The organism is Streptomyces sp. NPDC047880 (assembly GCF_040706515.1).
Classification (GTDB): domain Bacteria; phylum Actinomycetota; class Actinomycetes; order Streptomycetales; family Streptomycetaceae; genus Streptomyces.
In genome coordinates this window covers 57,220-169,472 of sequence record NZ_JBEZOK010000003.1, presented here as the reverse complement: position 1 = coordinate 169,472, position 112,253 = coordinate 57,220, and the positions used below count along the sequence as shown (strand labels likewise).

105 protein-coding genes and 6 pseudogenes (2 of these 111 only partly in view) are annotated in these 112,253 nt (G+C 72.5%); 50 read left to right on the top strand and 61 right to left on the bottom strand.

Annotated features, from left to right (window positions below):
• The 3 genes from AB0937_RS06700 to AB0937_RS06690 all read right to left on the bottom strand — a co-directional run.
• Positions 1-37 carry the 5' portion of a fumarylacetoacetate hydrolase family protein gene (locus AB0937_RS06700; RefSeq protein ID WP_366709946.1) on the bottom strand. Its footprint begins 368 nt before the window's first position, so only the first 37 of its 405 coding nucleotides appear in the window; its start codon is at positions 35-37; its stop codon lies beyond the left edge, outside the window.
• 149 nt (positions 38-186) lie between these two features.
• Entirely contained in the window at positions 187-1,365 is a 1,179-nt protein-coding gene (locus tag AB0937_RS06695; protein WP_366709944.1) for an acyl-CoA dehydrogenase family protein, read from the bottom strand.
• A gap of 77 nt (positions 1,366-1,442) precedes the next feature.
• Positions 1,443-1,817: a ferredoxin gene (locus tag AB0937_RS06690; RefSeq protein ID WP_366709943.1), complete on the bottom strand. Its 375-nt coding sequence runs from the start codon at positions 1,815-1,817 to the stop codon at positions 1,443-1,445.
• Positions 1,818-1,936: 119 nt separating this feature from the next.
• Between AB0937_RS06690 and AB0937_RS06685 the strand changes: the two genes are divergently transcribed.
• The 7 genes from AB0937_RS06685 to AB0937_RS06655 all read left to right on the top strand — a co-directional run bounded on the left by AB0937_RS06685 (position 1,937) and on the right by AB0937_RS06655 (position 8,632).
• Positions 1,937-2,302 carry a DUF6479 family protein gene (locus tag AB0937_RS06685; protein WP_366709942.1) on the top strand — a complete coding sequence of 122 codons (366 nt, stop codon included), beginning with the start codon at positions 1,937-1,939 and terminating at the stop codon, positions 2,300-2,302.
• 180 nt (positions 2,303-2,482) lie between these two features.
• A complete protein-coding gene (locus tag AB0937_RS06680) occupies positions 2,483-2,989 on the top strand; it encodes a SigE family RNA polymerase sigma factor (protein ID WP_366709940.1) in 507 nt (168 codons plus the stop codon).
• A gap of 11 nt (positions 2,990-3,000) precedes the next feature.
• The gene (locus AB0937_RS06675) at positions 3,001-3,522 is read left to right on the top strand and encodes a cellulase (RefSeq protein ID WP_366709939.1); all 522 of its coding nucleotides are present in this window, start codon (positions 3,001-3,003) and stop codon (positions 3,520-3,522) included.
• Positions 3,523-3,658: 136 nt separating this feature from the next.
• The gene (locus tag AB0937_RS06670) at positions 3,659-4,933 is read left to right on the top strand and encodes a bifunctional glycosyltransferase family 2/GtrA family protein (protein WP_366709937.1); all 1,275 of its coding nucleotides are present in this window, start codon (positions 3,659-3,661) and stop codon (positions 4,931-4,933) included.
• Positions 4,930-6,192 (top strand): hypothetical protein, encoded by a 1,263-nt coding sequence (locus tag AB0937_RS06665; RefSeq protein ID WP_366709935.1) that lies wholly within the window; start codon positions 4,930-4,932, stop codon positions 6,190-6,192. Before AB0937_RS06670 ends, AB0937_RS06665 begins: the two co-directional genes overlap by 4 nt.
• A gap of 153 nt (positions 6,193-6,345) precedes the next feature.
• Complete coding sequence (locus tag AB0937_RS06660; RefSeq protein ID WP_366709933.1) at positions 6,346-8,010, top strand: allantoin permease; 1,665 nt, start codon at positions 6,346-6,348, stop codon at positions 8,008-8,010.
• Positions 8,011-8,176: 166 nt separating this feature from the next.
• Positions 8,177-8,632: a hypothetical protein gene (locus AB0937_RS06655; protein ID WP_366709932.1), complete on the top strand. Its 456-nt coding sequence runs from the start codon at positions 8,177-8,179 to the stop codon at positions 8,630-8,632.
• A gap of 191 nt (positions 8,633-8,823) precedes the next feature.
• On the opposite strand, the gene AB0937_RS06650 is transcribed toward AB0937_RS06655, so the two are convergent.
• Both AB0937_RS06650 and AB0937_RS06645 read right to left on the bottom strand, forming a co-directional pair.
• Positions 8,824-9,354, bottom strand: coding sequence for a hypothetical protein (locus AB0937_RS06650; protein WP_366709931.1), 531 nt, complete (start codon positions 9,352-9,354; stop codon positions 8,824-8,826).
• A gap of 163 nt (positions 9,355-9,517) precedes the next feature.
• The gene (locus AB0937_RS06645) at positions 9,518-10,618 is read right to left on the bottom strand and encodes a winged helix DNA-binding domain-containing protein (RefSeq protein ID WP_366709930.1); all 1,101 of its coding nucleotides are present in this window, start codon (positions 10,616-10,618) and stop codon (positions 9,518-9,520) included.
• A gap of 355 nt (positions 10,619-10,973) precedes the next feature.
• Here AB0937_RS06645 and AB0937_RS06640 point away from each other — a divergent pair, with 355 nt between their 5' ends.
• Positions 10,974-12,203: an acyl-CoA dehydrogenase family protein gene (locus tag AB0937_RS06640; RefSeq protein ID WP_366709928.1), complete on the top strand. Its 1,230-nt coding sequence runs from the start codon at positions 10,974-10,976 to the stop codon at positions 12,201-12,203.
• Between the two features lie 178 nt (positions 12,204-12,381).
• Positions 12,382-12,900 (top strand): DUF6174 domain-containing protein, encoded by a 519-nt coding sequence (locus tag AB0937_RS06635; RefSeq protein WP_366709926.1) that lies wholly within the window; start codon positions 12,382-12,384, stop codon positions 12,898-12,900.
• Between the two features lie 112 nt (positions 12,901-13,012).
• Here the strand turns inward: AB0937_RS06635 and AB0937_RS06630 are convergent, their stop codons facing one another.
• The 3 genes and pseudogenes from AB0937_RS06630 to AB0937_RS06620 form a co-directional block, all read right to left on the bottom strand.
• On the bottom strand, positions 13,013-14,107 hold the full coding sequence (locus AB0937_RS06630; RefSeq protein WP_366709925.1) for a glutamate--cysteine ligase: 1,095 nt from the start codon (positions 14,105-14,107) through the stop codon (positions 13,013-13,015).
• Between the two features lie 353 nt (positions 14,108-14,460).
• Positions 14,461-15,096, bottom strand: a complete 636-nt coding sequence (locus AB0937_RS06625) for a hypothetical protein (protein ID WP_366709924.1) — start codon at positions 15,094-15,096, stop codon at positions 14,461-14,463.
• 58 nt (positions 15,097-15,154) lie between these two features.
• A pseudogene (locus tag AB0937_RS06620) lies at positions 15,155-15,490 on the bottom strand (LysR family transcriptional regulator); the annotation flags it as partial.
• A 2-nt stretch (positions 15,491-15,492) separates the two neighbouring features.
• On the opposite strand from AB0937_RS06620, the pseudogene AB0937_RS06615 reads away from it, so the two are divergent.
• Positions 15,493-16,086, top strand: a pseudogene (locus AB0937_RS06615) (EamA family transporter); the annotation flags it as partial.
• A gap of 148 nt (positions 16,087-16,234) precedes the next feature.
• On the opposite strand, the gene AB0937_RS06610 reads toward AB0937_RS06615, so the two are convergent.
• Positions 16,235-17,512: a cellulose binding domain-containing protein gene (locus tag AB0937_RS06610; RefSeq protein ID WP_366709922.1), complete on the bottom strand. Its 1,278-nt coding sequence runs from the start codon at positions 17,510-17,512 to the stop codon at positions 16,235-16,237.
• A 28-nt stretch (positions 17,513-17,540) separates the two neighbouring features.
• Positions 17,541-19,187 carry a ricin-type beta-trefoil lectin domain protein gene (locus AB0937_RS06605; protein ID WP_366709921.1) on the bottom strand — a complete coding sequence of 549 codons (1,647 nt, stop codon included), beginning with the start codon at positions 19,185-19,187 and terminating at the stop codon, positions 17,541-17,543.
• 496 nt (positions 19,188-19,683) lie between these two features.
• Between AB0937_RS06605 and AB0937_RS06600 the strand changes: the two genes are divergently transcribed.
• The 5 genes from AB0937_RS06600 to AB0937_RS06580 all read left to right on the top strand — a co-directional run bounded on the left by AB0937_RS06600 (position 19,684) and on the right by AB0937_RS06580 (position 25,122).
• The gene (locus AB0937_RS06600) at positions 19,684-21,732 is read left to right on the top strand and encodes a non-reducing end alpha-L-arabinofuranosidase family hydrolase (protein WP_366709920.1); all 2,049 of its coding nucleotides are present in this window, start codon (positions 19,684-19,686) and stop codon (positions 21,730-21,732) included.
• Between the two features lie 100 nt (positions 21,733-21,832).
• Complete coding sequence (locus AB0937_RS06595) at positions 21,833-22,798, top strand: glycoside hydrolase family 6 protein (protein WP_366709918.1); 966 nt, start codon at positions 21,833-21,835, stop codon at positions 22,796-22,798.
• Positions 22,799-23,078: 280 nt separating this feature from the next.
• Positions 23,079-24,071 carry a dihydroxyacetone kinase subunit DhaK gene (dhaK, locus tag AB0937_RS06590; protein WP_366709916.1) on the top strand — a complete coding sequence of 331 codons (993 nt, stop codon included), beginning with the start codon at positions 23,079-23,081 and terminating at the stop codon, positions 24,069-24,071.
• Between the two features lie 48 nt (positions 24,072-24,119).
• A complete protein-coding gene (gene dhaL, locus AB0937_RS06585) occupies positions 24,120-24,719 on the top strand; it encodes a dihydroxyacetone kinase subunit DhaL (RefSeq protein ID WP_366709915.1) in 600 nt (199 codons plus the stop codon).
• Complete coding sequence (locus AB0937_RS06580; RefSeq protein WP_366709913.1) at positions 24,712-25,122, top strand: PTS fructose transporter subunit IIA; 411 nt, start codon at positions 24,712-24,714, stop codon at positions 25,120-25,122. The genes dhaL and AB0937_RS06580 overlap by 8 nt, the downstream gene beginning before the upstream one ends.
• Positions 25,123-25,426: 304 nt before the next feature.
• On the opposite strand, the gene AB0937_RS06575 is transcribed toward AB0937_RS06580, so the two are convergent.
• Positions 25,427-26,125 (bottom strand): glycoside hydrolase family 75 protein, encoded by a 699-nt coding sequence (locus AB0937_RS06575; RefSeq protein WP_366709912.1) that lies wholly within the window; start codon positions 26,123-26,125, stop codon positions 25,427-25,429.
• A gap of 341 nt (positions 26,126-26,466) precedes the next feature.
• Here AB0937_RS06575 and AB0937_RS06570 point away from each other — a divergent pair, with 341 nt between their 5' ends.
• Both AB0937_RS06570 and AB0937_RS06565 read left to right on the top strand, forming a co-directional pair.
• Complete coding sequence (locus AB0937_RS06570) at positions 26,467-27,528, top strand: fibronectin type III domain-containing protein (protein WP_366709911.1); 1,062 nt, start codon at positions 26,467-26,469, stop codon at positions 27,526-27,528.
• A 177-nt stretch (positions 27,529-27,705) separates the two neighbouring features.
• Positions 27,706-28,245: a hypothetical protein gene (locus tag AB0937_RS06565; protein ID WP_366709910.1), complete on the top strand. Its 540-nt coding sequence runs from the start codon at positions 27,706-27,708 to the stop codon at positions 28,243-28,245.
• 96 nt (positions 28,246-28,341) lie between these two features.
• Here AB0937_RS06565 and AB0937_RS06560 read toward each other — a convergent pair whose 3' ends face one another.
• The gene (locus AB0937_RS06560; protein WP_366709909.1) at positions 28,342-28,890 is read right to left on the bottom strand and encodes a PadR family transcriptional regulator; all 549 of its coding nucleotides are present in this window, start codon (positions 28,888-28,890) and stop codon (positions 28,342-28,344) included.
• 28 nt (positions 28,891-28,918) lie between these two features.
• Positions 28,919-30,934 (bottom strand): NADPH-dependent 2,4-dienoyl-CoA reductase, encoded by a 2,016-nt coding sequence (locus tag AB0937_RS06555; RefSeq protein ID WP_366709907.1) that lies wholly within the window; start codon positions 30,932-30,934, stop codon positions 28,919-28,921.
• Positions 30,935-31,031: 97 nt separating this feature from the next.
• Between AB0937_RS06555 and AB0937_RS06550 the strand changes: the two genes are divergently transcribed.
• Entirely contained in the window at positions 31,032-31,541 is a 510-nt protein-coding gene (locus AB0937_RS06550) for a M20/M25/M40 family metallo-hydrolase (protein ID WP_366709906.1), read from the top strand.
• Complete coding sequence (locus tag AB0937_RS06545) at positions 31,538-32,200, top strand: peptidase dimerization domain-containing protein (protein ID WP_366709904.1); 663 nt, start codon at positions 31,538-31,540, stop codon at positions 32,198-32,200. The genes AB0937_RS06550 and AB0937_RS06545 overlap by 4 nt, the downstream gene beginning before the upstream one ends.
• 15 nt (positions 32,201-32,215) lie before the next feature.
• On the opposite strand, the gene AB0937_RS06540 is transcribed toward AB0937_RS06545, so the two are convergent.
• Positions 32,216-32,584 (bottom strand): hypothetical protein, encoded by a 369-nt coding sequence (locus tag AB0937_RS06540; protein ID WP_366709903.1) that lies wholly within the window; start codon positions 32,582-32,584, stop codon positions 32,216-32,218.
• Positions 32,585-32,835: 251 nt separating this feature from the next.
• Here AB0937_RS06540 and AB0937_RS06535 point away from each other — a divergent pair, with 251 nt between their 5' ends.
• Positions 32,836-34,914 (top strand): SpoIIE family protein phosphatase, encoded by a 2,079-nt coding sequence (locus AB0937_RS06535; RefSeq protein WP_366709902.1) that lies wholly within the window; start codon positions 32,836-32,838, stop codon positions 34,912-34,914.
• Positions 34,915-34,920: 6 nt separating this feature from the next.
• Here AB0937_RS06535 and AB0937_RS06530 read toward each other — a convergent pair whose 3' ends face one another.
• Positions 34,921-35,724 (bottom strand): putative protein N(5)-glutamine methyltransferase, encoded by an 804-nt coding sequence (locus tag AB0937_RS06530; RefSeq protein ID WP_366709900.1) that lies wholly within the window; start codon positions 35,722-35,724, stop codon positions 34,921-34,923.
• 270 nt (positions 35,725-35,994) lie between these two features.
• On the opposite strand from AB0937_RS06530, the gene AB0937_RS06525 reads away from it, so the two are divergent.
• The 7 genes from AB0937_RS06525 to AB0937_RS06495 all read left to right on the top strand — a co-directional run bounded on the left by AB0937_RS06525 (position 35,995) and on the right by AB0937_RS06495 (position 42,026).
• Complete coding sequence (locus AB0937_RS06525) at positions 35,995-36,432, top strand: MarR family winged helix-turn-helix transcriptional regulator (protein WP_366709899.1); 438 nt, start codon at positions 35,995-35,997, stop codon at positions 36,430-36,432.
• Between the two features lie 86 nt (positions 36,433-36,518).
• Positions 36,519-37,124 (top strand): sulfite oxidase-like oxidoreductase, encoded by a 606-nt coding sequence (locus AB0937_RS06520; protein ID WP_366709898.1) that lies wholly within the window; start codon positions 36,519-36,521, stop codon positions 37,122-37,124.
• A gap of 7 nt (positions 37,125-37,131) precedes the next feature.
• Positions 37,132-37,887, top strand: a complete 756-nt coding sequence (locus AB0937_RS06515; protein WP_366710227.1) for a ferredoxin reductase — start codon at positions 37,132-37,134, stop codon at positions 37,885-37,887.
• A 215-nt stretch (positions 37,888-38,102) separates the two neighbouring features.
• Positions 38,103-38,684, top strand: coding sequence for a hypothetical protein (locus tag AB0937_RS06510; RefSeq protein WP_366709897.1), 582 nt, complete (start codon positions 38,103-38,105; stop codon positions 38,682-38,684).
• Positions 38,685-38,794: 110 nt separating this feature from the next.
• Positions 38,795-39,763 carry an acetylxylan esterase gene (locus AB0937_RS06505; protein ID WP_366709896.1) on the top strand — a complete coding sequence of 323 codons (969 nt, stop codon included), beginning with the start codon at positions 38,795-38,797 and terminating at the stop codon, positions 39,761-39,763.
• Positions 39,764-39,875: 112 nt separating this feature from the next.
• On the top strand, positions 39,876-41,042 hold the full coding sequence (locus tag AB0937_RS06500) for a serine hydrolase domain-containing protein (protein WP_366709894.1): 1,167 nt from the start codon (positions 39,876-39,878) through the stop codon (positions 41,040-41,042).
• Between the two features lie 162 nt (positions 41,043-41,204).
• Complete coding sequence (locus AB0937_RS06495; RefSeq protein WP_366709892.1) at positions 41,205-42,026, top strand: alpha/beta hydrolase; 822 nt, start codon at positions 41,205-41,207, stop codon at positions 42,024-42,026.
• Between the two features lie 3 nt (positions 42,027-42,029).
• On the opposite strand, the gene AB0937_RS06490 is transcribed toward AB0937_RS06495, so the two are convergent.
• Both AB0937_RS06490 and AB0937_RS06485 read right to left on the bottom strand, forming a co-directional pair.
• The gene (locus AB0937_RS06490) at positions 42,030-42,773 is read right to left on the bottom strand and encodes a class I SAM-dependent methyltransferase (protein WP_366709891.1); all 744 of its coding nucleotides are present in this window, start codon (positions 42,771-42,773) and stop codon (positions 42,030-42,032) included.
• A 4-nt stretch (positions 42,774-42,777) separates the two neighbouring features.
• A complete protein-coding gene (locus AB0937_RS06485) occupies positions 42,778-43,341 on the bottom strand; it encodes a PadR family transcriptional regulator (RefSeq protein WP_366709890.1) in 564 nt (187 codons plus the stop codon).
• Between the two features lie 68 nt (positions 43,342-43,409).
• On the opposite strand from AB0937_RS06485, the gene AB0937_RS06480 reads away from it, so the two are divergent.
• The 3 genes from AB0937_RS06480 (at position 43,410) to rho (ending at position 46,090) form a co-directional block, all read left to right on the top strand.
• Complete coding sequence (locus AB0937_RS06480; RefSeq protein WP_366709888.1) at positions 43,410-43,808, top strand: nuclear transport factor 2 family protein; 399 nt, start codon at positions 43,410-43,412, stop codon at positions 43,806-43,808.
• A gap of 68 nt (positions 43,809-43,876) precedes the next feature.
• Complete coding sequence (locus AB0937_RS06475) at positions 43,877-44,704, top strand: class I SAM-dependent methyltransferase (protein WP_366709887.1); 828 nt, start codon at positions 43,877-43,879, stop codon at positions 44,702-44,704.
• 243 nt (positions 44,705-44,947) lie between these two features.
• Positions 44,948-46,090, top strand: coding sequence for a transcription termination factor Rho (rho, locus tag AB0937_RS06470; protein ID WP_366709885.1), 1,143 nt, complete (start codon positions 44,948-44,950; stop codon positions 46,088-46,090).
• Between the two features lie 134 nt (positions 46,091-46,224).
• Here the strand turns inward: rho and AB0937_RS06465 are convergent, their stop codons facing one another.
• Positions 46,225-46,353, bottom strand: a complete 129-nt coding sequence (locus AB0937_RS06465) for a hypothetical protein (protein ID WP_366709883.1) — start codon at positions 46,351-46,353, stop codon at positions 46,225-46,227.
• A gap of 74 nt (positions 46,354-46,427) precedes the next feature.
• On the opposite strand from AB0937_RS06465, the pseudogene AB0937_RS06460 reads away from it, so the two are divergent.
• Positions 46,428-47,312 (top strand): annotated as a pseudogene (locus AB0937_RS06460) (serine hydrolase); the annotation flags it as partial.
• An 11-nt stretch (positions 47,313-47,323) separates the two neighbouring features.
• On the opposite strand, the gene AB0937_RS06455 reads toward AB0937_RS06460, so the two are convergent.
• Positions 47,324-48,709, bottom strand: a complete 1,386-nt coding sequence (locus AB0937_RS06455) for a glycosyltransferase 87 family protein (protein ID WP_366709881.1) — start codon at positions 48,707-48,709, stop codon at positions 47,324-47,326.
• Positions 48,706-50,097, bottom strand: a complete 1,392-nt coding sequence (gene mptB, locus AB0937_RS06450) for a polyprenol phosphomannose-dependent alpha 1,6 mannosyltransferase MptB (RefSeq protein ID WP_366709879.1) — start codon at positions 50,095-50,097, stop codon at positions 48,706-48,708. Before mptB ends, AB0937_RS06455 begins: the two co-directional genes overlap by 4 nt.
• Positions 50,098-50,260: 163 nt before the next feature.
• On the opposite strand from mptB, the gene AB0937_RS06445 reads away from it, so the two are divergent.
• Entirely contained in the window at positions 50,261-51,022 is a 762-nt protein-coding gene (locus tag AB0937_RS06445) for an alpha/beta hydrolase (RefSeq protein ID WP_366709877.1), read from the top strand.
• Positions 51,023-51,056: 34 nt separating this feature from the next.
• On the opposite strand, the gene AB0937_RS06440 is transcribed toward AB0937_RS06445, so the two are convergent.
• The 11 genes from AB0937_RS06440 to AB0937_RS06390 form a co-directional block, all read right to left on the bottom strand.
• Positions 51,057-51,989, bottom strand: a complete 933-nt coding sequence (locus tag AB0937_RS06440) for a glutaminase (protein WP_366709876.1) — start codon at positions 51,987-51,989, stop codon at positions 51,057-51,059.
• 34 nt (positions 51,990-52,023) lie between these two features.
• The gene (gene aspA / locus AB0937_RS06435; protein ID WP_366709875.1) at positions 52,024-53,433 is read right to left on the bottom strand and encodes an aspartate ammonia-lyase; all 1,410 of its coding nucleotides are present in this window, start codon (positions 53,431-53,433) and stop codon (positions 52,024-52,026) included.
• Positions 53,434-53,555: 122 nt separating this feature from the next.
• Positions 53,556-54,572, bottom strand: a complete 1,017-nt coding sequence (locus AB0937_RS06430; RefSeq protein ID WP_366710225.1) for an asparaginase — start codon at positions 54,570-54,572, stop codon at positions 53,556-53,558.
• Positions 54,573-54,604: 32 nt separating this feature from the next.
• Positions 54,605-56,047, bottom strand: a complete 1,443-nt coding sequence (locus AB0937_RS06425; RefSeq protein ID WP_366709873.1) for an amino acid permease — start codon at positions 56,045-56,047, stop codon at positions 54,605-54,607.
• A complete protein-coding gene (locus AB0937_RS06420) occupies positions 56,044-56,721 on the bottom strand; it encodes a FadR/GntR family transcriptional regulator (protein WP_366709871.1) in 678 nt (225 codons plus the stop codon). The genes AB0937_RS06425 and AB0937_RS06420 overlap by 4 nt, the downstream gene beginning before the upstream one ends.
• 175 nt (positions 56,722-56,896) lie before the next feature.
• Complete coding sequence (locus tag AB0937_RS06415; protein ID WP_366709869.1) at positions 56,897-57,733, bottom strand: undecaprenyl-diphosphate phosphatase; 837 nt, start codon at positions 57,731-57,733, stop codon at positions 56,897-56,899.
• A gap of 81 nt (positions 57,734-57,814) precedes the next feature.
• A complete protein-coding gene (gene crcB / locus AB0937_RS06410; RefSeq protein ID WP_366709868.1) occupies positions 57,815-58,162 on the bottom strand; it encodes a fluoride efflux transporter CrcB in 348 nt (115 codons plus the stop codon).
• Positions 58,159-58,539 carry a DUF190 domain-containing protein gene (locus AB0937_RS06405; protein ID WP_366709866.1) on the bottom strand — a complete coding sequence of 127 codons (381 nt, stop codon included), beginning with the start codon at positions 58,537-58,539 and terminating at the stop codon, positions 58,159-58,161. The genes crcB (AB0937_RS06410) and AB0937_RS06405 overlap by 4 nt, the downstream gene beginning before the upstream one ends.
• Complete coding sequence (gene crcB, locus AB0937_RS06400; RefSeq protein ID WP_366709864.1) at positions 58,536-58,991, bottom strand: fluoride efflux transporter CrcB; 456 nt, start codon at positions 58,989-58,991, stop codon at positions 58,536-58,538. Before crcB (AB0937_RS06400) ends, AB0937_RS06405 begins: the two co-directional genes overlap by 4 nt.
• A 263-nt stretch (positions 58,992-59,254) precedes the next feature.
• Complete coding sequence (locus AB0937_RS06395) at positions 59,255-60,214, bottom strand: SMP-30/gluconolactonase/LRE family protein (RefSeq protein WP_366709863.1); 960 nt, start codon at positions 60,212-60,214, stop codon at positions 59,255-59,257.
• A gap of 48 nt (positions 60,215-60,262) precedes the next feature.
• On the bottom strand, positions 60,263-60,520 hold the full coding sequence (locus AB0937_RS06390) for a winged helix-turn-helix domain-containing protein (protein WP_366709861.1): 258 nt from the start codon (positions 60,518-60,520) through the stop codon (positions 60,263-60,265).
• A 453-nt stretch (positions 60,521-60,973) separates the two neighbouring features.
• On the opposite strand from AB0937_RS06390, the gene AB0937_RS06385 reads away from it, so the two are divergent.
• Positions 60,974-61,399 (top strand): MarR family transcriptional regulator, encoded by a 426-nt coding sequence (locus tag AB0937_RS06385; protein WP_366709860.1) that lies wholly within the window; start codon positions 60,974-60,976, stop codon positions 61,397-61,399.
• 171 nt (positions 61,400-61,570) lie between these two features.
• On the opposite strand, the gene AB0937_RS06380 is transcribed toward AB0937_RS06385, so the two are convergent.
• Complete coding sequence (locus AB0937_RS06380; protein ID WP_366709859.1) at positions 61,571-61,969, bottom strand: SseB family protein; 399 nt, start codon at positions 61,967-61,969, stop codon at positions 61,571-61,573.
• A gap of 153 nt (positions 61,970-62,122) precedes the next feature.
• Between AB0937_RS06380 and AB0937_RS06375 the strand changes: the two are divergent.
• A pseudogene (locus AB0937_RS06375) lies at positions 62,123-62,769 on the top strand (substrate-binding domain-containing protein); the annotation flags it as partial.
• A gap of 57 nt (positions 62,770-62,826) precedes the next feature.
• Here AB0937_RS06375 and AB0937_RS06370 read toward each other — a convergent pair.
• From AB0937_RS06370 to AB0937_RS06355, 4 genes are all read right to left on the bottom strand, one after another.
• Positions 62,827-64,794: a heavy metal translocating P-type ATPase gene (locus tag AB0937_RS06370; protein ID WP_366709857.1), complete on the bottom strand. Its 1,968-nt coding sequence runs from the start codon at positions 64,792-64,794 to the stop codon at positions 62,827-62,829.
• 117 nt (positions 64,795-64,911) lie between these two features.
• Positions 64,912-66,351 (bottom strand): NAD-dependent succinate-semialdehyde dehydrogenase, encoded by a 1,440-nt coding sequence (locus AB0937_RS06365; RefSeq protein WP_366709856.1) that lies wholly within the window; start codon positions 66,349-66,351, stop codon positions 64,912-64,914.
• On the bottom strand, positions 66,348-67,244 hold the full coding sequence (locus tag AB0937_RS06360; RefSeq protein WP_366709854.1) for an FAD-binding protein: 897 nt from the start codon (positions 67,242-67,244) through the stop codon (positions 66,348-66,350). Before AB0937_RS06360 ends, AB0937_RS06365 begins: the two co-directional genes overlap by 4 nt.
• Positions 67,241-68,509 (bottom strand): aminotransferase class III-fold pyridoxal phosphate-dependent enzyme, encoded by a 1,269-nt coding sequence (locus tag AB0937_RS06355; RefSeq protein WP_366709853.1) that lies wholly within the window; start codon positions 68,507-68,509, stop codon positions 67,241-67,243. The genes AB0937_RS06360 and AB0937_RS06355 overlap by 4 nt, the downstream gene beginning before the upstream one ends.
• Positions 68,510-68,736: 227 nt before the next feature.
• Between AB0937_RS06355 and AB0937_RS06350 the strand changes: the two genes are divergently transcribed.
• Complete coding sequence (locus AB0937_RS06350; RefSeq protein WP_366709851.1) at positions 68,737-70,386, top strand: PucR family transcriptional regulator ligand-binding domain-containing protein; 1,650 nt, start codon at positions 68,737-68,739, stop codon at positions 70,384-70,386.
• Between the two features lie 28 nt (positions 70,387-70,414).
• Here the strand turns inward: AB0937_RS06350 and paaE are convergent, their stop codons facing one another.
• From paaE to paaA, 5 genes are read right to left on the bottom strand one after another with little or no spacing between them, the layout of a single operon-like run.
• Positions 70,415-71,530, bottom strand: a complete 1,116-nt coding sequence (paaE, locus tag AB0937_RS06345) for a 1,2-phenylacetyl-CoA epoxidase subunit PaaE (protein ID WP_366709849.1) — start codon at positions 71,528-71,530, stop codon at positions 70,415-70,417.
• Positions 71,530-72,045: a 1,2-phenylacetyl-CoA epoxidase subunit PaaD gene (gene paaD / locus AB0937_RS06340; protein ID WP_366709848.1), complete on the bottom strand. Its 516-nt coding sequence runs from the start codon at positions 72,043-72,045 to the stop codon at positions 71,530-71,532. Before paaD ends, paaE begins: the two co-directional genes overlap by 1 nt.
• Entirely contained in the window at positions 72,039-72,866 is an 828-nt protein-coding gene (gene paaC, locus AB0937_RS06335) for a 1,2-phenylacetyl-CoA epoxidase subunit PaaC (RefSeq protein ID WP_366709846.1), read from the bottom strand. The genes paaD and paaC overlap by 7 nt, the downstream gene beginning before the upstream one ends.
• Positions 72,867-72,876: 10 nt before the next feature.
• Positions 72,877-73,170, bottom strand: a complete 294-nt coding sequence (paaB, locus tag AB0937_RS06330) for a 1,2-phenylacetyl-CoA epoxidase subunit PaaB (protein ID WP_031142175.1) — start codon at positions 73,168-73,170, stop codon at positions 72,877-72,879.
• Positions 73,167-74,153 carry a 1,2-phenylacetyl-CoA epoxidase subunit PaaA gene (paaA, locus tag AB0937_RS06325; RefSeq protein WP_366709845.1) on the bottom strand — a complete coding sequence of 329 codons (987 nt, stop codon included), beginning with the start codon at positions 74,151-74,153 and terminating at the stop codon, positions 73,167-73,169. Before paaA ends, paaB begins: the two co-directional genes overlap by 4 nt.
• Positions 74,154-74,351: 198 nt before the next feature.
• Here paaA and paaI point away from each other — a divergent pair.
• Both paaI and paaK read left to right on the top strand, forming a co-directional pair.
• Positions 74,352-74,737, top strand: a pseudogene (gene paaI / locus AB0937_RS06320) (hydroxyphenylacetyl-CoA thioesterase PaaI).
• Entirely contained in the window at positions 74,738-76,093 is a 1,356-nt protein-coding gene (gene paaK / locus AB0937_RS06315; protein WP_366709844.1) for a phenylacetate--CoA ligase PaaK, read from the top strand.
• 21 nt (positions 76,094-76,114) lie between these two features.
• Here the strand turns inward: paaK and AB0937_RS06310 are convergent, their stop codons facing one another.
• The 3 genes and pseudogenes from AB0937_RS06310 to AB0937_RS06300 all read right to left on the bottom strand — a co-directional run.
• Positions 76,115-77,323 carry a PP2C family protein-serine/threonine phosphatase gene (locus AB0937_RS06310; protein WP_366709842.1) on the bottom strand — a complete coding sequence of 403 codons (1,209 nt, stop codon included), beginning with the start codon at positions 77,321-77,323 and terminating at the stop codon, positions 76,115-76,117.
• Between the two features lie 128 nt (positions 77,324-77,451).
• Positions 77,452-78,210: an IclR family transcriptional regulator gene (locus AB0937_RS06305; RefSeq protein WP_366709840.1), complete on the bottom strand. Its 759-nt coding sequence runs from the start codon at positions 78,208-78,210 to the stop codon at positions 77,452-77,454.
• A 121-nt stretch (positions 78,211-78,331) separates the two neighbouring features.
• A pseudogene (locus AB0937_RS06300) lies at positions 78,332-78,810 on the bottom strand (substrate-binding domain-containing protein); the annotation flags it as partial.
• A 271-nt stretch (positions 78,811-79,081) separates the two neighbouring features.
• Between AB0937_RS06300 and AB0937_RS06295 the strand changes: the two are divergent.
• Genes AB0937_RS06295 through hypE form a run of 7 tightly spaced genes read left to right on the top strand, consistent with a single transcriptional unit; the run spans position 79,082 to position 87,023 of the window.
• Positions 79,082-80,827 carry an enoyl-CoA hydratase-related protein gene (locus AB0937_RS06295; protein ID WP_366709838.1) on the top strand — a complete coding sequence of 582 codons (1,746 nt, stop codon included), beginning with the start codon at positions 79,082-79,084 and terminating at the stop codon, positions 80,825-80,827.
• Entirely contained in the window at positions 80,824-81,411 is a 588-nt protein-coding gene (locus AB0937_RS06290) for a hydrogenase maturation protease (protein WP_366709836.1), read from the top strand. Before AB0937_RS06295 ends, AB0937_RS06290 begins: the two co-directional genes overlap by 4 nt.
• A gap of 39 nt (positions 81,412-81,450) precedes the next feature.
• Positions 81,451-82,188, top strand: coding sequence for a hydrogenase nickel incorporation protein HypB (gene hypB / locus AB0937_RS06285; RefSeq protein ID WP_366709835.1), 738 nt, complete (start codon positions 81,451-81,453; stop codon positions 82,186-82,188).
• A complete protein-coding gene (gene hypF / locus AB0937_RS06280) occupies positions 82,185-84,497 on the top strand; it encodes a carbamoyltransferase HypF (RefSeq protein WP_366709834.1) in 2,313 nt (770 codons plus the stop codon). Before hypB ends, hypF begins: the two co-directional genes overlap by 4 nt.
• Before the next feature lie 3 nt (positions 84,498-84,500).
• Positions 84,501-84,821, top strand: a complete 321-nt coding sequence (locus AB0937_RS06275) for a HypC/HybG/HupF family hydrogenase formation chaperone (protein ID WP_366709832.1) — start codon at positions 84,501-84,503, stop codon at positions 84,819-84,821.
• A complete protein-coding gene (gene hypD, locus AB0937_RS06270; RefSeq protein ID WP_366709830.1) occupies positions 84,818-85,960 on the top strand; it encodes a hydrogenase formation protein HypD in 1,143 nt (380 codons plus the stop codon). Before AB0937_RS06275 ends, hypD begins: the two co-directional genes overlap by 4 nt.
• Positions 85,953-87,023 carry a hydrogenase expression/formation protein HypE gene (hypE, locus tag AB0937_RS06265; protein ID WP_366709828.1) on the top strand — a complete coding sequence of 357 codons (1,071 nt, stop codon included), beginning with the start codon at positions 85,953-85,955 and terminating at the stop codon, positions 87,021-87,023. Before hypD ends, hypE begins: the two co-directional genes overlap by 8 nt.
• Positions 87,024-87,076: 53 nt before the next feature.
• On the opposite strand, the gene hypA is transcribed toward hypE, so the two are convergent.
• The 8 genes from hypA to AB0937_RS06225 form a co-directional block, all read right to left on the bottom strand.
• Positions 87,077-87,427, bottom strand: a complete 351-nt coding sequence (hypA, locus tag AB0937_RS06260; protein WP_366709827.1) for a hydrogenase maturation nickel metallochaperone HypA — start codon at positions 87,425-87,427, stop codon at positions 87,077-87,079.
• A 7-nt stretch (positions 87,428-87,434) separates the two neighbouring features.
• Positions 87,435-87,626 carry a hypothetical protein gene (locus AB0937_RS06255; protein WP_366709825.1) on the bottom strand — a complete coding sequence of 64 codons (192 nt, stop codon included), beginning with the start codon at positions 87,624-87,626 and terminating at the stop codon, positions 87,435-87,437.
• 34 nt (positions 87,627-87,660) lie between these two features.
• The gene (locus AB0937_RS06250) at positions 87,661-87,867 is read right to left on the bottom strand and encodes a hypothetical protein (RefSeq protein WP_366709824.1); all 207 of its coding nucleotides are present in this window, start codon (positions 87,865-87,867) and stop codon (positions 87,661-87,663) included.
• A gap of 42 nt (positions 87,868-87,909) precedes the next feature.
• Complete coding sequence (locus AB0937_RS06245; RefSeq protein ID WP_366709822.1) at positions 87,910-88,506, bottom strand: DUF5947 family protein; 597 nt, start codon at positions 88,504-88,506, stop codon at positions 87,910-87,912.
• Positions 88,503-89,054: a NifU family protein gene (locus tag AB0937_RS06240; protein WP_366709820.1), complete on the bottom strand. Its 552-nt coding sequence runs from the start codon at positions 89,052-89,054 to the stop codon at positions 88,503-88,505. Before AB0937_RS06240 ends, AB0937_RS06245 begins: the two co-directional genes overlap by 4 nt.
• Entirely contained in the window at positions 89,047-90,840 is a 1,794-nt protein-coding gene (locus AB0937_RS06235) for a nickel-dependent hydrogenase large subunit (protein WP_366709819.1), read from the bottom strand. The genes AB0937_RS06240 and AB0937_RS06235 overlap by 8 nt, the downstream gene beginning before the upstream one ends.
• A gap of 64 nt (positions 90,841-90,904) precedes the next feature.
• The gene (locus AB0937_RS06230; protein ID WP_366709818.1) at positions 90,905-91,993 is read right to left on the bottom strand and encodes a hydrogenase expression protein HypE; all 1,089 of its coding nucleotides are present in this window, start codon (positions 91,991-91,993) and stop codon (positions 90,905-90,907) included.
• A gap of 1 nt (position 91,994) precedes the next feature.
• Positions 91,995-93,584 carry a hypothetical protein gene (locus tag AB0937_RS06225; protein ID WP_366709816.1) on the bottom strand — a complete coding sequence of 530 codons (1,590 nt, stop codon included), beginning with the start codon at positions 93,582-93,584 and terminating at the stop codon, positions 91,995-91,997.
• Positions 93,585-93,705: 121 nt separating this feature from the next.
• Here AB0937_RS06225 and AB0937_RS06220 point away from each other — a divergent pair, with 121 nt between their 5' ends.
• Positions 93,706-93,870, top strand: coding sequence for a hypothetical protein (locus tag AB0937_RS06220; protein ID WP_366710249.1), 165 nt, complete (start codon positions 93,706-93,708; stop codon positions 93,868-93,870).
• Here AB0937_RS06220 and AB0937_RS06215 read toward each other — a convergent pair.
• Both AB0937_RS06215 and AB0937_RS06210 read right to left on the bottom strand, forming a co-directional pair.
• Positions 93,845-93,946, bottom strand: coding sequence for a hypothetical protein (locus AB0937_RS06215; RefSeq protein WP_366709815.1), 102 nt, complete (start codon positions 93,944-93,946; stop codon positions 93,845-93,847). The genes AB0937_RS06220 and AB0937_RS06215 overlap by 26 nt on opposite strands.
• A gap of 57 nt (positions 93,947-94,003) precedes the next feature.
• A complete protein-coding gene (locus AB0937_RS06210) occupies positions 94,004-94,234 on the bottom strand; it encodes a DUF6069 family protein (protein ID WP_366709813.1) in 231 nt (76 codons plus the stop codon).
• 171 nt (positions 94,235-94,405) lie between these two features.
• Between AB0937_RS06210 and AB0937_RS06205 the strand changes: the two genes are divergently transcribed.
• Positions 94,406-96,082 (top strand): NAD-dependent malic enzyme, encoded by a 1,677-nt coding sequence (locus AB0937_RS06205; RefSeq protein WP_366709811.1) that lies wholly within the window; start codon positions 94,406-94,408, stop codon positions 96,080-96,082.
• Between the two features lie 57 nt (positions 96,083-96,139).
• Here the strand turns inward: AB0937_RS06205 and AB0937_RS06200 are convergent, their stop codons facing one another.
• The 3 genes from AB0937_RS06200 to AB0937_RS06190 all read right to left on the bottom strand — a co-directional run bounded on the left by AB0937_RS06200 (position 96,140) and on the right by AB0937_RS06190 (position 103,739).
• Positions 96,140-98,695: a SpoIIE family protein phosphatase gene (locus AB0937_RS06200; RefSeq protein ID WP_366710223.1), complete on the bottom strand. Its 2,556-nt coding sequence runs from the start codon at positions 98,693-98,695 to the stop codon at positions 96,140-96,142.
• A 103-nt stretch (positions 98,696-98,798) separates the two neighbouring features.
• The gene (locus tag AB0937_RS06195) at positions 98,799-103,070 is read right to left on the bottom strand and encodes a HAMP domain-containing protein (protein WP_366709810.1); all 4,272 of its coding nucleotides are present in this window, start codon (positions 103,068-103,070) and stop codon (positions 98,799-98,801) included.
• A 270-nt stretch (positions 103,071-103,340) separates the two neighbouring features.
• Positions 103,341-103,739 carry an STAS domain-containing protein gene (locus tag AB0937_RS06190; protein ID WP_366709809.1) on the bottom strand — a complete coding sequence of 133 codons (399 nt, stop codon included), beginning with the start codon at positions 103,737-103,739 and terminating at the stop codon, positions 103,341-103,343.
• A 107-nt stretch (positions 103,740-103,846) separates the two neighbouring features.
• On the opposite strand from AB0937_RS06190, the gene AB0937_RS06185 reads away from it, so the two are divergent.
• A complete protein-coding gene (locus AB0937_RS06185; RefSeq protein ID WP_366709808.1) occupies positions 103,847-104,176 on the top strand; it encodes a helix-turn-helix domain-containing protein in 330 nt (109 codons plus the stop codon).
• 118 nt (positions 104,177-104,294) lie between these two features.
• Here AB0937_RS06185 and AB0937_RS06180 read toward each other — a convergent pair whose 3' ends face one another.
• Complete coding sequence (locus AB0937_RS06180) at positions 104,295-104,672, bottom strand: peptidase inhibitor family I36 protein (RefSeq protein WP_366709807.1); 378 nt, start codon at positions 104,670-104,672, stop codon at positions 104,295-104,297.
• A complete protein-coding gene (locus AB0937_RS06175; RefSeq protein WP_366709806.1) occupies positions 104,669-105,277 on the bottom strand; it encodes a hypothetical protein in 609 nt (202 codons plus the stop codon). Before AB0937_RS06175 ends, AB0937_RS06180 begins: the two co-directional genes overlap by 4 nt.
• 347 nt (positions 105,278-105,624) lie before the next feature.
• Between AB0937_RS06175 and AB0937_RS06170 the strand changes: the two genes are divergently transcribed.
• Positions 105,625-106,464: a tat (twin-arginine translocation) pathway signal sequence gene (locus AB0937_RS06170; RefSeq protein ID WP_366709804.1), complete on the top strand. Its 840-nt coding sequence runs from the start codon at positions 105,625-105,627 to the stop codon at positions 106,462-106,464.
• A gap of 391 nt (positions 106,465-106,855) precedes the next feature.
• Here the strand turns inward: AB0937_RS06170 and AB0937_RS06165 are convergent, their stop codons facing one another.
• Complete coding sequence (locus tag AB0937_RS06165; protein ID WP_366709803.1) at positions 106,856-107,809, bottom strand: LysR family transcriptional regulator; 954 nt, start codon at positions 107,807-107,809, stop codon at positions 106,856-106,858.
• A 170-nt stretch (positions 107,810-107,979) separates the two neighbouring features.
• On the opposite strand from AB0937_RS06165, the gene AB0937_RS06160 reads away from it, so the two are divergent.
• Positions 107,980-109,125, top strand: coding sequence for a PrpF domain-containing protein (locus tag AB0937_RS06160; protein WP_366709802.1), 1,146 nt, complete (start codon positions 107,980-107,982; stop codon positions 109,123-109,125).
• A gap of 98 nt (positions 109,126-109,223) precedes the next feature.
• Positions 109,224-110,477: an SLC13 family permease gene (locus AB0937_RS06155; RefSeq protein WP_366709800.1), complete on the top strand. Its 1,254-nt coding sequence runs from the start codon at positions 109,224-109,226 to the stop codon at positions 110,475-110,477.
• A 271-nt stretch (positions 110,478-110,748) separates the two neighbouring features.
• Here AB0937_RS06155 and AB0937_RS06150 read toward each other — a convergent pair whose 3' ends face one another.
• Positions 110,749-112,253 carry the 3' portion of a lysyl oxidase family protein gene (locus AB0937_RS06150; protein ID WP_366709799.1) on the bottom strand. 262 nt of this gene lie beyond the right edge of the window, so only the last 1,505 of its 1,767 coding nucleotides appear in the window; the start codon falls outside the window, past its right edge; it ends in the stop codon at positions 110,749-110,751.

The following is a 112,253-nucleotide window of genomic DNA, read 5'->3' as shown; positions in this document are numbered from 1 at the left end:
CCCGGCAGCAAACACCGATCACCACCTGCAGCGGCATGAACCCCGGGACCCCGTACCGCCGGGACCGATCGAACGAGGCCCGGTCACATGCATCGAGGTGCTGCGCCGGCACCTCGGAAAACACCCGTGCTCCAGGTGCCGGCCATCGCTCCTCTGTGCCGACCAGAAGTCCTCGTCACAGGAGGTTCAGCGCCGCACCCTCGGCATCCCCAGCCCGATCCACGAGATGATCTCGCGCTGGATCTCGTTGTTGCCACCGCCGAAGGTGAAGATGACGGCCGAGCGGTAGCCGCGTTCGAGTTCGCCGTGCAGGACCGCACCGGCCGAGCCCTCCTTCAGGGCCCCCGGGGCCGCGACGATCTCCATGAGCCAGGCGTAGGCCTCGCGCCGGGCCTCCGAGCCGTAGACCTTCACCGCCGAGGCGTCCTGGGGGGTGAGGGTGCCGTCCTGGACCGCGCCGACCATTTGCCAGTTGAGCAGTTTCAGCGCGTCCAGCCGGGCGTGGGTGCGGGCCAGCAGGCGGCGCACCCAGGGCAGGTCGGCGACGCGGCGGCCGTCGACGAGCTTGGTCTCCTGCGCCCAGCGCCGCACGTCGTGCAGGGCGCGGATCGCCATGGTGCCGTGGGCGGCCAGGGTCACGCGCTCGTGGTTGAGCTGGTTGGTGATCAGCCGCCAGCCCTGGTTCTCGGCGCCGACCCGGTGCGAGACGGGGACGCGTACGTTCTCGTAGTAGCTGGCGGTGGTGTCGTGCGAGGCCAGGGTGTTGATCAGGGTGCAGGAGTAGCCCGGGTCGGTGGTCGGTACCAGAAGCATGGTGATGCCCTTGTGCGGCGGCGCGTCCGGGTCGGTGCGCACGGCCAGCCACACCCAGTCGGCCGTGTCGCCGTTGGTCGTCCAGATCTTCTGGCCGTCGACGACGTAGTGGTCGCCCTCCCGTACGGCCCGCGTGCGCAGGGACGCGAGGTCGGTGCCGGCGCCGGGCTCGCTGTAGCCGATGGCGAAGTCGATCTCGCCCGCGAGGATCCTCGGCAGGAAGTACGCCTTCTGCTCCTCGGTGCCGTACTGCATGATCGTCGGCCCGACGGTGTTCAGCGCCATGAGCGGCAGCGGGACACCGGCCTGGGCGGCCTCGTCGAAGAAGATGAACTGTTCCATGGCCGTCAGGCCGCGCCCGCCGTACTCCTTCGGCCAGCCCACACCCAGCCAGCCGTCCGCACCGAGCCGCCGGATGGTCTCGCGGTAGAACCGCTTCTGGGCCACCGGGTCGCCGTGCCGGGCGTACGCGTGGTCCGGGACCAGTTCGGCGAAGTAGGAACGCAGTTCGGTGCGCAGCCGCTGCTGCTCGGGCGTGTATTCGAGGTGCACGGCGCCTCCAGGCTCCCCAGACCGGTCCTGTCGGCGCACACCGTAGAACGTGTTTCAGAAATTGGGAATGGTGTCGGTCATTCGAGCGTGGCGAGGAAATCCGTGCACGCCCGCGCGCAGGCCCGGCACGCCGCCGCCGAGTCCTCGGCTCCCGGCTGCCCGTCGAAGACGTGGGCGGCCTCCAGGCACACGGTCCTGCACCACTCCACCTGGACGCGGATGGTGCTCTCGTCCACCTGGTTCTGCTCGGACAGCACGCGGCAGGTCGCGTCGCAGACCTCCGCGCACATGATGCCCTTGCGTCGTACGAGTTCCTGGTTCTCGGTGCCGTCGGGATCCACGAGGCTGGCGCGCAGCGCGCACGCCCGCGCGCACTCCGTGCACGCCTGCGCACAGGCGAAACGGTCCTCCAGGAACCGGAACAGCTCCTCCTGGGATGTCGTCGAAGTCACACCGCGCGGGTAGCCCCGGTCGGCGCCTGCCAAACCCGGTGTTCTCCGGAGTTCCGCCCGGTGCGGCGGTCACCCGTGTCCAGCAGGTTCACGGAGGGGTCCAGGGGTACCCGCGTGCCATGAATAGCGCATGGATGGAGATGGCCGCGGGTCGTGGCGCCGTCGGCATCGGGCTGATCGTGGCGGGCGTGGTGGTCGTGGCCCTGCTGCTGGGGGCCTTCGCCCTCGGCGTGCGCGTCAAGCGCAAGGAACCTCCCACACCACGCCCGGACGAGCAGCCGCGGCTGCCCGCCGGTGGCCCGGTCCGTGAGACCAGTGAGCGCCGTGAGCCCGAGGAGGTCCCGAGAAGCGAGGAGCGTCTGACCCCGCACCAGCTGAAGGGACACGGCAACATGAGCGACCGGACGAGCGCGTCGCAGGAGCGTCCGCGGTGGAACGAGGGCGGCAGCGGAGGCTTCGGCAGCGGCGGCCCCGGAGCCCGCTGAACACGGGAGGACCGCGGACCCGCAAAGGGGCCTGTGCCGGTGCACAGGCCCCTTTCCCATGCCCTGACCCGCCCCGCCCCGCCCGAGGTGAGGTGGATCACAGGTTTCGAGTGCATCGTGGGGTGGGGGCCAGCGTCTTTTGAGAGGTGTAGGGGGCCACTGAGACGCAGGACGGTGAGGATGGAGCAGTTTCGGGCGGACGGCTTCGACGATTTCGCGGCCGCCCGTTGGTCGGCGCTGCTCCATGTCGGGCGTCTGCTCACGGGGGGCGATCGGCAGCGGGCCGAGGATCTGGTGCAGGAGGCCTTGGTCAAGTTGTGGTTCGCGTGGCCGAAGGTCGCCGAGCAGGCTCCGGAGGCATACGCCCGGACGGTGCTGGTGCGGCTGGCGGCCCGCTCGGCGCGGCGGCGCTGGTGGGGCGAGCGCCCCGTGGACCAGCTGCCCGACCGGGCCGACCCGGGCGACGTGTCGTCCGCCGTCGCCGAGCGTTCGCGGCTGGAGGCGGCACTGGCCCAGCTGCCGCCGAAGCAGCGCGCCGCGGTGGTGCTGCGCTATTGCGAGGACCTGCCCGAGGCCCAGGTCGCCCAGGCCCTGGGCTGCCCGGTGGGCACCGCCCGGTCCCATGCGTCACGCGGAGTCGCCCGGCTCCGCCAGATCCTGTCCGACACCGTCAGGCCCGTGGGGTGAAAGGAGAACCGATGGACGACTTCGAGCGGGACCTGTCTCGGCTCATGCACGACACCCGGGAGCACACCCCCTACGAGCCCGCGCACCGGCAGCGGCTGCACGCGGGCATCCGGGCCCGCCGCCGGTCGCAGATGCTGTGGAAGGCGGGCGGTTCGGCGGTGGCGGTGGCCGGGCTCAGCGTCGGACTGGCCTTTCTGCCCGGCATGCTCACCCGCGCGCAGCCCGCCGATCCCCGGCCGCAGCCGGCGACGAGCCCGACGACCTCACCGGACGGCACGCCGACGACCGAGCCGTCGGCGACCAGCCCGACCCCGACCCTGCAGCCCGAGACGTCCCTGCCCGCGACCACCACCGGCGGCATCACACCGTCCGGGACGACGACCCCGCCGCCCGACCCCACACCGACGGCCACGGCCTCCGAGAGCCGGACCGGCACGACGCCCCCCGCGCCACCGCCCTCCCCGACACCGACGACCGTCCCTCCGTCGGCGCTGGAGTCCGAGGAACCCTCCGCATCGGCCTCCACCGAGTAGCCGCCTGAGCGGCCCTCCACGTCGGGGGGCTTCTCGCTCCGCATCCTTCACCGCACCACCCGCCACGGGCGCCTTCGGCATGCCCGGAACCGGTGCACCGGCATGCCCGCGCACCAGAAAGAGACCGTGAGACGCCATGCGAACCGCACGGCGGCCGGCCCTGATCGACCGCCCCGTACCCGAACCGTCCGCGCTGCCTCGCCGGGCGCCGCTGCCCGCGCACCATCCGGACCCCGTCCTGGACGTGGTCGTTCCCGTGTACAACGAGGAGAACGACCTGGAACCCTGCGTCCGGCGCCTGCACGCGCACCTCGGCGAGACCTTCCCCTACGCCTTCCGCATCACCATCGCCGACAACGCCAGCACCGACCGGACCCCGCAGATCGCCGCGCGGCTGGCCGCGGAACTGCCCGGCACCCACTGGATCCGGCTGGCGGAGAAGGGGCGGGGCCGTGCGCTGCACACCGCGTGGTCCCGCTCCCCCGCCCCGGTGCTCGCGTATCTGGACGCCGACCTGTCGACCGACCTCGCCGCGCTGCTGCCGCTGGTCGCGCCGCTGATCTCGGGCCACTCGGACATCGCCATCGGCACCCGGCTGGCCCGGGGCTCCCGGGTGGTGCGCGGCCCGAAGCGGGAGATCATCTCCCGCTGCTACAACGGGCTGCTGCGCGGCACGCTCGCCGTGGGCTTCTCCGACGCGCAGTGCGGATTCAAGGCGGTACGACGGGACGTCGCCGAGCGGCTGCTGCCGCTGGTGGAGGACCGCGAGTGGTTCTTCGACACCGAGTTGCTGGTCATCGCGGAGCGCGCGGGCCTGCGCATCCACGAGGTGCCGGTGGACTGGGTGGACGACCCCGACAGCCGGGTCCACATCCTCTCCACGGCGCTGGCGGATCTGCGCGGCATGGCCAGGCTGGGCGGGGCCCTGGCCCGCGGCAGGCTGCCGCTGTCCGCACTGCGCCGCAGCGGCGGCGACCTCGCCGGGGACCTGCCCACGGGGCTGGCACGGCAGGTGGTGCGTTTCGCCGCCGTCGGTGCCGCCAGCACCTTGTGCTACGTGCTGCTGTACAGCGTGCTCAGACCGGCGGCGGGGGCGCAGGCCGCCAACGCGCTCGCCCTGCTCGCCAGCGCGATCGCCAACACGGCGGCCAACCGCCGGCTCACCTTCGGTGTGCAGGGCCGTGGCGGCGCACTGCGCCACCACCTCAAGGGCCTCGCCACGTTCCTGGTCGGGCTGGCCCTGACGAGCGGTTCGCTGGCCGTCCTCCACCACAGCGCGCCGGACACCGGCCACCGGGTCGAGCTCGTGACCCTGATCGTCGCCAACCTGGCCGCGACGCTGCTGCGTTTCCTCCTCTTCCGGGCCTGGGTCTTCCCGGCCCGCCGCACGACAGGACCCTCCGCCCCATGAGCACCGTCCAGCTGCGCCGCCCGCCCTCACTCGCCGAAGAGCACCGGGTTCCCCGCGGCTCGCGGGAGTTCCGGCCGCGGCTGCGCGCCGCCGCCAGGCGCTACGGGCCCGTGCTGCTGACGTACGGCGTGCTGAAGCTGGCCGGCTTCGCCGTCTTCATGTATCTGCTGGACGCGGCGGGCGACTTCCGGAGGAAGAACCCGCGCTTCGGCGGCGGCGAGCACCCCTGGGACGTCCTGGCCAGCTGGGACGGCTGGTGGTACCAGCAGATCGCCGCGCACGGGTACGACCCGGCCCTGAAGCCGGTCCCGGGCGCGACGGGCATGATCACGCTGGAGGGCAACTCGGCGGCGTTCTTCCCGCTGTACCCGGCCCTGATGCGGCTGGTCTCGGAATGCACCGGACTCGGCCTGTACGGCGCCGGCCTGACGGTGTCCGTCATCGCCTCGTTCGCCGCCGCGCTCGGCGTCCACGCCGTCACCGCGCGCCTCGGCGGCCACCGGGCAGGGCTGGTCGCGGCCGGGCTGTGGGCGGTCTGGCCCGGCTCGGGCACGGAGTGGTCGGGCTACTCGGAGTCCCTGTACACGGCTCTCGCCGCGTGGGCCTGCCACGCCGTCATGACCCGCCGCTGGCTCACGGCCGGCCTGCTGACCTGCGCGGCCGGGCTCTGCCGGCCCACGGCGGTGGCGCTGGTCGCCGCCCTGGCCGTCGCGGCGGTGCTGTCCCTGCGCCGGCGTGCGGACGGGGTCCGCCGTCCCCTGGCCGCCGTGGCGATCGCGCCCCTGGGTCTGTTCGGCTACCTCGCCTGGGTCAACTACCGCATGGGCGACATCAACGGATACTCCAAACTCCAGGACGGCGCCTGGGGGCACAAGTTCGACTGGGGAGTCCACTCGTTCAACGTGCTGACGTCCATCCCCGTCGGCCACTTCGACTACCTCTTCGCGATGCCCTTCGAGGACGTGATCGGCCTCTGCGTGGTGCTGGTGGTACCGGTGCTGACCGTGCTGCTGGCGCGTCTGCGACCGCCCGCCGTGCTCGTGGTGTACACGGTGCTCTCCTACCTCATGGTGATGACCACCCAGCAGTACTTCGGCAACGTCTCGCGCTATCTGCTGCCGCTCTTCCCGCTGTTCGTCCCCCTGGCTCTCGCGATGCGCCGGCTCCAGTGGCCGTCCCTGGCCGCTGTGCTCGGCACGGCCGCGCTGACCTCCGGGTCGTACGCGGGGTACGTGCTGTTCGTGCTGGGCGTGCCGTAGAAGCCGGCGGTGCCGGGTGAGAAGGCTCGGAAACACTCCCTTTACGCGGGAAGTTCGGAAACACTCCCTTCACGCGGGAAGTATTGAGGGGTAATGACCGCTGCCTACCGTGCCTGCCTTGTCAGTACCCGACCCGCAGCAAGGAGGCGTGGCATGAGCGCCGAGCCGCGACTGGCCGCAGTGGCCGAGCCGGAACCCGCACCCCAGGCAGTACCGGGCACGGACCAGGCCGTCAAGGAGACCCTCGAGGACTACACGCTCCGCTTCGCGCCGCGCAGTTACCGGTGCTGGACCCCGATGGTCGTGGCGACGACCGCGCTCGGCGGCATCGCCTACATGGCCGACTTCTCCATCGGGGCCGGCATCGGCCTGGCCCACGGCACCGGCAACGCGCTCCTCGCGATCGCCGTCGCCGCGGTCGTCATCTTCGTGACCGGCTTCCCGCTGGCCTACTACGGGGCCCGCTACAACATCGACCTGGACCTGATCACCCGCGGCTCCGGCTTCGGTTACTTCGGCTCGGTCCTCACCAGCGTCATCTTCGCCAGCTTCACCTTCATCTTCTTCGCGCTGGAAGGCTCGATCATGGCGCAGGGCCTGAAGCTGGGCCTCCAACTGCCGCTCTGGCTGGGCTACTTGGTCTCCACGCTGATGGTGATCCCCCTGGTGATCTACGGCATGACGGCACTGAGCAAGCTCCAGGTGTGGACGACACCGATCTGGCTGCTGCTGATGGTCGGCCCGCTGGTCTACCTGGTCGCCACCGACCCGGGTACCGTCGACCGCTTCCTCGCCTACGCGGGCACCGACGGGGACGGCGGCATCGACACCGCCTCCGTGCTGCTCGGCGCGGGCGTGTGCCTGTCGCTGATCGCGCAGATCGGCGAGCAGATCGACTACCTGCGCTTCATGCCGCCCAAGACCGAGGCGAACAAGCGCAGTTGGTGGGCGGCCGTGGTGATGGCGGGCCCGGGATGGGTCGTGCTGGGGGCACTGAAGCAGGCCATCGGTGTGTTCCTCGCGGTGTACGTGATCGCCGAGGTCGGCGGCTCCGCAGCGCCTGAGCCGATCCAGCAGTTCAAGGGCGCCTTCGACGCGATGATGCCGTCCTGGCTCGTCGTGCCGCTGGCTGTGGTGCTGGTCGTCATCAGCCAGATCAAGATCAACGTGACGAACGCGTACTCCGGTTCCCTCGCCTGGACCAACTCCTTCACCCGGGTCACCCGGCGCTACCCGGGCCGGATGGTCTTCGTCCTGGTCAACCTGGGCTTCGCGCTCGCCCTGATGGAGGCCGACATGTTCAGCTTCCTCAACAGCATCCTGGGCTTCTACTCGAACTGCGCGATCGCCTGGGTGGTCACCGTGGCCACCGACATCGGCATCAACAAGTACGTGCTGAAGCTGTCCCCGCACGCCCCCGAGTTCCGCCGCGGCATGCTCTACGCCGTCAACCCCGTCGGGGTCGTGGCCTTCGCCGCCGCCTCGGGGCTGTCCATCGCGATGTACTTCCACGTCCTCGGCGACACGCTCCAGCCCTACTCCCCCGTCGCCGCGGCCGTCATCGCCTTCGTCCTCACGCCGCTGATGGCCGTGGTCACCAAGGGCCGCTACTATCTGCGCCGCACCGACGACGGCATCGCCGAGCCCCTGCTGGACGAGGACGGCAACCCCAGCGCCGTCGCCTACGAGTGCCATGTGTGCCGGCAGCAGTTCGAGCGGCCCGATGTGGCCGCCTGCCCGACCCACGACGCGGTCGTCTGTTCGCTGTGCCTGAGCACCGACAAGGTCGGCGACCACGTCCTGCCCGCCACGGTCTGACCCGCGTGGCGGGAGGGCCGCCGGCCACTCCCACCACAGCAGGTACCAAGTCGGTCTCGGAGGCGCGGCCCCGGACCCGACGGGGCGCGGCTCCGGGGCCCGGGCGGCATACTGATCTTGCAGGAGGCGCTGATCGGGCCGACGTTCGGAAAGGGGATGACGGGACGTGACCACCGAAGAGCCGGACGGGTGGAGAACTCCCCATGAGCCGCCCGGCGTTCCCCCGGTCCCCGACGACGTGTGGCTGAGGTTCCTCACGGACAGCGAGTCCGCCATACGTGTCACAGCTCCCCGGGAGCCCTCCGCCACGGAGCGGGCGGCGGGACGACAACTCCAGCCCCCGCACACCGTCGGCGACCTGTGGCAGCCGGACGACCTGTGGGTCCGCGTGGCGTGGCGGGACCTGGACCGCCGCGCCAAGGCCCGGCGCGCTGGGCGGGTGGCCGCCACCGCGGCCGCCGTCGCGCTCGCCCTGGGCGCCTGGTCCCAGTTGTCCACCGGCGCGGGCACGGACCCCCGTCCGGGCGAGAGCACGGTACGGCAGGTCGAGGGCGCGAATGCGCACCTGTCCACGGCCACCCCGCTCCCGTCCGCGTCCCCCTTCGTACGGCCGTCCCGATAGCCCACGCGCGACAGGCCGAGCCGCCGACGCGCGCCTGGGCGGGCGCCGCCGGACGGACGGCACCGGTTCCCGCGCCCGTGCACGAGACGCTCGGCGGCCAGGACGCGGCCGGCCGCGGCTGAAGCCTGCAGCGGACAGCCGGTGGGCGCCGGTCGGTGAGCGTCGGCGGGACGGCCGGAGCGCCGCCCCGTTCAGCCCGTCTTCCAGCCCCTGCGCGTGTCGATCCGCTCCCACTCCGCGTCCCACTGCTTCATGCGGCGCCGGTCGAGGGCCATACGGACCAGCCAGGTGGCTCCCAGTGCCGCACTGCCGGAGAAGATCCCCGCGAGCGCACCGCCCATGGCGGTGTGCAGCCAGGCCTCGCCGCCGGACACGGGTGGGCTCGTGAGGTCACCGCTGCGGTTCACCCACACGGGGAGGGTGCTCCCGGCGGGTGCTCTCGCCGGTACCCGGGCCTCCTCCCGGTGGGCCGTACCGTCGGGCGCGGTCCACCGCACCTTGCCCCACACCCGGTGGTCGCTCGCCGTTCGGGTCTGTGACGGGCCCGGGGCGTCCTCGACGACCACGGCCCGGACCTGGCGGCTCTCGGCCCGCTGCCGTTCGACGGCCTGCTCGACCGTGCCCGCCGCCAGCAGCCCCGCGAGCAGCCCGCCCAGCAGGGCGAGCAGCCAGCCGGCGAGCACGACCCAGGCTTCGACGACGTCGACGCGCCGTCGGAGCACGTTGTGTCGCCACCGCCACCACCGCACGGTCACGCGTTCTGACGCTTCCATGGGCCGACACCCCCTCGTGAGCAGCGGCAGCACCCTTCCAGTGTGCGCCTGTCGGCCCGAAGCGCCCGCCGATCACTGCGGGGCGGGCCGTCCCGGAGGGCAGGGGCGTGGTTCAGCCGGGCGAGGCCGCGACGCGTACCCGGTCGCTCCGGTCGCCGGAGAGGAAGGAGGCCATCGCCCGTCCTTCCTCGGCGACGGCCGTGCGGTCGGTCCGGGAGAAGCGGCGCAGCGGGGTGACGAGCACCGTGTCCGCCTCGACGGTCCAGGTCGCGGCGACCCTCCCGTCGACCAGGACGACCCGGGCGCCGGCGACGGACAGCGGGCGGTGTGCGTCGTCGATGATCCGGCTGCGGTCGTGGTAGCCGAGGATCGCGTTGTCGAACGCGGGCAGGAACCTCACCGGTGCGGGGGTGCCGGGGTGGGGGCGGGGTGCGTCGGGGAGGTCGAGCAGTTCGCGGCCGCGTTCGTCGCGGAAGGCGACCAGTTCCTCGCGGAGAGCGGAGACCGCGGCGGGCAGTCCGGCCAGCCCACACCAGGCACGCAGGTCGGCTGCGGTGGCGGGGCCGAACGCGGCCAGGTAGCGCCGTACCAGCGCTTGGCCCACGGGGTCGCAGACGTCCGGGGAGAGCGGGTCGATCTCGCGCCCGAGCCAGGAGGGGATCTGCGCGTAGCGTGCTCCGCCGGTGGTGCGCCACAGGCCGCGCGGCGGCACCTGGACCGTCGGCAGGAGGGCGGCGACCAGCATCTCGCCCAGGGGCCGCGGCTCCGCGGCGGGCAGGTGTTCGGCGACGGCCCGAGCGAGTTCGGGCATGGAGCGGGCTTCGCCGTCGGCCATGACGGCGCGCCCCGCCGCCGCGAGCGCACCGAGATCGATCCCGGCGAGCTCGCGCCGGTAGACGCCGAGGCCCCGTTGGCGGAGCATGCCGTCGTGGCGGGAGCGCCAGGCCACGACGTCGTCGGCGGTGACGAGATGGACGGTGCGGCGCATCAGGTGGGTGCGCACGACCTGCCGCCCGGTCAGCAGGTCGGACAGCTCCGCCGGGTCGAAGGCCCGCAGCCGCGACCACAGCCCGGCGAAGGGCTCCTGCGGCTCCTGCGCCTGCAGACCGCACAGGTGGCCGACGGCGTCGAGGACCGGCAGGTCGGCACGCTCGAGGAGCAACTGCCGTGCCAGGGTCGCGCGGTTGAGCGCGCGGGCGTCGAGAACGGTCATCGGAGCACCTCGGCCTTCGGGTCGTGGGCCGACCCGTGGTCCAGGCGTCCGGGCGGCTTACGCGCTCACGGTCGCACGGGACGCGGTCAGTTCGTGACCGCATCGGCGACGGCGAGTGCGGTCGGCCGGCCGGTCCGGCACCGCGGCTCCGGCCGGCCCCGAACCGCCGCTCCCAGCGCTCCCAACGTTCCCTACGTTCCCTACGTTCCTACGTTCCCTACGTTCCCTATCGAATTACTAGGAAAGTATTGACGGGGCCTTGCGCTCCTGCGCAGGATGATGCGCAGGGTCCACGCACCTTCCCGCCCGTGAGGCTCAACGCCCCGCCCCGCATGCGAACTTGAGGAGATTTCCCATGGGCGTTGCCCCGGCGCCGTCCGGCCCCGCCATGGAGTTCGGCCTACCCCGGCCCGGCGGCGGGCACTGGCTGCGGGTGGCCCGCGAGACGGCGGAGGACCTGGCCACGGACGCGGTCGCCCGAGACCAGGCGGGCAAGCCCCCCTTCGACGAGGTGTCGCGGCTGCGTGAGTCGGGGCTGCTGCCCCTCCTCGTCCCCGCCGAACTCGGCGGCGGCGGCGCGGACTGGTCCCAGGCGTACGCCGTGGTCCGGGAGATCGCGGCGGCCGACGGCGCCATCGGCCAGCTGCTCGGCTGTCACTACTTCACCTCCTGGAGCGCCCGGTTCCTCGCCCGACCCGCCCTCGGTGCCCGGCTGGAGCGGCGATCCGCGGCGGAGGGGTGGTGCTGGGGCGGCGGCCTGGCCCGCCAGGAACCGGAGCTGACCCTCACCCGGGACACACGGGGATACGTGCTGAACGGCCGGCAGAGCTACGCCGCCGGTGTTCTGGTCGCCGACCGCCTCGCCGTACGTGCGGTGCGGGCCGGCACCGGCGAACCCGTCGCCGTCGTGGTCGATCCCGCCCTCCGGGGCGTGGTCGTCGACGGTGACGCCGACCCCTTCGGCCAGCGGCTGGCGGCAGGCGGCAGCGCCGAGTTCGACGCGGTGCCGGTCCCCGCGGACGACGTGCTGGGGTCCCTCGCGGCGGACGAGGACGTCCTGTCGCCGCTGACGGCGCTGGTGTCACCGGTCGGCCGGCTGCTGTCGGCGCAACTCCGGCTCGGCATGGCGGAGGGTGTGCTCGCCGAGGCCCGGGAGTACAGCAGGACCGGCCACTCGCGCCGGCACCCCGACTGGCCCGTCGGCTCCCCGCGGGACCCACAGGTGCTGACGGCGTACGGCGAGCTCACCGTGCTCACCCGCTCGGCGTCCGCACTCGCCGACGAGGCGCGTCAGGCCGTGCAGGGCGGGCTGGCCCACGGCGAGGACCTCACCTACGAGGACTACGCGGAGATCTCCGTCCTGGTGGCCATGGCCGAAGCCGCCGCGTCCAGGGCCGCCCAGGAGTCCACCGCCCGGGCCCTGGACATCATCGGCGCCCGTTCCGCCTCCGCGCGGCTCGGCTTCGACCGGTTCTGGCGCAACGCCCGGACGCACACCCTGTACGAACCCGTCGGTGACCGGCTCCGGGACGTCGGGGACTACTTCCTCACCGGTGCGCACCCTCCGTTCATCCTCCCCGTCTGACCACGCCCCGGCCGACGACGGGCCCCGGTTTGGCCGTACCCGGACTGCACCTGGCCGTTCGCGCCCGTCCGTATCGACGAGATGGTGCGTCGGCAGCAGCCGTGGGCCCGGGTGGCCGCCGAACGTTCCGCCGGTGGGCGGCGTCATAGCGGTAGCCGTCGTCGAAGGGACCTCCGTCATGACCGCCGTGCCCCGCACCGCCCGAGCCGTCTGTGCCGCCGTGCTGATCGGAGGGACGGTCGGCGCGCTCGCCTCCTGCGGCACCGTGACGCCGACGTCCCCGGAGGCGGAGAGCGCACCCCGTCGTGACCGGAGCGGCTGGCAGGAGCCCGCCTCCTACACGTACACGCTCCGGTCGAGCGAGGGGGAACGGAGCCTGCTCGGCACCTTCCGGATCTCGGTCCGCGAGGGCACCGTGGTGAAGGCGGTGGGCCTGGACGACGCCGCGCGCAGGGCGGTCGAGAGCGCACCCGGCACCGTGCCCACGCTCGGCGAACTCCTCGCCGAACTGGAGCAGGCGCGTCGGGACGACGCGCACAGGGCCGAGGCGCGGTACGCGGCCGACGGGCACCCCGTGCGCATCGTCCTCGACTGGGAGGAGAACGCGGCCGACGACGAGGCCCGCTACGACATCACCGCCTACGATCCGGCGCACGACCGGCGCGCCGGGGATCCCGCCGCCCGGCCGGCCACCTGACGCCGACGGGTCCTGGTGGGGCTCGGTCCTTGCCCATCGCCTTGGCGACGGCAGTCCTTGGTGCGGTCTTCGTGCGGTCCACGAGGGCCGCGACGAGAAACGGTCCGGGGGGTCACGGCATCGTGCTCTGGGCGCTGATCAACTCGGTGACCGCGCGGAGACCACCGTGGGCCAGGGCGGCGCGCTGCCGGTCCGCGCCGGTCCCGTCCTGCAGCAGCCGGTGGACCAGGGAGGTGACCTGCCGGGAGTCGCCGGACGCGTCGAGGGCGGGCGCGACGTGCCGCAGGAACTCGTAGAGCACGTCGCCGGCCCGGTGCGGGACGCCGCCCGGGTCGATCAGGGTGTCGCCGAGCCCGTGCCGGGCAGCGTGCCACATGGCGGCCTGCAACAGTTCCGGCGGGCTGTCGGGCAGCGCCACGTCGGCGGTCGCCTCCGCCAGCGCGGTCTCCACGAGGGCCCGGATGATCGCGGCGAGCATGACCGCCTCGTCGGCGCGCAGCTGGACATCCAGGCACCGCACCTCGACCGTGGGATACGTGGCCGAGAGGCGGGCCTGCCAGTAGAGCTGACCGGTGTCGGAGACGAGACCGGACTCCAGCAGCCGTTCCACACGCCGGTCGTAGTCGGCGGCGTCGCGGAAGTGCGGGGGCATGCCGCTGACCGGCCACCGGCTGAAGATCACGGTGCGCCAGCTGGCGAAGCCCGTGTCGTGCCCGTCCCAGAGCGGGGAGTTCGCGGCCATGGCCGTCAGTGTCGGCAGCCGGGAACGGATCCGGTTCAGGACCTGCACGCCCGCTTCCCGATCGGGCACGCCGACGTGCACGTGCGTGCCGTTGACCAGTTGCTCCGCCACCAGCTGGGGGGCCTGGGTGACCATGGCGCGGTAGCGGGCCTGGTCGGTCACGGCGATGGGGCGGCCGTGCCGCACCGGCGGGGTGCCGCACACCCCGATCCGGCAGCCGTGCTCCTCGGCGGCCACGCCCACGGCGTGCCGCAGCCGCAGGAGATGGCCTCCGACCTCCTCCAGGGTGTCGCAGACCGGGGTGGCCACCTCGACCTGGGCCTGGAGCAGTTCGTACTGCACCTCCTGGTCGGCCACGAGATGCCCCACACCCGCCGCCGCGCGCACCTTGTCCGCCTGAGGTACCGGCAGGCCCGTGACCGGGTCGAGCAGCAGGTACTCCTCTTCCACGCCGATCGTCGTCATCGACCATCCTTTTGTTCCGCCCGGCGGCCGGCCGGATTCCGGCCCGCTCCGGGCGCACCTCACGCAGCGGAGGTCACTTCCCGGGGCCCGCTCGTGGAGTCCCGAGTGCCGCGCTCCGGCCGGAGCAAAACGTGACACAGGTGTAGAAAACGCTTGCACGGCCGAAGCTGCGACGGCACGCCGCCGGAGTGCGGGGGCCCGCGCGGCGGGCGGCGTGACGCTCGCCAGGGCCGGGGCCTTCCCCCCTGCAGTACCGGCGGCTCCGGCGGCCAGCCCCCGCCTCAGTGCCGCCCGATCACGCGGCGCCGGCCACACGCCGACGCCGGCTTTCACCAGCGCACGAACCGGTGGCTTCAGTGGCCGTAGGGCGGCTCCAAGCAGCCGGTCTCCGGGTAGAGGCCGTTGACCCGCACCTCGAAGTTCGACTTCTGCACGAACCCCGACACGCAGGCGTCGTCGTGCACGCGCAGGGCGACCCGCGTCCCCTCGGGCGTGACGTAGCCGTCGTCCTTCCAGCGTGGCGACATCTGCGTGACGGTGAGCGTGCCGCCGAGGCGTTTGCCGTCCTGCGTGACGCGCTCCTCCTCGTAGCCCAGCCGGAGCAGTGCCGTCCGTACGGCCGCGGGGTCCCACTTCCGCTGCTCCCACAGCCGCTCGATCACCGGCCGGATGCGGGCGGCCTCCCGCCCGGCGTCCTTCGCATGGGCCGGGGCCATGTCGCCCTCGCGGCGGTAGGCGTTGTTCTCGTTGTAGTGCGGGGCACCGTCGCCGGCACCGGGCTCCACGTACGGCGACGCTCCCGGGGCGCTGGGCGAGGAGCTGCCCGAGGGAGGGGAGGCGCCCGGCGGGGAGGAGGCGCCCGGCGGAGAGGGGGCCGCCCCGCTCCGGGAACCCGGGGCATGGAGGTCACCGCAGGCGCCGACAGCCGCCACGACGGCGAGGGTCACGGCGACGAGGCGGAGCGGGCGGACCGGCATTGAGGTGGACATGAGGCCGACTCTCTCATCGCGGCCGGACCCTCCAGGCCGGGTTTCCGCGGGAGGACGCTCAATCGTTGCGGTACAGAGCGGAGAGGAGTTCGATCGCCGGCTGCGTGGCCGGGTGGGGCTCGTCGTGCCACCACGCGAGGCGAACGGCGATGGGTTCGGCGTCGCGTACGGGGCGGTAGACGACGCCGGGGCGCCGGTACTGGTGGGCGGTGGATTCCGCGGTCATGCCGACGCAGCGGCCGGTGGCGATGACCGTGAGCCAGTCGTCGACGTCGTGCGTCTCCTCGGTCGCCGGGCGGGAGTGGGGTGGCCACAGGTCGGGGGTGGTGGTGCCGGTACGGCGGTCGATCAGCAGGGTGCGGCCACTCAGGTCGGCGAGCCGTACCGAGCGGCGTCCTGTCCTTGTACAGCGCCGTCGAACGCATCGGTCTCGGCCTCGCCGTGACACTGGAGTTCCTCGGCCCGCTCACCATCGCCCTGGCCGCCGCGCGGCGCCGGGTAAACGCGTGCTGTGCGGTGACGGCGGCGGGGGTGGTCGTCCTGATGCGGCCTCAGCCGTCGGCCGACTACGCGGGCATGGGGCTGGGCCTGCTGGCCGCAGCGTGCTGGGCGTCGTACATCCTGCTCAACCGCATGGTCGGACAGCGCCTCCCGGGTGCTCAGGGTTCAGCGGCAGCGGCGGGGCTGTCGGCCCTGATGTTCCTGCCGGTCGGCGCCGTCCTCGTCCTCCGTCAGCCGCCGACCGCGCAGGCCGTCGGCTGTGCCGTCGCCGCGGGGGTCCTGTCGTCCGCCGTGCCGTACCTGGCGGACCTGTTCACGCTGCGCTCCGTACCGGCCCAGGCCTTCGGGCTGTTCATGAGCGTCAACCCCGTTCTCGCCGCGGTGGTGGGCGTGTTGGGCCTCGGGCAGCACCTCGGACGGGCCGAGTGGGCCGGTATCGCGGCGGTGGTGCTGGCCAACGCGTTGAGCATCCTCGCGCGCCGTGGCTGACCCGGCGGAAGGGCGCGCCGCAGGCCTGCGGTCGCTGCCTCCCGGCGAGTCGGCCCCCGGGATCCGTTCGTCGGAGGCCCGGGGGCGCGGGCGGACAAGGCGGCGCGCGCTTGCGGGCCGCCCGGCGTCTTGTCCGCCCTCTGCAGGGTCACTTCGCCGTACTCCCCGGGACGGCGCAGGCAGTGCCGTTGAGATCGTAGGACGCCGGCGGAGCGGAGTTTCCGGTGTGGGCCGCCTGCAGGCCGATGTCGACCGACGCACCCGGAGCGATGGTGCTGTTGTGGGAGACGTTCTTGGCCGTCACCCGGCCTGAAGCGGGCGTGTAGTCCGCGTTCCACCCGGAGGTGATGGTCTGGCCCTCGGGCAGGGTGAAGACGAGGGACCAGCCCTCGATCGCGGTCGTGCCGGTGTTGGCGATGGTGATGTTCGACGTCAGGCCGGTGCTCCAGGCGCTGACGGTGCTGGTGACCCGGCAGGTCGCCGGCCCCGGCGGCGGGCCGGAGCTCTGGAACTGCGTGAAGAACTTCCAGACCTCTCCCGGCAGCCAGCTCCTGCCGCTGTCCCCGGGGGCCCCGTCCTGCGGTGCCGCGATGTGCCCTTCGTCGAACGCGGCCCAGGCGACCGGATGCCCGGTCGAGCAGCCCGAGTAGGTGGTGACCCGGTGCGTCAGGCTGCCCTGCGCCGGCTCGGGCGGGTTCTGGGGAGTGCAGCCGTTGTTCCTGACGAACCTGTCCCGCATCGCCCGTCCGCCGGCGATACCGAGGACGTTGTCCCTGAGGCCGTGCACTCCCAGGTAGGCGATCGGCTGGGTGCCGCCGCTGCATCCGCTGAGCTGCCCGCCGCTCTGCACCGCGACCGCGCGGAAGACCGTCGCGCGGGAGCATGCGAGGGCGTACGACATGGCGGCGCCGTAGCTGAACCCGAGAGCGAAGCGCTGTGTCGTCTCGACGCACAGGTCCGTCTCGACGCGCTTGAGCATGTCGTCGACGAACGTGAGGTCCTCCCCGCCGTTGTTGGCCCAGCCGTTGTTGAGGCCCTGGGGTGCCAAGAAGACGGTGCTGTTGTTCGCCAGGCGCTGGAGTCCGTAGTAGGCCCAGGAGCCCGTTTCCACCGTGCGGCCGGTGGCGACGTCGGTGGAGGTGCCGCCCAGCCAGTGGAAGCCGATGACCAGCCGGTGGGCGCGGTTGCGGTCGTAGCCGTCGGGGACGCGCAGGATGAAGGTCCGGTTCTTGCCGCCGCTGCGGATCGTGTGCGTTCCGCTCGTCAGGGTGGGGGCCTTGCCACACCCTGAGCTCGGGGCGGCGGCTGCGGACGCCGTGAGCGGGGTGCTCCCGCCCCGGCCGTGGCCCAGCGCCGTGCCTCCCATGCTCAGGACGACCAGCGCCGCCAGCACGGCGCTCCATAAGAGGGATCTGGTCCTCGTCATCGTGAAACTCCCCTGCCGGAACCGCGGTTCACGCGCGGCTCCATTTCTGGTGGGCCTGCCCGTTGCAGGTCCACAGGACCAGTGGTGTTCCGCCCGCGGTGCCGGATCCGTTGACGTCCAGGCACAGTCCGGAGTGGACGTTGCGGATCGTCCCGTCGGAGTCGACGGTCCACTTCTGGTTGTTCTGGCCGTTGCAGGCCCAGGTGATGACCCGGGTGCCGTTGGTGGTGCCCTGGTTGTAGGCGTCCAGGCACTTGTCGCCGAAGACCCTGATCTCGCCGCTGGCCCACGTGGTCCACAACTGGTTGGCGGCCGTGTGGCAGTCCCAGAGCAGTACGGTGGCTCCGGCCGCGGTGGAGGCGTTGTCCACGTCGAGGCAGCGGCCGGACGCGTTGCCGCGCAGTCGCGAGGTGGTGGCGGCAAGCGGGCTGCCACCGCTCACTCGGAAGGCGGCCACGCCGTGCGCGGGGACGCTCGCCGAGATCTGGCCGGAGGTGCTCGACGTGCCGCCGGTCCACAGGTCGGTGAGGGTGAACGAGCCGCCGGCCAGGCCGACCTGTGCGGCCGTGGTGGTGATGGTCGCGGTGCTGCTCCCCCGGTTGAGCATGCCGACCGCGACCGACCCGTCGGACAGGGCCTTGGCGAACACCTCGGTGCCGCCGTCGTCGCGCACCCTGCGCCCGCCGGCGCCCAGCGGGTCCTGGTTCACCGCCAGCAGGCGGGGGTTGCGCAGGATCGCGCTCACGTCGGCGGACATGGTGCGGATGTCGTTGCCGGCCATGAGGGGGGCGCCCATCAGCGCCCACAGGGCGAAGTGGGAGCGGGACTCGGTCAGTGACAGACCGGGGCGGCCGACGACGAGCATGTCGGGGTCGTTCCAGTGCCCCGGGCCCGACTGCGCCGCGAGCGGCGCAGTGACGTCCAGGACGTTGCCGACGCCCATCGGGTAGCTGTTGGTGTTGCCGTTCTGCCAGATGTCGAGCAGGTCCTCGGTCGTCCGCCACAGGTCGGCGACCTCGCCCCAGTCGTACGTGGCGCCGGTGATGGCGTGGAAGCTGTTGGGATTGATGCTGTAGACGATCGGCCGCCCGGTGGCACGCAAGGCATCGCGCATCAGCGTGAACCGCGCGACCTGCTCGTCACGGGTGCCGCTGGAGGAGCACCAGTCGTACTTGAGGTAGTCCACGCCCCATGAGGCGAACGTGGCGGCGTCCTGGGCCTCGTGCCCCTTGCTGCCCGTCGAGCCGGGATGGGCGCCGGTGGTCTGCGCACAGGTCCGCTCGCCCGGCACCTGGTAGATCCCGAACTTCAGGCCCTTGGCGTGGATGTAGTCACCGAGCGCCTTCATCCCGCTCGGGAACTTGGCCGGATCGGCCCGCAGGTTCCCCGCCGCGTCGCGTCGCGGGTCGAACCAGCAGTCGTCGACCACCACGTACCGGTATCCGGCGTCCCGCATGCCCGAGGACACCATCGCGTCGGCGGCCTGGCGCACCTGGGCCTCGGTGATCCCGCACCCGAAGCTGTTCCAGCTGTTCCAGCCGAGCGGCGGGGTGAGCGCCGGGCTGCCCGGCGCAGCCGCTGCGGTGGACGGTGCGGATGCCACCAGGGACGCGGTGACCGTCAGCACGGTGGTCGCGAGAAGGCGGAGCAGTCGTCCGCCTGATCGTCTGGGCATCAGGACCTCCCCGGCCGGACGGGGCACATGAGCGCCGCAACAGGCCTGTCACGTACATGACAGCCCCGCCTGGTCCGAAATTTCGTATGCCGTTCCGAAACTCATGGTGCCAGGGATGGTAGACGGAGGCCGGAGCATGTCAACAGTGCGGGCATCTATATCGGACAAGCGACTGACCTGCGGCGATTTAGCCAGCAAGGCTTCGAATGTTTCGGTGATGAAATCGAATAATGCGAGAGGGATTGACGAGACCGGAGGGCCTCCTATCATCCAGGATGCTCGACATGCCGATGGATATTCGACATGTCGAACAGATGCAGTGCTCCACCTGTACGAGGCAAGGCACCTCCAGGGTCATGGGCCCACCATTCGCTCTTCTTCACCACGCCATGCAGGCGCTCGGCGGCTCGGTCCGCAGTACGCGGTTCGGGCTGTCCGCGCCCCCGGAGGCGACCGATCGCACTGCGCAACCCCCCACCCCTCCACGAGGAGAACCATGAACCCACTGAAACGGCTCGGCTGTCGCCGTGCTGCGGTCCTCGGCCTGCTGGCCGCGACGGTCCTGGTGACACCGGCGACGGCGACCGGCGCGCCCGACGCCGTGCGGGCCTCCACCCTCGGCGCCCAGGCGGCCCAGTCCGGGCGGTACTTCGGAACCGCGGTGGCCGCCGGACGGCTCGGCGATGGCACGTACACCGGCATCCTGGACCGCGAGTTCAACTCGGTCACTCCCGAGAACGAGATGAAGTGGGACGCGACCGAGCCCTCCCGCGGCTCGTTCACCTTCGCCCGCGCCGACCAGATCGCCCAGCGCGCGCAGGCCCGCGGTCAGCGCCTGCGCGGACACACACTGGTCTGGCACTCCCAACTGCCCGGCTGGGTCAGCTCCATCAGGGACGCGAACACGCTGCGCGGCGTGATGAACAACCACATCACCACCGTGATGAACCGCTACAAGGGCCGCATCCACTCCTGGGACGTGGTCAACGAGGCCTTCGCCGACGGCGGCAGCGGCCAGATGCGCAGCTCGGTCTTCCGGGACGTGCTGGGCACCGGCTTCATCGAACAGGCCTTCCGCACGGCGCGATCGGCGGACCCGGCGGCCAAGCTCTGCTACAACGACTACAACATCGAGAACTGGAGCGACGCCAAGACCCAGGGCGTCTACCGCATGGTGCGCGACTTCAAGGCACGCGGGGTGCCCATCGACTGCGTCGGCCTCCAGGCCCACTTCGGCGCCGGCGGCCCGCCCGGCAGCTTCCAGACGACGCTGTCGAGCTTCGCCGCCCTCGGGGTGGATGTCCAGATCACCGAGCTGGACATCGCGCAGGCATCGACGACGGCCTACGCGAACACGGTGCGGGCCTGCATGAACGTCGCGCGCTGCACCGGCATCACGGTCTGGGGCATCCGCGACAGCGACTCCTGGCGCAGCGGCGAGAACCCGCTGCTGTTCGACCGCAACGGCAACAAGAAGCCGGCGTACAACGCGACCCTGACGACGATGGGCGGCACGCCCGCAGCGTCCCGCGGCAGGACTCCTGTCACCCGCGGCACGCCCGCCGGCTCACGCGGCGCCGCCGAGGCCGCCGCACTGCCCAACCGTTACTCGTGGAGCTCAAGCGGCCCGCTGATCTCGCCGAAGTCCGACTCGACCCACAACATCGCCGGGATCAAGGACCCGACGGTCGTGCAGTACAACGGCAAGTACCACGTGTTCGCCAGCACCGCCGGTTCCTCCGGCTACAACCTGGTCTACCTGAACTTCAGCGACTGGTCCCAGGCCGGCTCGGCCACGCACCACTACCTCGACCGCACCGCCATCGGCCGCGGGTACCGGGCCGCGCCGCAGGTGTTCTACTACGCGCCGCAACGCCTGTGGTACCTCGTGTACCAGACCGGCAACGCGTCGTACTCCACCAACCCGGACATCAGCAACCCGAACGGATGGAGCGCGCCGCGCAACTTCTACTCGTCGATGCCGGACATCATCAGGCAGAACATCGGCAACGGCCACTGGGTCGACATGTGGGTGATCTGCGACAGCGGCAACTGTTACCTGTTCTCCTCCGACGACAACGGACACCTGTACCGCTCGCAGACGACCACCGGTCAGTTCCCGAACGGGTTCACCAACACCGTCATCGCGGCCCAGGACTCCAAATACGCGTTGTTCGAGGCGAGCAACGTGTACAAGGTGCAGGGCAGTAACCAGTACCTGCTGCTCGTCGAGGCCATCGGATCGGACGGCCGGCGCTACTTCCGGTCCTGGACCTCGGGCAGCCTGGCCGGCTCCTGGACGCCTCTGGCCGCGTCCGAGAACAACCCCTTCGCACGGGCCGGGAACGTCTCCTTCCCCTCGGGCGCCTGGACCCGGGACATCAGCCACGGCGAGATGATCCGGGCCGGCTACGACCAGACCCTGACCATCCCCGCCTGCCGGCTCCAGTACCTCTACCAGGGCATGAACCCCAATGCGGGCGGCGACTACAACCTGCTCCCGTGGCGCCTCGCCCTGCTCACCCAGACGAACTCGTCCTGCTGACCGGCCGTGCCGTGGGGAGCGCTGCCCGTGGGGAGCGCTCCCCCTCCCCGGCTCGCCGCCGACCTTCGCACGCTCCCTGCCAGAAAGCCGAGGTACCGTCATGCGCCGCAGTCTCCTCGCCCTGGTGGCAGCGCTCTCCTCACTGCCGCTGGCGCTCGCCGCCGCCCCGGCCGCTCAGGCGGCCGACCCGACGACCATGACCAACGGGTTCTACGTGGACCCCGACTCCAGCGCGAAACGGTGGGCCGCCGCCAACCCCGGCGACGGCCGGGCCTCGGCGATCAACGCCTCCATCGCCCATACGCCGACGGCCCGCTGGTTCGGCTCCTGGAGCGGCGGCATCGGCACCGCCACCGGCGCGTACACGGGCGCCGCGGACGCCCGGGACAAGCTGCCCCTCCTCGTCGCCTACAACATCTACAACCGTGACTACTGCGGCGGACACTCCGCGGGCGGAGCCTCCTCGCCGTCCGCCTACGCCAGCTGGATCGCCCAGTTCGCGGGCGGGATCGGCGGCCGCCCGGCCGTCGTCGTCCTCGAACCGGACTCCCTCGGGGACTACGGCTGCATGAGCCAGGCGCAGATCGACGAACGCGAGAGCATGCTGACCGGTGCGCTCGCCGAGTTCAGCCGCCGGGCACCCCACACCTGGGTCTACCTCGACGCCGGCAACCCGGCCTGGGCGGACGCGGCGACCATGGCCCGGCGTCTCCACGAAGCCGGTGTCCGGCAGGCTCACGGTTTCTCGCTCAACGTCTCCAACTACCTCACCACGGCCGAGAACACCGCGTACGGCGACGCCGTCAACAGGGAACTCGGCGCCCGTTACGGCTATACCAAGCCGTTCGTCGTGGACACCAGCCGCAACGGCAACGGCTCGAACGGCCAGTGGTGCAACCCCGCGGGCCGCCGTATCGGCACGCCCACCCGGCTGGGCGGAGGCGCCGAAATGCTGCTGTGGATCAAGGTTCCCGGTGAGTCCGACGGCAACTGCGGTGTGGGAGGCGGCTCCACGGCCGGGCAGTTCCTCCCCGAGGTCGCCTACAAGATGATCCACGGCTACTGATCCCGGCGGTTCGGGCGCTTCCCGGACTCCGCGCTCTCGCACCGCAACGCCCCGCGGGCCGGGGCCGACCGCACCCGTGAAGGACGCGGACGGCCCCGGCCCCGGTGTGCCGGGCCTCCCTGATCTGCGAGGTCTTCGACGCGGCCGACGGCCTCGGCGACGGCACCACCGCCCGCCGCGGGCCGATACGGGCAGCCAAGATCGACAACTGGTCAAACGTCATGTGGGCTGCGAAGCTGGAGTTCGAGGGCTCATCTACTAGGTTGTCTAGGAGGTACCCGTGAAGATGCTCATCAACGTCCCGGAGAACGTGGTCGCGGATGCGCTGCGCGGTCTGGCGGCTGCCCACCCGGAGCTGACCGTGGACGTGGAGAACCGGGTGATCGTGCGGCGGGACGCTCCCGTCGCCGGACAGGTGGGGCTGGTGTCGGGCGGAGGCTCGGGGCACGAGCCGTTGCACGGGGGTTTCGTGGGTCCCGGCATGCTGTCGGCGGCCTGCCCGGGCGAGGTGTTCACCTCCCCCGTGCCCGACCAGATGCTGCGCGCGGCCGCCGCCGTCGACAGCGGCGCCGGCGTGCTGTTCATCGTGAAGAACTACACCGGTGACGTGCTCAACTTCGACATGGCCGCGGAGATGGCCGAGGACGAGGGCATCCAGGTGGCGAAGGTGCTGGTCAACGACGACGTGGCGGTGACCGACAGTCTGTACACGGCGGGCCGGCGCGGTACGGGCGCGACCCTGTTCGTGGAGAAGATCGCGGGCGCCGCCGCTGCCGAGGGGATGCCCCTGGAGCGGGTCCAGGCCATCGCCCGGCAGGTCAACGAGAGCTCCCGCAGTTTCGGGATCGCGCTGAGCGCGTGCAGCACCCCGGCCAAGGGCAGCCCGACCTTCGATCTACCGCCCGGTGAGCTGGAGTTGGGCATCGGCATCCACGGCGAGCCCGGCCGGGAGCGGCGCGCCATGATGACCTCCGGGGAGATCGCCGAAGCCGCCGTCGAGGCGGTGGTGGAGGACCTCCAGCCACGCAATCCGGTACTGGTCCTGGTGAACGGCATGGGCGCGACACCGCTGCTGGAGCTGTACGGCTTCAACGCCGAGGTGCACCGGGTGCTCGCGCAGCGCGGCGTCCCCGTGGCCCGCGTCCTCGTGGGCAACTACGTCACCTCCCTGGACATGGCGGGCGCCTCGCTCACCCTGTGCCAGGTCGACGAGGAACTGCTGCGGCTGTACGACGCGCCGGTGCAGACTCCGGGTCTGCGCTGGGGCGTGTGACGCGCGGAGGTAGACGATCACCCAGTACCTACCAGGCAAGGAGAGCCAGTGCTCGACGCCGATTTCTTCCGCCGTTGGATGACGGCGACCGCCGCATCCGTCGACCGTGAGGCGGAACGGCTCACCGCCCTCGACTCCCCCATCGGGGACGCCGATCACGGCAGCAACCTCCAACGCGGGTTCACGGCCGTGGCGGCCGCACTGGAGAAGGAGGCCCCGGGCACGCCCGGCGGGGTTCTGACCCTGGCCGGGCGGCAGCTGATCTCGACGGTCGGCGGCGCCTCGGGGCCGCTGTACGGGACGCTGCTGCGCCGCACCGGCAAGGCGCTGGGCGATGCCGGCGAGGTCAGTGCGGAGCAGCTGGCCGAGGCCCTGCGGGCGGGGGTGGACGCGGTCATGACGCTCGGCGGCGCCGCCCCGGGTGACGCGACCATGATCGACGCGTTGGTGCCCGCGGTGGACGCGCTCGGCGACTCGTTCACGGCGGCCCGGACCGCCGCGGAGGAGGGCGCCGTGGCGACGACGCCCCTGCAGGCGCGCAAGGGCCGGGCGAGCTACGTGGGCGAGCGCAGCATCGGCCACCAGGACCCCGGGGCCACGTCGGCGGCCCTGCTGATCGCCGGACTCGCGGAGGCCGCCGGTGAGTGACGAGCAGCTGGTGGGGATCGTGCTGGTGTCGCACAGCGCGGAGGTGGCCGCTTCGGTCGCCGCGCTGGCGAAAGGGCTCGCGGGCGGTGCTCCGGCGGTGCCGGTCGCTGCGGCGGGCGGTACCGAGGGCGGCGGGCTGGGCACCAGCTCCGAACTGATCGCCGCGGCGGCCGCGTCCGTCGACCGCGGTGCCGGAGTGGCCGTCCTGACCGACCTGGGCAGCGCGGTGCTCACGGTGAAGGCGCTGCTCGCGGAGGGCGACGAACTCCCCGAGCGCACACGTCTGGTGGACGCGCCCTTCGTGGAGGGAGCCGTGGCCGCGGTCGTCACGGCGTCCACGGGGGCGGACCTGGCAGCGGTGGAGGCGGCCGCCACGGAGGCGTACACCTACCGGAAGGTGTGAGCGGCGGATGCGGCCGGGCACACCCGAGCGGTGCCACGCCCGGCCGCAGGCCCGCCGGTGGCGCCCCGGCCGCAGGGCCGGCAACGGGCCCGCCCATGAGATGCCCGGCCGACCGCGGGCCCGGCCGACGGTGCGCCCGGCCGCAGGCCGGCGCACGTCCACCCGACCGCGGAACCGCGAGCGGTGCACCGGCCGCGGGCCCGCCGGAAATCCGCCCGACCGCAGACCGCCGGCGGTGCACCCGGCCGCGAGCCCTCCGGCGCTCCGCCCTGCCGCAGGCCCGCCCGTGTGTGCCGTCAGCTGTTCAGCCTCCGTTCACCCGTCCCCGGGCGACGAACTGCTTCGCGACCCGCTCCCCCTCCGCCACGGCGGCGGAGGCGTCCTCGATGGGCGAGACCTTGGTGTTCTTGAAGACGATGTAGGTGACGCCGGAGGGCGCGCCGCCGCCGTGCGGGTCGGCGCGGATGCCGAGGGCCTTGGCGGTCGCGTAGGACGCCTCCCCGATGACGCCCTGCGGGCCCACGTCGCCCACCACCGCGTACTGCACGCGGTCGCGGTACACGACGGCCACGACCGAGCCGCCGCCGATACCGTGCGCCCGGTAGTCCCAGAGAGCGCTCGGAGCGGGTACGACGACGAAGGGCAGGCGTTCGGCGCTCAACGGGCGGCCGTCCGACTGGGAGTAGGCCGTGCTTGCCGCGAAGTACGGGTCGGTCCGGGAGTTGCAGCGCGGCCCCGGCCGGCCGTCGCAGTCGATGTCCATGTCGGCCTTCCAGAACACGACGTCGCGGGTGCCGCAGACGGGGATCTTCGCGGAAGCGCCGGCGTCGCCGCGGTAGCGGCCGCGCGAGACGGGGACGCAGTCGCGCACCTCGGCGAGCAGGTCGGCGGCGCGCACGGTGCTCTCGCGCCATAGCGCGGGCCGGGGGTGGGCGGCGGAGGGTGTCGTCGGGGCGAGCAGGGCGGCACCGGCCGCGGCCACAGTGAGCGAATGGACAAGCACGATACGGGAGCCTCTCGCTGGGGACCTGACGGGCACTCAGCCCAATCTGTCCCCTGGGTGATCGCCCGGCCACCGCTGGGGGGCCGGACGGTGCATGCCCCCAACGTCCGACGGGAGCCGGGGACCTGAGTCCGCGTAAGAATCCGGCTGTCCGGCCACCCGGGCCGGCACGGGGCCCGTCATGACAGCGGTCCGTGCGACGGGCTCGAACTCTCCGCTTTTCAGCTGGAGTTCGGCCGTGACGCCCCCAGCATGCTTGACGCTCCCGGGTGGTCACGCACGGCCCGGGGCTGACGCGGTTGCGGTCAGGGACATGCCGGTTCAGCCCGGACGCCCCCTTGATGTGCTCCCGCCAACGACGTCATATTGGTACGGACCATTTCGGTGTCTCTGTCGGCCGACCACCTACGGGAGGCAGTGCCGTGCGAGGACGTTCGACCCCCTCGTCCCTCCTCCGCCGCCTGGCGCTCTGCGGAACCCTCACGCTGGTGACGGCCTGCGGTGGGGCAGGGGCGCGGGAGGGGGACGGCGGCCGTGTGCCCGGCGCCCCGACGGGTGTCACCGCGGTGGCGGGCAGCGCGAGGAGCGTGCACGTCATGTGGAACACGACCGCCCGGGCCGAGGCCTACGAGGTGTACCGGGGCACCACGAAGGTCGAGGAGGTACCGGGTGCGCAGCACATGGTGGATGTCACCGGCCTCCGGCCCGCCACGCCGTACGTCTTCTCCGTTCGCGCGCGGGACGCCGGCGGGCGGCTCGGACCGCCCAGCCGCGAGGTGCGGGCCAGGACATCCGCGGCCGTCGCGGACGACCGCTCCGCACCGAGCCGGCCGTCGTCGTCCAAGGGGCGGGCAGCGGGGAGCCGAGCGGTCCAGCTGTCCTGGTCCGCCTCGACGGACGACCGGGGAGTGGTGTCGTACGACATCCATCAGGGAGACACGAAGATCCACAGTGTCGGCGGGCAGCAGACGGCCGCCGTACTGACGGGGCTGCGGCCCGGCACGCGCTACGCGTTCACCGTCCGGGCCAGGGACGCGGCGGGGAACGTCTCCCCCGCCGGGCCTGCCGTCCGCCTCACCACCCCGGGCACCGACGACGGCCGCGCCACCGCCCCCACGGAGTTCCGGGCGACATCCCACCGCGAGGACGGGGCCTACCACCTCGACCTGAGCTGGGTGCCGCCCCGGGTGGACGGTGAGGTGACCGAGTACCGGATCCAGCTCGACGGCCGGCCGGCGACGTCCCTCGTGTACGGCGGCAGCGCCCCGCGCGCGCGGGCGGCGTACAGCTTCTACGTGGGGCGCAGGGCCGGTGTCACGCACCGGGTCCGCGTCCGGGCGATGCTGCCGGACGGCACCTGGGGAGGTTTCTCCGCGGAGCGCGTGGTGACGACGGGGCGCTGACGAATGCGTCCTCGGCTGTCATCGACCGGGAGGAGGAAGGCGTCACCTGCACGGGGGCGCTCGGAGTGCGGCCGTGGCCGGGGTCGCTTTGGCTGACTCCGAGGCAGCACGGGCGCTCCCCGACCCTCGGCGGCGCAAGGGATGTACCGCCGACCGTGCCGCCGGAGGGCAGTCCACATGCGCAACTCATCGTCAGTTCTCCGCTCCGGCCTGACCGTGGCAGTCGCCGCGCTGCCCCTCGCCCTGGCCGCGGTACCCGCCGTCGCGGGCCCGGGCATCTCCGTGAGCACGACCGGCTCCACGGTGTCGGTCACGACCAGCTCGTGCACCCAGATCAACGGCAGCTGGGGCACCGCCTCGCTCCTCACCAGCAGCCAGGGCAGCTTCGCCCAGGGCCGCCAGGTGACGCTGTCGGGGACGTCCACGAGTCAGTCGGCGGCCTGGTCGAACGTCTCCCCGGGCACGTACACGGTCATCGTCGTCTGCTCGGACGGCACCACCGCGGGCACGCAGTCCGTCGTGGTCTCCACCGCCCCCTCCCCCTCGCGGTCCGCGTCCCCTTCCGTCTCGCCGTCCCGCGGCGTCATGGGCGGGGTCGGCGGCAGCACGACGGACTACGGGACCGAGGCGCTGGTGGCGGGCGGCGCGCTGGTCGGAGCCGGCCTCATCGGGACGGCCTGGTACCTGCGCAGGCGCAACAAGCCGTACCGGCTCTGACCCGGTACGTACGTCGGCCCGCTCCCCCGAAGCGCTCCGGGCGGGCGGGCCGACGTCATGTCCCGACCGGGTCGGACGGGGCGGACGGTCGGCCGGTCAGGTGGCCTCGTCGGGGAGTTCGGCGAAGTCCGCCAAGGCGTGCCTGAGCCACCGGGTCCAGAAGGTCTCCAGGTCGATCCCGGCCCGCAGCACGAGGTGCCGCAGCCGGTCCTCGGCGCCGTCCCGGCCGGGCGGGAAGTCGCGCTTCTCGATCTCCTCGTACTCCGCAAGCTGCCGCTCGTGCAGCTCCAGGTGGCGGCGCAGATCGGCCTCCAGGCCCTCCGTGCCGACCACGGCCGCCGCCCTGAGCCGCAGCAGCAGCGGGTCGCGGTGCGGTCGGGGGTCCTGGGAGGCGGCGGTCCACCGGGCGAGTTCGGCACGGCCCGCGGGCAGGACCTCGTAGGCCTTCTTCTGCCCTCGGGCCGGCTGTTCGGACGGCAGGGCCCTGATGAGGCCGTCGGCCTCCAGTTTCCCGAGCTCGCGATAGATCTGCTGGTGCGTCGCCGACCAGAAGTAACCGATCGACCGGTCGAACCGGCGGGTCAGCTCCAGGCCCGAGGACGGCTTCTCGAGCAGGGCGGTGAGGATCGCGTGCGGGAGTGACATGGCCTCATCCTAGGGACGCGTATCCGCACTACAGGGCGGCTGCGAGCTCCGTTCCCTGCTTGATGGCGCGCTTGGCATCCAGCTCGGCGGCCACGTCGGCGCCGCCGATGAGGTGCGCGCTGCGGCCGGCGGCGATCAGCTCCTCGTACAGGCCCCGGCGCGGTTCCTGGCCCGTGCACAGCACGATCGTGTCCACCTCGAGGACGGTGCTCTCCTCGCCGACGGTGATGTGCAGACCGGCGTCGTCGATCCGGTCGTAGCGCACGCCCGGGACCATGGTGACGCCGCGGAGCTTCAGCTCGGTGCGGTGGATCCAGCCGGTGGTCTTGCCGAGGCCGGCGCCGACCTTCGAGGTCTTGCGCTGGAGCAGGTGGACGGTGCGCGGCGGGGCGGGCCGATCGGGCGCGGCGAGGCCTCCCGGGCCGCTGTAGTCCATGTCGACGCCCCACTGGCGGAAGTACGTCGCCGGGTCCTCGTGGGCCTTGTCCCCGCCGTCGGTGAGGAACTCGGCGACGTCGAAGCCGATGCCGCCCGCGCCGAGGACCGCGACCCGGTCGCCGACGGGTGCGCCGTCGCGCAGGACGTCGAGGTAGCCGACCACGCTCGGGTGGTCGACGCCGGGGATCTCCGGGGTGCGCGGGGTGACGCCGGTGGCGACGACGACCTCGTCGTAGTCGTCGACGTCCGCGGCCGTGACGGGCGTGTTGAGCCGGACGTCGACGCCGTGCCAGTCGAGCTGGGTGCGGAAGTAGCGGAGCGTCTCGTCGAACTCCTGCTTGCCCGGGACCTTGCGGGCGACGTTGAGCTGGCCGCCGATCTCGTCCGCCGCGTCGAACAGCGTCACGTCGTGGCCGCGTTCGGCGGCGGAGACCGCGCAGGCGAGGCCGGCCGGTCCGGCTCCGACGACGGCGACGCGCTTGCGCAGCCGGGTCGGGGAGAGCACGAGCTCCGTCTCGTGGCAGGCGCGCGGGTTGACCAGGCAGGAGGTGATCAGACCGCTGAACGTGTGGTCGAGGCAGGCCTGGTTGCAGCCGATGCAGGTGTTGATCGCCTCGGGCCGGCCGGCGGCGGCCTTGGTGACGAAGTCGGGGTCGGCGAGCATCGGGCGGGCCATCGACACCATGTCGGCGGCGCCCTCGGCGAGCAGTTCCTCGGCGAGTTCGGGGGTGTTGATGCGGTTGGTGGTGACGAGCGGGACCGACACCTCGCCCATGAGCCGCTTGGTCACCCACGTGTACGCGCCGCGCGGCACGGAGGTCGCGATGGTGGGGATGCGGGCCTCGTGCCAGCCGATGCCGGTGTTGATGATCGTCGCCCCGGCGGCCTCCACGGCCTTGGCGAGAGTGATGACCTCGTCCAGCGTCGAGCCGCCCGGGACGAGGTCGAGCATGGACAGCCGGTAGATGACGATGAAGTCCTCACCGACGGCCTCGCGTACCCGGCGCACGATCTCCAGCGGGAAGCGCATGCGGTTCTCGTACGCGCCGCCCCAGCGGTCGGTGCGCTGGTTGGTCTGCTGCGCGATGAACTCGTTGATGAGGTAGCCCTCGGAGCCCATGATCTCGACGCCGTCGTAGCCGGCCTGCCGGGCCAGGCGGGCGGCGCGGGCGTAGTCGTCGATCGTCCGCTCGATGTCGGCGTCGGTGAGCTCGCGCGGCGGGAAGGGGCTGATCGGCGCCTGGACCGGGCTCGGCGCGACGAGGTCCTTGTGGTAGGCGTAGCGGCCGAAGTGCAGGATCTGCATCGCGATCCGCCCGCCCTCGCGGTGCACGGCGTCCGTGATGACCCGGTGCTGCCCGGCCTCCTCCTCGGTGGTGAGCTTGGCGCCGCCCTCGTAGGGCCGTCCCTCGTCGTTGGGGGCGATACCGCCGGTGACGATCAGGCCCACTCCCCCGCGGGCGCGGGCGGCGTAGAAGGCGGCCATGCGCGCGAAGCCGCCCTCGGCCTCCTCCAGGCCGACGTGCATGGAGCCCATGAGGACCCGGTTGGGCAAGGTGGTGAAGCCCAGGTCGAGGGGGGTCAGCAGGTGCGGGTAACGGCTCATCGGGCCCTCCGTGCGCGGTGTCGTGCCTGTAGTTGTAGAGGACTACCGACCGTTTATGCAACTAGTTGCACAAGGTGATGGAGGGCACAGTGGAGCCATGGCCAGGGACCTTGCCCCGCTGACCGACGTGGTGGACCTCGCGGGCGCGCTGATCCGCCGGCCGAGCCGGGCGGGGCTCGACGCCCCCGCACCCGTCCTGGGGGTCCTGGAGGACGGGCTCGCCGGGCACGGACTGCCGTACCGCCGGCTGTACGGCGACACGCGCAGCCCGGTCGCGCTGCTGGTGGAGGTCGCCGGCGGACGGCCCGGGCCCTGGTGGGCGCTGGACGCCTGCGTGGACACCGCACCGTACGGCGACGAGACGGCGTGGTCCTTCCCGCCCGCCGCCGGGGACGTCGTCGACGGCCGGCTGCGCGGCCGGGGCGCCGCGGACTCCAAGCTCGCCGCCGCCCTGTTCTGCCGCATCGCGGCCGAGCTGCAGGGGCGGGCGGACGAGCTGCACGGCGGGCTCGCGGTGCTGCTCGACGCCGGCGAACACACCGGCGGCTTCGGGGGCGCCCGGGCCTGCCTCGCCGACCCGGACGCGGTCCGCCCGGCCGGGGTGTGATCGGCTACCCGGGCCTGGACGAGGTCGTCGTCGGCGGGCGCGGGCTCTGGCGGGCCGGGATCGCCGTGCACGGCACGTCAGGGCACTCCGGGGCGCGCCGGACGGTGGTGGGCGCCGTGTCGCGGGCGGCACATCTCGTACGGCTGCTGGAGGCGTCCCCGCTGCCCGGGGCGAGCGGGGAGCTCCCGCTGCCGCCGAGGCTGACGGTGACCTACTGCCGCGGCGGTGAGGGCTTCTCCGCCGTCCCCGACCGCTGCGAGATCGGCGTCGACGTGCGCACCACGCCGGGGTTCGGCGCCCGGGACGCCGAGGACCTGGTGCGTGCGGCGGCGTCAGGGCTGGACGCGGCGCTGCCCGCCCCGCGGCCGACCGAGGTCACCGCGGTGGCGTCCTGGCCGCCGTACCGGCTGGCCGCGGACGAGCAGCCGGCCGCGGCGCTCCTGGGCGCGGCGGCCGGGCAGGGGCTGCGGGTGCGGGCCAAGACGGCGGGCCCGTCGAACATCGGCAATCTCCTGGCGGCCGAGGGAATCCCGGCCACGGCCGGGTTCGGCCTGCCCTATGAGGGGCTGCACGGCGTGGACGAACTCGTGCACCTGGCCGACCTGCCCGTGGTGCACGCCGTCTACCGGCGGGCGGTCCTCGGCCTGCTCACGGGGTGAGGCGAGAGGAGGCGGTCACCGGCTCTGCAGACGCACGTGCAGCTCCTTCTCCTGGTCGCCGGAGACCGTGCTCAGGTCGTGCACGTCGAACAGTGATTCCAGGGTCGTGCGGAACCGTTCGATCGCCCAGTAGCCGCCGTGCAGGTCGGCGTCGACGGAGGACGACAGGTGAACCGGCCGCGCGCCCTCGTGCTCGTCGGCGACGTCGAACGTGCCGAGCCACACGGTCGGGCGGGTCTCGTGCAGTTCCTCCGGCACGTCGTCGGCACACCGGTCGGACTCGTAGCAGGAGCACAGTGCGTCGAACACGGTCCGGGCGTCGTGCTTGCTGCACCCGCTGATCTCCACCGAGACGGAGTGGGGGTGCGGTCGCTCGTGGTTCATCACCATCGTGATCGCTCCTTACATGGCAACCGGCTTGCCGTATCCGCCCCTACCCCAGCAAAGCACCACCTTTCGGCGAGCACTACCGGCGGTGCCCTTCTCCCGGTGACGGACTTTGCGGGGCGGTCCGGGCCGTGTTGGGAGATGGTGGAAGGTGACGGAAGGGGCCTTCGGGAACGGCTCCGCGCGGTAGAACATGGGGTGTCGGCACACGACGGCGTGCCGCGAGGACGGCGAAGGCGGGGCGTGGGATGAGTGCAGCCGGGTCTCCCGAATCCGCAGGCGACGGTCCGGTGCGCGGATCGGCGCGCCCTAGCGGGCTGCTCGACGTGCTGCGCGTGGCCTCGGTAGTCCTGGACGCCGAGGGCCGCATCGTGCTGTGGAGCCCGCAGGCCGAGGAGCTGTTCGGGTACGAGGCGCGGGAGGCCCTCGGGCAGTACGCCGCCCGGATCATGGTCCACGAAGAGCACGTCGACCTCGTCGTCAAGTTGTTCGCCGACGTCATGGGCACCGGCCAGAGCTGGGCGGGAGCCTTCCCGATCCGCCGCAAGGACGGTGCCACACGGCTGGTGGAGTTCCGCAACATGCGGCTGCTGGACGACCAGGGCGACGTCTACGCGCTCGGGCTGTGCGCCGACCAGAGCACCGTGCACCGGCTGGAGCGCGAGGTGGCGCTGTCGACCCGGATGATCGCGCAATCCCCGACCGGACTGGCCGTGCTGGACACCGAGCTGCGCTACGTCTCGGTCAACAAGGCGCTGGAGGAGATCAACGGGGTACCGGCGGAGGAGCACCTCGGCCGCACGCCCCGCGAGGTGGTGCCCGGGATGGACGTGGACGCCCTGGAAGCCGCCACGCGCCGGGTGCTGGAGACGGGCACGCCGGTCGTCGACCGGTCCACGATCGGCCGCACCCCGACCGACCCGCACCAGGACCACGCCTGGTCGGTCTCGCTGTACCGGCTGGAGAACGCCTTCGGGACCGTGCTGGGCGTCGCCGTCTCGATCGTCGACGTCACCGAGCAGTACCGGGCGGGCATCGAGGCGGAGGCGGCACGCCGGCGTCTGGCCCTGATCGCCGACGCCTCGGGCCGGATCGGCACCACGCTGGACCTCGACCGCACGGCCCGCGAGCTGGCCGACGTGGCCGTGCCTGAGCTCGCCGACATCGCGGCGGTCGACCTGCTGGACGCGGTGGTGCAGGGCCGGCGCACGAGTCTGGGGCCCGCCGAGTCGGCCGTGATCCGGGCGCTGGCGGTACAGGGGTACGACTCCGCCGAGGCCCTGGAGGCGGCCGACGCCCCCGGCCACGTGGCGCGGTACGCCCCCGACCGGCTGGTCACCCAGTGCGTGCGCACGGCGAGCCCCGTGATGCTGCCGGAGGTCAAGGACGAGGACCTGGTGCACATCGCCCGCTCCCCGGAGGCGGCCGAGCTGCTGGGCCGGGCCGGGGTGCACTCCTATCTGGCGGTACCGCTGATCGCGCGCGGTGAGGTGCTGGGGGCCCTGGACCTCAAGCGCACCCGCAATCCGCTGCCGTTCAGCGAGGACGACCTGCTGCTGGCGCGCGAGCTGGCCGCCCGGGCCGCCGTGCAGATCGACAACGCCCGCTGGTACCAGAGCGCCCGGGAGACCGCGCTCACCCTGCAGCGCAGTCTGCTGCCCACTCATCCGCCGGTGACGGGCGGGCTGGAGGTCGCCTCCCGCTACCAGCCGGCGGGGGCCACGAGCGAGGTGGGCGGCGACTGGTTCGACGTGATCCCGCTGGACGGCGACCGGACGGCGCTCGTCGTGGGCGATGTGATGGGCAGTGGCATCCCCGCGGCCGCGGCGATGGGGCGGCTGCGCACGGCGACGCACACCCTCGCCTCCCTCGGTCTCGATCCGGACGTCCTCCTGGAACACCTCGACAAGATCACCGCGGGTCTCGAGCAGGCCATCGCCACCTGTGTCTACGCCGTCCACGACCCGCATCTGCGGCAGTGCCGGATCGCCAACGCCGGGCATCTGCCGCCGGTACGCGTCCGGGCCGGCCGGCCGCCGGAGCTGCTCGGACTGCCGACCGGGGTGCCGCTCGGCGTGGGCGGTGTCGCCTTCTCCACGACCACCGTCGACCTCGAGCCCGGCGACCTGCTGGTGTTCTACACCGACGGTCTCGTCGAGACCCGCCGCGACCCGATCGACGAACGGCTCGAGACGCTGCTGTCCCTGCTCGACGGGCCCGACCTGCCGCTGGAGGACGTCTGCGACCTGCTGCTGCGCACCCTGCACGAGCCGGACAACTTCGACGACGTGGCGCTGCTCATCGCGCGGGCGACCACGCCGGACTGAGCGGCCTCACGGCCGGACGCCGATCACCACGTGGGCGTACAGCTCCTCCGACACGGCCAGGTGGGTCGTGAGGCCGTTGCGCTCGAACGCCTCGACGGCGGCCGGGGCCTGATGCCGGCTCGTCTCCACCAGGACGCAGCCGCCGGGGGCGAGCCAGCGGGGTGCCCCGGCCGCGACGCGGCGCAGGACGTCGAGGCCGTCCGTGCCGCCGTCGAGGGCGACCAGCGGCTCGTGGTCACGGGCCTCCTGCGGCAGCAGCCCGATCTCGCTGCTCGGCACGTACGGCACGTTGGCCGCGAGAATGCCGACGCGGCCCCGCAGGGCGACCGGCAGCGCCTCGAACAGATCGCCCTCGTGGACACGGCCGCCGACGGCGGCGACGTTGCCGCGGGCACAGCGCACGGCGGCCGGGTCGATGTCGGCGGCGTGCAGTTCCACGTCACCGAGGCCGGCGGCCAGGGCCGCTCCCACGGCGCCCGAGCCGCAGCACAGGTCCACGACCACGGCGGCGCCCGAGGCCCGCCGCAAGGCCTGCTCCACCAGGAACTCGGTGCGCCGCCGCGGCACGAAGACGCCCGGGGCGACAGCGATGCGCAGGCCTCGGAACTCGGCCCAGCCGACGACGAGTTCGAGCGGCAGACCCGCGACACGACGCTCGACCATGGCGGCGGTCTCGGCCGGGGTGCGCGCGACGGCGAGGATCATCTCGGCCTCGTCCTCGGCGAAGACGCAGCCCGCGGTGCGCAGGGCGACGACGACGGAGTCACGGGACGACGGCGTGGAAGGGGGGACTGCGGACACAGACGGCATGGAAGCCCAGAGCCTTTCGGGAACCGAAGGGCGCTCCGGGGATCGCCTACGACCGGCGATCCGCGCGACATCGAGAGGAGAGCACCCGAGCTGACACAGCGGTAATGGGTCTCACCTCCTCGGCTTCCGACGGCCGGGTCCTTACCGGGCCGGACGGCAACCCTACCCGACGGGTCCGCGGCCCGGTACGGCCCCGGGACGACGCCGGCCGGGTGGTTGGGCCGTGCAACCATGGGAGGAGTGAGCAGCACCGCCGGTGAGGGAGGTCCCGTGCACACCGCAGACGCCCTGGAGACGATCCAGCGGGAGATGACGGTCTTCGCCCGCCGGGCCCGGGCCGCGGCGGGCCGGATGCACCCCGAGCTGTCACTGGTGTCGTACACGCTGCTCGGGCACCTGGAGGAGAGCGGCGGGTGCCGGGCCACCGACCTGGCCGCCCACTACGCCCTCGACAAGTCCACCGTCAGCCGCCAGGTGACGGGACTGGAGCGCGCCGGTCTCATCGAGCGCCGCCCCGACGCGGCGGACCACCGCGTCCAGGTGCTGCACCTGACCGGAGCCGGGCGGCGCATCCTGGCCCAGGCCACCGAGAGCCGCCGTGCTGCCTTCCGGGAACGTCTGGCCGACTGGCCCGCGGAGGACCTGAGCCGGTTCGCGGACTACCTCGTCCGCTACAACGCCTCACCCGGTCCCGGCCGGCAGGACTAGGTCACCCGGCACGTACGGTTGAGTACGCACACATTGAGCACACCGGTCCGGCGGGGCACCGCCGGCCCGCCCGGAGGCACCACCGCATGCACATCACCCGAGGCTTCACCGGGCGTCCCCGCGTCGCCGACCCCGGTCTGCCGCCCGGCCAGTACGACGCGGGCGACGACTGGCCCGTCCTGTCGGCCGAGGTCACTCCCGAGCTGGCGGCCGCCGACTGGACCTTCCGCGTGGACGGGCTGGTGGCCGCGCCCCGCACCTGGGACTGGGAGGCGGCGCACCGGCTGGAGCCGTCGGCGTACGAGGGCGCCATCCACTGCGTGACGAGCTGGTCGAAGTTCGGGGTGCGCTTCGCGGGCGTGTCCCTGGACGCGTTCCTGGATGTGGTCCGGCCCCATGGCTCGGCCACCCATGCCGTCGCCTACGCGCACACCGGTTACACCGCGAACCTCCCTCTCGCCGACCTGACCGGCGGCCGCGCCTGGATCGCCTGGGAGTACGACGGGCGGCCGCTCGCCCCCGAACACGGCGGCCCGGCCCGGCTGGTCGTGCCGCACCTGTACTTCTGGAAGAGCGTCAAGTGGGTGGCGGGCCTGCGGATCCTCGACCACGACGAGCCGGGCTTCTGGGAGCGCAACGGGTATCACGAGCGGGGCAACCCCTGGGAGGAGCAGAGGTACTCCGGTGACTGAGACCGCCGTGACGGAGAGCTTCGTGCCGCCCACGCGGTTCGCCGTGCCCGGGCGCATCGCCGTGCACGAGCAGGCCGCGACCGCGTGGCAGACCGCCACCCTCGCCGAGATCCGCCGCGAGACCCCGCGCGTGGCCACCTTCCGGCTCGCCGTGCCCGGATGGCCGGGGCATCTGCCGGGCCAGCATCTGATGGTGCGGCTGACCGCCGAGGACGGCTACACCGCCCAGCGGCACTACTCGCTCGCGTCCGCGCCGGACGATTCCGGGCACGTCGAGCTCACCCTGGACCATGTCGAGGGCGGAGAGGTCTCGGGCTGGTTCCACACGGTCGCCCGGCCCGGCGACCGGGTCGAGGTGCGGGGCCCGGTGAGCGGCTTCTTCGCCTGGCCGGGCGACCGGCCCGCCCTGCTCATCGGCGCCGGCTCCGGTGTCGTGCCGCTGATGTCGATGATCCGGCACCACCGGGCACGGCACCTGACCGTGCCGCTGCGGATGGTGGTGTCCGCGCGCAGTCCCGAGGAGCTCGTCTACGCCCGGGAGTTGGGGGCGGAGACCACCACGGTCTTCACCCGGAGCGCGCCGGAGGGCGCGGCAGTGGGACGTATGGCGGCCGCACATGTGGCGCCCCTCCTGGCCGAGCAGCCTTCCGGTGGGTGGGAGGCCTATGTGTGCGGCTCCAACTCCTTCGCCGAGCACGCCTCGCGGTTGCTGGTGACGGCCGGTCAGCCGGTGGATCGGATCCGCATCGAACGGTTCGGCTGACCCGGGTGTTTCGCCGCGCTCGCGCCGGGCACCCAGCCGTGGGTTTCGGCCGGCCGCCCCTGCCGCGCAGATGGCCGTGGGGCGATCGACGCGTGCCGGACGGGGTATCCGGTCGGTGAGGGCACTCGCACGCATGACGTGACGTGGAGGGAACGGCGGCGCACCGCACGGCCGGTCCGGCCCTCCGGCCGCGATGACGGCGAGGAGGTGGGCATTTGCGGACCCCTGAGCGAAACTGGCGCTGGCAGCGCAGTCCGCTGCGGCGCCGGTCGGACGTCGTCGAAGCGTGGACGGTGCTGGTGGTCGCCGTCCTCCTCCTCGTGGGCGCGCCCGTGGCCGGGACGGCCGCCGCCCGGTGGGCACACGGCGAGGCGCGGTCGCTGGCGGTGGAGCAACGGGCCGAGCGGCACCGGGTCCGGGCCGAGGTGGTCGAGAGGAACGACTCGCTGCCGTCGGTGCAGGCGGGCGGACAGCACGCCTACCGGGCAACCGTGCGCTGGACGGAGCCGGGCGGAGCCACGCGCACCGCCACGGCCCGGGTCCCCGCGGACACCCGGCAGGGCGAGACCGTGGACGTCTGGTTCGACGATCGGGGGCGCAGTGTCACACCGCCGGTGGACGGGGCGGCGGTGTGGCAGCACACCCTCACCGTCGGAACCTGCGCCGCGGGCGGGACGGTGTTCGTGGTGCTCTTCGGCCATTCCCTGGTGCGCCGGGTGGCGTTGCGCCGGCGGATGGCCGAGTGGGACCGGGCGTGGTCCCGTACGGAGCCGGAGTGGACGCGTCGCAACGCGTGACGGTCCGGGGCCCCGGGCATCCGGCACATGCCTGGCCCGCCCTCCGACCCCACCCGTAGGGTGATCATCCGCACGGCCCCGTAGCTGCTTCCCACCCAAGGCGGTCCCGCATGGCCCTGTTCGACCTTCCGCTCGACGAGCTCCGTGAATACCGCAGCGCGGCCGACGAGCCGGAGGACTTCGACGCCTTCTGGTCCATGACCCTCCAGGAGGCGCGTCTGCACGACCTGGGCGCCCGCTTCGAACCGGTCGACACGGGCCTGACCACGGTGCAGGTGTTCGACGTGACGTTCGCGGGCTTCGGCGGTCACCCGGTCAAGGGCTGGCTGACGCTCCCGGCCGGCGCGGACGGCCCGCTGCCGCTGGTCGTGGAGTTCATCGGCTACGGCGGCGGGCGCGGACTCCCCCACGAGCACCTGCTGTGGGCGTCCTCGGGCCGGGCGCACTTCGTGATGGACACCCGTGGGCAGGGCAGCGCCTGGGGCGGGGGCGGCGGCACGGCGGACCCGGTGGGCGGCGCGCCCGCGTACCCCGGTTTCATGACCCGCGGCATCGACGCCCCGGAGAACTACTACTACCGCCGGGTCTACACGGACGCGGTGCGTGCCGTGGAGGCGGCCCGCTCCCACCCCCTGACCGACCCGGCGCGCACGATGGCGGTCGGTTCGAGCCAGGGCGGCGGCATCACGATCGCGGTCGGCGGTCTGGTCCCGGACCTGGCGGGCATCGCGCCCGACGTGCCGTTCCTGTGCGACTTCCCGCGCGCGGCGACGCTCACGGACCGGCACCCGTACCGGGAGATCGGCCTCTATCTCAAGACCCACCGCGGCCGTACCGAGGATGCCCTGCGCACGGTGTCGTACTTCGACGGCGTCCACTTCGCCGCCCGCGGCCGGGCCCCCGCGCTGTTCTCGGCCGCCCTGGAGGACCAGACCTGCCCGCCGTCGACCGTCTTCGCGGCCTTCAACGCCTGGGCCCATGACGACAAGGCGATCGAGGTCTACGACTTCAACGACCACGAGGGCGGCGGGCCCTTCCAGCAGGCGGTCAAACTGCGCTGGATGCGCTCGTACATCTGATCCGGCCGTTTCCCTCCGCCGCACTTCCGCACGGTCCGACCAGTCGGTACGTTCATCGCGCCCGGGCCGCGACGCGTGGTGCCGGGCCCGGGACGGTCGGCGGAGGGGGCTCATGTCCGAGTTCGGGACACAGGTGCGCGGTCACTGCGACGCGCGCTTCACGGCGGTGCGCGAGGCGTTCGAGGAGAACTTCCGGGAGCGCGGTGAACTGGGCGCCGCGGTGGCCGTCACCGTCGGCGGCCGGACGGTGGTGGACCTGTGGGGCGGCTGGGCGGACGCGGCGCGCTCCCGCCCGTGGGAGCGAAACACCCTGGTCAACGTGTGGTCCACCTCCAAGGGGCCGGTGGCGCTGTGCGCGCACATCCTCGCCGACCGGGGGCTGCTGGACCTGGACGCGCCGGTGGCCCGGTACTGGCCCGAGTTCGCGGCGGCGGGCAAGGAGAAGGTCCTCGTCCGGCATCTGCTGTCCCACCGCGCCGGTCTGGCGGGGCTGCGGGAGTCGCACTCACTGGAGCAGCTCTGCGACTGGGAGCTGACCACGCAGCGGCTCGCGGCGACCGAGCCCTGGTGGGAACCGGGCACCCGGTCCGGCTACCACGCGCTGACCTACGGTCATCTGGTCGGCGAGGTCGTACGCCGGGTGTCGGGACTCGGGCCGGGGGCCTTCCTGGAGCGAGAGGTGACCGGCCCGCTCGGCCTGGACTTCCGCATCGGGCTGCCGGAAGAGGACTCCGGCCGGGCGGCCGAGCTGGTTCAGGCGCCGGCCATGGGTGGCAGTGAACAGGCCACGGTCTTCGCCCAGTTGGCGCCGGCGGCCGTCGCCGCGCTGACCAACCCGGCGGTGTCCGCCGCCACGGCGAACACCCCGCAGTGGCGGGCCGCGGAGATCCCGGCGGCGAACGGGCACGGTACCGCGCGTGCCGTCGCCGGGCTGTACGGCGTCTTCGCGGGTCCCGGCACCCACGGGGGCCACCGCCTGCTGTCGCCCGAGGCGGCCGAGCGGGTGCGCGAGGGGCAGGGCCGCTGCCGGGACCTGGTGCTCGGCGCGGGTTTCGAGCACGAGACGGAGGCCGGTCTCGGGCTCTGGCTCAGCGGCCCCGCCGGCTCGTACGGACCCAACCCGCGCGCTTTCGGACACGACGGCTTCGGCGGCTCCTGTGGGCTCACGGACCCCGAAGCAGGGGTGTCCCTGGGCTATGTGATGAACCGGATGGGGCCCCGCATCGCCGACGACCCACGCAAGACGGCCCTGATCGACGCCCTGTACAGCGCGTTGTGAACGCGGGACGGTTCCGGTCGTCCCCTGCCGGGCCGGGAGGCGCCGCCCGCGGCCGGCAGTCGTCGCTCACCCGTTCGGCGGACTGCCGACGCGGGCCGGCGGAGATGACGGAGATCATCGAGAGACGGCACGGCTTCCCCGGCGAGTCCCGAGAGGATCCCCATGACCATGTTCACGACCTCCGACGGCACCGAGCTCTACTACAAGGACTGGGGCGAGGGGCAGCCCGTGGTGTTCAGTCACGGCTGGCCCCTCAACGCGGACGCGTGGGACGGTCAGGCCCGGCTGGTCGCCGAGCACGGCTTCCGGGCGATCGCCCACGACCGCCGCGGGCACGGCCGCTCGGGCCAGCCCTGGCGGGGCAACCACATGGACCGGTACGCCGACGACCTGGCCGAGCTGATCGAGGCACTGGACCTCCACGACGCGGTCCTGGTGGGGCATTCCACCGGCGGCGGCGAGGTGGTCCGCTACATCGGGCGGCACGGGACCGCGCGGGTCGCCAAGGCCGTGCTGCTGGGGGCGGTGCCGCCGCTCATGCTGCGGACGGAGGCCAATCCGCAGGGCACGCCGAAGGAGGTCTTCGACGGGATCCGCGCGGGCGTGGCGGCGGACCGCTCGCAGTTCTACTGGGAGCTGAGCGAGAGCTTCTACGGCTTCAACCGGCCCGGCGCGGCCGTCTCGGAGGGCATGCGGCGGGCCTTCTGGCGGTGGAGCATGCAGGTCGGCCTGAAGGGTGCCTACGACTGCGTCGAGCAGTTCTCCGAGACCGACTTCACGCAGGACCTGCGGCGCATCGACGTACCGACGCTCGTCGCGCACGGGGACGACGACCAGATCGTGCCCATCGCCGCCTCGGCCCACCGGACCTCCGAGCTCGTCGAGGACGCGACGCTCAAGGTGTACCCGGGCGCCCCGCACGGCCTGGTCGGCGACTTCGAGAAGGCGTTCAACGACGACCTGCTGAAGTTCCTGCGCGGCTGACCCTCACGCCTGCGCCCGGGCCGCGTCCGGCAGCCGCGCCATGACCAGACGCACCCGCGGGCTGCCATCCGGCCGCAGGCCGAATTCCGGCAGGGCGCACAGCTCCACCCGGAAGCCGGCCTCCGTGAGTTCGCGTCGCACGTCCGCCAGGCGGAACGCGCGGTAGTACATGACGAACGGAGGCCGCCAGAGCGCGTTGCGCACCCGCATCACGGTGTCGAAGCCGAGCAGCGCCCAGTAGCCGGGCGAGCCCGGGCGGGGCGGGGCGACCAGCGGGAAGGCGAAGCAGCCGCCCGGCCGCAGGACGGAACGGACCTGGGCGAACAGCCCGGGCAGCTCGCGGGGCAGGAAATGCCCGAAGGCCCCGAAACTGACCACCAGGTCGAAGGCGGGCCCGAAGGGCAGCGCGCGGGCGTCGGCCCGGACCCACGAGACCGGCGGGCCCGGCGGCCCGACCCGCCCGCGCGCGACGTCGAGCATGCCCGCGCTGAAGTCGACGCCGGTGACCCTCTCCCGGCACACCCGCGCCAGCACACCGACGCCAGCCCCGGTACCGCAGCACAGATCGAGTCCGGCGTCGAAGGGCCCGGTCCTTCGCAGTACCGAGCCGACGGCGTCGAGGATCACGTCGGGTGTCCGGAACGGCGTGTGGTCGAATTTCGGCGCGAGGAGGTCGTAGCCGTGCTCGACGGACGACAGCGCCTGGACGGCGAGTTCGCGCACGCTGGGGCCTTCGGGGCTGAACATCGGCTCAGCCTAGGGGAGCCCGCTGCCGCAAGATGGTGAGTACGCGCTCGCACCAGCGGACGTTCTCCTCCTCGAAGGAGATGCCGCCCATCAGCGTGAGGTAGGGGCCGACGCGGTCGGCCTCCCGGAGGTACTCGGTCTCGGTGCGGCCTGCCAGGAGGCGTTCCCGCACCCGCCGGTAGCGGGCGAGTTTGCCGCGGGCCCACGCCTCGCGCTCCTCGACCAGCACACGCGTGGCGTCCGGGTCCACGCCGTCCATGGCCTGGATCTTGATGAGGAGTTCGTCGCGGATGGCGGTGGGCCGCCGGGGCGGCGTGGCGGCGAACGCGTCCAGGTCCCGGCGGCCGGCTTCGGTCAGCGTGAACATCCGTTTGTCGGGCCGCCGTTCCTGGCGCACCACCCTCGCCTCGATGAGTCCGTCCTGCGCGAGGCGCTCCAGTTCGCGGTAGAGCTGCTGGGGAGTCGAGGCCCAGAAGTTGGCCAGCGACACGTCGAACACCTTGGACAGCTCGTACCCCGAGGCCTCGCCCTCCAGGAGGGCCGCCAGCACGGCGTACTTGAGAGACATGTGGACACCGTACCAACGGATGATTATTCTACTCTGCACCTATTCAACAAATTGACCAAGGCGGTTCGATGCGTGCATTCCGTGAGGCGATCGAGAAGCTCGACCTCGACGCCGCCGAGGCGCTGCTGGCGCCGGACGTCGTCTTCACCAGTCCGGTCGTGTTCAAGCCGTACGGCGGCAAGGCGATCACGGCGGCGATCCTGCGCGCCGTCTCCGGGGTCTTCCAGGACTTCCGCTACGTGCGCGAGATCAACGACGCGGGCGGCCGTGACTCCGCCCTGGTCTTCACCGCACGCGTGGGCGACCGGGAGATCAACGGCTGCGACTTCATCCATGTCGACGAGGACGGACTCATCGACGAATTCACCGTCATGGTCCGCCCGTTGTCGGCGGCCCAGGCTCTCGCGGCGGCCATGGGTGAGCAGTTCGAGCGGATCGCCGAGGAGGCGCGCTCCCGTTCGGTCTGAGCGCCACGTCCCGCTTCCGTTCCCGCGTTCTCCCGGCACGGGCGGCCGGTTCGCGGTTGGATGTCCCCATGACGTCCGTCGAGCACGAGCGGCTGATGCGGGCCAACCAGGCGAACTGGGACGCCCGCACGCCCGTCCATCTCAGCAGCCGCTTCTACGGTCTCGGCCAGGACCTCGACCCCGGGCGCTGGTTCGCCCCGTTCGAGTGGGAGGACCTCGGCGAGCTCGCCGGTCGTGACGTGCTGCACCTCCAGTGTCACCTCGGCACGGAGACGATCGCCTTCGCGCGGTGCGGCGCCCGGGCCGTCGGCCTCGACTTCTCCGAGGCGTCGGTGTCGGCCGCCCGGGACATCGCGGCGAAGGCCGGAGCGGACGTGACGTACGTCCGGGCGAACGTGTACGACGCGGTCGAGGCGCTGGACGGGCGGCGGTTCGACGTCGTCTACACCGGCAAGGGTGCCCTGTGCTACCTCCCCGACCTCAGCCGGTGGGCGGAGATCATCGCCCGGCTCCTGCGTCCCGGCGGCCTGTTGTACGTCGTCGAGTTCCACCCCCTGCTCAACGCGCTCGGGCCGAAGCCCGGCCCGGGCGAGGGGCCCGAGCTGCTGTTGCGCCACGACTACCTGGGCGGTGCCGGCCCGGTGCACCGCGACGGGACCCACACCTACACGGACGGCCCGGCCCTCGAGGGCGCGACGGACAGTTACGAGTGGCCGCACGGAATGGGCGAGGTCGTGAACGCGTTGACGGGTGCGGGACTCTCCGTGCGGCGACTGCGGGAGGGCGACGAGCTTCCCTGGCCGCGGTGGCCCCGGATGGTCCGCACGGAGTCCGGCTGGTGGCGGCTGCCCGAGCCGCGCATTCCGCTGCTGTACGGGCTGCTGGCCACGCGTTGAGGTAGCTACGTGCCTCCACCGCTTTCGCTGGTATAATGCGAACAGCACTTGTGCACGCCCCTGTTGCTGGGCGCCGGTGCTGTTGCTTCGCTCTCTCTTTCTCTCCAGCACCACGACGTGTTCGTCGTATCCGAGGTGCTGTTCCCCCGCCGCCCGGAGGCGTGCCACCGGCCCTCCCCTCGCGGCTCTCCCCCCTTCCTCGCATGTCCCATGCCTGCCGTCCGTGAAAGGACACACACCACCATGACCACCACACTTGACACCCCATCCGCCCAGCAGCAGTCCCCCGAACGGACCGTGTCCGGTGTCCTCGACATCGACACGAACGGCAAGGGGCACCTGCGCGGCGAGAACTGCCTGCCCTCTCCCGCCGACGCCGTCGTCTCCCCCGCGTTGATCCGCCGGTACGGCCTGCGCAAGGGCGACCTCGTCGAGGGCGTGACCGGCGACCGGCGCGCCCTGACCGATGTCGCACGCGTCGGCGGCCGTGCGCCCGGCACTCCGCACGGACGGCGCCACTTCCGGGACCTGACGCCGCTGCACCCGCACGAGCGGCTGCGGCTCGAACACCCGGCGGCCGGCCTCGCCGGACGCGTCGTCGACCTGATCGCACCCGTCGGCAAGGGCCAGCGCGGGCTCCTCGTGGCCCCGCCCAAGACCGGCAAGACCGTCCTCCTCCAGCAGCTCGCCGCCGCCGTCACCGGCAACCACCCCGAGTGCCGGCTGATGCTGCTGCTGCTCGACGAGCGGCCCGAGGAGGTCACCGACATGCGGCGCTGCGTGCGGGGCGAGGTGTACGCCTCGACCTTCGACCGCAGCGCCAAGCAGCACATCGCGCTCGCCGACCTGGTGATCGAGCGCGCCAAGCGGCTCGTCGAGGCCGGCGAGGACGTCGTCGTCCTGCTCGACTCGCTGACGCGGCTGTGCCGGGCGCACAACAACGCCGCCGCCTCCGGTGGCCGCATCCTCACCGGGGGCGTCGACGCGTCCGCGCTGACCGGCCCCAAGCGGTTCTTCGGCGCCGCCCGGTCGGCCGAGGAGGGCGGGTCGCTCACGGTCCTCGCGACCGCCCTGGTGGAGACCGGTTCGCGGGCCGACGACTTCTACTTCGAGGAGTTGAAGTCCACCGGCAACATGGAACTCCGGCTGAGCCGGGACCCGGCGTCCCGCCGTGTGTTCCCGGCCGTCGACATCACCCTCTCCGGCACCCGTCGTGAGGAACTCCTGCTACACCCGGCCGAGTTGACGGCCATCCACGGCCTGAGGCGCGTTCTGCAGGGCCGGGACGGGCAGGGCGGCCTGGAGACCCTGCTGGAACGGATGCGCGAGTCACCGGACAACGCGACGTTCCTGCGGCGCATCCAGCCGACACTGCCCTCGGGCTGACGCCACCGCGTCCTGCCCGGGGAGTCACCGAGCAGTCGAGGACACGCGTCCCTCCACGGTTTCGACCATCAATCGGGCGGCACCGGTATTGCGCGGTGCTGTTGCCCGACCACGCCAGGCGCCTCAGGCCCCGCTCAGGACGCGATCCACCTCCCCTCGCCGACGGCGACGGCGACGGCGACGGCCCAGGGCTCGCCGGTCTCCGCGGAGGGGTGACCGCCGAGGGCGCGGCGGACGGCCGGGAGTCGAGCACGGGAGATCATCCATCCGGGTGCTAGCGCGGGGAGTGCGGGCCCGTCGTCGCCGCGTGGAGCATCTCCGTTTCTACGTTGACCGTATGATCAACGGATTCTCTTCCCGGGTGGCCGTGTCGGCCGGTGCGCTCTGCGTGGCAGGGCTTCTGGCGCTGACGCCCGGAGCGGCGGCCGACCCCGGCGGGGCGGAGCCCACTCCACCGGGCGGGCCGAGGGCCTCGGGCCCGCACCCCTCGCTGCTGTACCGACCCGGCACCCAGGTCCGCCCGCGTACCGGAGTCGCACGCCTCCCGAAGGTCTCCGCGCTGTCCTGGCTGGTGGCCGACGCCCGCACCGGAGAGGTGCTGGCCGCCCACAACGCGCACCGCAAGCTGCCCCCGGCCAGCACCCTGAAGACGCTGTTCGCCCTCACCGTGCTGCCCGGGCTGCCTGCGGGCGTCCGGCACACGGTCCGCGAGCGGGAGCTGCGGGGCATCGGCGCCGGCAGCAGCCTGGTCGGGGTCGTCGAGGGCCACACGTACCGGATCGCCGACCTGTGGCGCGGCGTCTTCCTCAACTCGGGCAACGACGCCGTGCACGTCCTGGCCGAGCTCAACGGCGGCTGGCGGGTCACCGCCCAGCGGATGCAGGCCAAGGCCCGGTCTCTCGGCGCCCGTGACACCCACGTGGTGTCACCCGACGGCTACGACGCACCGGGTCAGGTGTCGTCGGCGTACGACCTGGCCGTGTTCGGCCGGGTGGGGCTGCACAACCGCGACTTCGCCCGGTACTGCGCCACCGTCGAGGCCACGTTCCCCGACGGCGGCAAAGGGTCGTACCCGATCCTCAACACCAACCGGCTGCTGAGCGGCGCCAAGGGGGTGAAGCCGTACCGGGGGCTGATCGGCATCAAGAACGGCTACACCTCCAAGGCGGGCAGCACGCTCGTCGCGGCGGCCCGCCGGGACGGGCGCACCCTGGTCGTGACGGTGATGAACCCTCAGGAGGGCGGCGGGTCCGCCGTGTACGAGGAGGCCCGTTCGCTGCTCGACTGGGGCTTCAGGTCGGCCGGGAGGGTCGAGGCGGTGGGCTCGCTCGGCGCGCCGGGCACGTCAGCGCGGCCGGTCGTGACGACGCCGCCCGCGGTCGCGGCGGCCGTGCCGGAGAAGCACGGGTCCGTCTGGACGGAGGCGGGGATGATCGCGGGTGCCGCCGGTACGGGCGCGGCCGTCGTGGTGCTGGTGCTGCGGCTTCCGGTCCGCAGACCCCGGCGGAGCTGACCCACCGGCAGCCACAGCAGCAGGCCCAGGGTGATCCAGGCGTAGGTGTTGCCGCCCAGGAACCCGTCGACGCCGGACGCGTCGTCGAACCACAGCCACACCACGCTCGTGCACAGCACGGCGTACAGGGCGCCCGCCACCCGGAGGCGTCCCGCGCGGACCAGCACGGCGAAGGACGGCAGCAGCCACACGAGATGGTGCACCCACGTGATCGGGCTGACGAGACAGGCGGCGAGACCGGTCAGGGCGAACGCCGCCGTCCAGTCCCCCGCCGCGACCGCCCGGCGGGCCCGCACCGCCCACACGCCGAGGATCAGCAGCACCGCCAGGGCCCACACCGCGCGGTCCGGTTCGCCGAGCCGGGCCAGGATGCCCTGCACCGACTGGTTCGAGACGTAACCGAGGCGTCCCACCCGGTCGGTGTCCCACAGCGCCTCCGTCCAGTAGAAGCGCGACGCGTCCGGGTCCACCCAGGCGGCGAGGGCCATGGCACCGAGGGCCACGGCCGTGGCGACGACAGCCGCGCGCCGGCGTCCGGCCACCAGCAGCAGACCGATGAACAGCGCGGGCGTGAGTTTGATCGCCGCCGCGAGACCGATGCCGACGCCCGCCAGGCGTCCGCGCCCGGTGGCGAGCAGCGTCGCGTCGGTGAGGACGAGCGCCAGCAGCAGCAGGTTGACCTGGCCGAAGCTGAAGGTGTCGCGGAGCGGTTCGAACAGGGCGAGCAGACAGACAGTCAGGGCCCAGCCGAACCAGCCGTGGCGCCGCCGGTCCGGTCCGGCGAGCAGCCGCAGGATCACGGCCAGGGCTGTCAGGTTGAGCAGCAGGGCCACGGCGATCGCGGTGTGCAGCCCCAGCAGGGCCATCGGCAGCATGGCGACCGCGGCAAACGGCGGGTAGGTGAAGCCGTACGTGGTGCCGGGCACCCGGTAGTCGTAGAGGCGGCCGCCGTGGTGGACCCAGGAGTCGATGCTGCCGTGGTAGACGCGCAGGTCGAACCAGTCGCGCAGCAGCGGCACGGTCGCGGTGAAGACCGTCACCAGCGTGGCGAGGGCGAGCACCAGCAGCAGCCGGCCCCGGTCGGTGCGGGGCAGGGCCGGGGTCATGCCCCGCCTCCCGGCGCCGGGGCGAGTTCGGCCCGGTGGGCCTGCACCAGCACGACGAGCGCGAGTGCGCCGCCCAAGACGGCCGGCACGAGTTGCCCGGTGTCCGCGCCGCCGCCGGGCAGCACGCTCAGTGCGAGCACGCCGGTGACGGCCGCCGTACGGTGGCGTACGGACGTACTGGGTGTGGCGGCGGCGATGAGGAACACGCCCCACAGGGCGTACCAGGGGCGGATCGCCGGCCCGAGCGCGGCGACCGCTGCCAGGGACAGGCCGAGCGCGTACACCGGCCTGAGGCGCAGCCGGAGCCAGATCAGCGCGATCGCGATCACGGCGGCCACGACGCCCAGCGCGTGCCAGGCGGGGAGCGCCAGGGGCGCGAGATCGCTGCCGAGGTGCTCCAGCAGGGCCCGGGTGACGCGGCCGAGGAGAGTGGTCAGGGCCCAGTTCTGCGGGGAGACGGGGGTGTTCAGGGCGCCGACCCAGCCGTATCCGGTCCCGGCCACGGCCGTCGCCGCGGCGGTGGTCCCCGCCGCCGCTACGGCCGTCGTGACGAGGGCCTTCGCCGCGCCGTGTCCCGCCCGCACCTGGAGGGCGGCGACGGCGGCGAGACCCAGTGCCGCGGGCGCCTTGACCAGGGCGGCGAGGGTGACGAGGACGGCGCCGAGGACCGGCCACCGGCCGAGCGCGGCCACCAGGCCGACGCCGAGCAGGCCCAGCATGACGGCGTCGTTGTGGGCGCCCGCGACCAGGTGCAGCAGGACGAGCGGGTTGAGGGCGCCCAGCCACAGCGCGGCAGACGGATCGGCGCCGCAGTGCCGGGCGAGCCGGGGCAGCGCGGCCGCCATCAGGGCCACGCCGGCGAGAGCGACGAGCCGCATCCCGAACAGCCCGGCGGGCAGTTCACCGCGGGTCAGAGCCGACAGCGCCCCCGCGACGGCGAGGAACACCGGGCCGTACGGGGCGCCGGTGTGCCGCCAGAGCGGGGCCACCTCGTCGGCGAGGGGACCGCCGAGCCGGGCCGGACCGTGCGCGTAGACGTCCAGGTGCGCCTCGACCATCGCCCCCTGGGCGAGGTAGCTGTAGACGTCCCGGCTGAACAGCGGCGGGGCGAGGAGCAGCGGGGCCGCCCAGGTGGCGAGGACGAGCAGCAGGGAGCGGGGCTCCGGTGGTCCCGGCCCGCGCACCAGCCGGCCCAGCTGCAGCCAGGCCGCTGTCAGCAGGACGACGCCGAAGTACACGCCGACCACGCCGAGGACGGCGCGGGCGGAGGCCGGGTGGAGAAGGTCCGCCACGGGCAGGGCGCCGGCCGTCTCACCGCCCAGGGCGAGGCAGGCGCTTCCGGCCAGGCCGATCACCTGGCAGCGGCGGAGAACGACGGGGAAAGCCATGGCCAACACGTGGGCAGCGTGTCAACGGCGGATGGCCGATAGGGGACGCTCCCCTCTCCGCGGGGCGGCCTGCTCGTGACCGGCCGGTGCGGACCGGCCGATGAGTTCCCGCCAGGGCTGGAGTCCTACCGGCATCAGCGGACCGACGAACGGACGTGACCCCATGACCAGCACCTCGGCGTACGTGAAGGTCAACGGCCTGGAGATGTACTACGAGCTGCACGGCGCCGACAGCGGGCACCGGCCCCTGGTGCTGCTGCACGGCGGTGTGCTCACGATCGGCCTGTCCTTCGGGGCCGTCCTGCCGGCGCTCGCGGCCGCGCGCCGGGTCGTGGCTCCCGAGCTGCAGGGCCACGGGCACACGGCCGACATCGAGCGGGAGATGAGCGTGCCCGGCCTCGCCTCGGACGTGGTCGGGCTGCTGGACGGGCTGGGCATCGACCGGGCGGACTTCCTGGGGTTCAGCCTGGGCGGCCTGACCGCCCTGGAAGTGGCGGTGCGCCACCCCGAGCGCGTGGGACGGCTGGTCCTCGCCGCCACCCACTACCGGCAGGACGGCTACTACGAGGAGGTCCGGGATCCGGAGTACGCCTCGCCGCGGTTGCCGAGCCCGGCGGATTTCCAGGAGATGGCCGACGCCTACGCGGCCGTCGCGCCGGACCCCGGGCACTTCGCGGACTTCATGGCCAAGTGCGGGACGGCGGCGCACGCCCCGCTGCCCTGGACCGCGGACGACCTGCGCGGCCTGGCCGCGCCCACGCTCCTGGTGCTCGGCGACACGGACTTCCTGCGCGTCGAGCACGCCGCCGAGATGCGTGACCTGATCCCCGACGCCCGGCTGGCGGTGCTCCCGGCCACCACCCACATGGCGCTCATGCGGCGCACGGAACTGCTGCTGCCGATGCTGGAGGAGTTCCTCGGCTGAGCGTCCCGGGCCCCGGACGGGATGAGACCGGCGGTCAGAACACCGACAGGCCGGTCAGGGTGGTGAACCGGTCGAGGGCCGCCACGCCCGCCACCGAGTTGCCCCGCTCGTCCAGGCCCGGGCTCCACACGCACAGGGTGCAGTGGCCGGGTACGACCGCGATGATCCCGCCGCCGACGCCGCTCTTGCCGGGCAGGCCCACGCGGTAGGCGAAGTCGCCCGCCGCGTCGTACGTGCCGCAGGTCAGCATGATCGCGTTGATCTGCTTGGCCTGGCTGCGGGAGAGCAGACGGGTGCCGTCGGCGCGGACGCCGTGCCGGGCCAGGAAGCCCGTGGCGAGGGCAAGATCGGCGCAGGACGCGGCGATCGAGCACTGCCGGAAGTACTGCTCCAGCAACGTCGGCACGGGGTTGTCGATATTGCCGTAGGACGCCATGAAGTGGCCGAGCGCGGCGTTGCGGTCGCCGTGGGCGGTCTCGGACGCGGCGACCTCCTGGTCGAAGCCCAGGTCTGGGTTGCCGCTCTCGGCCCGCAGGAACGCCAGCAGTTCACCCGACGCGTCCCCGGTACGGGTGTGCAGCCGGTCGGTGACGACGAGGGCGCCCGCATTGATGAACGGGTTGCGCGGGATGCCGTTCTCGTACTCCAGCTGGACGAGGGAGTTGAAGGGGTTGCCGGAGGGCTCGCGGCCCACGTGCTCCCACAGGACGTCACCCTCGCGGGCCAGGTCGAGGGCGAGGGTGAAGACCTTGGTGAGGGACTGGGCGGAGAACGGCTCCCGCCAGTCCCCCACCCCGTACACCGTGCCGTCCGGCTCGGCGACGGCCATGCCGAAGCTGCGCGGGTCGCGGGCGGCGAGCGCAGGGATGTAGTCGGCGGGCCTGCCGCGGCCGGGGGTCCGCTCGATCTCCTCGGCGATGCGCTCCAGGACCGGCTGGAAGGTCGTCGTCGACGTCATGATCGCCATTGTCCCTCCGCCGGTCCCGGTGCGCTCTCGTGGGTCAGGCCGGGGCCTGGCCGCTGCCTGCCAGGACCTCGGGGCGCAGCAGGCCGGCGAGGGTCTCGGCGGGGAGCAGGCCCTTCTCCAGGACCAGTTCGGCCACGCCCCGGCCGGTGGCTAGGGCCTCCTTGGCGATGTCGGTGGCGGCCGTGTAGCCGATGTGCGGGTTGAGGGCGGTGACCAGGCCGATGGAGTTCTCGACGCTCGCGCGCAGTGCCTCGGTGTTGGCGGTGATGCCGGAGACGCAGCGCTCGGCCAGGGTCAGGCAGGCGCTCTGCAGATGCGTGATGGACTCCGACAGGGAGTGCAGGATGATCGGCTCGAAGGCGTTGAGCTGGAGCTGTCCGGCCTCGGCGGCCATGGTGATGGTGACGTCGTTGCCGATGACCTCGAAGGCGACCTGGTTGACGACCTCGGGTATGACCGGGTTCACCTTGCCGGGCATGATGGACGAGCCGGCCTGCACCGGCGGCAGGTTGATCTCGCCCAGGCCGGCGCGCGGCCCGGAGGACAGCAGCCGCAGGTCGTTGCAGCTCTTGGACAGCTTGACCGCGATGCGCTTGAGCACGCCGGACATCTGCACGAAGGCGCCGCAGTCCTGGGTCGCCTCGACCAGGTTGGCCGCGGTCACCAGGGGCAGTCCGGTGATGGCCGCGAGGTGGCGGCGGGCGGCCTCGGCGTATCCGGCGGGTGCGTTGAGGCCGGTGCCGATCGCGGTGGCGCCGAGGTTGATCTCATGGATCAGCTGGACGGCCTCGGCGAGCCGGGACCGGTCCTCGTCCAGCATCACGGCGTACGCGGAGAACTCCTGGCCCAGCGTCATGGGCACCGCGTCCTGCAACTGGGTGCGGCCCATCTTGAGCACGTCGCGGAACTCGACGGCCTTGCGGGCGAACGTGTCCTGGAGGACGGACATCGCGTCGAGCAGCCCGCGCACCGCGAACACCGTCGCGATCTTGACGGCGGTCGGGTAGACGTCGTTGGTGGACTGGCCGAGGTTGACGTCCTCGTTGGGGTGCAGGTACCGGTATTCGCCCTTGGCGTGGCCGAGCAGTTCCAGCGCCCGGTTCGCCACGACCTCGTTGGCGTTCATGTTGGTGGAGGTGCCGGCGCCGCCCTGCACGACGTCCACGACGAACTGGTCGTGCAGCTTGCCGTCACGGATCTCCCGGCAGGCCTCCACGATGGCGGCGGCCTTCCTCGGCTCCAGCAGGCCGAGTTCCTCGTTGGCGAGGGCGGCGGCCTCCTTGACGGCGGCGAGGGCGTCGATCAGGTGCGGGTAGGCGGAGATGGTCATGCCCGTGATGGGGAAGTTCTCCGTGGCCCGCAGGGTGTGCACACCCCAGTACGCCTCGGCGGGAACGTCACGGTCACCGAGCAGATCGTGCTCGGAGCGGGTGGCGGCGGTCATGACGGTGAGGGTCCTCTTTCTGAGGGAGAGTGAGGGTGGTGGCGCGCCCCTCAGGGGCGCGGGGAACTGCGCGACCAGCCCCGTGCGGCCCGCGGCCGCCGGTGGCGGGATCGGGCACGGCGTCAGGCGCGGGCCGAACCGGCGACCGGCTCCAGCGAGCGAACGGGCCGCACTCGCCCGACCTCCCGGCCACCGCCCAGCAGCGGCTCGCCCTGGAACTCGGTGAGCAGTCCCGGGTCGACGCCCGCCCGGGCCAACGCCGCAGCGGTCACCGGCACACGGGCCCGGTTCGCACCATCCGCGATCTTCACCGCCACGGCCCGCCCATCGGCCAGCGCAGCGACCTGCACGCCCTCGAAGCCGTCCTTGGTGAGCAGCCCCGGCACGGCCCGCATCAGCGCGGCGACGTCCCGCCCGGACCCGGAAGCCATCTCGGCGTGTTCGCGCATCGCGTCGGCGACCCGGGCCTCGGGCGTGCCCGGCGCGGCGGTGACGATCCGGGCGGTGGCCCGCGCCAGTCCGTGCAGGGTGAGGGAGAACAGGGGCGCGCCGCAGCCGTCGACAGTGACCTGGGCGATGCGCTGCCCGGTGAGGTCCTCCACGATCTCGGCGATGGCCTGCTGGAGCGGGTGGCCGGGGTCGAGGTAGTCCTCCAGGGGCCAGCCGTTGAGGGTGCAGGTGTAGAGCATGGCCGCGTGCTTGCCGGAACAGTTCTGGGCGAGCCGTGAGGGCAGCCGGCCCTCGCGCACCCAGGCGTCCCGGACGACCGGGTCGAACGGCAGGTCCGGGACGTTGCGCAGGTGGTCCTCGGTGAGCCCGGCGAGTTCGAGGATGCGCCGGGCTCCGGCGAGGTGGCGTTCCTCGCCGGAGTGGCTGGCGGCGGTCAGCGACAGCAGCTCGCCGTCGAGGGGCAGCCCGGCCCGGACCATGGCCACGGCCTGGACGGGCTTGATCGCGGAGCGCGGGTAGAAGGCGGCCTCGATGTCCCCGATCTGGAGCCGGACCTCTCCGTCGGCGTCGAGGACGACGACGGAGCCGTAGTGGATGCCTTCGGTGATTCCGCCGCGGACGAGGTGGGCGACGGGGGCGTGGAGGGGTTCACGGACAAGGGGTGCGTCCGCGAGAGAACTGCTGTACATCACTGCCTGCTTCTCGGGGAGCGGCGCGTTCCTCACGCGTCGGCTCCGCTGGGGGACTTGTGTGCGATACGGCCGCGGATGCCGAACCATCCGGCGACCAGGGCACCGACGATCAGCGGCAGGCACAGCACGGTGGTGCGTCCCGCGCCGCCGTCGGCGTACATGAGGACCAGGACGGAGGCGAGGAAGGCCAGCGTCACGATCTCGGTCCAGGGAGAGCCCGGGAGCCGGTAGCCCGGGCGGGTCAGCTCGCCCTTCTGGGTCTTCTGCCAGAAGAGGAGGTGACAGATCATGATCATGCCCCAGGTGGCGAGGATGCCGATCGCGGCGAAGTTCAGCACGATCTCGAACGCCTCGGCGGGTACGACGAAGTTGAGGCCCACGCCCAGGACGCAGACGCCGCTGGTGAGCAGGATGCCGCCGTAGGGAACCTGGCTGCGGCTCATCACGGAGGTGAACTTCGGCGCGGATCCGGCCATGGCCATGGAGCGCAGGATGCGGCCGGTGGAGTAGAGGCCGGAGTTGAGGGAGGACATGGCGGCGGTGAGGACGACGAGGTTCATCACGCCGCCCGCCGCCGGGACGCCGATGTTGGACAGCACCGTCACGAAGGGGCTCTCCCCCGCCGTGTACTTGTTCCACGGCAGCAGCATCGACAGCAGCACGACCGAGCCGACGTAGAAGACGCCGACGCGCCACATGATCGAATTGATCGCCTTCGGCATGATCATCTCGGGGTTCTCGGTCTCGCCCGCGGCCACGCCGACCAGTTCGACGGAGGCGTAGGCGAAGACGACGCCCTGGATGATCAGCAGCATGGGCAGCAGGCCCTGCGGGAAGACGCCGCCGTTGTCACCGATGAGGGACGGGCCGGGGGTGTGGCCGTCGACGGGGTGCTGGGTGACCAGCAGGAAGATACCGATGCACATGAAGACGACGAGGGCGCCGACCTTGACGATCGCGAACCAGAACTCCAGCTCGCCGAAGATCTTCACCGAGATCAGGTTCACGGTGAGCACCACGGCCAGCGCGATCAGCGCGATGACCCACTGCGGTATGTCGGAGAACATGCCCCAGAAGTGGGTGTAGGTGGCGACGGCGGTGATGTCGGCGATGCCGGTGGTCGCCCAGTTGAGGAAGTACATCCAGCCGGCGGTGTAGGCGCCTTTCTCCCCCATGAACTCGCGGGCGTAGGAGACGAAGGCGCCCGAGGAGGGCCGGTACAGCACGAGTTCGCCGAGGGCGCGCACGACGAGAAAGGCGAAGAGGCCGCAGACCGCGTAGGCGATGAAGAGGGACGGGCCGGCGTCGGCGAGACGGCCGCCGGCGCCGAGGAACAGGCCGGTGCCGATGGCTCCGCCGATGGCGATCATGTTGACGTGCCGGGACTTCAGGGACTTGCTGTAGCCCGCGTCTCCGGCATCGACATGGATGGAACGTTTCTGCACATCGTCGTGCAGGGACTGCTCGCTCACGCCTCGGTTCCGCCTTCCATGGGGGTGTCCGTGCGCGAGGAACGCACGATGTCGGTGAGGGTCGTCTCGACGCGGTCGAGGTGGTGGGCCATGGCCTCCACCGCGTCGTTCTCGGAACCGTCGGTCAGCGCCTCGACGATCGCCCGGTGCTCACGGTTGGACTGCTCGCGGCGGCCGCCCAGCTCGTTGAGGAAGGCGGACTGGCGGGCCAGGGCGTCCCGGATCTCCTCGATGACCCGGCGGAACACCGGGTTCTGGGCGGCCTCGGCCACGGCGAGATGGAACAGCGTGTCCATGGCGACCCACGCGGTGGTGTCCGTCTCCCGCTCCATCCGGTCCAGCAGGTGGGCCAGGTGGTCGAGGTTCTCCGGGGTGCGGCGCCGGGCCGCGTACCCGGCGACCGGGATCTCGACGTGACGGCGCACCTCCAGCAGGTCGCTGGCCGCGTAGTCGCCGAACGTGGGGTCCTCGACGGTGCTGGCCACGACGAAGGTGCCCTTGCCGGTCCGGGACACGGTCAGGCCCATGGTCTGCAGGGCCCGCAGCGCCTCGCGCAGCACGGGCCGGGAGACCTCCAGGGTGCGGCAGAGCTCCGCCTCGGAGGGGAGCTTGTCGCCGATGGCGTACTCGCCCCGCTCGATGGCACCGCGCAGGTACGCCAGCACCGCTTCCATGGCACTGACGCGACGCACAGGCTGTCCGGCTGTCCGGCTGTCTGACAGGTTCACGGGAGAGATACTCCGGGCGACGGAAGCTGCTGTCAAGGGGCGGCCCCCAAGGGGCGCGGGGAACGGCGCGACCAGCCACGATGGCGCCGCAGACAGACGACGGCGCCACTCGGCAGAACACTCAACCGTGCAGCACACCCGCCCCGAGCAGCCCGAACAGCAGCACGCCCACCACGATCCGATAGATCACGAACGCGTTGAACGAGTGCTTGGCGACGAACTTCAGCAGCCAGGCGATGGAGGCGTAGGCCACGGCGAAGGACACGAGCGTGCCGACGGCGAGCGGGGCCGCGCCAGCCCCGGTACCCAGGGCGTCCTTGAGCTCATAGAGGCCGGCGCCGGTCAGCGCGGGGATGCCGAGGAAGAAGGAGAGCCGGGTGGCGGCGACGCGGTCCAGGTCGAGGATCAGCGCGGTGGACATGGTGGCGCCGGAGCGGGAGAAGCCGGGGAAGAGCAGGGCGAGGATCTGGGAGCTGCCGACGAGCATCGCGTCCTTGAACGAGGTGTCGTCCTCACCGCGCTTGTGCCGGCCCATCTGGTCCGCCGCCCACATCACGCCGCTGCCGACGATCAGCGAGCCGGCGACCACCCACAGCGAGGCGAGCGGGCCCTCGATGAGCGGCTTGGCGGCGAGCCCGACCACGACGATCGGGATGGTCGCGCAGATGACCCACCAGGCGAACTTGTAGTCGTGGTGGTGACGCTCCTCCCGGTTGCGCAGGCCCCTCCCCCAGGCGGAGACGATCCGGACGATGTCCTTGAAGAAGTACACGAGCACCGCGGCGATCGCGCCGACCTGGATGACGGCCGAGAACCCGACCACGGCGTCGTCGTCGACGGGGATGCCCATCAGCCCCTCGACGATCTTCAGATGGCCGGTGGAGGAGACGGGCAGGAACTCGGTCACCCCCTCGACGGCTCCGAGGACGACGGCCTGACCGACGCTGATGACGCTCATGGGATCCAGTTCTGCTCGGGGGCGGGAGCGGAGGGGACCGTCTTACTACACCCGGACGAGAACGGAGTTCATGGACGCACCTCACATGCGCGCCAATGCGGCCCCCGCGAAGGCCGCGGCGAGGCCGGCCGTCACACTGAGCACGACGTTGAGGGCGGCCTGCAGCCGTGCCCCGGTCTCCGCCAGCCGCAGCGTCTCGTAGGAGAACGTCGAGTAGGTCGTCAGGGCCCCGCACAGGCCGGTGCCGAGCAGCAGCTGGAGGTGGGTGGCGGCGCCGGTGAGCAGGCCGAGGATCAGCGACCCGCCGACGTTGACCGTGAAGGTGCCCCAGGGGAAGACCGAGTCGTGCCGCGCCTGGACCGCCCGGTCGGTGAGGTAGCGCAGCGGGGCTCCCACCATCGCGCCGCAGACGACCAGCAGCCAGTTCACAACGACTTCTTACCTTTCGTACCGGCTGTGCCGGGGTCGTCCCCGAGAGCGGTGTACCGGATCACCTCGCACGCGTCGAGGGTCACGAGCCCCTCGGTGACGATGTCGTCGAGGTGCGGGAGGAACGCGCGGACGCGTGGCTCGGTGTCGACGATCACCACGGCGACCGGCAGGTCCTCGCTCAGGGACAGCAGCCGCGAGGTGTGGATCAGGGAGGAGGCGCCGAACCCCTCGATGCCGCGGAAGACGCTGGCGCCCGCCAGGCCGGCCGCGTGGGCCCGGTGGACGATCTCCGAGTAGAGGGGCCTGTGGTGCCAGGTGTCGTTCTCGCCGACGAAGACGGTCAGGCGCAGGGCCCTGCCGGTCGGTCTCGTCATCGTTGCCTCCTCTGCAGGACGCGGCGGGTCGTCCCGGCCGCGATCCACACCGCCGTGAGGGCCGCGAGCGGGGTCGCGACCAGGTAGGCCAGACCGGGGCCGGCCTGGCCGCCGTCGACGAGCCTTCGGATGTCGACGGCGTACGTCGAGAAGGTGGTGAAGCCGCCGAGGACGCCGGTGCCGAAAAAGGGACGGACGAGGGGGTGGGGGGTCCGGATCTCGGTGATGATCACCATGAACACGCCGATCACCGCGCAGCCGGCGATGTTGACGGCCAGCGTCGTCCAGGGGAAGCCGCCCGCGGGCGTGGGCCACCAGAGGGAGGTGGCGTGGCGGGCGGCCGCCCCCGCTCCCCCGCCGAGCGCCACGACGGTGACGACGGGCGCCTGGGCGCGCCAGGAGGGCCGCCGCGGGGTGGAGGCTCGCACGTGGAGGCTCTCGGGGGATGTCATGGGGTGCGTCTCCTACTCGCCGGGAGCCCGGGGTCGTGCGGGCGCGTGCCGTCGCAAGTAGGGACCGTTGGCGGCGTCCTCGCCGCGGTTCGGGTACGGCGGGCCCCACCGCCGCGCCGCGACGTCAGCCGCGGCCGGAGTTCAGGTTAACCCCGGGGCCGAACGGGGTCACTCCGAGGCTGCGGTGAGGGTCGCTTCGCGGCGGGCGGTGCAGTCGGCTCCGGAGCAGGCGGTGCAGGTCGCTCCGGGGCGGTCGGCGCAGGTCACTTCGGGGCGGGCGGCTCGCAGACGGCGACGCCCCGTTCCCAGATGCTGCCGAGGATCAGGTGCCCGCCCGCTTCGCAGACGCTGGTGGGCATGCGGTAGCCGGAGTGGCGGCGGCCGTGGTGGTGGACGACGCGGCCCTGGTCGTCGTAGGCCTGGAGGGCGATCGTGCCGACGGGGCGGAACGGGGCGCGTACGGCGGCGCGCGCGGCGGCGGCCCGGACGCCGGGCGCGCTGCGGTGCAGCAGGTCGAGGGCCTGGACGCGGGGCCCGGCGAGCGCGACCCAGATCGGTCCGTCGGGCGTGCCGCGCCAGAGGTTGTCGGGCATGCCCGGGAGGTCCTCGGCGAACGGCTCGCTCCGGCCGGCCTCGGGCCCGGTGAGCCGCAGGCGCAGCAGCCGGCGGGCGCCGGTCTCGGCGACGACGAGGAAGGACTCGTCCGCGCCGACGGCGACGCCGTTGGCGAACTGCAGCCCGTCCAGCACCACCTCGGGTGTGTCACCGCCGGGGGCGAGCCGCAGCAGCCGTCCCGTCCCGGTGTGCTCGACGATATCGCCGATCCAGTTCTCCAGCGGGTAGCGGCGGCTGGAGACGGTGAAGTAGACACTGCCGTCGGAGAGGGACACGACGTTGCTGCAGAAGCGCAGCGGTTCCCCTGCCACCGAGCCGGCGAGGACACGGACGGTGCCGTCGCCGGTGCCGACGCGCAGCAGTCCGCGTGTCGCGTCGCACACCAACAGGTCGCCGTCCGGGAGGAGTTCGAGCCCGAGCGGCCTGCCTCCGGTCTCGGCGATCACCTCGACGCGGACCGCGACCGGATCACCGAGGGCGTCGAGCCGCAGGATGCGGCCGTCCGCGACCCCGGTGAGGACGCGGCCGCGCGGGTCGGCGACCACGTCCTCGGGGCCGGGGCCCACGGCGACGTAGTGACGGGGGACGAGTGCCGTGGGCCGGTCCATTGCGTGCGTGTCCTTCACCGTCGGGAGCGATACCGCGTACCGGGTCGCCTACCAGCCCTTTTCAAACATGCGGGCGACTTCAGCGATCCGTATGTCGTCGCGGTGGTAGCGGACCCGGCCCGCGGACCTGCTGGTGCGCACCATGCCGGTGGCCTCGAGAAGCCGGAGATGGGTGACGGCGACCGGGCGTGCCAACGAGAACCGCTCGGCGACGGCGTCCGCGGTGACACCGTCCTGCGCGGTCGCGGGTTCCTTCAGCCAGGCCAGGATGCGCAGCCGCGTCTCGTCCGTGGGAGTCCTCAGCATGTCGTGCCCCTGCCTCGCGGCTCCGCCCTCACCGCGTCCTCCCACCGTCTCGCAGCCAAGGCCGCCGTGTCCGGTACTCGGGCATGCTTGGCCGATACCGAACTGCCTTACACCGCGCAGGACTTCGGGCGCCGGGCCCGACAGCCGGGAGGGTCCGGGCGGCGGGCCCTCCCCCGTGTGCTCAGCGGTGCCGGAAAAGGGACATCGACGACAGCGCGTGGTCGTCGCAGCCGAACAGCGCCTGGTTCTCCCAGGCGTCGCCGGAGGTCGCGCCGGCCGGGTCCCAGCCGTTGCCGCCCGCCGTGGTCCAGGAGTGCTGCTCGCGCAGATCGGGGGCGAGGATCCGGCGGCGTGATCCTGCCGACGGAGCTGGTGAAACGGGAGTCGGCGCAGGCGCGCCGGAGATGGTCCATGCACGGTCATTGAACCCTGCACCGGTGTTACCGTTCCCCTATGGCGGCGAGTACGGCTGGCGGACAGCTCGAGGAACGGTGGCGGGACATCCTGTCGGCGCATGCCCGCACGATGTGCGAGATCGACCGGGCGTTGCATCCGCACGGACTCGGCGCGTCCGACTTCGAGGTCCTGGACATGCTCGTGACCGCCGCGCCCGAGGAGGGCGAGCAGTGCCGGGTGCAGAACCTCGTGGGGCGGGTCCACCTCAGCCAGAGCGCGCTGTCCCGGCTGATCGCCCGGCTGGAGAAGGACGGCCTGGTGTCGCGGTCCGTCTGCGCGGAGGACCGGCGGGGCGTGTGGGTCGCCCTGACGTCAAAGGGCCGTGACCTGCACGCCGAGGTGCTGCCGTTGCAGCGGGCGGCGCTGACCCGGGCGCTGGGCGGCCAGCCGACCGGTCCGGGATCGGGCCGGTCCCCTCACTAGGGCCTGTGGCGAAAGTGGCGCCTGCCGCGCGACGCCCGGCACGCCCTTTCGCCGCACCACCCGAAAGCCCGGGTACGCCCGGTACGAGGGCTTCCGGGCGGCACGCCGAGATCACGCACCGAACGCCGCGCGGCCGCCCTTGGGGCAACGACGCCACTCTCACCACGGTCCCTAGCGGGCCAGCAGGGTGCGGACTCCCTCCGAGGTGAGCGTCAGCCGGTGCTCCGAGCTGCCGTCGATGGTGAGCGACAGGTCGTCGGCCGGCCACTGGGCGGCGAGGGCGCCGAGCGGCACCATGCGGTAGCGGGAGACGAACGGCAGCAGCCCGGCCATCTCCACCTCGGAGGTGAACACGGGCACCACCGGTTCGCCGCCCGGCTGTTCCAGCACCGGCAGCGCCACCGCCGAGGGATTGACGGCGTCGGCGTCGGCCGCGTCGTCGGGCACGGGGATGAGCACGTCGCTGTTGGCGAGCGCGTCCAGAGCCGCCGCGTCCTCGGTGTTCTCGGCGAGGACGTCCAGTGCCCGCTGGGCGGGCGTGGGCGTGGGGTCGTTTGCAGGTGTCTCCATGGCACATTCCCTGGTAGCGGCAGTCGTGCGGCCTGCCCGGGGCAAGATCCGCCCCGGGTACGGTCCTGCTCGCGTACCCGAACGGCAAGGGGGCAATCCTGGTGGAGCTTCAGGGTTCGTGGGAGCCGCGGGGAGATCTTGTGGTCGGGCTCCGTGATCGCGATCGCGCCCCGGCTGTGGGCGGGCCGGCCCCTGGCGGAGGCGACCGGCCCGGGCACGCCCCTGGTCGTCCTGGAGAACGCGCTCGACGACGAGACGGCCCTGGTACCGGTGAGTCCCACACCGGCGCCCGCAAGGCCACCCAGCATCTCCTCGGCCTCGGGCACACCACGGTGTGGCACATCGCGGGCCCGACGGGCTGGACCTCCCCCGACCACCGGCTGACGAGCTGGCAGTCGACGCTGCGGGCCGCCGGTGCCGCCGTTCCGGACCCCCTCGTCGGGGACTGGAGCGCCGATTCCGGCTACGACCTGGGCCGCCGGCCGGCCCGGCGCCCGGAGGTGAGGGCGGCGTTCGCCTCCAACGACCAGATGGCGCTCGGTCTGCTGCACGCGCTGCACGAGGGCGGACGGTGCGCCCCGGGGGACATCAGCGTCGTCGGCTACGACGACATCCCCGAGGCCGCGCACTTTCTGCCGCCGCTGACCACCGTCCGCACCGACTTCGCGGAGATCGGCACCCGTGCGCTGCGGCTGCTCACCGACCGCATCGACGGCCCGGGCGAGCGGCCCCGCATCGGCACCCTGGTGCCCGTGGACCTGGTGGTGCGGGCGAGCAGCGCCGCGCCGGCGGCGCACTGACCGGCGCTCGTCAGCCGTCTTCCCCGGTCACGGCCCCGGTGCGCCGACCGGCGTTCGTCACCCCTCTCCCCCCGCCACGGCCCGCTGCCAGGCCCCCTCCCGCAACAGCCGCAGCCCGTTCAGGCCGACCAGGACCGTGGAGCCCTCGTGACCCGCGACGCCCAGCGGCAGCGGCAGGTCACCGGCCAGGTCCCAGACGACGAGACCGGCGATGAACACCCCGGCGATCACGAGGTTCTGCACGACCAGCCTGCGGGCGCGGCGGGACAGGGCGACGGTGGCGGGGACGGCGGCGAGCTCGTCGCGCACGATGACGGCGTCCGCGGTCTCCAGGGCCAGGTCGGAGCCGGCCCGGCCCATGGCGATGCCGGTGTGCGCGGCGGCCAGGGCGGGTGCGTCGTTGACGCCGTCCCCGACGACCAGCACCTTGCGGCCCGTGCTCTCCATCTCCTGGACGGCCGTCAGTTTGTCCTGCGGCAGCAGCCCGGCGCGCACGTCGTCGATGCCGGCCTCGGCGGCGAGGCGCGCGGCGGCGCGGGGGTTGTCGCCGGTGAGGAGCACGGGGGCGGTGCCGGTGAGCCGGGTGAGGGAGGCGACCGTGGCGGTGGCGTCCGGGCGCAGCCGGTCCGCGACGCCGAGCAGTCCGGCGGGGGTGCCGTCCACGACGACCAGGACGGCGGTACGGCCGGATTCCTCCAGTTCCACGGCCGTGCCGACGGTGTCGTCCGCCAGCCGGGCCGGTGCGCCGACCGCGACCGTACGGCCGCCGGCGACGGCGGTGACTCCCACACCGGGCGCGGACGTGAAGTCCCGCGCGTCGGGCAGGTCGAGACCACGTTCGCGGGCCGCGTCCACGACCGCCCGGGCCAGTGGATGCTCACTGGGCCGTTCGGCGGCCGCCGCCAGTGTCAGCAACTCCCGCTCGTCCAGGCCGGATCCGGGCAGCGGCCGCACGTCGGTGACCCGGGGGCTGCCCTCGGTGAGGGTGCCGGTCTTGTCCAGGGCGACCGCGTCCACCTGGCCGAGCCGCTCCATCACCACGGCCGACTTCACCAGCACACCGTGACGTCCGGCGTTGGCGATGGCCGACAGCAGGGGCGGCATGGTGGCCAGCACCACCGCGCACGGCGAGGCCACGATCATGAAGGTCATGGCGCGCAACAGCGAGTCGGTCAGCTGCGCCCCGAAGGCGAGCGGCACCAGGAAGACGGCCAGGGTCGCGGCCACCATGCCCAGCGAGTAGCGCTGTTCGACCTTCTCGATGAACAGTTGTGTGGGCGCCTTGGTCTCGGACGCCTCCTGCACCATGCGGACGATCCGGGCGATCACCGAGTCGGACGCGTCCCGTTCGACCCGGATCCGCAGCGCGCCGGTGCCGTTGAGGGTGCCCGCGTAGACCTCGTCGCCCCGCTCCTTGGGCACCGGCAGCGGCTCACCGGTGATGGTCGCCTGATCCACCTCGCTCGCCCCGTCCAGCACGCGTCCGTCGGCTCCGACTCGCTCGCCGGGCCGTACGAGAACGGTGTCACCGACCTCCAGCTCCTCGACCGGCACGGCCTGTTCCTCACCCGCCGGGCTCATCCGGGTGGCGGTGGCGGGGGCCAGGTCGAGCAGGCCGCGGACGGAGTCGGCGGTGCGGGCCGTGGCCAGGGCCTCCAGGGCACCCGAGGTGGCGAAGATGACGATGAGCAGGGCGCCGTCCATGACCTGCCCGATCGCGGCCGCGCCCAGTGCGGCGACGACCATCAGCAGGTCCACGTCGAGGGTGCGGTCCTTCAGCGCCTTGAGCCCCTCCCACCCCGGCTCCCACCCGCCGGTGGCGTACGACAGGGCGTACAGAGTGCCCCAGGTCCAGGCGGGGGCGCCGGTCAACTGCAAGGGCAGCGCGAGCAGGAAGAGCACGGTGGCCGCGGCGGCCCAGCGCGCCTCGGGAAGCGCGAGGACACGGGTACGCCGCCGGGCCACCTCTCCGGTGCGTGCGGGCTTCGCCCGTTCGACCGGATGCGGCGCGAGCGTGGAGGTCATCAGGGGGTCCTTCTGGCGGGGTCGCGTGGCCACTCACCATACAGGAACACATGAAGACTCATTCATTTCTTCATGTGACCCCTCGACATGGCGCGCCGGCACGGGCGGATACCGGTGTCACCGCACGGGCACCGCGAGGTACTGGTACTCCAGGAACTCGTCGATCCCGACCCGGCCGCCCTCTCGCCCGAGCCCGGACTGCTTGACCCCGCCGAACGGAGCCGCCGGGTTGGAGACCAGGCCGGTGTTCAGGCCGACCATGCCGACCTCCAGGCCCTCACTGACACGCAGCCCGCGGTCCAGCCCCTGGGTGAAGACGTAACCGACCAGGCCCCAGGACGTGTCGTTGGCACGGCGCAGGACCTCGTCCTCGTCGTCGAAGGCGAGGATCGCGGCGACCGGTCCGAAGATCTCCGTATCCATCAGGCGGCTGCCGGGGTCGACGCCGGCCAGCACGGTCGGCGGGTAGAAATGGCCGGGCCCCTCCGGCGTGCGGCCGCCGACGAGCACCCGTGCGCCGCGCTCCACCGCGTCGGCGACCAGCTCCGCGACCTTGGCGCGTCCGGCGGCGTCGATCAGCGGGCCGACGTCGACGCCGTCGCGCGTCCCGGGCCCGACCACGAGGGCGCCCATCCGCTCGGCGAGCCGCCGCCCGAACTCGCCGGCCACCGACCGGTGCACGAAGAAGCGGTTCGCCGCCGTGCAGGCCTCCCCCATGTTCCGCATCTTGGCGATCATCGCCCCGTCCACGGCCACGTCCAGGTCGGCGTCGTCGAAGACGATGAAGGGCGCGTTCCCGCCCAGCTCCATCGAGGTGCGTACCACGGTGTCGGCACACTGCGCGAGCAGCAGCCGGCCGACCGCGGTGGACCCGGTGAAGGACAGCTTGCGGATCCTCCCGCCGCGCAGCAGCGGCTCGCACACCTCACCGGCACGGGAGGTGGTGACGACGTTCAGCACGCCGTCCGGCAGGCCCGCCTCCGTCAGGATCCCGGCCAGCGCCAGGCTGGACAGGGGGGTCTGCGGCGCGGGCTTGAGGATCATCGTGCAGCCCGCCGCGATCGCCGGGCCGATCTTGCGGGTGCCCATGGCCAGCGGGAAGTTCCACGGCGTGATCAGCAGGCAGGGCCCGACCGGGCGCCGGGAGAGCAGCATGCGGTTGCGGCCGTCGGGCAGGGTGCCGCAGCCGCCGCCGATACGGACGGCCTCCTCGGAGAACCAGCGGAAGAACTCGGCCGCGTACGCCACCTCTCCCCGGGCCTCGGCGAGCGGCTTGCCCATCTCGGACGTCATCAGACGGGCGAGCTCGTCGGTGCGCTCCAGGATGAGCTCGTAGGCGCGGCGCAGGATCTCGCTGCGGGCCCGGGGCGCGGTGCGGGCCCAGGCCGCCTGGGCACCGACGGCGGCCTCCTCGGCCAGCCGGGCGTCCTTCGGGCCGGCGTCGGCGACGTGGCAGAGGATCTCGCCGGTCGCCGGATCGTCGACGGGCATGGTGGCACCGTCGGTGGCGTCCACCCACGCACCGCCGATGAACAACTGCGTCAGAACCTCGGTCATGTCGTCTCTCCTGGCTGATCGGCGGCGGGGTCGAGGAGTTCGGCGAGGTGCAGGGCGCGAACGCCCCGGTCGCCGGCGAGGTGGTCGATCTGAGTGGCGCAGCTGAAGCCGTCGGCGACGACGGGCCGTCCGTCGAGGCGGTCCAGACGGGGCCGCAGAGCGAGGTCGGCGACGGCGATGGAGGTGTCGTAGTGCTGGGCCTCGAAGCCGAAGTTTCCGGCGAGTCCGCAGCAGCCCTCGGCCTCGTCGACTCCGCGTATACCGAGGCGGCGCAGCAGGTCGGCGGGGCGGTGGCCCTTGAAGGTGGCGTACTCGTGGCAGTGGGTCTGGAGCACGACGTTCTCGGGGAGGGGCGGTGCGGTCCAGCCCTGGTCGGCGAGGTCGGCCAGGGCCCCGGTAAAGGTCTGCACGCGGTCGGCCACGCGCCGGGCGGCCTCGGTGCCGAGGAGTTCCGGTACGTCGCGTTTGAGGGCGGCTGCGCAGCTGGGCTCTGCGACGATGATCGGCCGGTCGTCGCCGTCGTCGAGGGCGGTGACGGTTCGGGCCATGACCTTGCGGGCCGTGCCCAGTTGGCCGGTGCTGACCCAGGTCAGTCCGCAGCACAGGCCGTCTCGCGGGGTGCAGGGGACGCCGGCACCGACGGCGTTGCCCGCCATGCTCGTGCCGCCGCCCCGGGCCGTGACCGGCACACCCGCCGCACGGCAGGCCCGCACCACGGCCACCACATCGTCGGCGGTCCGCGGGAAGGCCACCGCCCGGGGCGGCACACGGTAGTTGGAGGCGTCATAGGCGTAGGCGCCGGTGGCCCCCGGTCCGGTCTCCACCCGCAGACCGGGCGCGAGCTCGGCGATGCGGGCCGTCAGCCCCGCCAGGCCGCGGGTGGCGGTGGTCATCGGTCCGACGCTCCCGAGGTTCCGGCCTCGACGGCGTTCGCCCAGGCCTGGAGACCCTCGTCGACGCCGGTCTCGTCGATCACGAGCGCCGGGATCATGCGGACGACCTGGTTCCAGGCGCCGCACAGCAGCAGGAGCAGGCCCTCGTCCACGGCGGCCCGCTGGACGCGGGCGGCGGTCTCCGGGTCGGGACTGCCGTCCTCGGTGACGAACTCGGTGGCGAGCATGAGACCGAGGCCGCGGACGTCCCCGATGCCGGGGGTTCGGTCGGCCACGGCCTCCAGGCCCTGGCGGAGCCGCTTGCCCATGGCGTCGGCGTTCTCCACGAGCTTCTCCTCGCGTACGACGTCGAGCGTCGCGCAGGCGGCGGCGCAGGCGACGGCGTTGGCGCCGTAGGTGCCGCCCTGCGAGCCGGGCCAGGCCTTCGTCATGAGTTCCTCGGAAGCGGCGATGCCGGAGAGGGGGAAGCCGCTGGCGAGGCCCTTGGCGGTGACCAGGATGTCGGGAGTGACGCCGAAGTGGTCGTGGCCCCAGAAGCGGCCGGTGCGACCGACCCCCGTCTGCACCTCGTCGAGGATCAGCAGGAAGCCGTGCCGGTCCGCCCGCTCCCGCAGGCCTTCGAGGAAGGCGCGGTTGGCGGGGACGTAGCCGCCCTCGCCGAGGACCGGCTCGACGATGATCGCCGCCGTGTCGGCGGGCGACGAGATCGTCTGGAGGGTGTAGTCGAGTTCCTCGAGAGCGAAACGGGTGGCGGTCTCCTCGTCCCAGCCGTACCGGAAGGCCGTCGGGAACGGGGTGACGACCACACCGCTCATCAGCGGCGAGAAGCCGGACCGGAAGCGGATGCCGGACGTGGTCATGGAGGCGGCGGCGACGGTACGGCCGTGGAAGCCGCCGTGGCAGACCAGGACGTTGGGCCGGCCGGTGGCCTGGCGGGCCAGGCGCAGAGCGGCTTCGACGGCCTCGCTGCCGGAGTTGGTGAAGAACAGGCTGTCCAGGCCGGCCGGCAGCACGTCGCCCAGCTTGTCGACGAGGCGGCGCAGCGGCTGGTGCATGACGGTGGTGTACTGCCCGTGGATGAGGGTGCCCACCTGCTCCTGCGCCGCCGCCACGACCTCGGGGTGGCAGTGCCCGGTGCTGGTGACGCCGATGCCGGCGGTGAAGTCGAGGTAGCGGCGGCCGTCCTCACCGTAGAGGTGGACGCCCTCGCCCCGGGCCGCCACGACGGGGGTGGCCTGGCGAAGGTGCGGCGACAGTGCGGTCATGTGGTCTCCCGGCCGTACGTCGAGGTCTGGTTGCTTGGCTCAGCTCCGGTTCCCGAGCATCCAAGCCGTCGCGAAACGGGACAACGCATGATCTGTCCAGCCGGAACCCGGTGTTCGGACGTTGTGTCAACCGCCGAACCCCTACGGCACCGCCCGCCCCTCGCGTGGACAGCTCTTGCGCAGGTCAGCCCCGCTTGTCAGAGTGACCGGGCACGCAGGGAGGCACCGTGAACGCTCACCCCCCGGCAGCCGGCCGTGATCCCGCCCCGGCCGGTCGGGCGCCGACCCTCGCCGACGTCCTCGCCCTGCCGGTCCTGGCCGCCGGGCAGCCCCAGGTCGTCACGGGGCTGGCGCAGCTGGACCGGCCGGTGCGCTGGGTGCACATCACCGAGCTGACGGACCCCGCCTCCTTCCTCAAGGGCGGGGAGCTGGTCCTGACCACGGGCATGCCCCTGCCCGAGGACGCCGCGGGTGTCCGCCGGTACGTCGAGGAGCTCACCGAGGTGGGGGCGGCCGCCCTGGTCATCGAGCTCGTACGGCGCTACCACCGGCCGCCCGACGCCCTCGTGCAGGCCTGCCGGGCCCGGCGGCTCCCTCTGGTCACCCTCGCCCGGGACGTCAACTTCCTGGAGGTCACGCAGGTCGTGCACGCGCTGATCCTCGGCAGCCAGGCGGAGGCGATGCGGCGGACCCAGCGGATCCACGAGGCGTTCACGGCCCTGACGTTGCGCGGGGCGGGTCCGGAGGACGTGCTGCGCGCGGCGGCGGAGATGAGTGGCCGGACGGTCGTGCTGGAGAACCTGGTGCACCAGGCGCTGATCTGCGAGCCCTCGGGGAGCACGGTGGAGGAGGCGCTCGGGGAGTGGGAGCCGCGCTCCCGGGCGTCCGGGCCCGGCGAACACACCGAGGTGGGCGGTCCGGAGGGCTGGCTCACCGCGCCGGTCTCCTACCAGGGCGAACGCTGGGGGCGGCTGGTCATGCTGCCCGACGACGGGCCGGTCTTCGGGCCGGAGGACGTCACCGTCCTGGAGCGGACCGCGATGGCCCTGACCGTGGCCCGGCTCATCCACTCCACGCCGTGGGAGCACACGGCCCACCGCAACGCCCTGCGCGAGCTGGCCGAGCAGCGCCACCACTCCCCCGAGGACGTCCGCGCCCGCTGTGCCGCGCTGGGTCTGCCGACGGAGGCCGCTGTGTTCCTGGCGGTCCTCGTGGACCTGGGGCATGGCGGGGAGGGTTCCGAGCCGGAGAACCGGCTGCACCGGGAGCTGCGGTCGGCCGGCGTCCCGGCGCTGGTCGGCGAGCTGTCCCCCGGCCGCCTCGGTGTGCTGCTGGCGCTGCGCCACGCCCAGCCCTGGCGGCCGGTGGCCGAACGGCTGAGCCGCGCGGCACTGGCCCTGGCGCCGGGGGCGATCGTCGGCGTCGGCTCGGGGGTGGCGGATCTCGCCGACACCGCCCGCTCCTTCCGCGAGGCGGCCCGGGTCATGGAGGCCACTCCGCCCGGCGAGGCCCTGCCCGCGGACCGCTCCTTCCACGAGCTGCCGGACGTCGGCCTGCGCCGGCTGCTGTACGCGCTGCGCGAGGACACCAGGATCCAGGACTACACGGAACGCCGGCTGGGCCGGCTCATCGAGCACGACGACCGGCACGGCACCGAGCTGTTGACGACCCTGGGCCACTACCTCGAGGCCGCCGGCAACAAGACCACGGCGGCCCGGCGCGGCGGTCTGTCGCGTGAGACCATGTACCAGCGTCTGCGCACCGTCGAACGCCTCCTCGGCACCGATCTCGAATCCGGCGCCCACCGCACGGAACTCCACGTGGCGCTCACGGCGTTGAGAGTCCTGCGCACCGACCGGGGACGGCACCCCCTGTAACGCTTTGCGCGTCCCGTTCCGAGGGGGATCAGGTGTCGAAGTCGACCGTCAGCGTCTCGGACACCGGGAACGTCTGGCAGGTGAGGACGTAGCCCGCGTCGACCTCGGACGGTTCCAGGGCGAAGTTGCGGCGCATGTCGGCCTTGCCGTCGGTGATCTGGGCCCGGCAGGTGCCGCAGACCCCGCCCTTGCAGGCGAAGGGCAGGTCGGGGCGGGTCTGCTGGGCGCCTTCGAGGAGGGTGCGGTCGCGGGGCAACGGGGCCGTGGTGGAGCGGCCGTCGAGGGTGACGGTGACCTGGCTGACCGGGCCCAAGGGGCCGGTCTCGGCGTGGCGGACCTCGCGGACGGGCTCGTCGTCGGCGTAGAACAGCTCCTGGTGGACGCGGTCGGCGGGGACGCCGAGGCCGGTGAGGATCTGCTGGGCGGCGCGGACCATGCCGTGCGGGCCGCACAGCCACCAGTGGTCGGCCGACTCCACGTCGATCAGCGCGCCGACGAGGGCGGAGAGCCGCTCGGCGTCGAGCCGGCCGGAGAGCACCTCGGCCTCGCGGGGCTCGCGGGAGAGGACGTGGGCGAGCTGGAACCGTGTCGGGTAGAGGTCCTTCAGGTCGGCGAGTTCGTCGGCGAACATCACCGTGCCGGTGCGGCGGTTGCCGTAGAGGAGGGTGACGCGCGAGCGGGAGTCGGCGGCCAGGACGGACTCGGCGATGGAGACCATGGGGGTGATGCCGGAGCCGGCGGCGATCAGGACGTGGTGGCCGGGTGCGGTGAGGTCGGGGGTGAAGGCGCCGGTGGGCGCCATGACCTCCACTGTGTCGCCGGGGCGGACGTCCCGCACCAGCCAGGAGGAGAACAGGCCGCCCGGCACCACCCGGACACCGATGCGCGGCGCCGTGCCGGCCGGGGCGCAGATCGAGTACGAGCGGCGCTCGTCCCGGCCGTCGACGTCGCGGCGCAGGGTGAGCGACTGGCCGGGCGCGAAGGTGAACTCCTCGGCCAGTTCGTCCGGGATGTCGAAACTCACGGCTGCCGCGTCCTCGCACAGCGGCTGCACGGCCGCGACCCGCAGGGCGTGGAAGACCGGACGTCGGCGGGCACGGGGGCGTGCGGCCGGGGCGGGGGCCGGCTCCATCAGGTCCTCCATCAGATCTCCTTGACGTACTCGAACGGCTCGCGGCAGGCGAGGCAGCGCCACAGGGACTTGCAGGACGTGGCGCCGAAGCGGGAGGTCTCCTCGGTGTCGGGGTGACCGCAGCGCGGGCAGGGCACCGAGCGGCGGGTCGGCGACAGCACGAGCGGGACCGGTCCGGCGGGGCGGGCGGGCGCGGCGCCGGGCGGGGCGATGCCGTGCTCGGCGAGCTTGCGCCGGCCCTCCGCCGTGATCCAGTCGCTGCTCCACGGCGGGTCGAGGACCGTGCGGATCGTCACGCGCGCGTACCCCGCCTCACGCAGCCGGGCGGCGACGCCCGCGCGCATCTCGGCCATCGCCGGGCAGCCCGAGTAGGTCGGGGTCAGGCTCGCGACCACCGTGCCGTCCGGGGCGAGGGTCACCTCGCGCAGCACACCGAGGTCGGCCAGGGTGAGCATGGGCAGTTCGGGGTCGGGCACCTGCTCGGCGATGCGCCGGGCCCGTCGCTCGTCCAGGAGTGCCGTCACCATGTCGCCTCCGGGTGGGCGCGAGCCACACCCTGCAACTCGGCGAGGAGCGGGGCGAGATGCTCGGTGTGGTCGCCGGTGCGGCCCGAGCCGGGCAGGGGGCGGTAGACCGGCATGGGCAGCCCCGCCGCCTCGGTGACCTGGCGGAGGACCGCGACGACCTCGTCGCGGACGTCGTACGCCGTGAACAACTCGCCCAGGTAGGGCGCCACCTGCTCCTGCGCCTTGCGCATCCGGCGGTGCGACTCCTCGGTGCCGTCGCCCAGGCGCACGGCCCACTCGGCCGCGTACTGACGGTGGTAGGCCAGCTCTTTCACGCCCTTGGCGGCGATGGCCGCGAGCACCGGGTCGCGGTGCGCGGTGAGCCGCTCGAAGTGCGCGAGGCGCCAGCTGGCGAACACCAGCAGCCGCACGATGGAGAACGCGAAGTCGCCGTTGGGCAGTTCGGCCAGGCGTACATTGCGGAAGTCGCCGGCGTCGCGGAAGTAGGCGAAGGCGTCCTCGTCGCGGCCGGTGCCGTCGGTCTGGCCCGCGCGGGAGTAGAGCAGGCGGGCCTGGCCGAGCAGGTCGAGCCCGATGTTGGCCAGCGCGACCTCCTCCTCCAGCTCGGGGGCGCGCGTGGTCCACTCGGCGAGCCGCTGCGCGGAGACCAGGGCGTCATCGGCCAGGGTGACGCAGAGGGCGGCCAGTTCACCGGCGTCCACGTCGTCGGGCACGGCGGTGTCGACGCCGTGCAGGGGATCCTCGAAGCCGGTGCCGTAGGCCCAGCGGGTGTCGTCCTCATGTCCCTCGGCGAGGGTCAGGTAGACGTGGTCGTCGCTCATGCCCTCTCCTTCAGATGTGCGGGACGTCGTCGGGGATGTCGTAGAAGGTCGGGTGGCGGTAGACCTTGTCGGCGCTGGGTTCGAAGAAGGGGTCCTTCTCGTCGCGGGTGGAGGCGGCGATGTGCTCCGAGCGCACGACCCAGATGGACACGCCCTCGTTACGGCGGGTGTACAGGTCGCGGGCGTGGGTGAGGGCCATGCGGTCGTCGGCGGCGTGCAGCGATCCCACGTGGACGTGGTTCAGGCCGCGCTTGCCCCGTACGAACACCTCGTACAGCGGCCAGTCCTGCTTGTCGGCGGTCATGCCACCGCTCCCTTCCGCTCGCGGGACGCCTGCTTGGCGGCGTGGGCGGTAGCCGCCTCGCGCATCCAGGCGCCCTCCTCGTGGGCCGTGCGGCGCCGTTCCATCCGCTGGTCGTTGCACGGGCCGTCGCCCTTGATGACCCGCATCAGCTCGTCCCAGTCGGGCGTGCCGAAGTCGTGGTGTCCCCGCTCCTCGTTCCAGCGCAGCTCCGGATCGGGGAGCGTCACGCCGAGCTTCTCGGCCTGGGGCACGGTCATGTCGACGAAGCGCCGGCGCAGTTCGTCGTTGCTGTGCCGCTTGATCTTCCAGGCCATGGACTGCGCGGAGTTGGGTGAGGCGTCGTCGGGCGGGCCGAACATCATCAGCGACGGCCACCACCAGCGGTTCACGGCGTCCTGCACCATCTCGCGCTGCTCCGCGGTGCCGCGCATCATCGTCATCAGCAGCTCGTAACCCTGCCGCTGGTGGAACGACTCCTCCTTGCAGATCCGCACCATGGCGCGCGCGTACGGCCCGTAGGAGGAGCGGCACAGCGGCACCTGGTTGCAGATCGCGGCGCCGTCCACGAACCAGCCGATCACGCCGACGTCGGCGAAGCTGAGCGTCGGGTAGTTGAAGATCGACGAGTACTTCTGGCGGCCCTCGATGAGCCGCTCGGTCAGGTCCGCGCGGTCGGCGCCCAGCGTCTCCGCCGCCGAGTACAGGTACAGCCCGTGCCCGGCCTCGTCCTGGACCTTGGCGAACAGGATGGCCTTGCGGCGCAGCGAGGGGGCGCGGGTGATCCACTCGCCCTCGGGCTGCAAGCCGATGATCTCCGAGTGCGCGTGCTGTGCGATCTGCCGGATCAGCGTCTTCCGGTAGCCCTCCGGCATCCAGTCGCGCGGCTCGATCCGCTGGTCCCGCGCGATCGTCGCGTCGAAGTGCTGCTGGAGATCCGGCTCGGCGCCGTCCGCCCCCGGGGGGCTGGAGTGTGTCGTGTCCATCCGTCCCACTTCCCAACCGACCATTCGTTCGGTACATCGTATGACAAGGCGCCGCGCCTTGGTAAGACCCCGGCCCTTGACAGGCGCCGAGGCGAGTTGATTACTTGGCGGCACCGAAGCTAACCGAATGTTCGGTCGGGCTACAAGGCGGTGCGAGAAGTGAGTCATACGGCTGACGCGACACCCCCGGCGGAGGCGATGTTCGCCGCGGACGAGGCTTCACGCGGGCTCGGCATCGAGCTGCTGGAGCAGGGCGAGGGGACCGCCGTCCTGCGCATGACCGTGACCCGCGCGATGGTGAACGGGCACGGCATCGCCCACGGCGGATACGTCTTCCTGCTCGCCGACACCGCGTTCGCCTGCGCCTGCAACAGCCACGGTCCGGTGACCGTCGCGGCCGGCGCCGACATCACCTTCGTGGCCCCGGCTCACCAGGTGACGAGCTCGTGGCGCGGGCCGAGGAACGCACCCGGTTCGGGCGCAGCGGCCTGTACGACGTGAGCGTCCGGCGGGGCGACGAGGTGATCGCCGAGTTCCGGGGCCGCAGCCGGAGCATCAGGAGCACGAGGCCGGAGGAGTCCTGAATGACCAGCGAGACGACAGCCTCCCGGGCCCCTGAACCGACGCGGCGGCGACTCGGCGAACCGCTCCCCCACGACCTTCTCGACGACGGTGAGCGGCTGACCCGTGAGCAGCTGCGCGAGCTCCAGCTCGACCGTCTGCGCAGCAGCCTCCGGCACGCCTACGACAACGTGGAGGCGTACCGGAAGAAGTTCGACGCGGCCGGGGTCTCCCCCGACGACTGCCGCTCGCTGGAGGATCTGTCCCGCTTCCCCTTCACCACGAAGGCCGACCTGCGGGACACCTACCCCTTCGGCATGTTCGCCGTGCCCATGGACCGGGTGCGGCGGGTGCACGCCTCCAGCGGCACCACCGGCCGCCCCACGGTGGTCGGCTACACGGAGAACGACCTGTCGATGTGGGCGGACCTCGTCGCCCGCTCGATCCGCGCCGCGGGCGGGCGGCCGGGCCACAAGGTGCACGTCTCCTACGGGTACGGCCTGTTCACCGGCGGCCTCGGCGCGCACTACGGGGCGGAGCGCGCCGGGTGTCTGGTGATCCCGGCATCCGGGGGCATGACCGCGCGCCAGGTGCAGATCATCCAGGACTTCCGGCCCGAGATCATCATGGTCACCCCGTCCTACATGCTCACGCTGCTCGACGAGTTCGAGCGGCAGGGGATCGACCCGCGCGGCAGCAGTCTCCGGGTGGGTGTGTTCGGTGCCGAGCCGTGGACGGAGGAGATGCGCCGCGAGATCGAGGAGCGGACGGACATCCACGCCGTCGACATATACGGCCTGTCCGAGGTGATCGGCCCGGGCGTCGCCCAGGAGTGCGTGGAGACCAAGGACGGCCTGCACGTGTGGGAGGACCACTTCTACCCCGAGGTCGTCGACCCGGTCACCGGTGAGGTGCTGCCCGAGGGCGAGGAGGGTGAACTGGTCTTCACGTCCCTGACCAAGGAGGCCCTGCCAGTCGTCCGCTACCGCACCCGTGATCTGACGCGGCTGCTGCCCGGCACGGTCCGGCCCGCTTTCCGCCGCATCGAGAAGATCACCGGCCGCTGCGACGACATGATCATCCTGCGCGGGGTCAACGTCTTCCCCAGCCAGATCGAGGAGATCGTGCTGCGCACGCCCGGCGTCGCCCCGCACTTCCAGATCCGGCTGACCCGGCGTGGCCGCCTGGACCACATGACCGTCCGCGTCGAGACCCGCCCCGGCGCCGGCCCCGAGCAGCGCGAGGCCGCGGCCGCGACGATCGCCGGGGCCGTCAAGGACGGCATCGGGATCACCGCCGAGGTCGAGATCGTCGAGCCGGAGACGCTGGAGCGTTCCCTCGGCAAGCTCCGCCGGGTGAAGGACCTGCGCGAGGGCTGAGCCGGTGCGGCCGCCGCGCCCTCAGGAGCAGCACTTCGCCTCGGACACCGGGGCGGGAACGTCCGGGCCGGAAGCCTCCGGCTCCGCGCCTGACGCGGCCGGTTTGCGGATGAGGAGCAGGGCCGCGTCGTCGTGCAGCCGCCCGCCCACATGGGCCAGCAGTTCCTCGTGGAGCGCGTCGAGGGTGCGGGCCGGCTCCTGGGAGACGTGCCGCTCCAGGCCCTCGGCGAGGGGGTAGAAGGCCCGGCCGCCGTCGCGGGCCTCGGTGACCCCGTCGGTGTAGAGCAGCAGCTGGTCCCCGTCGGCGAAGGGGAGCGTGTGGAGTCCCGGGGTGTGTCCCGTGAGGTCGCGCAGGCCCAGGGGCGGGGCCGGGTGCGCGGGCTCCACCGCGGTGATGCTCCCCGAGGCGCGCACCAGCAGCGGGGGCGCGTGCCCGCAGTTCACCACTTCCAGATGCCCTTCCCGCGGGTACCCGGCGACCACGGCGGTGACGAAGTCGTCGCGACCGAGGTTGCGGGCGAGGCTCCGCTCGATGCGGTCGACCACGGCGAGGAGATCGGGCTCGTCATGGGCGGCCTCACGGAAGACCCCGAGCACCAGCGCGGCGGTCCCGACGGCGGGCAGCCCCTTGCCGCGCACGTCACCGACGATCAGCCGCACTCCGTGCGGGGTGGGTATCAGGGCGTAGAGGTCACCGCCGATACGGGCCTCGGCCGCCGCCGCGCTGTAGCGGACGGCCGCCTGGAACGGCCCTATCGTCGCCGGCACCGGCTTGAGCAGGGCGTGCTGTGCCGTCTCGGCGACGGACCGGACGGCGGCCAGCACCCGCTCCCGGCGTCCGCGCAGCACACCGGCCAGGCCGCTCGCGAGCGTGACGGCGATCAGGGCGGACAGCACGGCGGCCAGTTCACGGCCCGGCACTCCGTCACGGACCCCGAGCGTCGCGCCGAGGCCCACGGCGAGGACACCGACGCAGAGGACCCCGCGCGGCCCGTTGGTCGTGGCCGCGAGGGCGGGCCCGGCCGCGAGCAGGGGCAGCCAGATCATCCCCGCCCCGCCGACGAGGTCGGCGGACACGACGGCGGCGACGACCAGGACGGGCAGGACGGGAGCGCCGACGGCCAGCCGCGCGGCGACGCGCCTGCGGGCCGAAGCCCCGGGACCGGCCACTCGGTTGCCGGACGGCCGTACCGGCCGGTGGTCGACGCCATGGTTACGGGCTTGACTCATGTCTGGGTCCGCAGTCCTCACCTGTGCGCGGGGCACGTCCGTGAAATGTCGCTTTCGTCCAGAGAACGGGATGAGCGAGGGCACCGGCAAGGAGCGGGTTTTCAAATAGTGAACGAGGGGGTTCCTCGTCACGTCGTGAGCGAGAGAGTCCTGGTCACGCGGCTCGCGGTCGGGAGCAGGCGCTCGCGGATCTCCGGCAGCCGGGAGAGCCGGTGGGACGGCAGAGAGACACCGAGGGAGCCGACCACGTCCCCGCTGTACACCGGGACGGCGACGCAGACCGTGCCGAGGGCGTACTCCTCCAGGTCCGTGATGGCCGGTGCCAGGGGCGGGGCCTCCAGCCGGCGCAGGAGCTCCGGGAGGCTGGTGATCGTCCGTGGGGTGAGGTCGGCGAGGTGGTGCCGGGAGAGGTAGTCCTGCCGGGCGTCCTCGTCCAGTTCCCGCAGGACGGACTTGCCCAGTGCGGTGGCGTGCCCCGCGTCCTCGAAGCCCACCCAGAGATCGACCCGGGGCGTCCCCGGTCCGTCGACGATCTCAGCGACCCTGATCTCGCCGTCCTCGTAGAAGGTGAGGTAGGCGGCGGTGGCGAGTTCGTCCCGCAGCGCGGCGAGGGTGGGCCGGACCCGGCTGAGCAGCGCCTGCGCGCGGCCGGTGGACTGCAGGGTCTGCAGTTTGTCGCCGAGGACGAAGCCGCCGTCGTCCAGCTTCCGCACGTACCCGTCGTGCACCAGGGTCCGCAGCAGGTGGTAGGCGGTGGCCAGGGGCAGGTCCGTCTCGCGTGCCAGCTGCTTGGCCGGCGCGCCGTTGTCATGCGCGCTCACCGCCTCCAGCAGCCGCATGGCCCGCTGGACGGAGCTGATGAGCGTAGGGCCGTCTTGCGCACCCATAGGAACAGCGTGCGTCAGGCGTACGTCCCGGGCAAGGGGAGGCCGGCGGACCGGCAGGGACGGGCCGCCGTCGCACCGCACGGCGGCCGGGAAACCCGCGCGGGCCGGGTGCCGTCTCGTCTCATGGCGCCGGAGTGGCGGGCCTCTGCCTGCGGGCGCCCCGGGGCGGTGCCTCCGTGGACGCGCGGACGACGAGGCCGACCGGCGGGTCGTGCGGCGGCGGCAGGTCCGACTCCGGCTGCTCGTAGCCCGCACAGCAGCCGGATCCCCTCCTGTGCCACCGCGTCGAACGGCTGCCGCACCGTGGTCAGCGGCAAAGTGGCGTAGGCGGCCACGGGGATGTCGGCGAAGCCCACCACCGATGTCGTCCGGCACGCGCAACCCGGTCTCCGTCAGGGCGCGGACGACGCCGACGGCCATGTCGTCGTTGGCCTCGAACACGGCCGTGCAGTCGCCGAGGGCGGCGAGCTCGCGGCCCGCCGCGCGGCCGGACGCGGCCGACCAGTCGCCGTGCAGCAGGGCCGGCTGCGCGATGCCGCGGGCGGCGAGGGCGCCACGCCGGCTCTCCAGCCGGTCCCGGGCGGCGAACCACCGCTGCGGCCGGCGAGGTGGTCAGCGTTCCACACCCCCGAAACGCACCGAACCCCCGCGCGGTGCCCGGCCCGGTGCGTCGCCGCCTCGCGGCCCGCTCCCGGTGGTCCGCTCCGCGTGGCCCGCGTGGACGCGTCCGGAGGTGCACCGACCGGAACGGCCGGAGGCCCTGGATTGGGACGGAAGTCTCGCGTATCCGTTCGGCCGGAAGCGGACGACCGCCGCGAAACGCCGCCGTGGTCCTTCACGGCCCTCCCGGGACGGGCGACCATGCCGTGTCATGGACATCTTGCTCGTCGCCAGCGCGTTCAACAGCCTGTCCCAACGTGTGTTCGCCGAACTGTCGGACGAGGGGCACCACGTGGACGTCGTGCTCGCCTCGCACGGCCCTGACGCCGTCCGGGCCGCCGTACGCGAGACGGGCCCGGAGCTGATCGTCGCCCCGATGCTGAAGTCGGCCCTGCCGGAGGACGTGTGGCGGGAGCACACCTGTCTGATCGTGCACCCGGGGCCACCCGGCGACCGGGGCCCGTCGTCGCTGGACTGGGCGATCGCCGAGGGCGCGTCGGAGTGGGGCGTCACGGTGCTTCAGGCCGAGGCCGCCATGGACGCCGGGGACGTGTGGGCGGACGCCACCTTCACGGTGCCGCCGACGGGCAAGAGCGACCTGTACCGCAACGAGGTCGCGGACGCAGCCACGGCCGCCGTGCTGCTGGCCGTGCGGCGCTACGCCGACGGTTCCTACAAACCGCGCCCGCAGAGCGAGCCCGGGGTCCATGTGGTGTGGCGGGACTTCTTCCGCCAGCAGCAGCGGCGCATCGACTGGGAGAACGACGACACGGCGGCGGTGCTGCGCAAGCTCCGCGGGGCCGACTCGCAGCCCGGCGTCCGGGACGAGATCTGCGGCCGGGAGGTGTTCCTGCACGGCGGGCACCCCGAGGACCGGCTGCGCGGGGAGCCCGGGGAGCTGCTCGCGACCCGGGCCGGCGCGCTCTGCCGGGCCACCCGGGACGGCGCGGTGTGGATCCCGGAACTGCGCCCCCGCAAGAGCTCCGGTGACCCGGCCCCCTTCCGTCGCCCCGCGGCCTCGGTGCTCGCCGGCTTCCCCGCCCCGCCCGGCAGCGGCCCGGGCATGCCCGGTTCGCAGGACCGCCCGTACTGGCTGCCCGAGATCGCCGCCCCGCTCGAACTGCCCCCGGACCGCGCCACCTGGTCCGACATCCGCTACCGGCAGCGCGGCCCCGTCGGCTTCCTGAGCTTCTCGTTCCCCGGCGGGGCGATGAGCACCACCCACTGCCGCAGGCTGCTCGCCGCCTGGCGCTACGCGCTCACCCGCCCCACCTCGGTGCTGGTGCTCGGCGGCGCACGTGACTTCTTCTCCAACGGCATCCATCTCAACGTCATCGAGGCGTCGAGTGATCCGGCGGTCGAGTCCTGGTCCAACCTCAACGCCATGAACGACCTGGTCAAGGCGGTGCTGCGGACCACGGACCGGCTGGTGGTGGCGGCCCTCGGCGGCAACGCGGCCGCCGGCGGCGTCATGCTCGCCCTGGCCGCCGACGAGGTCTGGTGCCGCACGGGCAGCGTCCTCAACCCGCACTACCGGAACATGGGCCTGTACGGGTCGGAGTACTGGACGTACTCGCTGCCCCGCCGGGTGGGCGCCGAGACGGCCGAGCGGCTGACGACCGAGGCCTTGCCGGTGAGCGCCGCGAGCGCCGGGCGGATCGGTCTGGTGGACCGTCTGGTGCCGGCAGGGCCCCAGGAGTTCGCCGCCGAGGTCGAGCGGCTGGCCGGCGACCTGGCCGGCGACCCGGATCTGCCGCGCCGGATCACCGCCAAGGCCACGGCGCGTCACGCGGACGAGCTCCACCGGCCCCTCGCCGAGTACCGGCGGGCCGAACTCGCCCGCATGCGTGCCGTCTTCGACGACCCCGGGGCGCCGTACCACGCGCTGCGGTCGGCGTTCGTCCGGAAGCTCCCGAACAGCTCCGCCCGGCCGCTGGCCACGGGAGGAGCGAAGTGAGCGCGCGGCTGCTCGTGGCGGGTGTCGGCAACATCTTCCTCGCGGACGACGCCTTCGGCCCCGAGGTCGTCCGCGCCCTGGACCGGCACCCGCTGCCGCCGGAGGTGCGGGTGCGGGACTTCGGCATCCGCGGCATGGACCTGGCCTACGAGCTGCTCGACGGCTACCACACGGCCGTCCTGGTCGACGCTGCCGTGCGGGGGCACACGGCGGGCACGCTGTCGCTGATCGAGCCGGACCTGCCCCGGTCCCCCACCACGGGCGCCCCGCCGGAGGCGCACGGCATGGACCCGGCGAAGGTCCTGGCCCTGGCCGCCCACCTGGGCGACGAGCCGCTCCCCCGCGTCCTGGTGCTGGCCTGCGAGCCCGAGCTGCGGGCCCCCGCCGACGAGGACATCGCCCCCGGCATGAGCGCGACGGTGCGGGAGGCGGTGGGGCGGGCCGTGCGGGCGCTGCACACGATGGTGCCCGTGCTGCTCGCGGACCCGGCGGCCACGCCCCCGTTGAGCCGCCCGGACGAATCCGCCGACCTGTCCCCGGCCGGGCTGCAGGGCCCGGTGAGCGGCGGCGCGGAGGATCGGTAGCGGAACGATTTCCCTACCGACGCGCGAGGAGCGGCGCCCATGTGCGATTCCGTGAACGAGGTCACCCGGGCCGTCCTGGCCAAGAACGACGGGCTGGCCGCGGGCCTGCGCGAGGAGCTGGCCCGGCGCGGAGTGAGCGTGGTCAACCTGCTGTCCAGCCCAGGCAGCGGCAAGACGGAACTGCTCGGGCGGGTGCTGGCCAGGGCGGTGGAGCAGAGCCTTCCGGTGGCCGCGCTCACCGCCGACCTGGCGACCGAGAACGACGCCGACCGGCTGGCCCGTTCGGGAGCCCCGGTGAAGCAGCTCCTGACGGACGGGCTGTGCCACCTGGAGGCGCGGCAGCTGCGCGGTCACGTGGAGAGCTGGCTGCCCGAGGGGACCTCGCTGCTGTTCGTCGAGAACGTCGGCAACCTCGTCTGCCCCGCGTCCTACGACCTCGGCGAGAGCCTGCGGATCGTGCTCATGGCGGTGACGGAGGGCGAGGACAAGCCCCTCAAGTACCCCACGGCCTTCGGGTCCGCCCACCTGGTGGTGCTGACGAAGACCGATCTGGCCGGACCGGCCGGGTTCGACGAGGCGGCGTTCGAGACGAACGTCCAGCGGGTCAACCCCGGGGTGGAGGTGGTGCGGTCCTGCGCCCGCACCGGCACCGGCGTCGACGCCCTTCTGGAGCGGGTGCTCGGCGTCCTGGACGGGTCCCCCGCCCACCGGCCGCCCCTGGCGCCCCGCCCGCACACCCACAGCCACGAGGGCGCCGAAGCCGGCCTCGTATCGTGACGGCGCCCGCCGCCCGGGCGGTGCGCCGTCGCGTCACCGTGCGGGGCACCGTGCAGGGTGTGGGGTTCCGCCCGTTCGTGCACCGCCTCGCCACGGAGCTCGCGCTCACCGGTTTCGTGGGCAATACGGCGAGCGGCGTCCTCATCGAGGTGGAGGGCCCGCCGGACGGCGTCTCCGACTTCTGCGACCGGCTGGCCGAGCAGCCGCCGCCGCTGGCCACCGTCACCGGCATGGGCTTCGAGGACCTGCCCGCGACGGGCACCGGCGGCACCTTCGACATCCGCTCCACCGACCGCTCCCCCGGCAGCACCCTGCTCCCGCCCGACACGGCGACCTGCCCGGACTGCCTGCGGGAGCTGGGCGATCCCTCCGACCGCCGGCACCGGCACCCGTTCGTCACCTGCACGCACTGCGGCCCCCGCTTCACCATCGCCACGGGCATGCCGTACGACCGGGCGGTCACGACCATGTCCGGTTTCCCGATGTGCGCGGGGTGCGCCCGGGAGTACGGCGACCCCCTCGACCGTCGCTTCCACGCCCAGCCCGTGGCCTGCCCCGACTGCGGCCCCCGGCTCACTCTGGTGCCCGCGTCCGGGAGCGGGGTCCGCCCGGCCCGGGATGGCGAAGCCCTGGCGTCGGCACGGGCGTTGCTGGCGGCCGGGCGGATCGTCGCCGTCAAGGGCCTCGGCGGCTACCACCTGGCCTGCGACGCGGCCGACGCACGGGCCGTCGGCACCCTGCGCACCCGCAAGGCACGCGGCGGCAAGCCGTTCGCGGTGATGTGCGCGGGCCTAGACGAGGTACGGCGCATCGCCCTGCTCTCCTCGTCCGAACGGGCCGCGCTCACCGGCGCCCGCCGCCCCATCGTCCTGCTGCGCCGGCGCCCGGAGGCGAACGGCCTCGCGCCCGGCGTCTGCCCCGGCAGTCCGCACCTCGGCGTGATGCTGCCCTACACGCCCCTGCACACCCTGCTGTTCGGCCTGCCCGGTGACCCGCCCGGCCCGCGCGTGCTGGTCATGACCAGCGGCAACCGTTCCGGGGAGCCGATCGTCACGGACGACGACGAGGCGCTGGGCCGGCTGGCCGGGCTGGCCGACGCCTGGCTGGCCCACGACCGGCCCATCGCCTCCCCCTGCGACGACTCCCTGCTGCGGGTGCGGCCCGAGGGCACCGAACAGGTGCTGCGCCGCTCGCGGGGCTTCGTGCCCCGTCCGCTGCGGCTTCCGGTGCCGGTGCGGCCCGCCCTCGCCGTGGGCGGTGACCTGAAGAACGCTCTGTGCCTCGCAGCGGGCGACCAGGCCTGGTTCGGCCCGCACATCGGCGACATGGGCGACCTGACCACCCTGGAGGCGGCCCGGAGGGCGGACGCGCACCTGCGGGCCCTCACCGGCGTGAGCCCCGAACTGGTCGCCGCCGACCGGCACCCCGGGTACCACTCGACGCGGTGGGCCGCCCGACTGGCCGGGCACGCCCCCGCACTGGTCCAGCACCATCACGCGCACATCGCCTCCGCGATGGCCGAGCACGGCCTCGACGGCACCACCCCCGTGATCGGCGTCGCGTTCGACGGCACGGGCTACGGCGACGACGGCACCGTCTGGGGCGGCGAGGTCCTCCTCGCCGACTACACCGGCTTCCGCCGCTACGCCCACCTCGCCCCCGCCCCGCTGCCCGGTGGCGACGCGGGGGTCGCCAACCCCTGCCGTCTGGCCCTGGCCCGGCTGTGGGCGGCGGGACTGCCGTGGGACGCGGACCTGCCGTGCGTGACCGCCTGCGCACCGGACGAACTCGGCCTGCTCGAACGGCAGTTGTCCGGAGGTCTGGCGTGTGTGGCGACCTCCAGCATGGGCCGGCTCTTCGACGCCGTGTCCTCGCTCGTGGGCGTGTGCCACCGCGCGGGGTACGAGGCCCAGGCCGCGCTGGAGCTGGAGGCGGCGGCCGCTTCGGCGTGGGACGCCGACGGGTCGGCGTACGCCTTCGCCGGGGATCTCGACCCGGCACCCGTGCTCGGCGCGCTGATCGCCGGTCTGCGGCGCGGCACACCGGCCGCCGTACTCGCGGCCCGCTTCCACCGAGGCGTGGCGCGGACGGTGGCGGAGATCTGCCGGCGTGCGCGTCAGGACACCGGCCTGGCCACCGTCGCCCTCAGCGGCGGGGTGTTCGCCAACGCGCTGCTGGAGGAGGAGTGCGCGCGGCTGCTGTCCGAAGACGGTTTCGCGGTGCTCCGGCACGGCGAAGTCCCGCCGAACGACGGCGGGCTGGCCCTCGGCCAGCTGGTGGTCGCGGCGCACCTACGACAGGAGGAGTGACCCATGTGTTTGGCAGTGCCCGGCAAGGTCGTGTCCATCGACGACAGCGCCGACCCGCTCACCGGGCTGATCGACTTCGGCGGTGTGCAGAAACAGGCGTGTCTGGAGTACGTGTCCGACGTGAAGGTGGGTGAGTACGTGATCGTGCACGTCGGTTTCGCGCTCCAGCGCCTGGACGAGGAGTCGGCCCTGGCGTCCCTGCGGCTGTTCGAGGAACTGGGGCTGCTGGAGGAGGAGTTCGGGGACGCCTGGGAGCAGGCGGCCAAGGAGGCGGGCACCGCCGCGGTGACGGAGCCCCAGGACAGCGGGAGTGAGGCCCGGTGAAGTACATCGACGAGTTCAACGACCCCCAGCTGGCGCGGCGCCTGCTGGACGAGATCCGTGCCACCGCCACCCGGCCCTGGGCCCTGATGGAGGTGTGCGGCGGGCAGACCCACTCGATCATCCGGCACGGCATCGACCAACTGCTCCCCGAACAGGTCGAGTTGATCCACGGGCCCGGCTGTCCGGTCTGTGTCACGCCGCTGGAGGTCATCGACCAGGCGCTGGAGATCGCCTCGCGGCCCGGGGTGATCTTCTGCTCCTTCGGCGACATGCTGCGGGTGCCGGGCACCGACCGCGACCTGTTCCGGGTCAAGGGCGAGGGCGGCGACGTACGGGTGGTGTACTCGCCGCTGGACGCCCTGGAACTGGCCCGCCGCAACCCGGACCGGGAGGTGGTGTTCTTCGCGATCGGCTTCGAGACCACCGCCCCGGCCAACGCGATGGCCGTGCACCAGGCGCGTCGCCTGGGCCTGACCAACTTCAGCCTGCTGGTGTCGCACGTGCGGGTACCCCCGGCCGTCGAGGCGATCATGACGGCGCCCGAGTGCCGCGTGCAGGGCTTCCTGGCCGCCGGGCACGTGTGCAGTGTGATGGGGATGGCCGAGTACCCGGAGCTCGCCGAGCGGTTCCGCGTGCCGTTGGTGGTGACCGGGTTCGAGCCGCTGGACATCCTGGAGGGCATCCGCCGGGCGGTCCGCCAGCTGGAGCGCGGGGAGCACCGGGTGGAGAACGCCTACCCGCGCGCCGTACGCGAAGAGGGCAACCCGGCCGCGGTGCGCATGATCGAGGAGGTCTTCGAGGTCACCGACCGGTCCTGGCGGGGCATCGGGCGGATCCCCGGCAGCGGCTGGCGCCTGACCGACGCCTTCCGGGCGTACGACGCGGAGCACCGCTTCGACGTCGGCGGGATCCGCACCGAGGAGCCCGCCGAATGCCGGGCCGGCGAGGTGCTCCAGGGCCTGATCAAGCCGACCGAGTGCGCCGCGTTCGGCACCACCTGCACCCCGCGCACCCCGCTCGGCGCCACCATGGTCTCCAGCGAGGGCGCCTGCGCGGCGTACTACCTCTACCGACGGATGAACGCCCCGGCACAGCAGGCCGGCGGGGCCGTGCGGCAGGAGGTGACCCCCGTTGTCTGAGCGACTCGCCGATGTGGTCGACCCGGCCAACTGGACCTGCCCCGCACCGCTGCGCGACCAGGGGGTGGTGGTCATGGGGCACGGCGGCGGGGGTGCGCTGTCGGCGGAGCTGATGGAGCAGATCTTCACCCCGGCCTACGGCAATGCCACCCTGGCCGGGCTCGGCGACTCCGCCGTCCTCGAACTGGGCGGCGCGCGGCTGGCCTTCTCCACCGACTCCTACGTGGTCCGGCCGCTGTTCTTCCCCGGCGGCTGCCTCGGGGACCTCGCGGTCAACGGCACCGTCAACGACCTCGCCATGAGCGGCGCCCGGCCCGCGTACCTGTCCGCCGCCTTCGTCCTGGAGGAGGGCGTGGAGCTGTCGGTCGTCGAGCGGATCGCACGCTCGATGGGGGCGGCTGCCGAGGCCGCCGGGGTCACGATCGCCACGGGTGACACCAAGGTGGTGGAGTCCGGGCACGGCGACGGGGTGTACGTCACCACCGCCGGGGTCGGGCTCGTGCCGGACGAGGTGGACATCCGGCCCCAGCGTGCCCGGCCCGGGGACGCGGTCATCGTCAGCGGGCCCATCGGGCTGCACGGCGTGGCGATCATGAGCGTCCGGGAGGGCCTGGAGTTCGGGGTGGAGGTCGCCAGCGACACCGCGCCGCTGGCGGATCTGGTGGCGGCCATGCTGGCCGTCACGCCGGACGTCCATGTGCTGCGCGATCCCACCAGGGGCGGCCTGGGCGCCTCGCTGAACGAGATCGCCCGCGCCTCCGGGACCGGTGTCCGGCTGCAGGAGAGGGCGATCCCGGTGCCGGACGCGGTGGCGAACGCCTGCGGTTTCCTCGGGCTCGATCCGCTGTACGTCGCCAACGAGGGGCGGCTGGTGGCCTTCGTTCCCCCTGCGGAGGCGGAGGAGGTGCTGGCGGCCATGCGGGCCCATCCGCAGGGTGCCGGGGCGGCACGGATCGGCGAGTGCGTCGCCGAGCACCCGGGCATGGTGGTGGTCGCCACCGGACTCGGCGGGACGCGGGTGGTGGACCTCCCCCTCGGGGAGCAGCTGCCGCGTATCTGCTGACCACCGGACAGCAGGAGGGTCCCGCCGGTCCGCCGGCGGGACCCTCCTGCTGTCTACGCCGGAACCGGCTCGATCCCGGCGATCTCCAGCTCCCGGCCGCTGCGCAGGTCGCTGGAGGGCTGGTCGCAGCGCGGGCACCAGAAGAACGGGGGCATGCCCACCGCGAACTCCTCGGCGCACGGGCCGCACCAGGCCTGCGCGGGGACCTGCTCGACGACGAGCCGTGCCCCTGCGAGGGACGTACCGTCACGGGCCACCTCGAAGGCGAAGTCCAGGGCGTCGGGGACGACGCCCGCCAGCTCGCCGACCCGGACGGTCACCTTCGAGACGGCGTCCGTCCCGTCCGCCCGGGCCAGCTCGCCGGCCCGCTCGATGATCGCGGTCGCGATCGACAGTTCGTGCACGGCCGGCTCACGGGTAGCGGCGGCCGGCGCGGAACCCGCCCGCCATCCGCCAGATCCGCATCTCGCGCCTCAGACTGGGCCACTCCCAGCACAGCAGGGCCAGGGCCGCGCCGCCCACCAGGACGGCCTCGGTCTTCAGCACCCGCTGCCCGCTCATCCCGCCCCGCCTGCGCATGACGGTGCTGCGTGCTCGTTTCATTGCGGCGACTCCCTGCTCGTTCGCATCACGGTGTTCATCCCGGCGAGATGTTCGGCATGGTCTCGACGAGGGCGTCATGCCGCTTCCAGTGGATCCCCGTGGAGCGGCGCGCGTCGGCGGTGCCGTCCACGTGGTGCCCCTTCTGCCGCTCGCGCGGTCCCTTGTTGCCCTGGTGCATCCCGACGATGTGCCGGGGCGTGTCGGGCTTCGCCTGAGGCCGGCCCACTCTGATGCTGCCCATGGGGTGCTCTCCTTTCTCGCCTCCGACCTGCGGAGTGCGTGGCTATGGCCGCTCGGTGAGGTCCTCGAAGAACTGCTGGACGGCCGGCCATACCCGGCCGCCGCCGGACAGACCCCGCCACTCCCGGCGTACGACGGCGACCATCCGGTAACAGTCGTCGATCGGCACGATCCAGTGGTGGTCGAGGCCGTGGACGGTGTTCACCAGCAGCGCCTCCACCTCGGGTTCCACGGTCTCGAGCGGTGGACACGTCCGGGCCAGCTCCTGCCAGGCCGCCGCGTCCACCTCCCAGCGCATGGCTCCCGCGGGGCTCGGGCCCTCGGCGATGACGGTGCCGTCGGCCCGGGGCACGAAGAAGACCAGGCCGACCGGTACGCCCAGCGCGGCCGTGTCGACCTCGGGCAGCCGGATCCGGCGCCGGGGCACGGGACGGTACGTACCGTCCCCCGCCGCCGCGTCGGCGAACAGCACGGAGCAGGGGCCGCAGGCGCAGCGCACCTCCTCCTGCCCGGTGTCGTACAGGTGGGCGTGCTCGTCGGCGACCGGCGCGGCGCACAGGTCGCACACCTCCCTCTCGGCCGCCGCCGTGCGGTCGGCCGAGGAGCGGATGAGGCGGGCCAGTGCCCCGTCGGTGGTCACGGTGCGCTCCGGTGCGTCAGTGAGGTCAGCGGGACGAAGGCGGGGGCCGTCTCGGTCAGGGGCTCCACCTCCGTCAGCTCGGGGGCCACGGCGAGCACCGCCGCGCGGACCGCGTCGGTGACCTCCGAACCTCCGCCGCCGCAGCCGGACCCGCATCCGCCGCCGCCCGTCGTCAGACGGACCCGGGCGACCTGCCCTTCGACCCCGGCCCACTCCACGTCGCCGCCCCGCTCCTGTACGGCGGGCCGAAGCCGTTCGACCGCGCGGGCCGCCCGGCGTTCGGCGGGCTCGGGGTGGATGTCGTGCAGCACCATGAGGTGCCCGAGCAGCTCGTCGTCGGCGAGGCGCTCGGCCAGTCGCTCGTCCGCCTGGTCCAGGACGCGGGCCAGGGCCTCGCCGTAGACCTCGGTCAGCAGGGCCACCGCCTCGGTCGCGGAGCGGGTCGTGGGGCCGGGGGCGGACTCGAGGCTTTCCAGCGCCTGGTCGAGCCGGGCGAGCCGGGCCTCGACATCCGGGTCGGTCAGCCGTGCGCGGGCGGCCTCAGCCATGGTTCGCCCCGTACGTCGGCGAGTGCAGGGTCGTCAGCGTCTTGCCCTTGCCGACGTACATGTGCACACCGCACGGCAGACACGGGTCGAAGCTGCGGACCGTGCGCATGATGTCGACGCCCTTGAAGTCGTCGGGCCCGTTCTCCTCGAAGATGGGCTGGCCCTGGACGGCGTCCTCGTACGGGCCGGGGGTGCCGTACATGTCGCGGGGGCTGGCGTTCCACGGGGTGGGCGGGTACGGGTGGTAGTTGGCGATCTTCTTGTCCTTGATCACCAGGTGGTGGGAGAGGACGCCGCGCACCGCCTCGTGGAAGCCGCAGCCGATCGCCTCGTCGGGCACCTCGTAGTTCTCGAACACCTTGGTCTCGCCCGCGCGCACCATCCCCATGGCCTCGTCGAGGAACTGCAGGGCCATGGCGGCCGCGTACGCGATGAAGTAGGGCCGGGCGCGGTCGCGTTCGATGGTGTTGCTCCACTGCGGGATGCGCCACTCCAGGGTGGTCTCCGGCAGGGACTCGCCCTTGGGCAGGGAGATGCGCACGCTGTGGCCGGTGGCCTTGACGTAGGGGGTGTCGACCAGGCCGCTCAGCGCGGTCGACCACAGACGGGCCAGGGGGCCGCCGCCGGTGTCGAGGGCGAGGTGGTCGCCGGTGCGCTGGTCGAACCAGCGGGGGCTCATCACCCAGCTGTACTTGTCGTCGAAGTTGCGCTTCTGCGGCACCGGGACGGTCGTCTGGTTCCACGGGTGGCGCATGTCGACGGGGTTGCCGAGCGGGTCGTGGGTGACGAACGGCTGCTCGTTGACCCAGTCCTCGTAGTAGGAGCTGCCGAGCATGATGCGCAGGCCGAGGTTGATGTCGACGAGGTTGTTGGTGACCAGCTCGCCGTCGACGATGATCCCGGGGGTGACGTACATCGCCTTGCCCCAGGTGTTCATCGTCTCGTAGCGGTAGTCGACGACCTTGGGGTCCTGGAAGGCCCCCCAGCAGCCCAGCAGGGTGCGGCGGCGGCCGACCTCCTCGTAGCCGGGCAGTGCCTCGTAGAAGAAGTCGAAGACGTCGTCGTTCATGGCGACGGCCTTCTTCACGAAGTCGATGACCCGCATGAGGCGGCTGAGGTAGTCGGTGAAGACGGTCGGCTGCGGCATCGTGCCGACGCCGCCCGGGTACAGCGTGGAGGGGTGGACGTGCCGCCCCTCCATCAGGCAGAACATCTCGCGGGTGACCCGGCTGACCTTCAGGGCCTCCTTGTAGACCTCGCCCTCGAAGGGGTTGAAGGCCTTCATGATGTCGGCGATCGTGCGGTAGCCGTGGATCTCGCCGCGGGGGGCCTCGGTCCGCTCGGCGCGGGCCAGGACTCCGGGGTTGGTGGCCTTGACCATCGCCTCGCAGAAGTCCACGAAGACCAGGTTGTCCTGGAAGATCGTGTGGTCGAACATGTACTCGGCGGCCTCGCCGAGGTTGACGATGTGCTCGGCCAGCGGGGGCGGTTTGACGCCGTAGGCCATCTGCTGGGCGTAGTCGGAGCAGGTGGTGTGGTTGTCGCCGCAGATGCCGCAGATCCGGGACGTGATGAAGCCCGCGTCGCGCGGGTCCTTGCCCTTCATGAACACCGAGTAGCCGCGGAACAGCGACGAGGTGCTGTGACATTCGACGACTTCCCGGTTGGCGAAATCGATCTTCGTGTAGATGCCCAGGTTCCCGATGATCCGTGTGATCGGATCCCAGGACATGTCCACGAGCTGTGGCGGCTTGCGGTCCGTGGGCCGCGCCTCGGTGGTGGTCATCTGCGGTACTGCCCCTCGCTGTCGATGGTGTGTGGGGTGGTGGGCTTGCTGCGGGAAGGCCTCATCAGGCGCGCCAGTGGGGGTCGTAACCGCTGGTCAGCTTGCGCTTGTTGTGGCGCCATCTGGGCTCGTGGTTGACCAGCTCGTTGGTCATGCCGCGCAGCCGGCGGACGACGGCCCCGTACGGCTTGATGACCAGGGACGACAGGGTGCTGCCCGGGGGCTCGTCCATGAACGGCATGAACGCGTCGGGGAAGCCAGGCATCGTGCAGCCGATGCAGATGCCGCCCACGTTGGGGCAGCCGCCGATGCCGGCCATCCAGCCGCGCTTGGGCACGTTGCAGTTGACGACCGGACCCCAGCAGCCCGTCTTGACCAGGCACTTGGGCGAGTTGTAGTCCGTGGCGAAGTTGGCCTGCTCGTAGTACGAGCCGCGGTCGCAGCCCTCGTGGACCGTCTTCCCGAACAGCCACTGGGGGCGCAGCATGTGGTCCAGCGGCGGCGGGGGTGCGGAACCGGCCGCGTGGTAGAGGACCCAGATCAGGGTCTCCATGAAGTTCTCGGGCTGGATCGGGCAGCCGGGCACGTTGACGACGGGCAGGCCAGCCTGGGAGGTGTAGTCCCAGCCCAGGTAGTCGGCGAGGCCCATGCAGCCCGTCGGGTTGCCGGACATGGCGTGGATGCCGCCGAAGGTGGCGCAGGTGCCGGCGGCCACCACCGCCCAGGCCTTGGGGGCCAGTTGGTCGATCCACCAGTTGAGGGTCTGCGGCTCGCCGGTCTCCGGGTCGTTGCCGAAGGACGTCCAGTAACCGTCGCCCTCGATGATGTTCTGGTTGGGGATCGAGCCCTCGATGACGAGGATGAACGGGCCCAGTTCGCCGCGTACGGCCGCTCGGTAGGGCGCGAGGAAGTCCTCGCCGCCGAGGCTGGGCGAGAGAACCTTGTTGACGAGGTTCACCTTCGGCAGGCCCGGGATCAGCCCGAGCACCAGGTCCTCGATGGAGGGCTGGTCGGCGGCGGTGAGCGAGACGGTGTCGCCGTCACAGCTCATGCCCTCGGAGATCCAGAGGATGTGGATCTCGTCGATGCCCTGCCGGTCCTCGGACCGTTCGGGTTCCTTGCTGACTTCTTCGGTGCTGCTGTGGGTGGTCATGTCACTCGGCCTCCGCTGCGGGGGTCTCGGAGTCGGTCGTGTGCCGCGCGGGAGCTGCGGCGGGAGCCGGTGCCGACGGCTCGTCCGGGGATCCGGCGGGCTCGAGGGGTTCGAGCTCGTCGGGCCGGAAGTAGTGGAAGCGGCCGTACCAGTTGTTCAGTTCGGCGGCCGGGTCGTCGTCGAGGGTGACGGCGAGGTGCACGCTGCCGTCCACGTCGTGGAAGACGGCGGCGACCTCGGCGGTCCGCCCGGCCAGGAACATGTCCTGGGCGTCGGCGCCGCGTCCCCGGGGGCGCAGCCGGACCCGGCTGCCGCCGCCGAGCCGTACGCCGTCGACGAGCACGGTGTCGGTGGTCGGGGAGAGACCGTCGTCGCCGCCTTCCTGCCACCAGGCGGGGCGGTCCGCGGACGCCGTGGGGGTGACGAGGGTGACGGGACGGTCGGCCGGCGTGGTGGGGGTGACGCGGGTCTTGGGGTGATCGGCCGGCGCCGTGGGGGCGGCCGGTGTCAGGGAGCGGACGGCGCCGTGCAGTCGCTCGAAGACCTCCTGCGGCATGGTGTCGACCCGGTCGAGGATCGCCGCCGCCCGCGGGTCGGTGGCTCGCGCCTCGCGCTTCTCCTCGTCGGTCAGCAGCATCGTGCGCAGGGTGAGGATCTCGTCGATCTCCGCCGCGTCGTGCAGGTCGCCGGGGCTCTCGGGGGCGACCTGGGGGTGGTCGGGCAGGATGATCGGCGCGGACAGCAGGACGGGTGCGGTGTCCCCGGTCTCGCCGCCGAGCACCGGGAAGGTGAACTCGTTGCGGCACGCGCGCACGGGTGCGTCCAGGTCCGTCGGCGGGTCGATGAGCGAGACGAACTCCACCCCGTCGCCGCCGATGAGGGTGTGCGTCGCGATGAGGGCCTGGCGCAGTGCCTCGTCCCGGGGCGTGTGAGGTGGCGGGGCGGGCGCGGTGTTCGTGGTCCGTACGCGGATCCGGCACAGGTCGTCGGAGAGCCGCTCGGCGGTGACGGTGGTCTCGGCCAGGATCTCCTCGCGGCTGCGCACCACCCGCCCGGCGTCGTCGGGCAGCGTCTCGACGTCCTCACCCGCCGCGGCGCTCACCGCGACGACCCGTGCGTCCCGGAGGAGTTCGTCGAGCGGGGCCCCGACCTCGCACTCGCGCGGCAGGGCCTCGTCGAAGGTCAGATGCACCGCGCCGTCGCCGGTGCGCAGGGACTCGACGGGCCGGCCCGCCTCTTCCACCTGCTTGCGCTGCATCTGGAGGTAGCGCACCCGCACCCGGACGCGGGCGCTGTCCGGCCGCCGGATCCGCAGCAGGCACTCGGTCTGCTGGTACCAGGAGTCGGCGGAACCGGAGACACCGGGGGTGACGGGACCGTCCGCCTCCACCCAGTCCCGGGGGAAGAGCACGCCGAACTGCCAGCGGACGCGGTTCTTCGTGGAGGAGCGGCGGTAGGGGTACAGGAGGTAGCCCTCGTAGAGGACGGCGTCGGCGACGGCGCTGAGCTGCTCGAAGACGCCCGGGCAGGGGTCTGCGCCGTCCGTCGTGGCAGCGCCTTCCGTGCCGCCCTCGACCAGTGCCTCCGCCATCGCGCCTCCTCGTCCCTGTGTGCACGCGCATCCCTTCCACCACGGTCACACCGCTGATCTCAGGTCGCCTCCTCCGGCGCAGCGTGATTGGGCCGTTCGGGGTGGTCGTCCAGTCGTCACCGTGCGGCTGCGCAGGACGGGGGGGCACGCCGACGGGCCCGTCGGCGCCCAGACGCGCGACGGGTCCGTGCCGGTGGTGCGGGGTCAGCGACGCGTGTGGGAGAGCCTGCGCGCCGGCAGCGGGACGACGACCGCGGCGGTCACCGCATGGGACGCGGCGAAGTGACTTGGGTGGACGTGGCGGTGTGCGGTGCGACAGCCGGGCCGATGAGGGACAGCAGGGTGAGGGCGACGGTGGTCACCGTGAAGGTGCGGGCGGGCCGCCCGGCCCAGCGGGCGAGGACGATGCCGGCGACCGATCAGAACAGCACCCCGCCGAAGAAGCCGCCGGCCGGGATCTCCTCGGCCTCCGCGGCCCCGGGACTCGCCGCTTCCATCGGGACACCGGCGGCCCGCGCGACGAGCGCGAACGCCTCCGTCACCACGGCTCCGGCGAGGACCGCCGGAATGCCGGCCGGCCACTCGGGGCGTGCGGAGAGCAGGCCGGGCCCGGTCCGCCGAGCCCGGGCCTGAGGTGTCGTCACACTCATGCCACCTTCTTCTGCCGGGGGTTGGGTGCGCGGTGGGGCGTCCGGAGAGGTGGACCGGAGGGCGGCGCGGAACTCGTCGGTGCCCGGGGGACGTTTTCCCGGGGCCGGTGGTTCGTCCGGATGGCACACGTCACCCGCACGAACCGGCGCGTCACGGGAAGGCGTCCCCTCATGGACCAGCCGACACATCACCCCCGCCCCACCACCAGCCCCGCCGTCACGACCCTGGCCGACCCGCTGGTCAACCGGGGCACCGCCTTCAGCCGCAGCGAACGCGAAGAGCTCGGGATCGACGGGCTGCTGCCGCCCGCCGTGGAGACGCTGGACGAGCAGGTCGCCCGCGCCTACGAGGCGTTCCACGGCTACGACAAGCCCCTGAACCGGCACATCTACCTGCGGCAGCTCCAGGACACCAACGAGGTGCTCTTCTACCGTCTGGTCACCGAGTACCTGGAGGAACTGCTGCCCGTCGTCTACACGCCGACGGTGGGCGAGGCCTGCCAGAAGTTCAGCGAGATCTACCGGCGGCCGCGCGGTCTCTTCCTGACCTGGGAGGACCGGCACCGGTTCCGCGACATCCTGCGCAACCGCCCGCACCGGGACCACGACGTGGACGTCATCGTCGTCACCGACGGGCAGCGCATCCTCGGCCTCGGCGACCAGGGCGTCGGCGGCATGGGCATCCCCATCGGCAAGCTCAGCCTCTACACGGCGATCGGCGGCATCCACCCCGCCCGCACCCTGCCGGTCCTGCTCGACGTCGGCACCGACAACGAGACCCTGCTCCACAACCCCCGCTACCTCGGCCGGCGCGCCCGGAGGCTGACCGGCGCCGAGTACGACGAGATGATCGAGGCGTTCGTCTCGGCGGTGGAGGCGGAGCTGCCCGGGACGCTGCTGCAGTGGGAGGACTTCGCCACGGCGCACGCCCACCCGATCCTCGCCCGCTACCGGGATCGGCTGCTCACGTTCAACGACGACATCCAGGGCACCGCGGCCGTCACGCTCGGCGCCCTGTCCACGGCGGCGGACGTGGCCGGCACCCCGCTCACCGGGCAGCGCGTGGTGATCCTCGGAGCGGGGTCTGCCGCCATCGGCGTCGCCGACATGATCCGTACGGCCATGGTCGACGAGGGACTGCCGGAGGACGAGGCGACGGCGCGGTTCTGGATCGTCGACGTCGACGGACTGCTGGTGTCCTCCCGTGCCGAACTGACCCCGCAGCAGCGGGTGTTCGCGCGCGACGACAGTGAGGTGGCCGACTGGGACGGCACCGGCCTCGCCGAGGTGGTGCGCCGAGCCGAGCCGACGGCGCTCATCGGGCTGTCGACGGCGCACGGCGCGTTCACCGAGGAGATCGTGCGGCAGATGGCCTCCACCTGCGAACGGCCCGTCGTCTTCCCGCTGTCCAACCCCACCTCGCACTCCGAGGCCGACCCCGCCGACCTCACCCGCTGGACCGACGGGCGGGCGCTGATCGCCACCGGCTCGCCCTTCCCGCCGCTGAAGGTCGACGGGCGTGAGGTGCCCGTGGCGCAGTCGAACAACGTCTACGTCTTCCCGGCGATGGGCCTCGCGGTGACCGCGAGCGGGGCCACACGGGTCACGGACCGCATGCTCGTGGCGGCCGCCCGGGCCGTGGCGCGGTGCGCGGTGCGGGCGGCGGACGGCGACGACCTCCCCGTGCCGCTGCTGCCGCCGCTGACCGGCATGCGGGAGTCCGCCCGCGAGATCGCGCTGGCCGCGGCCCTCGCCGCCGTCGAGGACGGGGTGGCCCCGCGGGCCACGGAGGAGGAACTGCGAGAGGCCGTCGCCCGGGCGCAGTGGACGCCCCGGTACGAGGACTAGGGGCCGTGTGCCGGTCCTCCGGGACGTGCTGTCGGACCACACGACGGCCCATGTTCCTCACCCGACTCTGATGCCCACGATGCACGTGTCGTCGTCGGTGTCCGACTTGCTGTAGGTCAGGAGGCGGTCCAGCTGCTGGTCGAGCGAGCTGGGTGCCGTACGGGCGGTGGTCAGGAGGTGGGTCAGGGACTCCTCCACGGGCCGGTCCCGGCGCTCGACCAGGCCGTCCGTGTACATCAACAGCGTGTCCTCGGGGGCCAGTTGCAGCTCCGTCTCCTCGTACACGGCTTCGGGGACGGCCCCCAGCAGCAGACCCTTGACCAGGGGCAGGGGGGCCGCTTCGGTGTCCCGGACGAGGACGGGCGGCAGGTGCCCGGCCCGGGCCCAGCGCAGCGTCCGCGTGACCGGGTCGTACAGTCCGCACACCGCGGTCGCGGTGACGGCGCCGGTCAGGTGGTGCGCCACGATGTTGAGCCAGGACAGCAGCTGGCCCGGACCGGCGCCGGTCACGGCCAGACCGCGCAGCGCGTTGCGCAGGACGACCATGCTGGTGGCGGCCTCGATGCCGTGCCCGGCCACGTCCCCGACGCACAGCAGCACCTTGCGGGACGGCAGGACGACGGCGTCGTACCAGTCGCCGCCCACCAACTGCTCGGTCTCCGCGGGGCGGTAGCGCACGGCCACCTGGAGACCGGACATCTGCAACGGCGCCTGGGTGGGCGGCATGATGGCGTGCTGCAACTGCAGGGTCAGCCGGTTGCGTTCCGTGGCCTGCTGCTCGGTGTGCGCCAGCTGGTCGCGGGTCGCGGCGAGCGCCACCTCGGTCCAGTGCTGGGCCGAGATGTCCTGGCAGGCGCCGCGCACCAGGAGCAGCCGGTCGTCGGTGTCGAGCACCGGTTCGGCGACGATCCGGATGTGACGGGTCACCCCGTCCGGCCGCTGCAGCCGGAAGTCGGCCGCCGCCGGCCGCTGGTGGTGCAGCAGCGTGCGCAGGAAACGGCGGATGGAGACGCCGTCGTCCGGGTGGGCATGGGCCGGCAGCTCCTCCAGCGGCACCGGGGTGCTCGTCTGGGGGCGTCCGTAGAGGTCGAAGAGCTGCCCGTTCCAGGTGATCTCACCGGTGAGCACGTTCTCCTCGAACCCGCCGATGCGGCCCAGCCGCTGGGCGTGCTGGAGCAGGCTCGCCAGCCGGGCCGTCTCGTCCTCGATGCGCCAGATGAGGAGGACGGACATGCCGTGTCGGCTGATGCTGATGTCCGCGACGGCCGACAGGGGGACCTGGTCGACGAGGGCGGTGAGGTTCATCCGGCGGGCCCGGAACGGCTCACCCGTGGCGTAGACCCGCTCGACGCGCTGGAACAGTTCGCTGTCCCCGGCGGCCATCGGGTAGGCCTCCAGCAGCAGCGCCCCGTTCACGACCGCCCGCGGCCGGCCTGCCGGGTCCAGGAAGCGGCTGTTCACGTGCTGGATGCGGAAGTCCACCAGGTGCCCGTCGGCGTCCAGATGCGGAACCAGGACGAGGGCGGGGTCGTACAGCCCGTCGGCGAGGTCCATCAGCTCGGCGGCGTCCGGCAGCACGCGCGGCTCCTGGGCCGCTCCCTGCGGCGGCGTGTACATCTCCAGCGTGTGGGCGCACAGTTCGGCAAGCGCCTCCACCTGCCGGACGATCTGCGGGGGCTGCGGCTCCAGCGGGTCCGGCCAGGCGATCTCCAGCACACCGTGGATACGGCCTCCGGTGCCGGCGGGCAGCGCGGCCCGGCCGCCGTCCGGGTGGTGGTGCAGGCCGATGGTGGGCAGTCCGGTCACGCCGAGGGTGGTGATCCACTGCCCCTCGCGCTCGATGAGGCCCCGTCGCGCCACGGTCACCACGTCCGGCGGGACGTAACGCCAGCGCTCCGCCTCGGCTGGCGAGAAACCGGCGCTGCCCGCCAGGCTGAGCGAACCGTCGGCACCCGCGGCCCATACGGCCACGGCCACCGCGCCGAGCGGACGCAACGCCTGCTCCAGCAGGGCGTCGGCCACGGCCTGGGTGTCGTCCGCCGCCAGGACGCCGCTCTCGGCCGCGCGCAGGCGTACGGCGGCCGACTCGGTATCCGCCTCGTCGGCGGCCCGGGTGGCGGCGAGGAAGGCGTCCGTCACCTCGGACATCCGGTCCCGGGCGGCCTGGTTGATGACGTCGACGGCCAGCTCCAGGGGGGTGACCTGGGCCTGCTCGGCCAACTGGGCGAGCTGCCGGGCGGCCTGGGCCGGGCCGCACTGCAGCCGTTCGACCAGGACGCCCTTGGCGAGCTCGATCAGGGCGCGCCCTTCGGCCTCCGCCTGGGCGGCCCGCACCTCCCGGCTGAGCCGTTCCACGGTGGCGGCGAGCCGGCCCACGGGGGACGCGGCCGACGGGTCCTCGCGGTCGGCGGGCGGTTCGGCTCGGGACTCGGGCGGCCCGTCGGAGGTGACCGGCCCCCCGGAGGCCGCCGCCTCCTGGTCAGGGCCCTCGGGTACCCCGTCGGAAGTGCGGGACAGCGCGTCGGAGCTCACCGGTGACGGGGAGGACTCGGGACCGGCGGCCGAACCGCGCTTCGGCTCGCCGTCACCCGGCTCGCGCGACTGCTCGGACATGCTCACGGTGTGGATGCTCCTCGGCTGGAGTGCCCTGGGGCGCGGAACGACAGGCGCTGCGGGGCGCCCGGCCCGGCGGTGTACGGGTCGGACGCCGGTGTGCTCATGCCGGCAGCCAGCGGCGGACGCAGGCCATGAGGTCGCGCGTGTCGACGGGCTTGGTGACGTAGTCGCTGGCACCCGAGGCGAGGCTCTTGTCCCTGTCGCCCGGCATCGCCTTCGCCGTGACGGCGATGATGGGCAGCTCGGCGTACTGCGGCATGCGGCGGATCTCGGCCGTCGCGGTGTAACCGTCCATCTCCGGCATCATCACGTCCATCAGCACGAGGGCCACGTCCGGATTGTTCACGAGCGTCTCGATGCCTCTGCGCCCGTTCTCGGCGTGCAGGACGCGGAAGCCGTGCAGCTCCAGGATGCCGCTCAGCGCGAAGAGGTTGCGCGCGTCGTCGTCGACGACGAGGACCGTACGGCCGGCCGACGCGTCATGGGCGACGGGCGGCGTCAGCTGCTGCGCCCCCTCCGTACGGACGAGGGAGAGCACGTCCCCGGGTTCCTCGGCGGACAGATGCAGGGCGATGCGCTCCCGCAGTTCGTCGAGGCTGGACAGCAGCTCCAGTGCGCCGCCCTCGGAGCGGGAGCGCAGCGTCTCGTCCAGGGGGGCGTCCGTGGGGTGGCTGCTGTGCACCAGCACCGGAACGCTGGTCAGCGCCGAGTCGCCCTCCAAGGCCTGGAGGAAGCGGGAGGCCTCGTCGTCGCGCATGCCCAGCTCCAGGACGACGCAGTGGCACGGCTCGGACGCGAGGGCACCGGCCGCCTCCTGCGCGCCGACGGCGGTGATGATGTCGACCGCGGGCCGCTGGGCACCGTCCGTCCGGCCGTGCGTCAGGTCGGCGACCACGCTCTCCGCGACGAGAGTCAGCAGCCCGCGCGAGCGCTCCTCCACGACGAGCAGCCTCCGGGGCCGGGGGCCGGGCCCGATCTGGGGCACCGGCACCGAACCGGCCGGTCCCTCCGGTACGGGCTCCGCCGAGACGCGCTCCAGGGGCCTGCCGGAGTGGAGCAGTTCCTCGAAGTCGGGGCGTGCCACGGGCAGGAACAGCGTGAACGTACTGCCCTGGCCGGGCGTGCTGTGCACCGAGACGGCTCCGCCGAGCAGTTGGGCGATCTCCCGCGTGATGGACAGGCCCAGACCGGTGCCGCCGTACTTCCGGCTCGTCGTGCCGTCCGCCTGCTGGAACGCTCCGAAGATCGTCTCCAGGTGCTGCTCCGGAATGCCGATGCCGGTGTCCTTGACACGGAAGGCGACCACGGAGGCGCCCCGCACGACGCCTTCGGGCACCTCGTCGTCGCCCGCGGGCTCGATGCTCAGTTCCACGCCGCCCTGTTCGGTGAACTTCACGGCGTTCGACAGGAGGTTGCGCAGGACCTGGCGGAGCCGGGAGTCGTCGGTGAGCACGTCCGCCGGTGCGCCGGGCGCGGTCGTCACCGTGAACTCCAGGCTCTTCTGCGTCGTCATCGGCCGGAAGGTGGCCTCCACGTACTCGATGAGCTGACGCAGCGTCACCCGCTCGGGCGTGACGTCCATCTTCCCGGCCTCGACCTTCGACAGGTCGAGGATGTCGTTGATCAGCTGGAGCAGGTCCGACCCGGCGGAGTGGATGATCTGGGCGTACTCGACCTGCTTGGGCGTGAGGTTGCGGGACGGGTTCTGCGCCAGCAACTGGGCGAGGATCAGCAGGCTGTTGAGCGGGGTGCGCAGTTCGTGGCTCATGTTGGCCAGGAACTCCGACTTGTACTTCGAGGCCAGCGACAGCTGCTGGGCGCGGGTCTCGAGCTCTTGGCGCGCCTGCTCGATCTGCAGGTTCTTCGCCTCGATGTCCCGGTTCTGCGCGACCAGCAGCGAGGCCTTCTCCTCCAGTTCGGCGTTGGAGCGCTGCAGCTCCTCCTGCTGGACCTGCAACTCGGTGGAGCGGGCCTGGAGTTCGACGGTGAGGCGCTGGGACTCGACCAGCAGCTCGTCGGTGCGGGCGTTGGCCACGATGGTGTTGACGTTGACGCCGATGGTCTCCATCAGCTGCGCCAGGAAGTCCCGGTGGATCTGGGTGAAGGGGGTGACCGACGCCAGCTCGATGACGCCGAGGACCTGGCCCTCGACGACGATGGGCAGCAGCACCAGCGCGCTCGGCACCACCTGGCCGAGGCCCGAGGAGATGGTCACATAGCCGTCCGGCAGCTCCTCCACCATGATGGTGCGCCGGCTGCGGGCGGCCTGGCCGACCAGGGTGCGGCCGAAGGCGATGCGGGAGGGACGGGTGCTCTCCTCGGGGTAGCCGTAGGAGCCGACGAGCCGCAGCTCGGGCCCGTCGTCGCCGTCCTCGGCGAGGTAGAAGGCGCCGTACTGGGCCGAGACCAGCGGGACGAGCTCGTCCATGATCAGCTCGGCGACCACGGGCAGGTCGCGGTGGCCCTGCATCAGACTGGAGATGCGGGCGAGGTTGGTCTTGAGCCAGTCCTGCTCCTGGTTGGCCCGGGTGGTCTCGCGCAGGGACTCCACCATCGAGTTGATGTTGTCCTTGAGCTCGGCGACCTCGCCGGACGCCTCCACGTTGATCGAGCGGGTCAGATCACCCTCGGCGACGGCACTGGTCACCTCGGCGATCGCGCGGACCTGCCGGGTCAGGTTGCCCGCCAGTTCGTTGACGTTCTCCGTCAGGCGCTTCCAGGTGCCGGAGACGCCCTCGACCTCGGCCTGGCCGCCGAGGCGTCCTTCGGTGCCGACCTCACGGGCGACACGGGTGACCTCGTCGGCGAACGCGGACAGCTGGTCGACCATCGTGTTGATCGTCGTCTTGAGTTCGAGGATCTCGCCGCGGGCGTCCACGTCGATCTTCTTCGACAGGTCGCCCCTGGCCACCGCGGTGGTCACGAGCGCGATGTTGCGCACCTGGCCGGTGAGGTTGTTGGCCATCGAGTTGACGTTGTCGGTGAGGTCCTTCCAGGTGCCGGCGACGTTCGGCACGTGCGCCTGGCCGCCGAGACGCCCCTCGGTGCCCACCTCGCGGGCGACACGCGTGACCTCGTCGGCGAACGCGGAGAGCGTGTCGACCATCGTGTTGATGACCTCGGCCAGCGCCGCGACCTCGCCCGCGGCCTCGACGGTGATCCGCTGCGACAGGTCGCCGCGCGCCACGGCGGTGGCGACCTGGGCGATGGAGCGGACCTGGCCGGTGAGGTTGGACGCCATGACGTTGACGTTGTCGGTGAGGTCCTTCCAGGTGCCCGACACCCCGCGGACCTGGGCCTGGCCGCCGAGACGTCCCTCGGTGCCGACCTCGCGGGCGACACGCGTGACCTCGTCGGCGAACGCGGACAGCTGGTCGACCATCGTGTTGATGGTGCTCTTCAGCTCGAGGATCTCACCCCGCGCGTCCACGGTGATCTTCTGCGACAGGTCGCCCTTGGCCACCGCCGTGGCCACCAGTGCGATGTTGCGGACCTGGCCGGTGAGGTTGCCGGCCATGAAGTTCACGGAGTCGGTGAGGTCGCGCCAGGTGCCCTTGACGCCCTTGACGTCCGCCTGGCCGCCGAGGCGTCCTTCGGTGCCGACTTCCCGGGCGACACGCGTGACCTCGTCGGCGAACGCGGACAGCTGGTCGACCATCGTGTTGATGGTGCTCTTCAGCTCGAGGATCTCACCCCGCGCGTCCACGGTGATCTTCTGCGACAGGTCACCCTCGGCGACCGCGGTGGTGACCTGGGCGATGGAGCGGACCTGGCTGGTGAGGTTGCCCGCCATGTGGTTCACGGAGTCGGTCAGATCGCGCCAGACCCCGGCCACGCCGGGCACTTGCGCCTGGCCGCCGAGACGTCCCTCACTGCCCACCTCGCGGGCGACACGCGTGACCTCGTCGGCGAACGCGGACAGCTGGTCGACCATCGTGTTGACGGTCTCCTTCAGCTGGAGGATCTCGCCGCGGGCGGGCACGTCGATCTTCTGCGAGAGGTCGCCCTTGGCCACCGCCGTGGCCACCTGGGCGATGTCGCGGACCTGGGTGGTCAGGTTGCCCGCCATCGCGTTCACCGAGTCGGTCAGGTCGGCCCAGGTGCCGGAGACGCCGGGCACCTCCGCCTGACCGCCGAGGGTGCCCTCGGTACCGACCTCACGGGCCACTCGCGTGACTTCGGAGGTGAACACGGACAGCTGGTCGACCATGCCGTTGAAGACCGTGGCGATGTCGCCCATGAGGCCGTCTGCGTCGTCCGGCAGCCGGGTACCGAAGTCCCCGTCACGGACAGCCGTCAGACCTGCCAGCAGCCGACGCAACTCCTGGTCGCCCGGCACCGCATCGACGACCCCAGTGCTGTCGCTGATCATGCGCACCCTCGTTCCGCTCCCCAAGAGCCCTCGACACCGAGGACTCGGAACCCCCGGGCCGATGAGCGGCGCCGGTTGTCGTGCATGCGTGTTCCACGCTTATAGATGTGTATGCGATGTGGAAATACGCCGCAGGTTAACCCACATTTCAAGCCCTGAACAAAGCAGGAGCCACCAACCTCGGCCGAACTCCGTCACCGCACCCCGGACCCCGTCGGCGACGGCGGCGGGAGGGCCGACGGACGGGTCACGAGAGCCGAGCAGGCCCGTTCAGGAGACGGCGGCGGCGTCGACGGAATCCCGTGCCTCCAGAAGGCGGTCGACTCCCGTGATCTCACAGAGGCGCTGGAGCTGCGGGGACGGCGCGACCACCCGCAGGGTTCCCGTCTGGTGCGTGAGGATCAGCAGGTTCAGCAGCGTCGAGTCCGCGAAGGTGATGCCGGAGGCGTCCAGGATCACCTTGGGGTACTTCCCGACGGCCGCCGCCATCGCGTCCGCCAGTGGCGTGATCGAGTCCATGTCGTAGGAGCCGCGGGCGATGATGACCCAGGCCCCGCGCCATGCGTACTGCAGCACCGCGGCCCCGTCGGGGGCGTGCGCGTGTCCCGCCGGCACCTCGGCGCCGGCGTCGCGCGTGAGTGCCGGCATGCCGGTCTCGTCCCAGGGCACCTTCGGGCTCCTTCTGTGACTCTCCCCGAGGGGAGCACGTCCTGTGTTGCATGAAAAGTATGTCACGTATCTACGTTCGGGCAACGGTGCCGCTTAAAATGCTGCGCATGGTCGCAGTGCCCGAGTCCCACAGCGGATGGACGTTCATCACCAGCCACGCGCGCGTACTGGCAGCCATCGCCGACAACCCGAACGTCCGCATCCGCGACATCGCCGCCCGCTGCCGTCTCACGGAACGCGCCGTCTCGCGGATCATTTCGGATCTGGAGCAGGACGGCTATCTCTCCCACACCCGGGACGGCCGCACGAACACCTACCGGATCGAACCGGACAAGGTGCTGCGACACCCGGCCGAAGCCGGACTCTCCGTGGCTTCCCTGCTCTCCCTGCTCGTGCAGGACGAGACCACCCGCGTCAGGAAGCCCGTCGCCCCGTAGCCTGGCCCGCCGGTCCCGGAGATCCCGCCCGGCCCCCGGCGCGGAGACCCCGGTACCCGGTCGCAGCGCGAAGCCCCTGCGTGACGTGGCCGGGCAGGGGCTTCGCTCGGGCCTCGTGTCAGCAGCTCATGGCCCAGGTGTGGGAATCACCCTGGTCGTTCGCCGCGCCGTTGTAGCCGGCTTCCTCGCCGGGGGTGAGACAGATCGTCATGTGTCCGCCCAGACTCGCACGGGAGTAGACCCGGACGTGGTCCTTGACGCCCGGCCCGGAGATCCCGTGGTTGGCCCAGGAGGAGTCCGTGTCCGCGATCCAGCTCTCCCACCAGTGGTCGTCACCGGACCAGTTGGCGCGCTGACCGGAGAAGTCGGCGTTCTGCCACACGCAGAACTCACCGCGCGGGCAGTCCGAGGCACCGGCCGTGCCGGCGGTGGTGAGCGCGCCGGTGAGGAAGAGGAAGACCGCCGCGAGGGCGGAGAACAGCCTGCTGTGCGTCATGACGGGACGGGACCCTTCCGGTGGGGGGTGGGGCGGTCGGCCAGCAGCCGTGCCGCGCGGTGCAGTGCGTGGTCGCGCAACCGCTCGTAGGTGGCGATGTCGTCACGGTGCGCGGCGCGGACGGCGGCGAGCCGGGCGGGCTCCAGCCGGGCCCTCAGGTCGCCGAGCCCGCTCTTTCGCGCACACCGGGTGTCTTCCTCACGGCAGGCGGCCCGGCGTGCGAGCGCTGCCCGGTAACGGGGATCCTCCTTGAGCCGGGCCTGCGCCTCGGGGCGCAGATTGTTGACGGTGACCTCGGCTCGGAACCAGCGGGCCTGGTCGCCGTAGAGGTAGCGGTGCGCCTGCGCCAGGCAGCCGTCCGTGTGGGTGCGGACGGTGTGTCCGGTGGCGAGGGTGACCTCCAGTTCGGCCGGGGCCGTCCCGAAGAGCGCGTCTTCCCGCGACGCGGACGGCCCCGCGGCGCCCCGGGCGGTCATGCACCGATCCACCAGCACCTGCTGCGCTGCCCTGATCAGGTCGCCGCGCGCCTGCTCCGATGCGGGCAGTACGGGTGGGGGCGGCCCGGCACAGCCTCCGGCCAGCAGCACCGTGAGTACGCCGGCCACCGCCGTCCTGCCCGCACCCCGGGCCCAAGCAGCGCTCGTTTCCACGTCACTTGGAACGATCAAGAACCCGCGCAGGTCACGGCATGGGAGGACATGGCGTCCCGGCCAGGCCGGCGGGTCGCCCGGTGTGCGATGGCCGACGCGCCAACGCCTTGCCTCGGAGGCCGGGTTGCCCCTCCTCGACGTCACGAACAGCGGTGGAGGTGGGGTCAGCCCCAGCAGGGACTCGGAGGGTGCCCCCACAGACCGCCTGCTCGCGGCCGCGCTAGCTTCTGTGCCGAGGGCTGCAGCTTTCCCGTCCCTCCGTCCGCGCGGAACGGCGTCGCCTCCTCCACCAAGGCCCCTTCATGAACAGTCACTTGTTCCACCCTCGCCTCACCACCGCGCCAGGGCGGCGGATCGGCGTGCTGACCGCGACGAGCGGAGCGCTGCTGGCCGCCTTCTTCGTCGTGCCGGGCACGCTGGCACACGACGGCGTCGACTCCGGAAACGTCGCAGCGTCCTTCCGCCGCGGCCTGGTCGCCTACTGGGATTCCGGCAGTCCGGACTTCCCCCGGCAACTGGACACCACGGTCGAGTTCTGGTTCCGCTTCCACCTGGTCAAGGCCGTCGTGTCCGCCCTGCTTCTCGCAGCGGTCGTCGTGCTCGGCGTCCTCCTCGGGCGGCTGGCCCGGCAGCGGGCGGACGGGCGGCCCGGCCGCCGCCTCCTCGTGCCGGCAGGCGCCCTGGTCGCGTTGCTCGGGCCGTTCGCCCTGGTCGCACTGGTGGCCAATGTGCAAGGCGCGGTGGCCCCCTTCGCTTCCTTGCTCCCCATGCTGACCGGTGGCGACGCGGACACCGACGGCGAACTGGCCGGCACCCTGGCGCAGATGCGGCAGCAGATCGCCGACCATCCCGCCGAAGGGCACTCGCCCCCACTCGCCGCGATGATCGGCGACTTCGCCCTGTACCACGCGGTCCTGGCCGCCATGGCCGCCACGGCAGGACTCGCCCTGGCCGGCGTCGCTGCCGCCCTGTGGAGGCGGCGCAGGGCGGCGCCCGGCACCCGGTCGAGACGCGCGATGAAGGCCGGCGTCGCGGCCTCCGCCCTCTGCGCCGCACTCGCCCTGGTCATCGCCGTCGCGAACACCACCAGCGCCGCACACTCGTCCCAGGCTCTCGCCGCCTTCCTCGACGGGGGCTGGTAGGACACCGGCCGCCGGTGCGGAGTGTCACCCGGTCACGAAGGTCGTCACGCTCTGAGCGGGAAGCCGACCGGTGAAGGAGCCGTTCGACACGGTGCTCCTGCCCTGGGGACGCGAGGGTCCTGCCGGAGTCCGTCAGCCAGGACGACACACCGCACGAGGTGTTGGATTGCAGGACGAACCGCTGACTCACGTGCGACGTCGCCTTGTTGACGGCGACGACGACCAGCCGGGAGCCGCTCCCGCGGTACGCCGAGACGTAGACGTTCGGCTGGGGGGGCACCGCGACCCGTATGTGTCCGGGGCGGACGAAGTTGGAGAGGTGCGCCATGGCGGCACCGCGTTTGCTGATCCGGCCGTCCTCCCGCAGGGGGCCGCCCCGCATCCTCAAGCCTCAGCCGCGCCGTACCGCACCGAGCTGGGCCCGGTGCAGTCCGGGGGCCGTGAACCGCTGCGCCACCGTGCGCAGGACGCGGGCCATCGCCTGGGCGGGGGGAGTTGCGGGGCGGGCCGTGGTGCGGGCGAGGAGGATGCGGCGGGTGGGGGCCGGCACGTCGGAGGCGAACGGCAGCAGTCGAACGTCGCTGCGACGGCTGGTGAGCGCCAGGCGGGGGGCGAGGGCGATGCCGAGCCCGGCGGCGACCATGGCCTGCGCCTCCTGGTAGTCGTGCGAGGAGTAGGCGATACGTGGCTCGAAGCCCGCCTGGCGACAGCTTCGGCGCAGGACATCGGCGACGGGGTGGTTGTCCGCGCGGATGATCCACTCCTGGTCGGCGAGGTCGCCGAGGCGCACGGAGGGATGGCCGCGCAGGGGCGAGTCGGCGGGGACCACCAGCACCGTGGGGTCGTCCAGCAGGTGGGTGAGGGAGAGCGCCGGATCGTCGAGGCGGTTCCACTCGTAGTCCCAGAGCAGCCCCTGCTCCACCTCGCCGGTGTGCAGCATTTCCCGGAGCTCGGCTAGGACCCCGGCGCGCACCTCGATACGGATGCCGGTGTGACGGCGCCGGAAGCGGGTGAGCGCGAGCGGCAGCAGGGACGCGCTGGCCGTGGGGAAGGAACCGAGCCGCAAAGTGCCCTGATCCAGGGCCGTGAAGGAGTCCAAGTCGGCTTGCGCCGCCCGCAGTTCACGGCGGATCGCCCGACCTCGCACGGCCAGCGCGGAACCCGCCGGAGTGGGGCGGATCCCGCGCGGCAGCCGCTCGATCAGGGGCTGTCCGGCTTCCTGCTCCAGCAGGGACATCTGCTGGGAGGCGGCGGAGGTGGTCATACCCAGGGCCTCCGCGGCGGCGGTGAGCGACCCGCGTTCGGTGGCCTCGGTGAGCAGCAGCAGTCGGCGCACGTTCAGCATGGCTGCGACTTTAGCTGGGCTTAACCCATGTGAAGCGAACTGCGATTGTTCCGAAGTCACGCCTCTGCGAGGGTCTCCGCATTCGCCGAGCGGTTCACCGGCCCGCAATGCGCCCGTCATCACCGCCTCGGCCCTTCCCTCCCTCTCGTTGATCAAGGAAGAGACCGGACGTGCACATTCCCGCGACCCTGGTGCGTGGCGGCACCAGCAAGTGCTGGCTGTTCAACCAGGTCGACGTCCCCGCCGGACGTGGCGAACTGGAGAAACTGCTGGTCTCCGCGTACGGCGCCACCGATCCCGTGGAACTGGACGGCGTGGGCGGGGCGACCCCCACGACCTCGAAGGCGGCGGTGGTGGGCGCTTCCCCCGAACCCGGCGTGGACGTGGACTATCTCTTCGCCCAGGTGGGCATCGGAACGGGCTCGGTCGAGTGGACGAGCAACTGCGGCAACTGCGCCACGGGGGTCGCGCTGTACGCGGTCGCGAAGGGCATGGTGGCCATCACCGGTGACCGGACTCGTGTGGTGATGCGCAACACCAACACCGGCGCGGTCCTCGAAGGGCTCGTGGACACCACCGGTGGCGTCGTCCACCACTTCGGCCGCCAGACCGTACCCGGCACCCGTGCCGGCGGGGTGGCCGTGGGCCTCACCTTCCGCGATCCGGCCGGCGGCACCACCGGTTTACTGCTCCCCACCGGGCAGGCCGCGCAGGACCTGCGGGTCGCAGCCGCCGAGCCGGTACGGGTGAGCATGGTGGACGCCGGAGCGCCCGTCGTCCTCGTCGACGCCCCCGGCGCCGGACGCACCGGCGCCGAGCCTCTGGAGCGGATGGGCGCGGATGTGCCCTGGCTGCGCACCGTGCGTCATGCCGCCGCACCGCTGATGGGGCTGCTCGGGCCGGGCGAGGAGCCCGGCGACGCGGTGCCCAAGGTGGGCCTGGTGGGCCCGGCGGTGCCGTACACCACCCCCCTCGGGGAGCGGCTCGCGGCCGAGGACTACGACATCTCGGTGCGCATGCTCAGCATGAACGCCCCGCACCCCGCGATCGGCCTGACCTCAGCCGTCGCCGTCGCGGCGGCCGGGCTCGTCGAGGGCTCCGTGGTCTTCCGGACCGCGGGCGGCCCGACCGAGGAATGGCTGCGTCTCGGCACACCCGCCGGCATCGTCGCGGTCCGCTGCACCGACCTGCGGGACGGCCTGCCGCGGCGGGTCACCGTGCAACGCGCGGCACGGCTGCTCGCCGACGCCCGTATCTACGTCCCGGAAACCGGCCGCGTCCCCGTCCCGCGACGGGGCCGCACGCAGGCCGCCTGAGCCGGGACATCACCTCGGTCGGCCGGTCCCCAGCCGTCCGCACCGGGATACCCTCGCGCCCCCGGGCGCGCCCCTCCCCCATCGCACCGAGGACAAAGATGTCTGCTGAAGTGATCTCCACAGGCGCGCTGCTGGTGATGTTCGTGGTCGGCACGGTGCTGCCGATCAATCTGGGCATCCTCGCCTTCGTCGCCACCTTCGCCGTCGGCACGGCCTCGCTCGGCCTCACCGAGGACGAGATCTTCGAGGGCTTCCCGGCGAAGCTCTTCGTCACCATCGTCGGGGTCACCTACCTGTTCTCCGTCGCCCGCCGCAACGGCACCATCGACCGGCTCGTCGCGGCCGGGGTACGGCTGGTGCGTGGCAGGGTCGCCCTCATCCCCTGGGTGTTGTTCCTGGTGGCCGCCCTGCTGACGGCGTTCGGCACCTTCACCCCGGCCGCGGTCGCGATCCTCGCGCCGATCGGCATGAACTTCGCCCACCGCTACCAGCTCAACCCGCTGGTCGTCGGCATGATGGTGATCAGCGGCGGGCACGCGGGCGCGTTCTCCCCGCTCGCCGTGTCCGGTGCGCTGGTGCTCGGCCTGGTCGACAAGACCGGACTGCACATCTCCGCGGTGACGTTGTTCAGCGCCAGCTTCCTGATCAACCTGGTGCTCTCGGCCCTCACCTATGTGCTGCTCGCCAAGCGCCCCGTCCCACTGGCCGAGGGGTCCGAGGAGGCGGCCGAGGAGCAGGACCTCGCCGTGTCCGGCAGGCCGGACTGGCGTCAGTGGCTGACCCTCGCCTGCCTGGCCGCTCTCGTCGTCGGCGCGCTCGGCTTCCATCTGGAGATCGGCTTCCTCGCCCTCGCGGCCGGTGCGCTGCTGGCCCTGGTGGACATGGAGCGCCAGGAGAAGGCCGTGGACGGCGTCAGCTGGTCCACCCTGCTGCTGGTGGCGGGCATGATGACCTACATCGCCATGCTGGAGAAGGCCGGCATCATCGAGAACATCTCCGAGCACGCGGCGGGCCTGGGCGCACCGGTCGCCGTCGCCCTGATGCTGTGCTTCACCGTGGCCGTCACGTCCGCGTTCGCCTCCTCCACCGCGATCCTCACCGCGATCATCCCGATCGCCGTGCCGCTGCTGCTCTCCAGCCACCTGAGCGCCGCCGGGCTGATCGCCGCGCTCGCCGTCTCCACGACGATCGTCGACACCTCGCCCTTCTCCACCAACGGCGCACTCGTCCTCAGCAACGCCCGCGGGGTGGACCCGCGCCGCTTCTACCGCCAGGTCATCGGCTACACCGGTGGGATCGTCGCCCTCGGCCCGGTCGTCGCCTGGGGCGCGCTGGTCCTGCCCTGGTCGTAGCCGCGTGACAGAGGGGCCGGGTCCGATTCGAGGGGCCACACCCCCTCGTTCCGTCGGCGGCGCCTGGAGCCCGGGACCTGGACTGCTGGTCGATCGACGCCGGCAGCACCGCCCCTCAACCGACGGCAAGACCATCTGGTGCGCTCAGAACTTCTCCCGGCCTGAGCTGCACCGAGAGGCCCCGAACCAACTCCCGCTCGGAGAATGCCGCCGACGGCCGTGTCCCCGCCCTGATCTCGGGCGGGGACGCCCTACCGGTCGAGCGGCGGGGTCAGTTGGCGTTCACCAGGTCGTGCGCCGGTACGGTGACCGTCCGCTTACCCGGCTCGCCGCCGAGCACGATCTTGCGGAGTGCGCTGTTGTTGCCGAGGTCGGTTTCCTTCAGCCGCTTCTCGGGGTTGGCCAGCACCTGGATGTAGTAGGTGCCGTTGGGCACGCCGGTGATGTCGAACGACTGACCCGGCAGGTCCTGGGTGTACGTGTCACCGGATCCGACGTCCAGCACCTCGCGGACGGAGATCGAGTTCTCCTCGCCACAGGCGGTGGCCAGGTCCGTGTTGTACGGGTGCCAGTTGGCGTTCTTCACCGTGTAGTCGATCGCGTCGGTGTTGGCCAGGCAGAACGCTTCCTTGCCGCTGCGCACGGCTTCCTTCTTGTCGGCCTTCAGCAGCCGGTAGCTGGCGAAGTCGGTGAAGTGCCAGTGCACGTGCCCCGGGCGCGGGTCCCACTCCATGGTGCCGGTGGGGGTGTAGCCGACCTGCTTGCCCTTGGCGTCGTAGAAGTACTGGAAGGCGTCCATCTTGGCCTTGCCGGGCTTGCGGAACCCGTCCACGACGAGCTGCGCCGGGCCGGCGTTCCAGACGTTGGCGCTGAACGCCAGGTAGTCCTTGCCCGGGATGTCCTTGTCGCCGTCGCTGATGGTGATGCCGTAGGCCGGCAGCGAGCGCAGGTCCGGCTTGGGGACGTCCGGGACGGAGGGCTTGCCGGTGGGCCGCTTCGACAGCGGCTTGAGAGCGGGCGCCTGACGCGAGCCGTCGGTCTGGCCGCCGCTGTCCCCGGCCTGCGGAGACTGTGCGGACATCTGCTTCTTCTTCAGCGCCCACGGCAGGGCCGGCGGCGCGGCCTTCAGCGGACCGTGGCCCACGTTGTACGAGGGACCCGCGCCGCTCGTCACCGGCGCGGCGGCCTCGGCGGGGGTCGGGGCATGCCCCGGCCCGTGACCGGCGTGCGCGCTCGGCGCCTGGTGACCGGCACCGTGACCGGCGTGCGCGGCGTGCTCTCCGGCCTTCGCGGAGCGGGGCACCGCACCGACGGAGCCCTCTTCGTCCTCGCCGCGTCGTTCCACCACGGTCACCTTGACCGTGGCCGCCTTGTCGGCGATGCCGAACAGGTCGCGGTACTTCTTGGCGACACCGACCTTGGCCGTGTACGTACCGGCCGGCAGCTGGACCGGCTCGGTGTAGGAGCCCGCGTAGGTGTTGGCCGCCCAGCCCTTCTCGACGCCCCACACCGAGCCGAGGGTGAAGGGGTTGGTGGGGCAGCTCTCCGGATACTTGGAGGTGGAGGGCGCGTCGGGCCGCACTCGGCCGCTGGCGTTGTTCGGGCAGAAGCTCTCGCTGCGGGTGAGTACCTTCTTGCCGGCCTTGTCGGTGAGGGTGATCTCCGAGAAGCCTGGCAGCCCGGAGAAGTCCTTCACGGTGCCCGTGGGCAGCTTCTTCGCCTTGGGCTTGCCGCCCTCGTACACGGTCTGAGTGACGGTCACCGGGTCCTTGTAGG

Bases quoted from the DNA above. Each gene is read 5' to 3' on its own strand.
- AB0937_RS06685 (WP_366709942.1), top strand. From the start codon at position 1,937: ATGAATAGCGCATGGATGGAGATGGCCGCGGGTCGTGGCGCCGTCGGC.
- AB0937_RS06680 (WP_366709940.1), top strand. From the start codon at position 2,483: ATGGAGCAGTTTCGGGCGGACGGCTTCGACGATTTCGCGGCCGCCCGT.
- AB0937_RS06675 (WP_366709939.1), top strand. From the start codon at position 3,001: ATGGACGACTTCGAGCGGGACCTGTCTCGGCTCATGCACGACACCCGG.
- AB0937_RS06670 (WP_366709937.1), top strand. From the start codon at position 3,659: ATGCGAACCGCACGGCGGCCGGCCCTGATCGACCGCCCCGTACCCGAA.
- AB0937_RS06665 (WP_366709935.1), top strand. From the start codon at position 4,930: ATGAGCACCGTCCAGCTGCGCCGCCCGCCCTCACTCGCCGAAGAGCAC.
- AB0937_RS06660 (WP_366709933.1), top strand. From the start codon at position 6,346: ATGAGCGCCGAGCCGCGACTGGCCGCAGTGGCCGAGCCGGAACCCGCA.
- AB0937_RS06645 (WP_366709930.1), bottom strand. From the start codon at position 10,618: ATGACCGTTCTCGACGCCCGCGCGCTCAACCGCGCGACCCTGGCACGG.
- AB0937_RS06640 (WP_366709928.1), top strand. From the start codon at position 10,974: ATGGGCGTTGCCCCGGCGCCGTCCGGCCCCGCCATGGAGTTCGGCCTA.
- AB0937_RS06635 (WP_366709926.1), top strand. From the start codon at position 12,382: ATGACCGCCGTGCCCCGCACCGCCCGAGCCGTCTGTGCCGCCGTGCTG.
- AB0937_RS06630 (WP_366709925.1), bottom strand. From the start codon at position 14,107: ATGACGACGATCGGCGTGGAAGAGGAGTACCTGCTGCTCGACCCGGTC.
- AB0937_RS06625 (WP_366709924.1), bottom strand. From the start codon at position 15,096: ATGTCCACCTCAATGCCGGTCCGCCCGCTCCGCCTCGTCGCCGTGACC.
- AB0937_RS06610 (WP_366709922.1), bottom strand. From the start codon at position 17,512: ATGACGAGGACCAGATCCCTCTTATGGAGCGCCGTGCTGGCGGCGCTG.
- AB0937_RS06605 (WP_366709921.1), bottom strand. From the start codon at position 19,187: ATGCCCAGACGATCAGGCGGACGACTGCTCCGCCTTCTCGCGACCACC.
- AB0937_RS06600 (WP_366709920.1), top strand. From the start codon at position 19,684: ATGAACCCACTGAAACGGCTCGGCTGTCGCCGTGCTGCGGTCCTCGGC.
- AB0937_RS06595 (WP_366709918.1), top strand. From the start codon at position 21,833: ATGCGCCGCAGTCTCCTCGCCCTGGTGGCAGCGCTCTCCTCACTGCCG.
- AB0937_RS06570 (WP_366709911.1), top strand. From the start codon at position 26,467: ATGTGCTCCCGCCAACGACGTCATATTGGTACGGACCATTTCGGTGTC.
- AB0937_RS06565 (WP_366709910.1), top strand. From the start codon at position 27,706: ATGCGCAACTCATCGTCAGTTCTCCGCTCCGGCCTGACCGTGGCAGTC.
- AB0937_RS06560 (WP_366709909.1), bottom strand. From the start codon at position 28,890: ATGTCACTCCCGCACGCGATCCTCACCGCCCTGCTCGAGAAGCCGTCC.
- AB0937_RS06555 (WP_366709907.1), bottom strand. From the start codon at position 30,934: ATGAGCCGTTACCCGCACCTGCTGACCCCCCTCGACCTGGGCTTCACC.
- AB0937_RS06550 (WP_366709906.1), top strand. From the start codon at position 31,032: ATGGCCAGGGACCTTGCCCCGCTGACCGACGTGGTGGACCTCGCGGGC.
- AB0937_RS06540 (WP_366709903.1), bottom strand. From the start codon at position 32,584: ATGAACCACGAGCGACCGCACCCCCACTCCGTCTCGGTGGAGATCAGC.
- AB0937_RS06535 (WP_366709902.1), top strand. From the start codon at position 32,836: ATGAGTGCAGCCGGGTCTCCCGAATCCGCAGGCGACGGTCCGGTGCGC.
- AB0937_RS06530 (WP_366709900.1), bottom strand. From the start codon at position 35,724: ATGCCGTCTGTGTCCGCAGTCCCCCCTTCCACGCCGTCGTCCCGTGAC.
- AB0937_RS06520 (WP_366709898.1), top strand. From the start codon at position 36,519: ATGCACATCACCCGAGGCTTCACCGGGCGTCCCCGCGTCGCCGACCCC.
- AB0937_RS06505 (WP_366709896.1), top strand. From the start codon at position 38,795: ATGGCCCTGTTCGACCTTCCGCTCGACGAGCTCCGTGAATACCGCAGC.
- AB0937_RS06500 (WP_366709894.1), top strand. From the start codon at position 39,876: ATGTCCGAGTTCGGGACACAGGTGCGCGGTCACTGCGACGCGCGCTTC.
- AB0937_RS06495 (WP_366709892.1), top strand. From the start codon at position 41,205: ATGACCATGTTCACGACCTCCGACGGCACCGAGCTCTACTACAAGGAC.
- AB0937_RS06490 (WP_366709891.1), bottom strand. From the start codon at position 42,773: ATGTTCAGCCCCGAAGGCCCCAGCGTGCGCGAACTCGCCGTCCAGGCG.
- AB0937_RS06485 (WP_366709890.1), bottom strand. From the start codon at position 43,341: ATGTCTCTCAAGTACGCCGTGCTGGCGGCCCTCCTGGAGGGCGAGGCC.
- AB0937_RS06480 (WP_366709888.1), top strand. From the start codon at position 43,410: ATGCGTGCATTCCGTGAGGCGATCGAGAAGCTCGACCTCGACGCCGCC.
- AB0937_RS06475 (WP_366709887.1), top strand. From the start codon at position 43,877: ATGACGTCCGTCGAGCACGAGCGGCTGATGCGGGCCAACCAGGCGAAC.
- rho (WP_366709885.1), top strand. From the start codon at position 44,948: ATGACCACCACACTTGACACCCCATCCGCCCAGCAGCAGTCCCCCGAA.
- AB0937_RS06465 (WP_366709883.1), bottom strand. From the start codon at position 46,353: ATGATCTCCCGTGCTCGACTCCCGGCCGTCCGCCGCGCCCTCGGCGGT.
- AB0937_RS06455 (WP_366709881.1), bottom strand. From the start codon at position 48,709: ATGACCCCGGCCCTGCCCCGCACCGACCGGGGCCGGCTGCTGCTGGTG.
- mptB (WP_366709879.1), bottom strand. From the start codon at position 50,097: ATGGCTTTCCCCGTCGTTCTCCGCCGCTGCCAGGTGATCGGCCTGGCC.
- AB0937_RS06445 (WP_366709877.1), top strand. From the start codon at position 50,261: ATGACCAGCACCTCGGCGTACGTGAAGGTCAACGGCCTGGAGATGTAC.
- AB0937_RS06440 (WP_366709876.1), bottom strand. From the start codon at position 51,989: ATGGCGATCATGACGTCGACGACGACCTTCCAGCCGGTCCTGGAGCGC.
- aspA (WP_366709875.1), bottom strand. From the start codon at position 53,433: ATGACCGCCGCCACCCGCTCCGAGCACGATCTGCTCGGTGACCGTGAC.
- AB0937_RS06430 (WP_366710225.1), bottom strand. From the start codon at position 54,572: ATGTACAGCAGTTCTCTCGCGGACGCACCCCTTGTCCGTGAACCCCTC.
- AB0937_RS06420 (WP_366709871.1), bottom strand. From the start codon at position 56,721: ATGGAAGCGGTGCTGGCGTACCTGCGCGGTGCCATCGAGCGGGGCGAG.
- AB0937_RS06415 (WP_366709869.1), bottom strand. From the start codon at position 57,733: ATGAGCGTCATCAGCGTCGGTCAGGCCGTCGTCCTCGGAGCCGTCGAG.
- AB0937_RS06405 (WP_366709866.1), bottom strand. From the start codon at position 58,539: ATGACGAGACCGACCGGCAGGGCCCTGCGCCTGACCGTCTTCGTCGGC.
- crcB (WP_366709864.1), bottom strand. From the start codon at position 58,991: ATGACATCCCCCGAGAGCCTCCACGTGCGAGCCTCCACCCCGCGGCGG.
- AB0937_RS06395 (WP_366709863.1), bottom strand. From the start codon at position 60,214: ATGGACCGGCCCACGGCACTCGTCCCCCGTCACTACGTCGCCGTGGGC.
- AB0937_RS06390 (WP_366709861.1), bottom strand. From the start codon at position 60,520: ATGCTGAGGACTCCCACGGACGAGACGCGGCTGCGCATCCTGGCCTGG.
- AB0937_RS06385 (WP_366709860.1), top strand. From the start codon at position 60,974: ATGGCGGCGAGTACGGCTGGCGGACAGCTCGAGGAACGGTGGCGGGAC.
- AB0937_RS06380 (WP_366709859.1), bottom strand. From the start codon at position 61,969: ATGGAGACACCTGCAAACGACCCCACGCCCACGCCCGCCCAGCGGGCA.
- AB0937_RS06370 (WP_366709857.1), bottom strand. From the start codon at position 64,794: ATGACCTCCACGCTCGCGCCGCATCCGGTCGAACGGGCGAAGCCCGCA.
- AB0937_RS06365 (WP_366709856.1), bottom strand. From the start codon at position 66,351: ATGACCGAGGTTCTGACGCAGTTGTTCATCGGCGGTGCGTGGGTGGAC.
- AB0937_RS06360 (WP_366709854.1), bottom strand. From the start codon at position 67,244: ATGACCACCGCCACCCGCGGCCTGGCGGGGCTGACGGCCCGCATCGCC.
- AB0937_RS06355 (WP_366709853.1), bottom strand. From the start codon at position 68,509: ATGACCGCACTGTCGCCGCACCTTCGCCAGGCCACCCCCGTCGTGGCG.
- paaE (WP_366709849.1), bottom strand. From the start codon at position 71,530: ATGGAGGACCTGATGGAGCCGGCCCCCGCCCCGGCCGCACGCCCCCGT.
- paaD (WP_366709848.1), bottom strand. From the start codon at position 72,045: ATGGTGACGGCACTCCTGGACGAGCGACGGGCCCGGCGCATCGCCGAG.
- paaC (WP_366709846.1), bottom strand. From the start codon at position 72,866: ATGAGCGACGACCACGTCTACCTGACCCTCGCCGAGGGACATGAGGAC.
- paaB (WP_031142175.1), bottom strand. From the start codon at position 73,170: ATGACCGCCGACAAGCAGGACTGGCCGCTGTACGAGGTGTTCGTACGG.
- paaA (WP_366709845.1), bottom strand. From the start codon at position 74,153: ATGGACACGACACACTCCAGCCCCCCGGGGGCGGACGGCGCCGAGCCG.
- paaK (WP_366709844.1), top strand. From the start codon at position 74,738: ATGACCAGCGAGACGACAGCCTCCCGGGCCCCTGAACCGACGCGGCGG.
- AB0937_RS06310 (WP_366709842.1), bottom strand. From the start codon at position 77,323: ATGAGTCAAGCCCGTAACCATGGCGTCGACCACCGGCCGGTACGGCCG.
- AB0937_RS06305 (WP_366709840.1), bottom strand. From the start codon at position 78,210: ATGGGTGCGCAAGACGGCCCTACGCTCATCAGCTCCGTCCAGCGGGCC.
- AB0937_RS06295 (WP_366709838.1), top strand. From the start codon at position 79,082: ATGGACATCTTGCTCGTCGCCAGCGCGTTCAACAGCCTGTCCCAACGT.
- hypB (WP_366709835.1), top strand. From the start codon at position 81,451: ATGTGCGATTCCGTGAACGAGGTCACCCGGGCCGTCCTGGCCAAGAAC.
- AB0937_RS06275 (WP_366709832.1), top strand. From the start codon at position 84,501: ATGTGTTTGGCAGTGCCCGGCAAGGTCGTGTCCATCGACGACAGCGCC.
- AB0937_RS06255 (WP_366709825.1), bottom strand. From the start codon at position 87,626: ATGAAACGAGCACGCAGCACCGTCATGCGCAGGCGGGGCGGGATGAGC.
- AB0937_RS06250 (WP_366709824.1), bottom strand. From the start codon at position 87,867: ATGGGCAGCATCAGAGTGGGCCGGCCTCAGGCGAAGCCCGACACGCCC.
- AB0937_RS06240 (WP_366709820.1), bottom strand. From the start codon at position 89,054: ATGGCTGAGGCCGCCCGCGCACGGCTGACCGACCCGGATGTCGAGGCC.
- AB0937_RS06235 (WP_366709819.1), bottom strand. From the start codon at position 90,840: ATGACCACCACCGAGGCGCGGCCCACGGACCGCAAGCCGCCACAGCTC.
- AB0937_RS06230 (WP_366709818.1), bottom strand. From the start codon at position 91,993: ATGACCACCCACAGCAGCACCGAAGAAGTCAGCAAGGAACCCGAACGG.
- AB0937_RS06225 (WP_366709816.1), bottom strand. From the start codon at position 93,584: ATGGCGGAGGCACTGGTCGAGGGCGGCACGGAAGGCGCTGCCACGACG.
- AB0937_RS06210 (WP_366709813.1), bottom strand. From the start codon at position 94,234: ATGAGTGTGACGACACCTCAGGCCCGGGCTCGGCGGACCGGGCCCGGC.
- AB0937_RS06205 (WP_366709811.1), top strand. From the start codon at position 94,406: ATGGACCAGCCGACACATCACCCCCGCCCCACCACCAGCCCCGCCGTC.
- AB0937_RS06200 (WP_366710223.1), bottom strand. From the start codon at position 98,695: ATGTCCGAGCAGTCGCGCGAGCCGGGTGACGGCGAGCCGAAGCGCGGT.
- AB0937_RS06195 (WP_366709810.1), bottom strand. From the start codon at position 103,070: ATGATCAGCGACAGCACTGGGGTCGTCGATGCGGTGCCGGGCGACCAG.
- AB0937_RS06185 (WP_366709808.1), top strand. From the start codon at position 103,847: ATGGTCGCAGTGCCCGAGTCCCACAGCGGATGGACGTTCATCACCAGC.
- AB0937_RS06180 (WP_366709807.1), bottom strand. From the start codon at position 104,672: ATGACGCACAGCAGGCTGTTCTCCGCCCTCGCGGCGGTCTTCCTCTTC.
- AB0937_RS06170 (WP_366709804.1), top strand. From the start codon at position 105,625: ATGAACAGTCACTTGTTCCACCCTCGCCTCACCACCGCGCCAGGGCGG.
- AB0937_RS06165 (WP_366709803.1), bottom strand. From the start codon at position 107,809: ATGCTGAACGTGCGCCGACTGCTGCTGCTCACCGAGGCCACCGAACGC.
- AB0937_RS06155 (WP_366709800.1), top strand. From the start codon at position 109,224: ATGTCTGCTGAAGTGATCTCCACAGGCGCGCTGCTGGTGATGTTCGTG.